Genomic DNA, 115,343 nt, shown 5'->3' on the forward strand with positions numbered 1-115,343 from the left:
CATTTTTATATTCCTTAGAATGTTGGAATGCTCTATAAGCCAAGATAATACCTCCTAAATCAGCAGTAGCTTCTCCTACAACCAATTTCCCTTGTACATGTAAATCATCGACAACATAATTCGAATATTGATTTACAATGCATTGTGTGGCAGCTTGGAACTTCGCCAAATCACTAGGTGTCCACCAATTTTTTAAATTGCCATAACCGTCAAATTGTGCCCCTTGATCATCAAATCCATGAGTCATCTCATGTCCCATGACAAAACCTATCGCGCCATAATTCACTGCTGCTGGAGCATTAGGAGAAAAAAATGGAGATTGCAGAATTCCTGCTGGAATATTCAGATTATTCATGGAGGGATCATAATACGCATTAATCGTTTGTGGCGTCATTGCCCACTCAGTTCTGTCTATAGGCTTTCCTATTTTATTAAGATCACGATTTGTTAAAAACTCATTGGCTCTAATAACATTTAATACATAGGGTCCCCGATTAACCTCCAACTTAGAATAATCCCACCATTTAGAAGGATATCCTACTCGTTCCTCCATTAAATCCAATTTTTTCAAAGCAGCTTTGCGAGTAGCTGGGGTCATCCATGATAAAGTATTAATGTCTTCACGCAAAACTGTACGAATATTCTTAAGGATGTCCAAGGCTTGCTTTTTATCCTCTGGAGAAAAATAGTGATCCACGTACATCTTACCAATAGCAAAACCTAAAGCAGCATTTTCTGTGCCTACAACACGTTTCCATCTCGGTAATATTTTCTCTGCTCCAGTAAGTACTGAAACCATTTTAAAATTTTGATCCACAAAAGGCTTAGATAAATAAGAAGCAAAAGAATCAATCAAATGCCAACGCAAATACGTTTTCCAGTCTTCTAAAGAAATTGTATTTAATTGTTTACTCATATCCTTGAAAAAAACTGGCATTGCCATATTGACACTCTTAAGGTTATCTTGCCCCATAGCTCTAAAATATGCAGGCCAAGAAAAGTTTGGAGTCAATTGTGCTAATTGAGTTAAGTCCATAATATGATAAATTGCATGAGGGTCACGTTGTTCCACTTGAGACATAGAAACTTTAGCCATTTGCGTTTCTAGTTTCATTACCGTATTGGCCTCAATTACTGCTTTATCTGGGGCATCTCCTAATAATTCAAACATCTTAGCAACGTGATTCACATATGCATCACGAATTTGTTTGAATTTAGCATTATCTTTTAAATAATAATCACGATCGGGTAAACTTAAGCCTCCTTGAACTAAGGCCCCTATCATTTCACTACTATTTTTAAAATCTTGCATACTTCCAAAATCAAAAAAGACATCAACACCTATTTGATGTAAATGAGCTATCTCATTTTGTAAATTAGTTAGATTTTTCAAATTATTGATACGATCAAATTCGGGCTGTAAGGGTTTAATACCTAATTGATTGATACTTTCTTCATCCATGCCACTGTAATAAAAATCCCCAACTTTTTGTTCAATGCTACCTGGCTTTGCCTTGGTATCTTTAGCTGCATTAATGAGCATTTGATGAATAATATTCTGGACTTTCTCGCTGATAATATTAAAACTTCCCCAACTTGAATAATCAGGGGGAATAGGATTATTTTTTTGCCAATTACCATTAGCATAAGAATAAAAATCTTGGCTAGGTGAGATATTGGTATTTAACCAATTCATATGAAGTGCTTCTTCAGCGGTGCTTTTCTGAGGTTCAGTACTTGCAGCAAAAATTGATGAACTACATACCAAAGCAAAAATAAGACTGACATTAAGTCTCATGACAGAACTCTCCTTTGTAACGGCCTCCTATTACGCCTCGATAGGATAAAATTCTGCTTGCATTGCAGGAAGATACTCCTCTGTATCAAAATAAGTATATTCCCAAGCATCTTTTCTGACCATTAATTCACGCAATAATCTATTATTCAATTCATGACCTGATTTATAACCTTCGAAAGCACCAATTAGGCTAGAGCCTAACAAATAAAGGTCACCAATTGCATCTAAAACTTTATGAGAAACAAATTCTGATTCAAAACGAAGCCCATCATCATTAAGAACACGATAATCATCAACTACTATGGCATTATCTAAACTACCACCTTTCGCTAAATCGCATTCTCTTAATTTCTCATAATCAGAAAGAAAACCAAAAGTCCGTGCACGACATACTTCTTTCACATACGAAGTTGCAGAGAAATCAAAGCTTACTGTTTGCGGCTTATCATTAAACGCTGGATGATCAAAATCTATAGTAAAAGTAATTTTATATCCATTATAAGGATAGAATTGAACAAACTTTTCATTATCTTCCACACGAATGGGCTTAAGAATACGAATGTATTTTTTAGGCGCATTTTGCTCACGAATACCAGCTGATTGAATCAAAAAAACAAAAGGAGCAGCACTACCATCCATAATAGGTAGCTCAGGACCATTCACATCAATATAAGCATTGTCGATGCCTAAACCTGCTAAGGCAGAAAGCAAATGTTCTACAGTTGCAATCTTAATTGGTCCCTGATGTAAAGTAGTACATAGCATTGTATCACCAACATTTTCATAAGATGCTGGAATTTCAACTACAGGTTCAAGGTCTACTCGTCTAAAAACGATACCTGTATTCACGGGAGCTGGCCTCAAGGTTAAAAGCACTTTTTCGCCAGAATGCAATCCTACCCCTGTCGCTTGGATCACTTTTTTAGGAGTTCTTTGTTTTGTCATTCAGTGCTCACCTTGTTCCTCATGATATCAGTTTTTGTTTTTTACTTTGCGCGCAAAACTTCGCGATCCTATCAATATTTTACTATTTAGTCTAATTATTTTTGTATCAAAGACTTAAATTTCCTTCTCCTATACCACCACCCACTAAGTTTTATACATCGTTGCAAGCTCACTCGGCTTCGGTCATGTACTTATGTACACTCCCTCGCCTTCATTTACTTGCGCCTTGTCTAAAACCTAGTGAGTGGCGCTATATAACAAAAGAAGGAATTAAAATTATACCTCTTCTTGGCGACGCAAAAATGCAGGGATATCTAAATAATCTACATCAGGAACATGATCACTATTTTGTTTTGCAGTGGAAGACACATTTGTCTGAGCTTGTTTACGAACCACAGCAGGTCTATCAAATTGTTGGTAATCTAATGAACCATCGCTTCGTGTGGTTTCAAGTAAACGAGTACGATGGGATTGTTGTGGTTGTAATTGCTGATGACGTTGTCTTGCATCTCCCAAACCTGTCACAATAACAGTGACACGCATTTCATCAGTCATTTCAGGATCAATTACAGTTCCTACTACAACGGTTGCATCATCAGAAATAAACTCCTTAACTACATCGCCTACTTCTTCGAACTCACCAATTGACATGTCAAGTCCTGCGGTGATATTGACAAGGATGCCACGAGCTCCAGAGAAATTCACATCCTCCAGTAGAGGGGAGGCAATAGCAGCTTCAGCAGCTTGGCGTGCTCGTTGTTCACCTACAGCACTACCAGTACCCATCATTGCCATGCCCATTTCCGACATTACAGTACGAACATCTGCGAAGTCCACATTAATTAAACCTGGGCGAGTAATTAAATCAGATATTCCTTTTACTGCACCAAGCAAAACATTATTCGCTGCTTTAAAAGCATTAAGAAGACTAATATTTTTTCCCAGAACGCTAAGTAATTTGTTGTTAGGTATCGTGATCAGCGAATCAACATGTTCTGCCAACCGACGTATTCCTTCTTCAGCAGCCAATGCACGTTGTTTCCCTTCAAAAGAGAAAGGTTTGGTCACTACAGCAACAGTTAATATTCCCAATTCTTTAGCAATTTCCGCAAAAACAGGTGCCGCACCAGTTCCAGTGCCTCCTCCCATTCCTGCAGTGATGAAAACCATATCCGCACCACTTAAAATTTCTCGGATAAGATCTCTATCTTCTTCTGCTGCTTCTCGTCCAATTTGTGGGTTTGCACCAGCACCTAAACCTTTAGTAAGTTCATCCCCAAGTTGAATATGTATTTTTGCATTAGAGCCCTTTAGTGCCTGTGCATCAGTATTAGCACAAATAAACTCAACACCATCAATGTTCTCTGCGACCATATGTTCAACGGCATTACCGCCACCACCACCTACACCAACAACCTTAATTACAGCATTATTGGTATAATGTTGGCTTTCCATTAATTCAAACATAACCCCGCTCCCCCCATATGTTTATTCTTTATCTAATCCAGCAGTAATAACTATAATGAAAATCTGCTGAGTTAATTTAAAAAACTATTTTTAAAAATTACCTTGGAACCATTCTTTCATGCGTGCCCAGAAACTGCGAGTACTATCATTCATTGTGGGTACGCTGTAGTTTGATACGTACTGCTGTTGATAACCATGTAACAGTAATCCTACCCCTGTAGCAAAAGAAGGGTTTTCAGTTGCTTCAGCTAAACCCGATACTGAATGTGCAAAACCTTTTCTTACAGGCATTTCAAAACAGAGTTCTGCAAGCTCAATACCCCCTCGTACATTTGCAGCACCGCCAGTAAGCACAATACCTGCTGCCATTCTATCTTCAAAACCACTGCGACGTAATTCATTGCGAACCAAAGTAAACAACTCTTCATATCGTGCAGCAACCACCTCAGATAGAGCCGTAGCTGAAATTTTTCGCCCAGGCCTATCATTTACACTTGTCACCTCTAACATTTGATTTGCATTAGCTAATTCAGACAGGGCACAAGCATGATTCAGCTTAATGGCCTCAGCTGCTTTAGTGGGCGTACGTAAAGCCATAGCAATGTCATTAGTGACTTGATCTCCTGCAATAGGAATTACTGCAGTATGTTGAATTGCACCTTCAGAAAATATAGCTATATCTGTCGTTCCACCACCAATATCAATGAGACATACACCTAAATCTTTCTCATCTTCAGTAAGAACAGCATGACTTGAAGCCAATTGTTCAAGAATAATATCATTCACATCCAACCCACATCGGCGTACACACTTGACTATATTTTGTGCAGCACTTACTAGACCAGTAACGATATGCACGCGAGATTCAAGCCGTACTCCAGACATTCCTATAGGTTCTCGGATACTATTTTGGTGATCAATAATAAATTCTTGAGGTAAGACATGGAGAATTTTTTGATCTGCAGGAATTGCCACTGCTTTTGCAGCATCAATTACTCGCTCTACATCAGCCTGCGATACTTCCTTATCACGAATAGCCACTATCCCATGTGAATTCAAACTGCGAATGTGACTTCCTGCGATGCCCGCATAAACCGTCCGCACTTCGCATCCAGCCATGAGCTCCGCCTCTTGAACCGCACGTTGTATGGAGTTTACAGTAGCTTCTATATCCACAACAACACCGCGTTTTAAACCACGAGAGGGATGACGACCTATTCCGATAATTTCTATTGCACCATCAGAGGTTACTTCACCAATTAATGCAATCACTTTTGAAGTTCCGATGTCCAATCCAGTGATAATATTTTTTTCTATTTTTTTTGCCATTATCGTTCCGTTTGTTGTTTCCACTGCACCGCCATACCACGTGGATAACGCAGGTCCACGCTTGCCAACTGCTCTATTTTTTCAGCAAATACCGCAGGATATGCTTTACAAAAACGAAGCAATCGCGCTTCAAGTTCTTTCTTTCCTAAATATATCTTGATTCCATTGCCTAAAAGCAATATCCATGATTGGTTTTCTCTTAAATTTAGTCCAGCGGCTTTCACATCATACATTGACAATATCTTACTCAATTTTTTGTAAACTTGTAAGACGTCTACTTGTTGAGATATAGGACCTTTTAGGCGAGGAATATTTAGATCTTCAGGGACAGCGTCTTCATTAAATAATCGGCCATCCTCTGTCATTAAAGCATTATTCCAAATCGCAACTGGTTTTTTTTCAACAAGTTTTATTTTTAAAGTATCAGGCCAAATACGCTCAACACTCGCATTATCCACCCAACCTATCGCATTTAACTCATCTTGTAATTCACTTACTGGAAAAGTAAAAAAACTATTACTCAAATACTTTGATAATATATTTTCCAATTCCTGGTGAGTTACATGTTCATAATTCGCAGAAACTTTAACCGTAGTAATTGGAAAGCGTTCTGCATCCGACATATAATAATAACCTAAACGATAGGTTAAAAATATCGCACTTAAACTTAATACTAATAACCAACAAATATAACGCAAATTCCCGAAAACAACACTCCTATTTTTATCCATGACATTCATAGATAATTGGTTACTAAATGTCGACGACAGTTCTGGTGTACTATCGCAATGCGAATCAGTTCATCAAGCAAATCAGGATACGATAAACCACTTGCCTGCCATAATTTTGGATACATACTAATCGAAGTAAATCCTGGTAATGTGTTTACTTCATTAAAATAAATTGTCTCAGTTTTTTCATTAACAAAAAAATCGATACGTGCCATTCCCTTACATTTTAATCGAAGAAAGATATCTGCTGCTGCTTGCTTTAATTGTTCATACAAAGTTTGACTTAAAAGAGCAGGTATTATTAAATCAGTTTTTCCACTCTCCAAGTATTTTGCTGAATAAGAATAAAAACCATCAGGATGATTCACGCGAATTTCACCCGCAACACTGACTCTTGGCTTTCCTGCTGGAATAGTACTCTCAAGAACGGATAATTCAATCTCTCTCCCAGACACAAATGCTTCGACTAAGATTTCTTCGTCATAACGCAGAGCATCCTCTACAGCATTGATTAACTCAGCCATATTTTTTGCTTTATGTATTCCTACACTCGAGCCCATGGCGCAAGGTTTAACAAATAAAGGCCAACCAAATTCTGTAGCAACTTCTTGACAAAAACGTTGTCTTTCAGATGCAGAGGTATGCCACGACAAAAGCTTATAATTCGCTGATTTTAGGCCATTAATACAAACGATACGCCTTGCCATATCCTTATCCATGCCAATGGCAGAAGAAAGCACGTCACAACCGACGTAGGCAACTCCTGATAACTCAAGCATTCCTTGTAAACAACCATCTTCATATAAAGGCCCATGTACTATAGGAAAAACAATATCTGCATCAACAGATAAACGTCCATCAATAAGTAAGCCTGCTAAAGGTTTTGAGTTTTCAGTGACTACCGGAAGTCTTTCTTTGCTTGCTAATAAATCTTGGTACTGGTGTTGATGAAATAATCCATCTTTATCCATAGCAATAGGAATAATATTGTATTTTTTAGCATCTAAATGCGCTAAAACAGATGCTGCTGAAATCAATGAAATTTCATGCTCTCCAGATTTTCCACCATAAAGCAGAACCAGGTTGATAAGCTTAGACATTAATAATCTCCAATAATATGTACTTCGCGCATCAACTCAATTGTTGTCTGCTCACGAACTTTAGTTTGTACTAAATGAATCAATGCTTCAATATCAGCTGCAATTGCTGATCCTTGATGATTGATAATAAAATTGGCATGCTTTTGAGAAACTACTGCCCCACCTATTGTGAATCCTTTCAACCCACAAGATTCAATCAATCGAGCAGCATAATTGCCAGAAGGATTTCTAAACACTGACCCACAGTTATATTCATTGGTAGGCTGCGTATTTGCCCGATGAGCTAACAAATCCTTTATCATTTGCAAAGAAGTTTCTTTAGTACCGGGATTAAGCTTAAAGGTCGCCGAAACGAACCACTCCTCCGGAGGCGCTAAAACATGGCGATAAGCAACTTCATACTCTTCAGGTTTACGAGTCCTGATTTCACCTCTTCGCGTCATGGTCTGCAATTCTACTACAAATTGCCAAGTTTCACCGCCATGACAACCGGCATTCATCCGTAAAGCCCCTCCCATCGTCCCAGGAATTCCTGCCCAAAACTCACCACCCGACATGTCATTGCGTGCACAGAAACGTGCCATGCTCGCGCAAGATACCCCTGCATCTACTTTAACTGTCTGAGCATCCACAAGTGAAATTTCTTTTAAACATCCTTGAGTAAGAATAACCGTTCCGGAGAAACCACCATCTCGAATTAAAGAATTAGAACCCAGTCCTAACCATAACAAAGGCTCTGTTTCAGGAAGCTGGCAAAGAAATAACGACAAATCAGCAATATTTGCCGGTTTATAAAGCTTGGCGGCAGGTCCCCCAACACGCCAGGTAGTATATTCCGCCAAAGGCTCGTTATAAAGCAATGCACCTTGTAGTTTCTCTGTAAGGTCACAATTATTCTCTATGGTACTCATTTTGTTCTCATAATTCTTGCATCAAGTTCACCGCAATTTGTCCGATACTTCCAGCGCCTTGCATCAGTATTACATCACCCTCTTTAACCGATTGATCTAAACTTCTTTTCAGAGATTGTTCATCCACTAAAGTAACTTTTTTGTCCTTGTTTCTTATTTTTTGTGCCAGAATTTCACTACTTACACCAGGAATTTCAGACTCTCCTGCAGAGTAAATGTCAAACAAAAACAATTCGTCAGCAAGACTTAGTACATCAACAAATTGATCATGTAACGATTGGGTTCGTGTATAACGATGTGGTTGAAATACATGTACTAAACGCTTATTTGGCCATACATGACGAAATGCATCTATGGTTGATAGAATTTCTTGAGGATGATGCCCGTAATCATCAACAACAATAGCAGATCCCTTCTCAAACTTTTTCTCGCCTAACATTTGGAAACGGCGACCCACACCCTGAAATTTTTCCAAAGCTCGAATAATAGAAGTATCGTCAACACCTAGTTGTGTAGCAATTGCAATTGAAGCTAAGGCATTTAATACATTATGACGGCCTGGATACTGAAATTGAATTTTTAATGGAGAATAAGATTTTGGACGAATGGCCGTGAACTCACTAAGAAGTTCGTTTTGCGTCCAATTTACCGCACGATAATGAGCTTCTTCTGCAAATCCATAAGTTAACGTAGGTCTCTCAATAACCGGTAAGATTTTGCGCACTTCAGGATCATCAATACATACCACAGCCAAACCATAGAAAGGTAAATGATGCAAAAACTCAAGAAAGGTAGTTCTTAATTTTTCAAAATTGTTTTCATAAGTTCCCATATGATCTGCGTCAATATTAGTCACTATTGCCATCATAGGTTTTAAGAATAAAAATGATGCATCACTTTCATCTGCTTCAACAACAAAGTAAGGAGACTGGCCAAGTTGAGCATTCACCCCCAAGCTATTCAATTTTCCGCCAATTACAAAGCTTGGATCCAATCCTCCTTCAGCGAGAACACTACTTACCAAGCTTGTAGTTGTTGTTTTACCATGAGTTCCAGCTACAGCGATACCATGTCGAAAACGCATAAGCTCCGCAAGCATTGCCGCTCGTGGAATAACCGGAATCATTTGTTCGCGTGCGGCTACTATTTCAGGATTATCCAACTCCACAGCTGAAGAACGAACTACAACATCAGCTCCTTTTATGTGTTCTGCTTTATGCCCTAAATAAACAGGAACCCCCAAAGATTTTAATCTTTGTACTGTACTCCCTTCACCTAAATCTGAGCCTGTAATGCGATATCCTTGATTGTGTAAAACCTCAGCAATTCCACACATACCAACACCACCAATCCCAACAAAATGTATTTGCTCTACGCAACCCATCCGTGAAGATATAAATTGTCCCGAATTGCTCACAACTCCCCCTTATGTTGACCTAAACTTACCCTCAAATAAGTATTATTTCTGATGGGATATTTAGGTTGATAGCGGCCTCAACCCAAGAGCCTGCCAACGATTCTCATGATCAATGCGCAATAATAACGCAATTACAACACAATTGATAACCATACTAGCACCACCGTAACTCATCAGTGGCAAAGTTAATCCCTTTGTGGGTAACAAACCCGAGTTAACCCCCATATTAATAGCTGCTTGTAAACCCAGCCAAAAGGTTAATCCGTACGCTGTATACGAAGCAAACAATCGCTCCTGTATATAAGCATTGTAGGCAATGGTCAAACCTCTAATTACTAAAATACTGTATAAAGTCATAACCATTAAAATACCTACCAAACCTAATTCTTCTGCCAAAACAGCAAATAAGAAGTCAGTATGTGCTTCAGGCAGATATAATAATTTTTGGATACTTTCCCCTAAACCAGTTCCAAACCAACCACCTCGTCCGAATGCAATTAAAGACTGGGTCAACTGATATCCACTATTATATTGGTCTGCCCAAGGATCTAAAAATGCGGTCAGACGAGCAACTCGATAAGGGGACGAAACTGCCAAAAAGGCTAATGCTCCCATTACGACTAACATCAAACCTATATAATAGCGTAATTTTACCCCTGCTAAAAACAGCATAGCCATCACTGTCCCTGAAATCACAACAGTAGCTCCAAAATCAGGTTCCAGTAGTAACAATAGTGATACCACTCCTAAAATAACCATAGGCTTAATAAAGCCCAAAATGCTACTACTCACCGCTTTTTGCTGACGAACCAAATAGCCCGCCAAATAAAAAATCATAGTGAGCTTAGCTAATTCAGAAACTTGAACGCCTATAGGTCCTAATGCCAACCATCGCCTACTCCCATTGACTGAACGACCAATTCCGGGAACCAATACAATCAGCAACATGAGCAAACATATCATCAGCATTGGCATGCTAATACGCTCCCAAACACTACTATCGGTTCTAACAATCACTAAAGCAACAATTAAACCTGCAGCTAAATAACACACTTGACGAATCAAAAAATGAAACGGTTGATGAAAATATTTGGTAGAAATCATGACTGAACTTGAGGCGACCATCATAAGCCCAATAATCAACAAACCAATAACGACACTAATCAGCCATTTATCATAAAGCGAAATAGGTTTGCTGACAGGTTTACCCCTTTGATTCACATGTCTTGGTCGCATCGACTTATAACCCGTTTACTAAAGAAGCAAAAGCCTCGCCTCGATGATTAAAATCGCGAAACATATCCAAACTAGCGCACGCAGGAGATAATAAAACAACATCACCAGGTTTTGCCTGTAACTTAGCAACTTCGACAGCATTATCTAATGAGGAGGCGCGTGATATTGGAACTACATCCGCCAATGCAGCCTCTATTTTATCTGCATCTTCGCCAATTAAAATAATGGATCTTACAAAATCAGCTATTGGTTGAGCCAGTTCCCTAAAATCGGCTCCTTTTCCTTGCCCACCGGCAATAAGTACAATCTTTCCTTGCATAGAACCTCCTATTCCATTAATTGCAGAGATTGTTGCACCAATATTTGTCCCTTTTGAATCATTTATCCAATCTACGCCATCCAGAATTCGCACCCATTGACAACGATGAGGTAACCCCGAAAATGTAGTTAATACCTCAATAATGTGTTGCTGAGTAATACCTGCTGTATCAGCTAAAGCACAGGCAGCAAGTGCATTAAACCAGTTATGCACTCCCTTGATTAATACAGACTCAACGGGCAAAAAGCAAGTATGGCCCTTTGCCAAGTATATTTTATTCTCTTGCTGAATTAAACCCCAATTGTTTTTTTCAGGAGCATCTTTACCAAAAGAAATTCGATTAACCTCTTCTCTCAAAAAACGTTTTTCATTTTCTCCTTCGTCCCAGAGAGGCCCTTGAGGGGTGGATGAAGGGGTATTAGTGCGGCGGTCTTGGCTGATGTTTGCCTCACCATGACTAGAGACTATAGGAACAGTATGAAGATCATCGCGATTAAATAACGCGACTTGTGCTTTATGGTAAATTCGTTGCTTAGCTTGGATATAGGCCTCCATAGTGTGATGCCTATCCAAATGATCGGGGGTCACGTTTAAAATAGTAGCGGCAATCGGCTCTAATGAATAAGTTAAATCCAATTGAAAGCTTGACAACTCCAAAACCCAAAGATCATATTGATGCTCATCATCAAGCATGTCAAGAACTGGTGTTCCAATATTCCCAGCAACAGCAACTTTATATCCTGCAGCCTTAGCCATTTCTCCCACTAAAGTAGTGACCGTTGATTTTCCATTAGTTCCAGTAATTGCTATGACTGGGGCATGAATCTCACGAGCCAGACATTCTATATCACCATAAATAGCTACGCCTGCCTTCATGGCCTTCTTTAAAAAAGGCGTGTCTAAGGACAAGCCTGGGCTTGCAATAATATCTGAGAGTTGATGGATTATTTCATCGGGAATATCTTGGACATAAAGAGAGACATTTGGAAACTCTCGAGTAAACTCAGCAATACTCGGAGCTTGGGCACGTGTATCAAAAGCAATAAATGGTTTATTATTTCTACGTAAATACCGTGCTACTGATAAACCAGTTTTACCCAAACCTGCAATTAAATACAACGGAGGATTCATGAGTGCACCTTTTTATCGAAGTTTTAAAGTCGCTAATCCGCATAAAACAAACACTACAGTAATAATCCAAAATCTGACAATTATTTTTGGCTCTGACCATCCTTTTAATTCAAAATGGTGATGTAAAGGTGCCATTCGAAATAATCGTTTACCATGAGTGTACTTGAAATATCCTACTTGCAAAATGACAGAGATTGTCTCAATAACAAACAAACCACCCATCATTAATAAAACCAACTCTTCTCGAATCACTACAGCAACAATACCTAGCGCAGCCCCTAAGGCTAAAGAACCTACATCCCCCATAAATACTTGAGCAGGATAACTGTTATACCAAAGAAAACCAAGGCCTGCACCAACAATTGAAGAACAAAAAATGGTTAACTCTCCGGTATTAGGGACATAGGGGATACCCAAATAAGGTGCATAGACTGCATTGCTTGACGCGTACGCAAATATCCCTAAAGCTCCAGCAACCATGACTATGGGCATAATCGCTAATCCATCTAATCCATCAGTCAAATTCACTGCATTAGAACTTCCCACAATAACAAAATAACCTAGAACAGGAAAAAATATACCCAAACCTATAGTCAACGATTTAAAAAAAGGCACCGTTAACTGTGTATGTACAGGTAAAGCTGCATGCATATACAAATAAATTACTGCGATTAGTGCCACTACTGATTGCCAAAAATATTTCCAACGTGCAGGTAAGCCTTTACTGTTTTTTAGTACTAGTTTGCGATAATCATCAACCCAGCCAACAATTCCATTTCCTAAAGTCACTAAAAGAACAAGCCATAAACTGGGCTGTTGCAAATCGCCCCATAACAAGCAACTCACCGTAACTGCTAATAAAATCAACACTCCTCCCATAGTTGGAGTGCCTGCTTTGGATAAATGTGATTGAGGTCCATCATCTCGTACCATCTGACCTATCTGCAAGCCACGTAACCAACGAATCATAATAGGACCACACACTAATCCTACTATAAGAGCAGTTAAAGAAGCTAAAATAGATCTAAAAGTCAGGTATTGAAAAACTCGTAACGCATGATATTGTCCTTGAAATAACTGCGTTAGCCAGTAAAGCATAAATTGTTCCTCTCGTTAGTGCCAATGATGAGTTCTTATTTTAAATAATGCCCAACAGGTTAATGGGCCAAAAAGTGGCCAAGCATACCATAAACATACAATCCATTCAGCATTCTGTAAAAAAATTCTTGAACCCGTAATTCAATACATTCAATAGACCACTCGCATAACAGCATCTTTTGCCTAATTATGGCGTTGTAAGTGTTTCTGCGGTACATATTTACTCTTAAATATAAACCTCAGCAATGCTTACCCCTTTGCACCCAGACAAAATCGACTAGTAGTGCAAGCCGTCTCATGATGAACGGATTCAAACACAATTTAATTTATACAAGCTGATGTACAATTTTTTCCATGGCACTAGAACGAGATCCTTTAACCAAAACCACAGTGTCAGCTGATAATTTTCCAACTAGATTTTGTACAAGCTGTTCTTGGCTAGCAAAATACTCACCACCAACTCCAAATGCCTCAGCAGCTAATCTGCTCTTAGAACCACAACAAAGGAGTTGATCAATGCCCAAACGACGTGCAGCAATCCCAACTTCTTGATGATGTTGAGTCGCCCACTCCCCTAATTCTCCCATGTCACCAAACACAAAAATTTTTTTCCCGGGGCGCTCTGCTAATACTTCTAACGCAACCAAAACTGAGCGTAAATTTGCATTATAAGTATCATCAATTACTGTAGATTGATTTTTTCCAGCAAGAACAGTCAAGCGGCTTTTTACTCCGCCAAAGAGGTTCAACCCTTGTTGAATCTCTTTGGCGGAAATACCGATAGCATGACAACAAGCAGCTGCAGCTAATGCATTACGAACATTATGTAAGCCAGGGACTTTTAAGTGAATATCTGCTCGCCCATTAGGAACTATTAAAGAAAACTGTCCACAACCTTGGGTATCTAACTGGACATCTTGGGCATAAATATCTGCAGGATGTTCTATAGAGAAACGAAGTACTTTTTTATCCAGCAACAATTCATCCCAGAAATGTGCATAAGCGTCATCATCATTGACTACCGCAGTCCCCGCGGAAGATAAACCTTGATGTATTTCTCCTTTAGCGCGGGCCACACCATCTATAGAACCAAAACCTTCCACATGCGCTGGAGCAATGTTATTAATTAAAGTAACATCAGGATGAACAATTGCCACCGTATGCGCAATTTCACCTGGATGATTTGCCCCTAATTCAAAAACGGCATAACGATGTTGACTGTTGAGCTGAAAAACACTTAATGGGGCGCCAATATGATTATTGAGATTTCCTTTGGTAGAATGCGAGGGGAAAGGCAAAATAGCAGCAATCATTTCTTTTGTGGTAGTTTTCCCATTAGAACCAGTAAGCGCAATAACTGGACAATGTATATTTTGTCGGTGCGCAGCTGCTATCTTAGCCAATGCTTGAATTGGATCAGGAACAACAAACTGGGGGATATGTACTCCATCTACTATGTGGCTCACTATGGCAGCTACTGCACCGCGAGCTTCAGCTTCTTTAATAAAATCATGACCATCAAAACGCTCTCCACGAATAGCAATAAATAAATTACCCGATTTGAGTTCGCGACTATCAATACAAATACCAGTAAGTTCAGTATTAATCTGGCATGATTGGGCAAGTAATGCAGCAACTGTATTTAGATTCATAATAATAAGGCATGGCTAAAACTCTAGTGTACTAACACTTGAGCTTAGAGTTCAAGGGGAATAATAGTATAAATTATTGCACAAAAATACCCAGCATTGACATTTAGAGGATTGCTGTAAGTTGGGCTTCGCACAGAAGAGCGTAGCCCAACCTTGTATTTCAAGGTCAAGAGGATAAAGCCACCGATTCAAAAGATGGATTTATTTGTAATGACTGATAATAACGAGAAATTCGCTCTTCTGTTAACGGCTTACGTCGATCGTCCAGCAAATGCGCATCTAACTCTTCACTTAACTGTCGCGCAGTTTCTAACATAACCGCCAATCGTTCTTTATCAATACCTGAATTTTTTGAAGAGTGCATATATAAACATAAACCACGTACACTAAAAGCACCTATATTTTGTAAGTCAAAAACCCCTGTTGCTGTTGCTGCTGCTAAACTAAACAATACCGGCCCCTGACCATTTGAGAACTGATGGCGATGGAATAAATGTCCTTCACCAAAGCGTAAACCAACTGCTAAAACTGTTTGTAACAACTCATACCCAGCAAATTGCCTATTTTCCTTTGCAAGCAGAAATATCATTAAAGTAGAAGAAACATCATCTTTTGATGTCGTTTGTATTTCTGTTTTTGGTTCTGGTTTAGCGTCAATTTTTAATTTGACTTCATTTTCAGCATCTTCTGGCAACAAACGAGGAGATGAAGCCTTTTCAGTAGACTTTTTAATTAATTGCAAATCCTCATTTTTTTCTACTTTATTCTCTAAACCAGAAGTTACATTGACTTTACGTACAGCAATGATGTCATCATTAAAATTCTGCGCACCAGCTGCATTCTTCTCGGATACTCCCAGACTGGGTTGGTAACGTTCTGGACTTAAGCTCTGTTTTCGAGCCTTCATTAAGCGCCAAATTGCTACAATGACACCAATCAACAACAGGACATTAAGAATTAAACTCCAATTTGCCTGCATCATCTACTCCATCGCCAAAGCTTGTGTTACATCAACCGCAACCAAGCGAGATACCCCAGGTTCACGCATAGTTACCCCAATCAAATGATCCGCTAACTCCATCGTAACTTTATTGTGTGTTATAAAGAGAAATTGCACAAATTGTGACATTTCTTTCACCAAAGTGCAAAAACGCCCCACATTTACATCATCTAAAGGTGCATCTACTTCATCCAACATACAAAATGGTGAAGGATTTAACTGAAAAATAGCAAATACCAATGCTACTGCAGTCATTGCCTTCTCCCCTCCAGATAACAAATGAATCGTACTATTGCGTTTTCCTGGAGGTTGTGCCATTACTACAATACCAGCTTCCAACAGATTATCACAAGTTAATTCAAGCTGTGCTCTTCCCCCACCAAACAGCCGTGGGAAAAGTGCTTTAAATGAGGTATTTACTTCCTCAAAAGTATTTTCCAATCGCAATCGGGTTTCTTTGTCCATCTTTTCAATGGCAGATTCCAGAGTTGCCAAAGCTTGGCTTAAATCATTATATTGTTCGTCTAAATATATTTTACGTTGCTGCTCAGTAGCAAACTCCTCAATTGCCGCTAGATTAATTGCCCCTAAACGTTTAATTTTCTCTGCAAGAGCAATTAATTCATCTTCACGTATGCTTTGGGTTATACCCTTTGGTATCTGCTCTAATACGACTTGGGCTCGTAATTCAGACTCCTCTAATGATTCTTGTACTGAGCTTGCTCGCACTGCTAAAGCTTGCTCTTCCATACGAACTTGTGCGATGAGCTCCTGAATGCGTTTGACCTCAAAATCACAGTTTAAAATATTTTTCTCACAATCTTCAAGCTCCATTCTCAACTGTAACAATTGCTCTCTGCTTAACGTTAATTGTGACTCTAACTCGCTATGTTTTTGTAATTGTTGTGCTAGTTGACCTTTAAGTTCTATTCCTGGTTCTTCAGTTTGCAAACAAAGCAACGCTATATGCTCAAGACGTTCTTGCAAAATATCTAAACGTTCTTTTTCTCTCTGAATACGCTCTTCAAGCTGTTGCATTTTGTTTTTTTCTCGATCATATTCCAGCTCTGCATGATGCAGCTGAAATCGAGATTCTTCTACTTGTTTCTTTTTTAATGTTAAGCCATCTAACCATGCTTGTTTTTCGCATAAACATTCTTCTTGTCGCTGCTCATATTCACGACATTGCTCTTCTAAGGAATGCAATTTTTCTTTGATATGACATTGTTCAGCTGCAGTTTCTTCCAGAATAAATTGCAACTCCTCACATTCTGCAGTTAAAGTAATTACTTGTTTTTCTGCATGAAAAATCGCTTGTTCATTACTACTTAGCGCTGAACTATTTGTCCTTAATGCTTCATTACTAGCATTGACATTGAGCTGTTGCAATTCAACATCTTTTAAACCCTTTTGTAATTCTAGATGAGTATGATCACGTTCTGCTCTTAGCACATCTATCCTTTGTTGTAACTCTTGAACGAGCAATGACAAATCTCCGATTTTTTGTTGGCGTACCAAAAAACCTACATCATCTTGTTCTCCAGAATTAACAAATTTTACCCATCCTTGTCCCAACCAAAAACCTTCTGGAGTAATAATCGATTGATATTCCTCTAATTCAGGCAACCAGCTTAATGCTTCGTCAAAATGTTCAGCCGTATAAATATGTTCTAATGGAGATACATTTGCAGGTATTGGTCCATATATTTTATCCATAAGACGTGGACGAGCATTAGACTGAGTGCTTCTATTTCTCAAAGTAACAACGCATTCACCCTGGCGTTCACAATTTGCGCGTTGCGGCCATAGTTCATCAAAAGTTTCTAAAACATAGGCATGCAATGTTTCATTCAATACTCGCTCACACGCAGTTTGCCATTTACTCTCGACCTGTAAAACATCCATTAATCGTGGTTTTTCAAACCACTCTTGAATGCCTTTTTTATTTTTTTTCACACCTTGTCGCGCCGCACGTTGAGCTGCCGTTAATGCAGCATGCTCCGTATTCGCTCGATGAAAATCATCTTGCACGCCATGTAACTGCTGCTCGATTTCTTGTAACTTAGTACGTAATTGCTCTGTATTTTCTTGGCTTTGACTTAATTGGCGTTCATCAAACTCTTGATCGGCAACGAGCTTAATACGTTGGTCTTGTAGTTTTTTTTGTACCTGTTGCAATTCGCTTACAGAGATAGATTCTTGCTCTAATTTAAGTTTTTCTAGTCTTAAAAGCGTTTGTTGATACTTTTCTTCTAAATGCTGTGCTTGCACTTGGGCCACTTGAAATTCTCTTTTTAGATTGTTGGCATGCGTTTGAACTTCTTGCCACTGTAGCTCCCATTGTGTCTGCTGTTTTTGATTTTGTTGGTAATCGACATCTTGCTCCTTAAATTGAACGCCTAATTGTTCAAGCTTCTCTGCTAAGTTTTGAGCATTCTGTTGGCAACAAAGCAAATCTTCTTTATCCTGTTGCCATTGTTCCGCAATAGCCTGCCAATCCGCTTGCATTTGCTGTTGGTCTTGCTCCAAGCGTTTCTTCTCGCGTATTTGTTGCTGGATGGTTTCTTCCAAACGTGCAATTTCAGTACCTAATTGGTAAAAACTGGCTTGAATTTGTTGGGTTTGCTCATCTACATCATAAATTTTTTCATTTAAAATAATACGTTCTTTATTCACTTTGGTGAGTGCACTTTGTTGCTGCTCATAATGCACTGCCAAATCCTGTAGTTGCTGCTGTTTTGCTTCTTGTTGACTGACCAAATCTTGCCATTTAAGTGCCAAAATCTCTGCACGACATAAGTGTTCTTCATCTTTAAGAATGAGATAACGTTCTGCTGCTTTGGCTTGTCGCTCCAAACGTTGTAATTGTTTGTCTAATTCATCGCGAATGTCTGCTACTCGAGTCAAATTTTCACGTGTATGAGCAATACGTTGCAAAGTCTCACGCCGACGTTCTTTATACTTAGAAACTCCAGCAGCCTCCTCAAGAAAAACCCTTAGCTCCTCAGGTTTCGCCTCAATAAGCTGAGAAATAGTACCTTGCCCAATAATTGAATAACCACGAGCCCCAGCTCCAGTACCAAGAAAAATGTCTGTAATATCTTTACGACGACACCGGCTCCCATTTAGGTAGTAAGAAGAATCACCATCACGGGTAACTACGCGCTTGACTGCGATTTCGCCATAACTGGCAAAAGGGCCGGTTAAACGTCCAAGACTGTTATCAAATACTAATTCAACTGAAGCTTGACCTACGGATTTACGATGAGAAGAGCCATTAAAAATGACATCAGTCATTGATTCGCCACGCAAATTTCGTGCAGAGCTTTCCCCCATGACCCAACGCACGGCATCAATGATGTTTGATTTTCCACAACCATTCGGGCCAACAACCGCTACTAATTGACTTGGAAAATGCACTACCGTGGGATCAACAAAAGATTTAAAACCCGCTAATTTCAATTGTTTCAGATGCATAGGAATAGCAATTTAAACAAAATAAGGAATCATTATAACTGAGGATGAGCGACCTATCTATACAAGTATCAAACCTTAAGGTACCACCCTAAGTTTCGAGTCGATTTGCCACTTAATTTGACAAGAATTAAAATCTTTATATAATCACCTCCAATTTGATGCAAATTGGATAGATAATGAAGCATTTAGTTACCCGATCACTTAGCGCAATAACATTAGGTGCAATGATACTATTTTCGGGGCCAACTTTTGCAGAACCTCCTAATTTGGCTTTAGCAAAGAATGAGCTCAAAAATTATTATGACTCAGGAGATTACCAAAAAGAGCTAACGCAAGTTATTCAGAAAGCCCAAGAATATATCAATCAACAAGCCAATCTTAATGAAAAAGAAAAAGCTCCCAATAAACTTGCGATTGTTTTAGACATTGATGAGACCAGCTTATCTAATTACAATTCAATGATTCAACGTGATTTTGGTGGGAATCGAAAGCAATATCATCAAGACATAATGGCTGCAAATGCCCCAGCCATTAAGCCTATGCTTGCTTTATATCAAGATGCCCTTGCTCATAATGTCACAGTATTTTTTGTCACCGGAAGAAATGAATCAGAGCGCAAAGCTACAGAGCAAAATTTAATAAAAGAAGGCTATAGTCAATGGGCTGGTCTCTATTTACGCCCTATGGATTACTCATCCAAATCCATCATTCCATTTAAATCGCATACACGAAAAACAATCACGGAAAAAGGTTATACAATTGTTGCCTCCATAGGTGATCAATACAGCGACCTAAAAGGCGGGTATGCTCAAAAAGTATTTAAATTACCGAACCCCTATTACTATTTACCTTAATCGATTTTCATAGAGCTATCATCAGAGTCAATTTGATAATTATCCTGAGGTACTAACTTGTTCAAAATAAGAGACATCAATAAACGGATTTGTTGCTCATACATAGAACGATCATAGCCTCCTTCTAAGCCCCAATATACTCTCTCAATATGCTCCCTATTTTCTTGAACCATTTGAAAGAGATTCTCATAAAAATAAGTTAAATCCGCTTCATTAAAACGTGTTCTTTTTGCTTCTGCTTTACTCATTAACTTGCCATCAACAAATTTTCCGCAATAAGCTGTTTCAGCTTCATGAGAATCCCAACCCGTTGGTAAAAAAAGTGCTATTTTCTGACCTTTTTCTTTTGCGCTCTCTATTTGAGCTTCGATTTCCTCTAGAGCAAAAACCAAAGCAGGGTGAATGGTTCCAGGTTTACGAGTTGTGACGCTTAAATCTACAGCAAAATACTGTAAATTTCCCTTTGCCCATGAATGAATTTCTTGTCCCTCATCCTTACCCTTTTTCTTGAATAATTTATTGATAAAAGAATTATCCTGTTGAGGATAAACACGTGAATCAAAAATATCGATATGGCATATATCCATATCTGTAGCAGATTTCATTAAAATATTGCATAAACCATCATCGCGATTCACATCTGTTCCTATAATAATGTGTTTCAGTGGTTTCTTGTGTAAGCTTTGCACGTATTTAAGTAATATCGCTGTTTTATTCAAAATACAAAACCCACTACCCTCATTACTATAAGCATGATGCGTTGGTAACCCAAAAGAAAAATGGATTTTTCCTGAATGTTCTAAGGTCATTGCTATATCTTTAATTAAGACTTCTAAAGTTTTAGGCGTAATTACAATATCTGAGCTTAATTGTTTCCATCCTTTATGCTGCGCTTGGATGCAATCAATAATAATTTGCTGTAGATATTCTAGAGTATGAACTTTTAGTATGGCATTAAGTATCGTATCTTCTTCAGGAATTTTAGCAAAACATTTTAATGCGGCTTGCACATCTCCTTTATTCATTGCAGTAAATAATTGACTCCAACAGCGAGGCAACTTAACTTGATCCGTATCCATAACTGATAAATCGGAATCACTAACGCAAATTTCTGAGATTAATTGGCTCATATGCTTTAAGCGATTGAACTGATCTTCTTCAGCACCAGCAGGCATTCCATGCATTTGATCGATATCATTAAATGAGGGAATTTGAATACAGCAGTCTTGAGTTTTTGCTTCATGCACTCCAGAAGAAGTTCGTTGTCTAAAAAAATATTGATGCATCATCTTGATTATCCCAGAAATAAAAAGATATTGGGCTTTTACTAAAGCCCCAAAAATTCTATGCCATACCTTTAATTATAGAGTATGGCAAATGGTTTCATGCAAGAAATGAATTAATGGTAGGTAACAGAATGCTCAACGTCTTCTTTAACATCGATAAGTCCCTGAGATAAACCTTGGCGTTGTCCAGATTTAACTGTATTTGGACCTGTAAAAAAGGTTAATCCAATTCCTGTGGCAGCAGCCACGGTAGACGTAACCCCTAAAACAACTTGGGTTTGCAATAAACTCAACCCCAAAGCCATTCCCACAGCACTTAATGCAGAACTAGAACCAAACGTAGTCACAAGACCTGCAATACTTGCACCAATAAGTAATACGCCTAAAGCAATAAGTATACCACCTAAGACTTGCTTGCCAACTGAAGGGCTCCCAGAAGCATATTCAGCAATATCACCTAAACGTTTTGCGGCCTGCATATCATTAGGATTATTGAGTGCTTCTGTTAAAACACAAACTGCTCTACCATAAAAATGGTAATCTATGAGTTCCTGTTTTTGTTTTTTCATTGCGACTTCAGCCTCAATTAACTCAGCCGCATTCATAATATGTTTTTGCAGATCATTGGTCGAAACATTGTTTCGTTTTAAATGAACCAACCCGTCATTAAAAATTTGTTCTTCTATATTTTCTAATTGTATCGGTTGAATTGCAAAAACGCCTAAGTTTGCGTTTTTAGATGAGTCAAACCATGCATTGGCACTAAACCCCGTTTGCCAAGGCTCAGGCAAATCCCCATCTTGAAGCACATGTGTACTTTTCACAAGCTCCTCTAGCGTTTTTTCAAATGCAGTATCTTGGTTTTCTTGTTTTACTCGAGAATACATATCCCAGATAAAGCCACATAAGCGCAAATAGTTAGTTCGATGTGTGGGCTGAAATTGCAATGCCTCAGGATTATACCCACTTTCATAACGAGTTAACTCACCTAACCCGTAACGTGCGGCAATCAAGCTAATCCGTACTTGCGGAAAAAGACCAGTAAGATGCGTATCTTCATAGTCAGTAAATGCTTTTTGCAACTTATTAGCTAATGTTTGCACTAACTTGAAAGGATTTTCATGCAAAGTCCGTAAAAATAATTCGGCGTCACGTATGTGCTTGTTTAAAAATGATTTCCGAGATTGAAGCTGAGCCAACTCAGTATTTGCTTCATTGATTCCTCGTTCATAAGGTCGCATTTGATTTTGGAGTGAGATACGCTCTGCCTGTAAACGCCCTAATTCAGTTTGTAATTGACTTCGGTTCCATTCTCTTGCGAAATCACCTACATAATGCAGCACCCCATCTCTATGATGATGGTGGTGACGATCATGATGATGATCATGCATATGATGGAGCATATCTTGGGTGGCACTGAAATCTGCATTAGTAAGTTGGCTTTGCGTGATTGAAATAAGGCGGTTTGTGGTATCCAGTTGTCGCTGAAGGGGATTAAGAAACTGCTTTTGTTCTTCAACGAAATGTGATTTTTCCGATATTTGTAACTGTACTTGCAGTAATTCTTGTTGCCAAGAGAAAAGATTAGCTTGATTATAAACTACAGGGCTAACTGCGGGCATAACGATCCTCCAAGGGGTTACATTATAAGCGCTACGCATTATACATACTGCAAATTATTAATTCAATGATGATATTTTATGATCAAATACCATCGCGTAACTGGAAAGTTCCTGCTATGGCGCGATCTATAAGCAAAGAGATACAATAGAAACTTCTGAATCAAAAATAAAAAACACGTTTGAGGATGCTGAGCCAATGACTGTGGCAAAAAAAGTTTCTGAATCTTATCTTTTTTCGCTGATTTTAATTTCAGCAATTCTTCTTGGAGGTCTCACCGGTTGTTTCTTTGGCCAAATAACTCATTATTTAAAACCTTTGGGTGAAATTTTTCTTAATCTCATTTTTACAGCAATTGTTCCATTAATTTTCTTTAGTGTCAGTTCCGCCATTGCACGTATTGGTTCTATGGGGAAATTAAGCAAAATTGCTTTTTATATGACGATTATTTTTTTATTTACGAGTATCATGGCAGCAATTTATGCTCTTTTTGTCGTTAATCTCTTTCCACCTGCTCAAAACGTTGTTTTACCGTTGACTGTGCCCGCAAAAACATCTACGCTGAGTTTTTTAGATCAGATTCCAGAAATTTTTACTGTTTCTGAATTCGGTCATTTACTTTCTCATAAACATATTCTTGCTTTAATCGTCTTTTCCATCTTTGTTGGACTTGCCGCATCCAATCTTCATGAAAAAGAAAAACCATTCATTGATTTTCTACAAGCAGGTGAAGAGATTTTCATGCGTGTTTTTACATTAATCATGTATTATGCTCCGCTTGGTTTTTTTGCTTATTTTGCCGTTTTAGTTCACGATTTAGGCCCGCAATTAATGACGAATTATCTTCGGGTTGGCATTATTTATTACTTTTTTGGACTCCTATATTTTATCCTCATCAATACCTTCTTTGCCTATTTGGCAGGAAAGACTCAAGGAATAAGATTATTTTGGCATAATATCTTTCTGCCCGCAGTTACCTCTATTGCAACATGCAGTAGTGCTGCAAGCATTCCTGCCAATTTAATTAGCGTCAAAAAAATGAAAGTTGCTCCTGAAATTTATGAAACAGTAATTCCTCTAGGCACTATTATCCACAAAGATGGTTCTGTAATCGGTGGCGTTTTCAAAATTGCTTTTTTGTTTGGCATTTTTCATTTAAATTTCTCTGAACCTAGTGTTTTACTCACTGCATTAGGAATTTCTTTATTGGTTGGCACCGTAATGGGGGCAATTCCTAGTGGAGGAATGCTTGGGGAACTCCTCATTTTAAGTGTTTATGGATTTCCTCCCTCAGTGTTAATGATTATTGCTGCAATAAGTATTATTATTGATCCACTTGCTACTATGCTTAATGTAACATGTAACAGTGTAAGCTGCATGATGATTGCCCGTTTTGTGGAGGGTAAAAAATGGTTTACACACTCAACATCAAGGTAAATTATGCGTAATCATTCACCTTATAAAAAATTATGGCGTTCACGTAAAGATCGAAAAATTGCTGGAATATGCGGCGGGTTAGGCATTTATTTTGGTGTAGATCCAGTATGGATGAGAATAATTTTTATTATCTTTTTCTTACTTGGAGGAGCTGCATTCATTGCTTATATTATCTTATGGATAATCATTCCATTAGAACCCGAAGGCTGGCAAGATGCCTAATCAAGAGGAAAAAGTGATTCAAGGATTAATCGTATTTTTTATCAATTTATGTTTCATGATACCCAATGTATTTGCTGCAGAAAAAAACAACGCCATGCCGCTGTTTCAACATATTTTTTCGGTATGGACTGATGCCTTTAATCGTAAAGATTTAGCAGGTTCTTGTGATTTATTTTCTGTTCATGTAGAAGCTAATTACCAAGGAGCCCCTAGAAAAAACTATGAGTCGATCTGCAATGGATTTAAGAAAGTTTTTCAAGAAAACCGTGACTATAAATACCACTTTAAACTGCATCAGGTATATCATTCTAACGACATGGCAAGTGTTCGAGTCACATGGTATTTACAAATTTATAAACATGGAAAAGTTATTTCAAGAACTGTAGATGAGGGGCTGGATGTTTTTCAACGAGATAAACAAGGCCGTTGGAAAATTATTTATTATTTAGCTTATCCGAGCAAAAGCAGTTAACTTTCTGGCTGAAACAATACAAAGCGTCATCAAGACAAAATATCAATATCTTATCCTGATTACGCTTAATACATTATCATTCTTCTAATGCTAAAACAAATGATGAAGCATTTAAAACAGCAGCAATACGCAGTACCGATTGCACAGCAATTTTATCTAGCCCATGCTCTAATAATTGTCTTACATGAGAACTAATGCACATCCCACACCCATTAATCACAGATACTGCCAAAGCGAATAACTCAAAATCAGCTTTGGGCACACCTGGATTTAACATACCATTCATACGTAAATGAGCTGGTAAAGTTGAAAGTTCCTTATTTTCTGCTAAATGAATTGCACGATAATACACATTATTCATAGCCATTAAAGCCGTTGCTGTTTTTATGGCCTGTTCTAATTCAGCTGAAAGAGAGACTGCTCCCTCTGTTTTAATCGCATTTATCATACTTTTATTGTTTAAGGTATAAGCTACAGCTAATGCAACACCATAAAATTGAGTATCAGTTAAACCAGACTGAGCAATATTACCAAATAGAGTACTCAAATTAAGACGAATGTCTTTAGCAAAATCAGGAATCATCTGTTTTAATTGTTCGATAGACATAATCCGCTCCTTTAACATACTCCTGCCTCATTCGCAGGAGTATCTCGTTTTATAATGTTTCACCACCAATAGGACGATTACAAGGACACAACTCATCAGTTTGTAACGCATCTAAAATACGTAACACCTCTTGAGGATTACGACCTACATTGAGTGAGTTCACGCTAACATGCTGAATCACATTGTTTGGATCAATAATAAATGTTGCTCTTAATGCACAACCACTTTCTTCATCACGAACACCTAAACCATCCGTTAATTTTCCCTGAACATCTGCAAAGCTATATTGATTAAGCTGATGTAAATCCTTATGTTCTCTGCGCCAAGCCAATTTCACAAACTCATTATCTGTGCTTCCTCCTAATACCACTGCATCTCTATCATTAAACTCACCATTTAATTTTGCAAACTCAACAATTTCTGTTGGGCATACAAAAGTAAAGTCTTTAGGGTAGAAAAACACTATTTTCCATTTTCCTGGAAAGCTTTTTTCAGTAATAGTTTCAAAAGCACTTGCCCCATTCTCTTCATGATTGTTAAATCCTGGTTTTACGGCAACTAGAGAAAATTCCGGGATTTTTTGACCAATAGTTAACATAAATTTCTCCTCATTTGTTAGTTAATTAAATTATAGATAGGGTGTATAATTATATAAAGTGAATAAAATCGATTTGATTAATCGAAAAAAACGATGAATAAGTTAATTAGTTTAAAACAACTCCATTATTTGATTACCCTATATGATCACCAGCATTTTGGTCGTGCAGCTACCGCATGTTTTATTAGCCAATCCACTTTGAGCGCTGCTATTACAAATCTTGAAGAAACTCTAGACGCTCAACTTTTGGAAAGAGATCATAAAACATTTCTATTTACTTCTTTAGGGGAAGAAATCGTACGTCGGGGTCGACTCATGCTTCAACAAAACAATGAATTAGTCGATTATGCGAAAAATCAGGGAAAAGCAATGCAGGGAAAATTTTATCTTGGTGTTATCCCTACCATTGCTCCATTTATTTTAAACGATCTCCAAGTTTTGTGTCAGCAGCGTTACCCTGATTTATCTCTATTCATCAGAGAAGATACAACAGATAATGTTTTAAACTACTTGGGTGAAGGAAAACTTGATCTTGTTATATTGGCTCTTCCCTATCCAACAGCGAACTTTCAAACAAAAATATTATGTAATGATTATTTTAAACTTGTTTTACCTAAAAGTTGGTTGCATCAAGGATTTGATACGGAAATAACAAAGTTACCAGAAAACAGTATCTTTCTCTTGGAAAAAGAACATTGCCTAACTGAACATACACTACAAGCCTGTCAACTTAAAGAAAGTGAAAAAATCAATTCATTTTTTGCTACCAGTTTGCATACCTTAATCCAAATGGTAAATCACCAGCCAGGCATTACTTTTTTACCTAACTTGGCGATTAACAGTCGTATTCTTGCAAACACCGATTTGGTTGCTGTTCCCTTAAAAAATGATCATCCTTATAGACAAATTGGCGTCGCGTGGCGAGCCACTTCTCACAGAATACAAAGCTATAACTTATTTGCAGAATTAGTAGCACAAATTGTCGCTGAAAAATGTGCTGATGCAGTACAAGGAACTCCATAACGCCCTAATCGACTTTTTTCATTATATTACATTTCTCCAAGTGCCCTTCCTGAGCGAAGTAAAGGAAGAGTTGCTGCTTCTGGAAGTAAATCATAAGGATGATGAGCGTTTTTGATTTGTTGAATCATCTCTTTTGTTTTTATTCCAATTTGACTTATTTCTTCTTTAAATTCTCCAACTAAATTATTAGGATTAATTTGGACTTTATTTTCCATTACAAACTGCTTTGTCTGATGGATCAATTCATCTAGAAAGGCTTTGCAACCCAACGATTTTTCATCTTTTACTAAACGTACCATACGTGCCATTTTGCGTTTATCCGATGCTTCATAAGGAAGTTCATATTCATTGGCAACATGTTGCATCAACTCCATTAGCCTACTTTCAATAGCATCTTTAGTACTATTGGGATTTTTTATCATGTCGATTAAGCCAAATGAAACAGCAAGTTCTTTTAAAGTGGTATTTTTTATCGTTAAATTTAAATTCCACATATCGGAATAAACAACAGTTTGTTGAATTAATGCCAATCCACTAAGAACAAAAGCGAGTTTATGTATAAAAGTATGAGCACTATAAATATTCTCACGTTCGGGTGAAAATAAGCTAGGAAGTGTGGTTGGAATTGCTGATTGTCGCAGTACCGTAAACAGTGGCTTCCATAAACATTGCTCCATTTGTTGTTGATAAAATGGACCGTGAACTTTGGTATGCAGGCGTAGTACTGGCAATATTTCCTTACCTAAGTTATTGAGTTCAGTTTCTAAACCATACCTTCTGACTAAAGAAATGGCGCGTTCTGGAAGATATCCTTTCAATAAATAAAACGACAACTGCTCCCCTAAACGTTTATTAATAATTTGGTTAACTTGATTCGTACCTAAGCAGCATTTTTCTATCAATGCCTTGAGGGTATCTTGGTCAATAAACGTTAACTCCTTTTTGTTTTTTATTAATAGTCGATTTATGATTGCTATAAGATCATCTGCTTTTTCTTGAGGAGTATTAAGTGCTCCTGCCTCTAAGGCGTGAACTAATCTACTTTTTTGTTGCAATAATTCCTCAGAAGAAAGCATCACACCATAGTCGTGACAGAATGCTTCTAAATAACCTAAGGCAGTGGCTGTATAAATTAAATTTTGATATTGGGTATGCCAATTGACTACCTTTAGGCGATCCAGATAGAAAGTCTCTGGAATAGTGTGTAATACCGTGTTTTCAGGTTGCTGCAAAACTGCAACTAATAATGCAGAAGATACATAAAATCCGAGATGTTGCGAACATAAAATGGGTAGATCAAGTCGATAATCTTGTGGTGCACTGACAAATTTATCAATCCATCCCAAAACAAATTGAAGATTAAATTGCTTTCCGGATAATCGTTCCTGAAATTTTCTTTGCTCAAAAGCAACGATATTTCTCGAAATTAATCCACGTGATTGATTAATTTGAAAATTATTGAGCTCTAAATTAATTTGCGACATTTTATAATAAATATAATCTAGAGCTTCTTTTAACAGGCTACTGGTGTCTTCAGCTTCATTCATTCGCTGATTTATATTTTTAAGAAAGAGCTTTGTTTCTTGTAAGTGTACTGGCGACTCTAAAAGCTGAATTTGCTCAAATAGTGCAGTAATAATTACATGTAATCCTTCTTGCAAACCCAATGTTTCAATTTGGGTCTTCATCGCTTCCTGACTAAAAATTTGCTGTAATTTAATAAATTGTTGCCTGTTATTAGGAGTAAACGTAGCTAGTATATTACGTATTTCACTCAATACATCAAGGATCAAACCTGTACTCTCTTGGGCTAAAGCTGTTATTGCTGCATTAATATCTTTTTGTGGACGTATGGTGCAGGCTTCAGAAGAAACGAGTAACTTTGGATTTAATGCGAGTTCATGGATTAATGCATCATTAGGCGAGGTTATCCATTTATTCGCTTCAAGTGAATCTTGAACCTTATTTAATTCTTCTGAAAGCATGCGAATGCCTTCTTCACCAAGCAAAGAGCTAAGCCTTTTTCTTAGTATTTCTTGTTGATTACCATAGCCTTCATAGAGTTCTAGCATCCTTGGATCAAGGCTATGTAGGGCTCTAAACCTTTGTGATTCTATTTCTAAATATTTAGCGATTAAAATTCTTGCAAGCTTATAGAGATTCTTAGACTCCCATTCAGTAAATGTTTCATAATATGCCATTTGCTTGTTATGAAAAGACGCTAAATAATCTCCACCCTCAGTCATAAAAAGAGAATCACTTTTTATTCTTCCACTATTTAAACTCAAAAGTACTTGGTCTGCAAAAGGAGTACTTTCTGCCAGAGGTGATATTGTGGGGAGAGCATCTTCTTTTAAATAAACATTACTCATAAATGCACATAAATCTTCAAAAGACTTGAGCATTTCTTCGGCGCGAGATAGCAAAAGCTCGTCAATATCTGTAGGAGCTTCAAAGAGTAATTTAGAATTACTAACAATCATATATGCTGCTAGAAATTGACGCTCTGTCTGATATACATTTGAGAAGCTCATACGAGAGGGTAAAATTATGTCTTTAGCCTGTTCCAGATGCATTAATAATTGATGGGTTGTTTTTAATGTCTTAGGCGCCAGAATGAATTTTTCTAATTGGGGAAAAGACTGCTCATGAGCTTGTTGAAGTGAAATCATATCGTGAACATAGTGAAATGATTCTAAAGCGGTTTGTTTTAAATGCAGCTTCTTCCACCATCGTTGGATAGTATAAGCAGCTCGGGCTAAATGAAGCTCCTGTTCAGTCTCTATAGTCGCTGTATGAGATTTAGAGGAGCTGAAAAATGAGCTTCTATCAATTTTTAATTTCATTCCATTCTCCTTTTTTTCCTATACTCCAATCTGGCCAAAATTAATTCTCTTTGTCAAGTTAAATGACCCAAAAATGATCTTATTTTTAGTGCAAATAGTTTGTTATTTAACGTGTGCTTGACATAAAAGGTATTTCTATGCCTTTTATATCGCAAAACGAATGTTATTCTGTATGCGTAGCATTTATCGCGATCCAGTTCTAAATAAAATCGGTTCGATATAAAAAATGACGTTTATTTTTACATCGAACTTACATTTATTTAGAGCCTGTTACCAATTGGTTCCCTCTTCACGCAATCAAGCTTTGCCAGAACCCAATGTTGGTTCCAGAGATTCATACCTTTTGGATCCCACATAGAAAAGCAGAGTACAGAAAGGGGCAACATAGGCTAATAGAGACCTTAATGGTCTATTTTAAATCGGAGTAATTTGGGTTTATTTTCAAAAAATAATTGGTTTCGTATTTCAATACGAAACCATGATACAGTCATTTATTAAAAAGTATTGACAATTGACCGCAGGATCTATTTTTTTGCCATATTTTTATTTTGGCCGTGACAATAATGATGACGATGATGAATTGGTAATAAAATACCCATTTTTTGATAGGTTTGTAATTGGGTTTTAGCCAATAACGTGCTTATTTTCAGTTCCACTGCGTTTCTTTTTTCCAGCAAGCTAGATATATCACTCCATTTTGCGTCCGGAGTAGCTATTTTACCTCTTATTTGCAAACTAAGCGCCCGTTTTTCTTTAATTAAGGGGAGCATTTGAGCTCGCAAATTTTTCTTAATTTTAACCAGCTCTACGCGCTGTTGTGGGGTCAATATTTTGTTCATGGAATGATGATATTGCTGCGATTGATTCGTGGAAGTAGCAGCACCACTTGCCGGTGGTTGGGCTGATGCAATTGAAGCCCCCAATAAACTCAAAGCCATACTATTAATTAATAAAAAACGCTTAATATTCATTTTTTTCTCCTGTTTGTTTCAATATTGAGTGTAATGAAACAATGTAATAGGAGTATGACAAATAAACTGTTTATTGTAACAACAATGTTACAATGCTGAATGCTAAGAATTTATTGGTATATAATGAAGATGAAGGAATAATAAATGAAGTTTATGCACCATCTCTTCAAAATTATAAGCACCATCTACGATATATCTATTCTCATCAGGTGATTCATGAGCACAAGAAAAAGTCATATATTAATTATTGATGATGATCAAGAAATTACGCATTTGATTAACGACTACTTAATTAAAAATGGTTTCCGAACCACATGGACATTGAATGGTTTGAATATCAAACAGTTACTAAGAGAAAATAATTTTGATTTGATTATTTTAGATATTATGCTGCCAGGCATCGATGGGTTGCATTTATGCCAGACGATTCGTCAAACACACAGTATGCCTATTATTATGCTCAGTGCAGCCAACAGCATAGCAGATAAGGTGGCTGGATTAGAACTAGGTGCAGATGACTATATATCCAAACCCTTTAGTTCTCGTGAGTTATTAGCCCGAGTCAAAGCTCAATTAAGGCGAACCCAAGGCGAACTTGAGATTGATCGTAAAAAGCTTACGCCATTACAACAAATACATTTTGAGGATTGGATTCTTGATCGCAACACCCATTCATTGATCGATAAGGATTCTGTTGCAATCCCTTTAAGTCATCGTGAGTATGAGCTGTTAATCATTTTTTTAGAGCATCCAGGACGTATTTTAAGCCGTGATCAACTCATGGACTTATTATATGATAAGAACTTTGACTCACAAGATAGAACCATTGATGTCTTAATTGGACGCTTGCGTAAAAAAATAGAAATTGATCCACGCAATCCACGTTTATTATTAACAATACGTGGTGGAGGTTATCAATTCAAAACTAAGGTTGATTGGGCATGAGTCAACTTACTAAAACAGCAAAAAAAACATTCATTGGATTAATCCTAGGTAATCTTTTAATTATTTTTTCTTTTATGCAGTTGGGAAAATATTATTATGAGAATATTCGCTCCCCTCTGCCTCCCAAAGCCGTTCGATCTTTAGTCCACTTAGTGACACTGCTACAAAAAAATCCTCAATCTTTATGGCCTGTAATTTTGCGCAATCAAAGTACTTCCTGGGCCGAAATAACATTATCTCCTAAACCTTTATTTAATAAAAACGCTCTATTAACTTTAAAAACCCCTATACTTTTTAATTTAATCAAACAAACTAATAAATTAGAGTTTTCTGCATTTATAAAAGAAAATACTTGGCTGAACATTCGCGTCATCTCTCCTTTCCCAAGAGAAACAAATTCAATAATTAGCTTGTTTCTTATCTTAATTGGCATCTTATTTTTCATTAACTACTGGGCCGTTAGGACATTGAATCAACCCATACATACTTTAATTCAAAGCCTTCATTATAGTGAGCATCAAGAGAATTGGTTGCCTATTCCCGTCACAGGAAATCAGGATCAAAGAGCTATTTTTAAAAAAATTAATGATCTACAAGAAAAGGTGAATAAGCTTTTGGCAAATCGTACTCGCGTAGTTACTGCAATTTCCCATGATTTACGCACCCCACTTACCCGTTTAAAGTTACGCGCCGAATATCTAGAAAATGATCCTAATTACAGCAAAATAATGGCTGATATTAATGAAATGGAACTTATGATTCGGGAGACACTCGATTATTTTAGAGATATAAATGTTGAAGAAAAGCCTCAGTTATTTGATCTAGTAGCCTTAATTTCATCATTAAAAGAAGATGCTACGGAACTCAATTATGATGTAAGCTTTATGAGTGACAATCCAAAATTAGTGTATTACGGTACTGTTAATTTACTGAAACGGGCTTTTAATAATTTAATTAATAACGCGGTGCATTATGGCTATAAAGCCATGATTCATCTTTCTTGTTTAGAAAATAAAATAGAAATTACAATTACAGATCAAGGACCAGGATTAGCAGAATCTGATCTCGAGCAGGTTTTTTTGCCTTTTTATCGTAGCGAAAGTTCTCGTTCACGTAGCACTGGCGGTACTGGTCTTGGATTAACCATAGCTCGAGAAATTATTCAAATGCATCAAGGCGATATCACCCTCACTAATAACATTCAAGGTGGCTTAAAGGTAATTATTAACTTACCCATAAAGCCCCTTTAAAAAACCTTAACTCACTTTAGCGGGTAAACTTCTAATATCAGGATTTTTTGAATATGCATCAAGAATATCGTTAATTAATTGTTCAATAATACTTTCTTTCAGTTCATCTTCGATTAAACCAATTTTTTCTTTCATCGCATTCAATCGATTTTCCACTTCTCTAGCAACCGAACCATTAGGAAACAATACGGCCAAAAGACGCCTAGCTTCCCCAGGACCAAGGTGACGATATAGATGATTTCGCACAGTAGCATCTTCAGCTGTAGTACTAAAAGCCCATAGCTCTACTGGTCCTAAAGTAAGAGTAAGTAACTGCACATTTACTCCTGTTTTAGTCGCATATTGCGCCAAGAAGGTTGCTCCTCCTTCTCTAGGTCCATGCACTCGTGTACGCAAGGCTGTTTTCGCTGTGTCAGAAAGCCCGAATATTGATGTTGTTTTCTCTATTGCTTGTGATGGACCTGCATCCATAATGTAAATAGAAGTGGCGAAATCTATCATTACTGGATCAAAATCATCTACTGATTGAGACAGTAACGCAATTTGTACTTTCCATTTACGTCCTTCCCGCATATCAATAATTACTTGCTCACGAACCGCGGAAGATTTTGAAGTACGATGGAACTCATCATAAACAATGCGTTTATGATCTTCACGAATTTCCTGAACTCTTTGTTTATGATATTCCTTATATTGTTCTGGTATATTATTCAAACTTTCTTCGGTTAAATAATAATGCCTTGCTAAAACATACCGCGCCAACATATACATAACAGCGGTTTGTCTGTCTGCGGCATCACCACCGCTTTTAGCCACTTCATCCAGGTCTAGTGATACAACTCGCGCATCTCCGATATCAAAACTACTGACGCGTGACAATATAGGATATTCACGAACTGCCGCAGAGATCATTCTCGAAAATGCATTGATTAATGATTCGCCAGTAGGCGCAGTAATTCTTTCATACAAATCTTCAATAGATGGAGTTCTACAAATTGATGCCGCATCCGCCAATAAAGGCATTGCATATCGTTGCGCCAACATCGCTTCATGCGTAAAACCAGCTGAATAAAGTGAATCTGTTACTTCCCACCATGTTGATTTTGAATCACGGACAAAACCAATTTCCTCTAAAATACTGTCAATAAATTCTTCTACCCCAGGAGAGTAGGGTGAAGGATTATATTCATCAGCTAAACTTTTGTATAATTCGTCCACCACCATACCTGCAAGATCAGGCATACCATCGTAAGGTTTTTCAGCACCTAAGGGTGTGGTTAGTAAAGTAATAAAGTTAACTAAAAAGGCGCGTTCTAACGCCGTAGGATACCGACAACCTAACTGCGTATCAAAAGGATTAATCGAATATTCAGGTGTCATTCTTAAACGATGATAAGCAACCAAGTGTCGTTTCGAAGCGGGCAATGCTTCTTTCAATAATGAAATAAGTCCACTACTTGATGGACCAATATCAATAATTGCGATACGCGGCAGACGCAGTAAACCGCCGGATAAGCATAAAGCAAGATTGATCGCATTTGATAATACAGATTTACCAGAACCTGGGCGTGCATAAACCAAGTCAATCCATGTAGTTTGTTCTGTTGATCCCGGCTGGAAAGGCCAAGGTTTTCCATCAGGTGTTCTAAAAAGTAATGCTCCTTTGGTCCAAGGTGAAGCAGGACGTGTTATGGGTAACATAGAAATTACTGAGCTAAGGGGCGCGACTGTTGGAACTGCTGTACTGTTGAGAGTAGCCCCTAACATACTGGAAACAAAGCCTCCAAAAGGGTCTCCACAAATTTCAGAAACATCTGTTGAACCCCATCCTTCAATCGCTTTCACTAATTCTGAACTTCTTTGACGTAATAAAGCCAATCTGTCCTCAGGTGCCCAAGTTGACGCAACAACTCGTAAGCGAACTATCGATTCATCCGTGTTAAGGTGTATGTATTTTAATAAATTTACTGAATCACTAATCAAACGATTCTGTGCTGAACTAAAACTTAAAATTGCGGCTAAGAGCCCTTTTAGTTTGATAGTTGAAAGTCCTTCACTTTCAATTAGAAATGAAATTCTCCAGGGAACATGTGAAGGTAATATACGGGCAAATAAATGAATAAAAGGTCTTATATCCTTAGGAAATAAATCAATAAATGTTGAGGAATAAATCTTATCTCCGACCCTAATTGTGCGCAGATCCAAGACTTCCGCATCCCGAGGAAAAATTTGTTTTGCTAACGAGGGCCATAATAAGTCCGAAGCATCACCTTCAAATTCACTGATTTCTCTAATTGTAATTTTGTCTCCAGGTAAACTGGCGCGCCAATCATCAGCAGTAAAATCTGGATCTGCGGTCATACGAATCGCATGTACCGCATCATGAACTTCCATTAATTTCGCAAAAATATGCAGAGATCCCAGATCATTCATAATGGAGCGAACGTAAGCATCATGAGTATCTCGTAATTCGGGTATCGCTGCATAGATAGTTTGTGTATTCTTGAAAGGAGGGGCCTTCAGATCCTTAATCATTTGCGTTTTAGCTTTATTCGCCGCCTTTAATTGCTCTGATGTTAAATTAAATGGTCGCGTAATGAGCACAAAATAGGTACGCTCTTCCGCACAATACGTCGACATGTAGTTGACTCGCTCTTCAAATAAATCTGTTAAATTCAGTTCGAGTCGTTTAGCTGTTGCAACTGCAGGATCGTAAGTATCATTAATTAGTTTTTTTATATTTTGTTTATCATGACTAAAATAAACTTGCAAAGCGTGTCCCGGGCGCCCCATAGCAGCTTGAAATGCATTAGTTAACCCTGAAATCAAATGTTCAAACTCTACACTTCCTGCAAGTGCCGATATACCTTCAATTTTTAAAACAGACAATAAAGAACCATCATGATTTACTAATACAGTCGGACTATCAGCTGTTTCTAAATCAATATATGATTCTGTTGTTTGCTTAAGCGAAGTACTTAGCCAGGCAAAGAAAGTATCTATTCCCTCGAAAAAAGATTCTGACCAATGCGCCATTGTGTTCCTCACATTTAACTTGAAATTTCTTCTAAAGCACTAGCAGCCCATTTTTCAATTTGTTTGCGAAATTTCGCTCTGGAAGGCAATAGAAGTATATTTTTAAATAACTTAGATCTTCGTTCTTCATCTTGTATACCGGCATCAATTAGAAGTTGGCCGAATATAGCAGGATCACTTGTTCCCTCACCAAATTTTTCTTCAACTATTTGTGATCTAAATTTAAATCCTCGATAAATATTCTGTGCGCTGGATTTATATCCAGTGTCATTGGTAATAGCACAAAACAATACATGACATAAACTGTTTAATTCAGCTTGGCTAAGCTCTGGAAGATAAACTAAAGTTCCTCCACCATAACCACCAACACCTACTGATTCAATAAAAAAGCACTGTGCGCAAAAGCAGCATGCTGTCACTAAATTATCTAATTTATTATTCGTATAATTATTATCAAGATTTACTATTTCTTGAAATAGTCGAGCCTGAAACCCACAAAATTTACAGGTGTATCTATCTCTTTGAAATATTTTTTGCTCAAAAGCTCTAAATCGTTCATCAACCTTTCTGGCTGAATATAAACGCCATGAACCTGGCGTAGCCATTAATTTTAATTTAAATTTTTCTTGATTAACCGCCATATTTTTGGCTCACATGAATGCACTATTTTTACTGGCAATTATTCGCTGTCTATTTATTAAAAATCCTCTCTCGCTTGAGAGAGGATGTTTGAAACTAATCCCATTATGATACAAGCAAGCCATTTCTAGCCACTAGTATAAACGGTACCAGTAGGACCAGAAGTTTTACCACCGCTTGCGCCGAACATGGTTGTTCCAGTAATTCCTAAAATAGAAGGTAGGAATAATAACGCCGCTGCGATAAAAACTAAAGCAATTGGTGTTCCTATTGGAATTTGAGTTGGGTTATCTTTGTGCTGTTTAAATTTCATAATCGCACCAATAGAAAATCCCAGACCCGCTAAATAAGAACCAGCAGTGATTAATTTGGTTAAGTTTGTAAATGATGAGGTAATTTGTGATGCCATGGCACCAACACTCATACCACCTGCAGCTGCATCTTGACTGACTAGAGCCAATATGCCCAAACAAACCATACTGGATAACCAATATTTATAACTTGATTTACTTATGACTTTACTTTTCACCATAGTTCTCCCCAATTTTAAAATTAAACTAAAAAACAATTTGTACAATTAAGACCCATATAAGGTATTATTAATCATTTGAATAGTACCTACTATATTAATTGCTAATATTCCTCCAAAAACATGGACTAAACCCTTTCCAGTCCCTCCTGGTGGTTGTCCCTGTGAAGCAGAACGTGCAATCAACACCCACCCCCTTACAAAGGCAACTAAGCCAATGACTTGAATAAGAATCGTCAGTGATCTTCCAACGGGACTTGAAGTGCCAAAAAACGCATCCAGCGTTGGATTACTACCACCTGTTGGGGCATACTGAAGAACATTTGTATAACCGAACGTCGTTTGCATCATTGTTTCAAATGCGGATGGAAAATAAATAAATAATGCACCAACAAACAAATAAATTACAGGCTCTTTGATACTCGTATTACTCGACATCATTGTTCGGGCTTCACCATATACCTTTAAACTATATATTGCCTTGAATAAAAAAGCACAACCAATTAGATAAGCTCCCCCTGTAATTAAACGCTCTACAGGTATTAAATTATTTGCAACATTCACCAGAACGTTTATTTCACTTGATAACCAACACGCTGCTGTTCCGCCTGTACATGTATCAGCCATACTAAACCTCAACTATCGTCTTGACTAAACCTAATTACTCGACCTGAGCTCGTTAACACGCGACCCTGTAAAGAATCTATTAGTTTAACTACCCCATATCCTTCGATTTTTGATCCTTCTCTTATTGTAAGTGTAGAACCATTTGTGCCAATTAGCCAAGCTCGACCCGGAATTACTGCATTAATATAGTAAATTATTTGAGGTGCTGATGGTTGAACATGAATTACCCTCTTGATTAATTTAGGTTTTGTACGTTCCATCAACACGTTAATTTCTTCAGATTGTTTTGCCACTTGATTGCTTAAATCACTGATCACTTGATTAAGCTTGCTGATTTGAGCGCTTAGAGCATTAACATTATTGTTTACATTGCTCACTTGTTGATTCACTGAACTAACCTCTGATTGAACTGTTTGTTGTGTCGCTTCAATAGAGGCTACTTTTTGTTTAAACTCCTTGCCTATCTCAACAACTGGCTGTTGTTGGACTGGTTGTATTTGAGGCTCTATTGGTTCTTGTGGAATTTCAGTTTGAGGAATCTGCTGAGGCTGAGGAGATGGAGTCACTTCAGCCACAGGAGCAGGATTTATATTTTCATCTGTAGGGACTTTATTCGATTTTCCAAAAAACATCCCACCAATAAATTTATACATTAACATAATAAATACAACAATGCCCACCGCTATTAAGGCATTACGCTTAATGTTTTTTCTTGGCCCTGCTCCGCCTTGTCCCATAGTAGTAGAGCTTTGAGGACTGTATTCAGGATTCTCAATAGACTCATTCTCTAGAGAATCTAATTCAGCGAATTTATATTCATCATTTTGATCATTATCTGCCATTTTTACCCGCCATTAAATAGATTTTACGTCTTGAGTAAATAAAACCCCTACAGGAGTTCCTGAATAAACCTCGACGGTTGGAGGTGTATTAAATAATACCTGGGCTTGTTGTCCCCATGTCTTACCAACTGTTGCCAACCCAATTACTGCATTTTCCAAAGTAGAACGACCAACACCATTCGCAACAGTCACATTATTTCCAGCCCCTGTTCCGCCAATAGTTACTGTTGTATTTGCAGACTGGAAGGCATTTCCAAATCCCTCTAAAAATGAGGAAGCAAATAAAGAACCATAACGTAATAGATAATGATTGTTGGTTTTACTTGAAAGAGCTGTTCTTGCCGTATTGGGATCAATTGCATAGGCAGAAATCGAAATTGTTTTTGGTGCACCCGGAATTGACATTGTATTAAATGTAATGACCATTTTGTTAGCATTTGAAGGTAAATTAAAGCTACCAATTAACTTAGTACCTTTAAGTCTTCCCGCAATAATTGTAGCAAGAATAGGCCCTGGTTCATCACTATTGACTGAGGTATCAATCACGGCAAAAAGTACATCACCAGTCTTAATCATATTTACATCATTATTTGACACTATAGTTGTTGACTGAGTAGTAGTGCCCCCTGGTGCAGCAGAACCTGCTGCTGCAATTGCTACAGCTTTTTCTCCAGTATTTCCTTCACTATAAGCTTGCGTAGCCACACCTTTCCAATCGTTTAACAATGCATTTGCTGCATTTAACATTTCATTACTTTTTTGTGCGATTTTTTGTTGGTATTTTTGCTCCGCAGCCTGCTGATTCTGTTTATTTAGTATTGCTTGTAGCTGCTGATTACTGTTATTGCCACCAGCTGGTGTTGTTGTAGCTGCTGCAGCTCCTTGCCCTACGGTTGGTATACCATTCAGATTAAATGCTCCTTGTTGCATATTTGGATTACCTAAACCAGCCACTTCTGATGACATAGAATTAACCCCAGCGCCTTGTATTTGAGAAGCACTTAATCCCGCATTTTTTAAATCATCAGCACTATATCCAGCATCAACCAAATCTTTAGCTCCAAAACCTGCAGCTCTTAGCTGTGTTGCACTAAATCCTGCATCTTTCAAATCCTTAGCACTAAATCCTGCATCTTTTAATTCAGCAGCACTAAATCCTGCATCCTTTAGTTCTTTAGCGCTATAACCTGCGTCTTTTAGCTCTTTAGCGCTAAAACCCGCAGCTTTTAATTGAGCAGCGCTAAAACCTGCATCTCTCAATTCTTTGGCACTAAAACCGGCATCTTTTAGTTCTTTAGCACTAAATCCTGCATTTTTTAAATCTGCAGCGCTAAATCCCGCGTCCTTTAATTCTTTGGCACTAAAGCCCGCATCTTTTAATTCTTTTGCACTAAAACCGGCATCTTTTAATTCTTTCGCACTAAAACCGGCATCTTTCAAATCCTTGGCACTAAAACCAGCATTCCTTAATTCAGCTGCAGTAAATCCTGCTTCTTTGAGCTCTTTAGCTGTATAGCCAGCATCCTTTAATGCTTTTGCTGAACATCCTAGAGTTTTCTTAATTGCCAAAGCACTAACACCAGACGCTCTTGCTCTTTTCAAAGATTCAACACTGCAATCGGCGACCCGTCCAGCTGCAATTGTATCTGCTGGAGTGAGCCCTGCATTTGCTAAGTCCTTATTAGTATATCCACCTGTAAGTAGTTGCGAAGGTGTAAATCCTGCATCAAGCAAAGATTGAGCACCAAAACCTGCATTTTTTAAATCTGACGCAGTAAACCCAATATCCTTTAAATCTTTAGCAGTAAATCCTGCATTCTTTAAATCAGCGGCACTAAATCCTGCATTCTTTAAATCAGCGGCACTAAATCCTGCATTTTTTAATTCAGCAGGGGTAAATCCCACACTTCTTAGATCTTCAGCACTAAATCCAGCATTTTTTAAATCTGCAGCACTAAATCCAGCTGCTTTTAATTGTTCTGCGCTGCATCCTGCATTTTGTCTAATAAGTGCTGCACTAACTCCCGCTGCTCGTTCTCTTTTTAGTGCAGCGACATCACAGCCAGCATTCTTTATTGCATCGGCATTAAATCCTAACGCCAATGGCCCCTGTGCTGCATTGATATCTGCAGGAGAATAGCCTGCGCCAGCAAGGGCTTGCGGCGTAAAACCAGCATTTAATAAGTCTCGAGCATTATACCCTGCTGCCTTCAGCGCTGCGGGAGTAAAGCCCGCATTTTTCAAATCCTTAACACTAAATCCTGCATTTTTTAAATCTGCAGCGCTAAATCCTGCATTTTTTAAATCTGCAGCACTAAATCCTGCATTTTTTAAATCCGTAGCACTAAATCCTGCATTTTTTAAATCTGCGGCACTAAATCCTGCGGCCTTTAACTGGGCTGCACTACATCCCGCATATCGTGTAATGAGCTCTGCACTAATTCCTGCGGCCTTTTCTCTTCTTAAAGCATCTACATCACACCCCGCTTTCTTTATATCGTCAGGCGTAATTCCTGGTGGTAATTGTCCTTGTGCAGCATTGATATCTGCTGGAGAATAGCCTGCAGTAGTAAGATCTTGCGGTGTAAAACCAGCATTTAATAAATCTCGAGCAGTATACCCTGCTGCCTTTAGTTCCGCAGGAGTAAAGCCCGCGTTTTTCAGATCTCTTGCACTAAATCCTGCATTTTTTAAATCAGAAGCGGTAAAGCCTAAAGCTTTTAGATCGCCAATACTAAATCCTGCATTTTTTAAATCTGCGGCAGTAAAACCTGCATTTTTTAAATCTGTTGGACTAAACCCTGCTGCTTTTAGATCTGCAGCACTAAACCCTGCTGCCTTTAAATCAGCCGCGCTAAATCCTGCTGCCTTTAACTCAGCGGCACTAAATCCTGCATCTTTTAAATCAGCTGCGCTAAACCCTGCTGCTTTTAATTGGGCTGCGCTGCATCCCGCATATTGTCTAATAAGCGCTGCACTAACTCCTGCTGCCCTTTCTTTTTTTAAGGCCTCAACGTCACATCCTGCTTTCTTTATATCATCAGGAGTAATTCCTGGGGGTAACAGCCCCTGCGCTGCATTGATATCCGCAGGAGAAAAACCTGCAGCCTGTAGTGCATCAGAAGAAAAACCTGCATTTTTTAGATCTCTTGCGCTAAATCCGGCTGCTCTTAAGTCTGCTGGATTAAATCCTGCATTTTTTAGATCCTGAGCACTAAATCCTGCCTCTTTTAAGTCTGCGGCGCTAAGTCCCGCTGCTTTCAAGTCTGCTGCACTAAATCCTGCATTTTTTAAATCTTTAGGACTAAAACCAGCATTCTTTAAATCATTGGCAGTAAAGCCTGCTGCCCTTAGAGCTGCCGCACTACATCCCGCATATTGCTTAATAAGTGCAGCACTAACTCCTGCTGCCCTTTCTTTTTTTAATGAATCAACATCACACCCCGCTTTTTTAACATCGTCGGGAGTAATTCCAGGGGGCAACTCTGCTTCTGCTTCTTTAATGTCTGCTGGAGAATAACCTAAACTTGCAAGATCCTCTGGAGTAAATCCTGCATTTAATAAATCCCTAGCAGAGTACCCTGCAGCCTTTAGTTCTGCGGGTGAATAACCTGCTCTTTTTAAATCTGCTGCACTAAATCCTGCATTACGTAATTCTTTAGCAGTAAAACCTGCTGCTTTTAATTGTGCCGCACTACATCCACTAATCCGTCGAATAGCAGAAGCAGTAACACCTGACTTACGCAATTTAGTTAAAGCATCAACGCTACACCCCGCTTTTAAAACATCAGCGGCACTCACTCCGTTAGGTAAACCACTGGCTTTAGCGATTTCCTCTGGAGAATATCCTGCCCCTTTAAGTTCATCATCAGAAAAACCTGCATCCTTAAGCTCTTGGGCTGTAAATCCTGCATTGCGTAATTCGCAAGCATTAAAACCACAATCCTTTAATCGGGCAGCACTATAACCTGCATCTTTAAGTTGCCTTGCATTGTATCCTGCCGCTTTCAGTTCTTTACAGGGACACACTTGACCTAAATCTTTCAAGCCATAACCATTATCTTTTAGCTGTGCGCAACTACATGCCGCTTTTAAATCACTTAATTGAGCTCCTTGACTTACAACCTGAGATACAGTGGCTTTAGAGCATCCTCCATTTTGTAATGCTTGCAACCAAAGACTTTTTTGAGCACCCTCATCATTTTCTCTAGCTAACGTAACAAAACCAACACCAGTTTGTCCGCCTTGTGAACCAATCACTCCAACACCTTGACCCAACGCTTGGGTTCTAATGATTGTTGGAATAGCGCTTCCCCCAGTTTTCTCTGCTTTTTGTGCCTGATTTATATTTTGCTCTTCCTGCAATCGAGCATATTGTGCTGTAGGATTAAGGACACCAGGAATTGACTGAATAGATCCTGGGGTATGACCAAGAGTCGCTGTAGCTGATGGCCCAGAACCAGCTCCTCTTAATTTTATATATCCTATCACTACAGCTAAAATTAATAAGGATAATGTAAAAATAATAATAACCCGAGTCCGCGTATTCGAAAAAAGCGACTTTAAATTTTCTTTTTTTCCAGCCATTTATAACCCTTCTACCTTGAGCTGCATGACCTTCCCATGCCAGGAAACTAATAATACCGGGGATTTTTGCATTTCATATGCGTGCGTCCCATCTGCGCTAGTCATACTTGCTAACCAGCCCGGCGACAATATAGTAAGATTGGTTCTAACATACATTCTGTCATTGGCTAACCAAGCACGTGCATCCCCTCCTGTAATAACCAAACGCTTACTTGCAGGAGGTGGCACACCGTCTAAAACATGAAGAAGTAATTCACTCGCTGAGGGAGGAATTCCCGTCTCTAAAGGCATTACTTTAGCATTGGGCCCATAACCTTGTACACGTAAATCAACTCGATAATCTACGGCTTTTTGTCCTGGTATCAAGGTAAGCATCACTGGGGTATTTAAGCCTCGTAATCGAACCGCTAAATTGCCGTAATTGTATGCTTTCATTGCTTGAATCATGAGCGTATTACTGGTTTTATCCCATACAATATTAAAAGCATTAGGATCGCCTAAATCATATGCTCCAATTGGCCAAGGAGCTCCTGATGAATCAAGAAATACTAACGAAGAAACAAATCCTTGTGCCAAACGAATTACGGGTGGAGTAGAACCTGGAGATAAGTTAACAAATTGAGAAGTTGCTGTAGGTTTTGGCGGTGTTCCTGCCGGTGCAGCCTTAGCATATTCCATAGTATCATTCATTTGCTTTAATTGTACGACTTGTTCCGTGTTTAGTGGATACAAATTTTTTGTCATATCTCTAAAAGCTTTATTATTGATTACCTCTTCATCATTTTGGCTTAATACCTGTTGATTCGCAGCAGGGGAAGGTGGTGGCGATTGAGGCGCCTTACTCGGTTGTGGTTTGGGTGCCTTATAAATATCATTCGCTAATGGGATAGGAATATCATTATTTTGATTTTGAGCAGGCGCAGCATTTGGTGTCTGCCCGGCTTGCGCCGCCTGATTTTGGCCCGCTGGTTGATTTTGTGACAAGCGTTGTTGCAACAAACGTAACTGCTGTAACGCTTGTTGTGCACTATCATCCTGTGCAAAAGATGAACCAATCATGGAGTAAGTTCCGCAGAGAAAACAAAATTTTACAAACCAATTCAACTTGTTCATTAAGATACCCCACCAGCGGCAGGCCCGACTACAAATTGTGATATACCAATTCCTCTAGGCGAATTTAAAGGAGAAACACGTGTAATTAACATAGTAACCACATTATTTTGTTGCGTAAATTCACTAGCACTTTGATAGGTTACTAAGATAGGCATTTGAACACGCCAAGAATAATTTCCATTTAAGACCCCTTTTTGCAAAATAATAGGTGCTCGCGTTGCTACAGCAGACACGATAAGTTTTTTAGCTTTCACTGCATCTAAGTTATTTGATTGTTGCAACGCATTAAGAAATTGATCCCAACCTTCAGGAGTAAAAAAACCGGAAGAAGCTTGCAATTCATCCCTATAATTAACGAAGTTATATGTAAATGCTGCGATTGCAGCCTGATTCGCCCATTGCAAAACCGCAGAGTCCGATTGATTCGGTTCATTTAAAGGAAAAAGTGGGGTAATTCGACCATTAATGCTTGTAGCAAAATATTTGGGGGCTGGTGGATGAGTAATAATATACACCAACATAAAGGCCAGTATTACATTCACTAGAAGAGCAATTAACAACGCAAGGACTACTTTACGTTGACTATCCTTATAAAAAGTGTTTCTTAATGCAACAGTTGTCAAGGCATCTTGGGCCATAATATCCTCGTGTATAGCTTATTCTGGTATCAATTTATCCTCACCATCCGATACTGGATCGGGAGGAAGTAATGCTTGTGCGGAATAATTAGGAGACAGCATTGGACTTAATTTAATAGGTGGTGCCACTCCACTCGTTGCATAAAAATCCCGTTCGGGCTCTGTTAAGTACAGATAAAACAGCGATAAACAAAAAATGCAACTCACTATTAAAGAAAAAATCAATGCAACTAAACCCCGCCTATATACATTAACATCAAACCTTTTACTTTTCTTTATCAAACTCCAGGTTTCACGACTCATCGCATCCCCTATGCTACAGCACGTCTAAAGGTAATTTCTACTCGAGCATTTACTGAGCTATCACCACCTTGAGTATACGCAATTATAGGTTTATCACTCCCTAATCCCTGTGTAAATATAAAACGACTATCTACGCCTTGTGACCAAAGATATTCGCTAACTACTCGTGAACGAGCTAAGGTCAATGCATGCTCTCTTTGTGGGGATATATATTTACTGCTATAACTCGCTATATTAATTGCTATTTTGCGAAATTGCTTCAGGAATACGGCTATTTCATTTAATAAAGCATATGACTTCCATTTTAAGTGTGGGGTTTCTGGTTCAAATAAATAACTTGCGGGAATACTAATCATATAATCTTGGCCTATGGTGATTACTTTTACCCCTTTTCTATTTAAGTCTTTTGCGAGCTTCATAATGGTAGCATCACAAGCTCCTAAAACTTTACAAGGGTACTTAGGCTCCTCTTTATCAAGAGCCCAATAATCACGACTACAGGAAGTTACCATTAATAAGGCAGCCAATCCAACAGCTCGAATTAGATTAATACGCACCACTCTCACTCGTTATCCTCATATTTCAAAATAATAACCATAGATTCTGACTGTAGTTCTATTGCATTTTATATCTTTTGGAAAAGTCTATAAATCATTACGTTACAATGAATTCAAGAAAATATCTATTTTTTTAAAAATTTATTTATTGCGATACCTTTTTTTGAAAAAAAACAAAGCACTTGGGTTTGTTTTTTTTCAAAAAAACAATTACCGCTTCTATTTTAAAACGGTTTCACTCTTATTCAGAAGATAAAAGACATACCAACAAAATAGAAATTTTCGAAATGTAAGGTAGAAAAGAATGTTGTATACCAAACTCGAGGTATGCGTGTGTTTAGAACACTGCAAAGAATTATCTTTTGCAGTAAGGTTTAGAAAAAATAAGTTTAGCCATGGAACACATGGCTAATAAAATAAAGTTCACAACAAAAGATAGAGCATTAAGTCGATTCTTCAGCATTTTGATTTGCCTTTTGACGTTCGCTCATAATTTTTTCAGCTAATGCTTTAACTATATCAGTTAATTCATCTGGTGCAATAAAGTCTCTTTCTTCAGGTGGATAACTGGTTGCTAATTGAAAATCCTTAATCAGTTCATTAGAAACTGTACCAGCATATTTATCTTTTGCTCCAGCTAAACGCTCAATATTCATCATCTGATTACGTGTTTCATTAATAGGTAGTAAGGATTCAGAAAATGCAGTCTTATCACTTACCAAAATTGGTGGATCGTTTGGATTTACTCGCAAGGGACTAAAGATAGTTAATATTCCCTCAATTTCTTCTTCAACCAAGTCTTCAACAGGCTCCGGCTCGTTATAGCTATGGAATGCAATTAAAGCAGCTACACCACGCTCTATTGGCTCTTCTACAACGGACTCTCGTAATAACTTACTAATAAGTGTTATTTCCTCATTTTCCACAGACTTATCGATCGACAAATCACCACTATCCAAAATTTCTTGGAAAGAGGTCAATTGTTTTTGTAATTTCATTAAGTAGTCATCTGGTGGAGCCTCTACTTTTAAAAATTGATTAATTTTTAATTGCTTCACTGGTTTGGGGTTCGCATAAAACATTCGCGCCCGCACAATTTTTGACTTGAAGAATATATGTGACTCACCTTCTGTTTGTTCTTTAAGATCCAACAAGTCAACACGAGCTCTCTTTTCAAATGAAGAACTTTTGCTATCCATATAGGTATTCGCCATACTCGTATCTTTCGCTTGGAATGAATCTACTTTAGTTACATATGCCTCACCAGCTGTCTTTGTAAAGAAATCCCATGTTTCTGTAGGATCTTCCAATTTCATACATATTTTAATGTTTGTGTTTGCACCAATGGATGCAGCTTCTTCTTTAGATGCCTTTTGAAAGGCGGGCAAATCTTGTCCTGCGAAAATTGCCGAAAATCCAAGTGAACGCGCTTGTGCAGGCACAACCGCAAAACCTTGAACCGCATAATACCCATACTCATCTAGAATACACATATAAGGAGTTGGTGCATTTGTTGGTTTTCTTAAAATTACATCGCGATAATCGCCCTCAACATCCTCTCCCAAACCCGCTGCCATCATTGCCTTTAATGAGGAAACAATAATTTTACCTAAGTTGGATAATTCATCAGGAGATTTTTCTAATGCAGGCAATAGTACTACTAAAATTCTTCGATTCAATACTACATCTTTAAAATCCACTTCGGCTAGGTTAGTACGGACAATGTGACCATAGGTATCTGCCAAGGATGAAAACGCCCTTACCAGCTGCATCGTGATAAAACCATGTTGTTCCAAAACTTGCGACACTTGCTTTCCTTTTTTCTCCTTATTATAGCCTGGCAAGGTACCTAAATAGTTACGTAAAGGGTCTGTAACCAATTTTGGGATTGACTCAATATTCACACTTTCCTGATTATCGCGTGGGAAAATTTTATCAACGACTATGGTTTCTAATCGAACTAAATCAAAATAGTTACGAATAGTATCCGCATCAAGAAGTATTGCTCCCTCATCACGCATATAAACCAGAAGACGCATCAAAGCTTCGACGAAGGCAATCGCACGACCTTTCCACATATCTCCGTCTCCACCTCCTTTGGAATCCCCCATCAAACTTACTACAAGTTGGGTCAACATACTGGAAGAGCCTTGAGAAAAAGGATTAAAAGTATTAGAAAGTCTTTTTTCTTGTGGACCGATAATATCTCGCGCACCAGTCATGAAATTAATCAAAAGTAAATCATCTTCACGACCCATGCTTCTGACCATAGAAAAAACTTTGGCATACAGGGAGTTATCGCCTTTACCATCTACATAAATAAAACCACTGGCTTGGACCAAAGCATTAAAAGCAATAGAAACCAAACATTCTGTTTTACCACTACCCGTAGAGCCAAAAATTAATGCATGTGTACGCATATCATCATTAGCAAACCACAATTCGTGGCCTGTTTTACGGTCATTACCAAAAAAAGTTATCCCGCGTGCTATATTGGGTTGGTTAATACCAGGCTTCATGTCATTGTAATCTTTTACGCGAGAAACCTGAGGAAGACGAAATGGTAATCCTTGTTTACGCGTATAACTAAAAAGAAAACAAGCACCTCCGACAAGCATCAAAAAGGTTGCTGCCTCCGAAAAGTAATAAGACATCGCCGATAAAGTAAAAAGTACAATCGAAATATTTGTAGGATCACCAAAAAAATCTGCCAACCGTTGTGTCAGAGTACGTGTGTCCCTGAGTAACTGGGTAGGGTCTAATTCATGACGTGATTCAATACCGCGCATCATGGCTCTAATTCCTCCATTTGACGAGGTGTTAACTTAACTTCTTTTATGGCAACTTCCAATGCTTTTATTGCTTCATCTATCATTGGCACCAAAGAACGTCGCCCCATTTCTTTCTCAGCTTTCCAATGAGCGAAAGGCCCCGCAACTTCTGCGTAAGGAGTTTGTCTGCCGACACAATTAAGCATATACCATAAACGTCTATCTATAGGTTTTAACCACAAAAACTCTGAAGCCGGCACTACTCCATCCAGCCGCGCTTTCTCAAGTAATGAAGCTATTACACTTAAAGTATAGGCATGTTTTGCAGTAACTTCCTGCACTAATTCTGTATTTTTATATTTTTCGATTACTGGTCTTGCAACAAAAAAATCAGGCTTACCAGTAACATAAGTTCTATCTATAGTTGCTAAAATATTATTAGCAGCGTCTCTATCTCGATTTATTCTGGCAATAAAAACAGCCGCTAATGCATACGCCTGGGGCGAACAATGCTCAAAACCATCCCAATACGGACCCAACTGCAGCGTAAAGACACGTTTTGCATCCCCTCTACGAACACCTGCAGTCATTTCTTGTCCAGGCACTGGACTATCTAATAAGGCATCTTCTTTTTTTAATAAATTGTATTTACGAGCAAACTCCATTGGAGTCATAGCCATAGCCCAAGGACCTTTATTCACATCTTGGCTTACTAAATCCTCTTTAACAATAGGCATAATCGCGGGCCAATTAAACTGTTCTTGCTCACATAGTTTTTTCATATTATAAACTTTTCGAAACTTTAAAGTAATATTAGAACGGTAAAGAACAACAGCCAAAGTAAGAAGGACAACAACCACCGGATAACGCATAAAATCGCCAACTTCCTGGGTCGTGGCCATTAACTGCCCCCAATCCACAGCATTAGGGTCTACTGTTTGCATCAGATAAATTAGATTAGATAACTGCTCATTATGAACAAACAGATTAACCAATTTTGCTTGCCAAATATTCACTTGGAAAACAAAAATTACGATATATTTATGCCCTGCTTTCCAAATTATATACCCAGTTATAAACAAGAGCACCATGATCCAAATTGGAGCCATGGAATTATCAGAACCTTGTTGTTGACCACCTTGTTGTGCCATTAATAGTTACTTTAAAAAGTTCACTTATTTTAAGTATATACTGCTCTAGGCTAATTTTGCGAGAGATTGACAAAGGATTATCTGCTTATTGAACTAAAAAATGAAACATTAAAGCACTATTAATGTTCTTTAATCAAACGACCACGCGTAAATTGGTAAACACCACTTATATGAACAAAGCGACTAATATTTTCCAGATGCAACGTTTTGTCTTTGAGGGTTAATAGGGTATTACCTAGTTTATCAATAATTGCTTTATCGGGATGAAGGGGGATAATATCCGTGGAATTAATATAGATGGCTACATAAGCTTCATTTTGCTTATTTTCTTTAGTTTTTAACAATGCTTTCACTTGCTCTTCTTCTGCATATATTGGCCTGGAAATCATTTGCCGCGGTAAATTAACGATAATCCTTTCCCATGATTGAAGATTGGAACCATCCGCAGAATATAAAGAAATAAAAATCTCTTGCTGATTACTTCTTAAAGCAAGCCGACTTGCTAAATAAATATCCGTTTTAACTTGTTCTCTACTACGCGCATTAGCTTTCTTTGCAAAATCATCCCGAATTTCATTTAAATTCTTACCAATGGCCCGTAGAAAATTAGATTTATCCCAAGGTCCATTTTTAATTGCCTCATCCAATGCGTCAAGAATAGCTTTATTTTGCTCATCATTGAGTATATCTTTCATACATCAAACATAACCTCTAACTTATCAACCATTGTAAAATTATAACAGCAAATTATTATTTATTGTTTTAAAAAGAGAAAATCGTAAGAAATTAATTTTTGCTACGAAAAATGAAATGGAATGGTGAAAGCCGTTCTAGCCTACCATGGGCGCGGCGAATGACTTATTTGAGCATTAGATACTACTTCTTGGCAACACTTTTCTAATTGTTGAATAGCACTCTCACAATCAGCTGCTTCTGCCGTATTTTGAGTTTGCATCTTCACTCTCATTATTTGCTTGACTCTTTTTCCTAACTCTTCAATAGCACTAGCCAAAAATGCAGCATCTTCGGTAGTAGCCTTCTCATTACTAGCTGCATTTGCTGAACTTGGAGACGAGCTAAAAAAACCTTTCGCATATGCCATCCTACTACCCCCTCAACACATAAATCTTATTTGACACAAGAGTAACAAAATAAATTACAAATAAACTTAAAACTACAATTTCTTTCGATTTCTTTACAATAAACTTTAAAAATATACGTATTAAAAAACACTTAATCGTACATTAACTCATCTAACGGAGTATAATCACGGCTTGGCCCACCTTGAATTAACTCATTCAATACATCCGTCATACACAACAAACGTAAAACATTGGGTGTCACTTCGTCAAAAACAACCCTTAAACCCAGTAAGGCTCCTTCTGCTTCATCAAATGTAGCTCCTAATCCATAACCTAGGCATAAAGAACATAGTTGATCGGCTCTCTTCGCGATTGCTGGCAATAATCCTGTATCTGCAAAAACTTCTTCATAACTTACAAATCGATCATTAAGATAAAATTTGGCATTTAAACTTGTGGCAATTACTGCCATACATTTACTAATATCCCTTTCCATACCTAACTATCGCCACCAAGGTTGTGAAGATTTGAGAGAACCTGCTAAGAAGCTTCTTATCCATCGTAAAAAAACGGGCACAGTGAAGCCATAATGTTCAATAATACCAAACAATACCGCAGAAACCAAAACAAATATACCCGTCCATACTCTGATATGCATTAGAAATAAAAACAGAGGAAACGCCGCACGCGCATCAACTATAAAAAAACGAGCACTCCGTGCAGAATCTCTCCAATGTGCTGTTTCAGCAAAGCCCCCTGCCATACTTAATGCCTCAAAAAATTATGATCCTTTTAAAAAAGTATATACCTAAAAAAAGGGATTCGCACCTCTATTTGACTAATATATTAGATCTACTGGGGTAGATGCAATCTGTAAAAAAGGGTAATTTTGCAATAGCTTGTACTATTGGGGGCTATCTTGATATTAAGATTATTGCCCTTTCCAGTATTTTAGAAAGGGCTTTGTAATTTTATACGGATGACTGCGTAATAAAATTAAGAATTAGTTTTTATCCATCGGAGAATAGCCTTTAGAAAAAGCGGCTCCTAGAATATTAGTAAGAACCTCTTCCATTTTAGGTTTCTTAGATGGCTTTAATTGAGGTACAGCAAAAGCCTCTCCTACTTCTTCTGACTTTTGTTCCAAAACCGCATCGGAATGAGGTTCGTTTTGTCCAACAGCTAGTTTCCCTAACATTGTAGAAGTGCTGTTTTTACTCATCTGAACTCCCCTTATCACATCTATAACTATAACTTAACATAAACAACTTAAGGAATTATTAAGATAATTAAATATTTTTATAAAAAATACTATTGAGTAGTCAGTTTATTTTCGTTATGTTAAAACAACCTATAAAAAAAATAGGTTCAATTGTCATTTATGGACGAATGCAATTGCTCAGCTAATAATAGGGCTCTTGCCTAACCTGTAGATATTGCTTTAGAACAAGACATTACTGTTGTTAAGGATAATGAGAATTTATACCAAGTAAATGCCACGCATAAATAGCGATTAGGCCGTAGTCGAGTAAATGATACAGTTTTATGCAAGAGCTCTAATAAAGACCAGGGCAATTGAGAAACTATAGAGTCTCTATGTAATAGAGCTTTAGTTAAGGAGGAAATATGGCTAGAGGTGAGGTGAAGTGGTTTAATAATGCCAAGGGTTGGGGCTTTATTATCCCAGAAAATGGGGGTGATGATATTTTTGTTCATTTTTCCTCAATTCATGGGACAGGCTATAAAACATTAGCTCCGGGGCAAGTAGTCAACTATGATGTGGAACAAGGTGATAAAGGTCTGCATGCGGCTAATGTTACTGTACTTAATGAAAACGCTGAAGTTGAAATGGCTTAATTAAGTTAACGCAGTATCCTATGGTGCTGCGTCCATTAGTTACCATTTATTTAAAGCTTGTACATTAATGCATTAAAAATCGTCTTCATGTATGATCGCTTTAATTCATTTAAAAGCCAGATAAATTGTGAAGCGTGGTTTATTACTTATCAACCTTGGGACTCCTAAAAGTACAGATATATCCTCTGTCAGGAATTATTTATGTGAGTTCCTCACTGATAAACGTGTTATCGATATACCTGCTTTGCTTCGGTATGTGTTAGTTTACGGTTTTATCTTACCGTTTCGCTCAAAACGCTCTGCCCTTGCTTATCAATCGATTTGGACCGAACAAGGTTCGCCCTTATTATTTCATAGCCAAAATTTAAGGTTACAAGTACAAAATTCTGTTGGATCAGACAGTAAAATTGCCCTAGGAATGCGCTACGGAGAGCCCTCTCTTATGGACGCATTAAATCAATTAAAAGACTGTGAATCCATTACAATTTTGCCTTTGTACCCACAATACTCCTCAGCAGCTAGTGGTTCAGCAATTACAGAAGTCTTTCGGATTATCAGCTCTTGGGATCTAATTCCCTCAATTACAATTATTCGCGATTTTTTCCAACATCCAGCATATCTCAAAGCCCAAGCACAAATTATTAAAGCGCATTTTGATGAGCAAACCCATATTCTCTTTAGCTACCATGGAATTCCTGAACGACAAATCACTAAAAACAGTTGTAAATCGATTTGTATCAAGCCCTGCTCTACTTCTAAGAAACAAATTAAAGAATGTTATAGAGCACATTGTTATCATAGTAGTCAATTATTGGCAAATGAACTAGCATTATCTACTAAGAATTACAGCACAGCATTTCAATCAAGGCTAGGAAAAACCCCTTGGATAAAACCTTATACTGATGAAACTCTCGCCAAACTAAGTACTCAAGGTATTAAAAAACTCATTGTCGTTTGTCCATCTTTTGTGGCCGATTGCTTGGAAACTTTAGAAGAAATAGGAATCAGAGCGAAACAACAATGGCTGGCATTGGGTGGTGAAGAACTCATCATCGTTCCGTCCCTGAATACAGATCCACTGTGGGTAAAAGCTATTGTTGAAATAACGCACATGCAACCTAATTCCAGCATAGGAGCATCTTGTGAATCCACGATTAATTCTTGACACTATATCTTCAAAATTTAAAATTATTGGGTTATTAAGTACAGTACTTATTCTCTTAGGGGTTTACTTTTTATGCTGCTATCCTAAACCCAAACCTCATACTCCTTCTCTTAAAATAGTTGAGATCACCACTGTGTCTCCAGCTACTATTGAAAAAACAATAAAACTTATAGGAACTATTCGTCCCAAACACGCAACTATTCTGATTGCCAAAGGTTCTGGAATGCTTGATACACTCATGACCTCAGGTCAAACTGTTCAAAAAGGTGACTTAATTGCAAAAATTACTAACCCAGATATTGAAAAAAGTTATCAGCTTTCCAAAGAAACAGAACAATTAGAAAACATTCAATATCAACGTCTCAAAAGCTTACAGAAAACGGGGTTTGTTAGTGCCCGAGAAGTAGAGGAGAAAAAGAGAGTTTGGATTGATTCACAAAGGGAAAAAGCTAAAACTAAAATTGAGCTAAAAAACATGCGCTTTTATGCTCCATTTAACGGTGTAATTGGTGCATTTAAAATCAAAGAAGGGGCTCAAGTAACTGAAGGTGCTCCCGTAGTAACTATTTACGATCCAAATTCTTTAATCGTTGAAATAGATATCCCGTGTACTCATAATAATTCAATTGAAGAAAATCAACCCATTTACATATTGAATCAACTTTATCATTTAAATCATGTACAGAAAATGATAGATGATGAAACTCACATGTGCCCTGCAGATGCAGAAATACAATGCTCTCATTGTTTAGTAGGGACCAATGTGACGGCACAGCTCGTAGTGAGTAAAAAAATAGATGTATTGGTTATTCCTACACAAGCTTTATTTTTAAAGAAAGGTAAAACACACGTTTATAAAGTAATTAATAATAAAATAGAGCTTGTTGCAGTCAAAACAGGCTTACAAGAAAAAGAAAAAGTAGAAATTATTTCAGGTTTAAAATCTGGTGACCAAATAGTAAGTAAAAGTCCAGAACGATTGTATCCAGGAATGGACGTCTCAATTTACAAAGGCTAAACACCCTATTATGAAATTTACAAGTTATTTCCTAAAGCATCCCGTTATTGCAATCATTCTTAATTGTATGATTCTCCTTCTAGGAATACTTTGCTTTCATTCTTTACCCCTTAGAGAATATCCTAATATTAGTTTTCCAATAATTACCATCAGTACTCACTATCCTAATGCCAGCCCTGAATTAGTTGAATCTGTAGTAACCAATCCATTAGAGGAGCAACTTGCCGGTGTTGAAGGGTTAGAATCAATAACCTCTCGTTCTAACGCAGGAAATTCTTACATTACGCTGCGATTTCGTCCAGGAATGCCTATGGAAAAAGCACTTAACGCCACTCAAGAGGCAGCACGACTAGCCCAGGCTCAACTTCCTGCGGCTGTAAAAGCACCTGTAATTGAACGCCAAAAGCAATCAGATGGCCTACCGTTTATAGGAATAGCCTTAGAATCCTCTTCTTTAAATTTTGGCGAACTGACTCATTATGCCAACCTGAATTTAAAAAATGTTTTTCGCAGCCTTAAAGGCGTCTCATCGGTGGAAGTATGGGGACAACCTTTTACTTATACAATTAAGTTTGATCAAAGAAAATTGCATGCATTTGGCATTAATGTTGATGAAGTTGCTCATGCAATTGCCAATAATCGCTTGTCTTTACCCGCGGGAAATTATCAAAATAAAATTCCTACCACGCTCGACTTTGAATTGAAAACTCCAGAAGATTATGAAAATTTAGTGATTAAGACACAAAACCATCACCCTATTTTTCTTAAATCACTCGCTCAAGTTCAATTAACAACAGATAATAATCAATTTCGCGTTAAGGTTAATGGTCATTCTGGCTTAGTGCTTGCCATTAATCGCTCTAATGATGCCAATCCTATTGATGTGTCGCGAAGTGTACGTAAAGAATTGAGGGCTTTGGAAAAAAGCTTACCTGAAGACCTAAAGGTCAATATTATTATTGATCAATCCGAATTCATCCAGGCTTCTCTTAAAAACATTCAATCCACCATTCTGGAATCTGTTTTTTTAGTTTTAGCAATCATTTTCATTTTTTTAAGAAATGTACGTGCTACCTTCATTCCGTTGATTGCTATCCCAATTTCACTATGCGGTTCTTTATTATTTCTGAAAATTGCGGGTTTTAGTATTAATCAAATGACCCTCCTTGCCATGGTATTAGCCGTAGGATTGGTTGTTGATGATGCAATTATTGTTCTTGAAAATATTTGGCGCCATATTGAAGAGGGTTTCTCACCAATGAATGCTGCATCGAAAGGAGCAAAGCAAATAGGTTTTGCCATTATTGCAATGACACTCACATTAACTAGTGTTTACGCACCTATAGGCTTTATTGAGGGCATGCTTGGTCAATTGTTTATTGAATTTGCAGTTGCCTTAGCAGGAAGTGTTTTTATCTCAGGCATAGTCGCACTGACGCTATCCCCCTTAATGTGTGCAACATTCCTTCATAAAAATACGAAACAGTTATGGCCACTAATCGATAGTGCTCTTAGCCATTTATCTCAGCATTATTATAAAGTACTTAACATCATCATTTATCGAAAAAAAACTATTCTTTTTATACTGGTGCTTTCACTTAGCTCAAGTTTATTATTTTATAAAATAATGCCTGGTGAAACAGCCCCAAAAGAAGATCGAGGGTTAATAGGCGTCTACACCCCTCCTATATCTGGAGATAACTTAGATGCTATGGAGCGAAATACCAAACGGGTGCAGCAAGCCATAGGTAAAATACCCGAAGCTCAAAATACATTAACTTTTTTAGGTGATTGGGGCAGTAGTATTGTAATACCTTTAAAATCCCATCAACAAAGAGACCGCTCTGCAGAACAAATTATTCATGCTTTAAAACCTAAGGTAGAACAATTACCCTCCATAGATGCCACAGTCTGGAGTTGGGATTCGGGCTTACCTGGAGTCGATGATTCCCGCAATAATTCTGAACTCGAGTTGGTCATCTCTACTACTGAAAATTTTCGGAAATTATTTGAAGCCACAGAGCATTTCAAAAAAGTTCTGGACCAAAATAAAAAGTTTACCAACACTCGTTATGATTTACGGCTAGACTCTATGGGGTATTCTATAAATATAGATAAAAATGTCTTGGCTCAATTAGACTTAACCCCTGCCCAGATTGCTAAAACCATAGAAGTATTTTTCAGTGGTGATAAATCCTTATCATTTCAAAAAGATGGCATCTCTTATAATCTCTCATTACAAGGTTCGTCTAAGCCTTGGACTTTAGATGAGTTATATCTGACTACTCCTTCAGGAAAGCGTATTTCATTAGGTTCCGTAGCCCAAATGAAAAGACGTGCTCAACCCACTGCCTTAGAGCATGTGAATCAAATGCGCTCTACAACTTTATATGCCCAATTACCTGAAAAACAGTCCTTTAAAAAAGGAATGGATAATCTTTTAAAATCAGCAAAAGAGAATCTTCCCAGCCAATATAAACTGAGTTGGTCAGGTGCTGCTAAAGCCTACAATGAATCATCACAGACTATGCTCTTATTATTCGCTTTATCATTCCTCTTTATTTATGCCATTCTAGCGGCTCAATTTGAAAATTTTATTTATCCATTCATCATTCTGTTCACAGTACCTCTAGCTTGTTTTGGCGCTTTACTATTTGCATACCTTTTAGGTCAATCGCTAAATATTTACACCCAGGTTGGCTTAGTGACTTTGGTCGGTTTAATCAGTAAACATGGTATTTTGATTGTAGAATTTGCCAATCAATTACAAAATGAAGGTTTCGCCTTAGCAGATGCAATTAAAAAATCGTGTGCGTTAAGGTTGCGTCCTATTCTTATGACCACTGGTGCCATGGTATTTGGCGCCATTCCCTTAGTACTTTCACATGACGCGGGCTCAGAAGCAAGACATGCCATAGGAATTGTGCTCATAGGGGGTTTATGCATTGGCACATTGTTTACTCTATTTGTGCTTCCTACGGTTTATTTTATGATTACGCAAAGCATTGCCAAGCTAGCTTCGAGAAATGAGGAAATTACTCGGTAACGTCGCTAATCGGATAAAGAAAGCCTATTTTTGTGCTATTAAAGCGCACATAAGTCTCTTTTAAAAAGAGCCTACTCTCCTTTATAAATTTAATGTACTATGAAAAAGTTTGTCTTTTATATAGGAGATTATGTTGAAAAGGATCTGTTTTTTAATGTTATTTTTTTTTGTTTCTCAAGCAATGAGTGCTGTATTTACCCCAGAAGAAGTACAAAAGTTAAAGCAACACTTTTTCTCTAACATTCAGTCTAACGGTGCAATAGTAGCTTCACCCTCAAAACAAAATCCTAATTATTATTATGATTGGATAAGAGATTCTGCAATTGCCATGAATTTAATTGAAACATGGTACGAGTCAACTCATGCATATGGGTATAAAGAGCGTTTATTTCATTATGTAGATTGGACGCAAATACTTCAACATCAAAATAATCCAAATCTTGGATACGATATATTAGGAGAGCCCAAATTTTATATTAATGGTTACCCTTTTAATGAACAATGGGGAAGACCTCAAAATGATGGCCCCGCTTTAAGAGCCTCAGTATTAATTCATTTTGCGCAACAGTTACTAGACAATCATGAAGCAGAATATGTTAAAACTCGTTTATATAATAACACTATGGATCCTCATGCCATGGGTGCGATTAAAATGGATTTAGAATACATAGCACATCATTGGTCAGATCCCAATTATGATCTTTGGGAAGAAGTCTATGGAGATCATTTTTTTACTGCGATGGTACAACAGAAAGCACTTCTTGAAGGAGCAACTCTTGCTCGAGACCTCAATGATAATGGTGCTGCAGCTTATTATGAATACCAAGCACAACAAATAAATTCTCGTCTTAGTCAACACTTAGATAAGAATCATCAAATCATTCAAGCAACACTTTTACCTCATCCAGGCCCTCAAAAAACATTAGAACTTGATTCTGCAGTAATTCTTGGTATTTTATTTAATCCACAAAAAAATGGGGTCTTCTCGCCTAGCAGTCTCTATGTTCAAAATACGGTTCAAGCCTTACATGAACAATTCAATTTAATGTTTCCTATTAACAATAATCATCCCAGCGCTATTTTATTTGGCCGTTATCCAGGAGATACTTATGACGGATATCAAACAAACAGTGTAGGTAATCCCTGGTTTATTTTAACGGCAACAATGGCTGAATATTATTATACCCTCGCCAATAACTTAGCGATGATAGAAGAAAATCAATCTCAAATAGTAGAATACATTCAAGTGGGTGATAATTACTTAAAACTCATAAAAAAATACGCACCAGATATAGAATTAAGTGAACAAATTAACTTAAATACTGGAGCTCAACAAGGAGCATCATCACTTACCTGGAGTTATGTAGCTGTTTTACACGCTCTCGATTATAGAGATAAATTAATCAATAAGCTTAGAGTTTAATTCAACAAACTTCTCAACCTATTTCTCCACCGCGTATAGCAAGGTGGAGATTTAAGTTAACATCAGTTATGGATAAAGAATCTATTTAGATCCAGGCTCCATTTCGGCCCGTTTGGGCTGAGGAGGCATGTATGCGGTCTCGAAGCCTGAACACAGATCTTGAAAATTCGTGCTAAGGCTTCGAGACAGTGCTACACGCTTCCTCAGCCCGAACGGATCGTGATAGAGAATCGTTATAATTATATCCTTATCCATAACTCACGTTAAGTTAAAGCACCTGTTGATACGCTCTCTATGTCTATATATGGATCAAATTCATCGTCTCTCGTAAGGATTGCTGTTGTTGTATGGATAAACTTATAGCTTGCATTTTAGCTACATCCCCGGACTACAGCTTTGCCTAATCCAGGCTAATAGCAAGCGTAAGCTGGGCTGTTAAGCCCAGCATATCTTATCTACTTACCAAACCTGGATTTCTTACAAGAATCACCATAAGCCCACTGAGCGCTCAAGATTCCCTCACGAATAAAGTGATGAATACTTGAGTAAGGCCAATCTGAAGGATTTTTGACATAGCCATGTTTCACTGGATTAAAATGAATACAATTGATGTGATACTCATAGTCGGATGCATGGCGTATCATGGCTCCCAAAATCTGCGTTGCAAGATACCTCGTTCACGTTTTAAGCTTAACCGTTTTGAATAATCACTATCATTGGGCATTAAGGTCATTATCATATGTGCATGGTCAAGCAAGATGACGATAGCGTCTAGATAGAAAGAATGTCGTGTTGGACTTTTCTGAAAACGAATCTTAAATCATCAATACAATGAATGAGTAAATTGCTTTGTCTATTTTGCAAATTTAATGTGAAAAAATAGGTCGCGCCTGACATCAATGCTCTTCGGTATCGCATAGAGTTGGATTTTCCTAATATTCCGTTTCGGTATTTATAACCAAATTTTTGATGATATTCAATGAGGATTTCTGGGCTTATCAGCCCAGCCTACACTGATTTGATTTTTTAGCGAGCCCGGATTAGACGCAGTCGTGATCCGGGAATTTTGGCTACACCCCCAATCCAAGCCGGGCTAGAATTAGCTTTTCTTCGTCTAGGTCGAAGGAATATAAGTCGATCTTGTTTTGCCAATTTCCTCAACAGTTACTTCTCGTCCCAATAGACGTAATGGTTTACCGGATACTATATAATTTTCAATCTGCTCCAAACTGATATTTTTTGTCTCTGGCATGTAAAAATAAGAATAGATTAATCCCAAAAGACAAACCACCGCATATAAAGCAAAAGTATACTCAATGCCCATCATCTTTTCTAAAAGGGGAAAACTAAAAATAACCACTGTGTTAAAAGTCCAGTTACTCATAGCAGACAAGCCCATTCCTGCACCACGCACATGCAAAGGAAAAATTTCTGCCATAGCAATATGAGGTATTGGTCCTACACTTACTGCAAAAGAAAAAATATAAAGAATTAAACAAGCAACCGATAAATAGGGAAGCCATACCACTTGATTTAATGAGAACACACACAAAGCCAACAGACTAATAAACATTCCGGAAAAACCAAATAACAACAGCTTGCGCCGACCTATTTTATCCACACTAAGTATCGCAATAATCGTCACCAACAAGTTGACCATGCCAATCCCGATAGTCGCTAGTATTTGACCTGTAGTACTATTTAAACCTAAGTTTTTAAAAATTTCGGGAGCAAAATAAATAATTACATTAATCCCACTTAACTGTTGTAAACAAAACAAGATCGTTCCCAACAACAATACAGGCAACAAAGGATTTCTAAATAATAACAGCCAACTCCCCTTTTTGGGCTCATTCGCTAAAGTCGCTTCAATATCAATTAACTCATGTTCAATAGAGTGGTTTTTGCGTAACTTTCTTAAAGCTTTGGAAGCAGCATCGCGACGGCCTACACTGCACAACCATCTAGGTGATTCTGGCATCAGTAAAATACCTAGACTCAAAACCAAAGCTGGAAAAGCGCTTGAAGCAAACATAGCGCGCCAATCATGGTTTTCAAGAAACAAATAATTAACTGAGTACGAACATACAATACCGACAGTCATCGCTAATTGATAAATAGCAACGACAGCTCCTCTTGTTTCGTAAGTCGCTGTTTCTGCGAGATACAACGGAGCCATTACTGATGCGACCCCAATTGCCAAACCCAGAATTAAACGAGAAACAATAAGTACCGTAATAGAATCCGCAAAACCCGCTCCTAATGCCCCCAAAAAAAATAAAATTCCCGAAAAAGACAATAAGGTTCGGCGACCAAAACGTTTGGCTCCTTGTGATGCCGTAATTGCACCAATCAACATAGAACCTAATAAAGCGCCAAAAGGCAATGCTGAAGCCATCACACCAATATGTGCCGCAGACAGGTCAAAATAATTTTTAACTAACTCTAAAGAGCCAGCAATAATTCCTTCATCATATCCAAATAAAAAACCAGCAACTGAACCAATAATTGCAACAACCCATGTCATATTTAACTCCTTTAACTCTAGGTAATCCTTAATCCCATCCTCTTATACTCTGACGTACAGAAAAACATAAATCAGTAATAAGTGACCAATTTTCTTTTTTAATTGCTTCCTCTGGAACAATCCAAGAGCCTCCGACACAAGAAACATTGGGAAGCATCAAATAATCAGCAAAATTTGTTTCGTTAATACCTCCTGTTGGACAAAACTTTGCTTGAGGAAAAGGTCCATGAATTGCTCGTAACATATTGATTCCTCCAGCGGGAACTGCTGGAAAAAACTTAAAATGTGTATATCCTAAAATTAATCCTTCCATTAACTCTGAAACACTAGATACGCCTGGAATTAAAGGAATATGAGAATAACAGCCGGCTTCTAATAAGGCTTGAGTTTTTCCCGGGCTTAATGCAAATTTTGCACCTATATTTGCCGCCTGATTTAATTGTTCTGGTGTAATTATGGTACCTACACCAATTAAAGCCTCTGGAAAGGTTTTTGTAAGTAACTGCACAGCATCTAAAGCTACTGATGTTCTTAACGCTACTTCAAGTATATGAATACCCCCTGCAAATAATGCAGTAGCCAAAGGTACCGCATGCTCCAGTTCTTTAATAACAAGAACTGGAATTACAGGTGAGGTACAAAATACGGCATCCGGTTGCACCATCCAATTAGGAAATGTCATGAACTTCTCCTTGTAGCTCACTGTAGTCAAGATGAAGCAAGACCGAGATTTATATCATTCCGTATTCTGCTTCTCTACGTATAGCCAACGATTGTTTTAAATAAACCGCAGCTCCCAATATTCCTGGCTGTTCGGCAGTAATAATAAAGGTCGGAATTTGTGTATTAAATTCGCTAAAGCGACCCTTTTCTTCAAAACGAACTCTAAAGTCACTATGATGAAGCAATGAAATAAAACGGGGAACGATACCGCCCGCTATATAAATGCCGCCAAAAGCTGCAAATATTAACGCTAAATCGCCCGCATAAGAACCCAAAATCGCCAAAAATTGTGCTACTGCAGCCTTTGCAATAGCACATTGATTTGCTAGAGCCAAAGCAATGATTTGCGCTGCCGGGAGAGGAGCATCCTCTTTTTGATTTAAAGTAGCTAGTGCTTGATATAAATTTTCCAAGCCATGGCCAGATAATAAACGTTCATAAGATATATGAGCGTATCGTTTTTTTAAATAACGATAGATAAACCATTCTTGATCCGTTTTTGCACCCCAACTGACATGACCTCCTTCACCAGCATGAGCAGAGTAACCCTGTTGGTTAGAGATTAAATAAGCCACTCCTAATCCTGTCCCTGCCCCCACCACTACTTTTACACCGTCTTTGTCCGTGCTTCCTCTGCCTATTTGAAAAACTTGCTGCTCAGATAAAACAGGTAAACTCATTGCTATAGCATTAAAATCATTTAAAACTCTAAGCTCAGTTAAGTTCAGCTTTTGTTTTAATGCGTTAATAGAAAATCGCCAAGGAGTATTAGTCATACAGATCATATCGTCAAATACTGGACAAGCAATAGCAATAACTACCTGCTTTATCTCTTGCAACTGATGTTGCTCTTGATACGTTAATAATACGGACTCTAGGCTGTTAAACGCGGCACAAGCATAAATTTCAACGTTTTCTATGCTTAGTTTTTCTAAATGGACACAAGCAAAACGTGCAAAAGTGCCCCCTATATCTGCAACAATAGCATATGACTGTAAAGGCTCAAAACTCATAACAAGACTCTTTTCCTTGAAACAAACTACAAGCTCCCTGCTCAGCTCCTGAAAATTGTAATCTTAAACTAGCAAATAGTTCACGACCACTGCCTTGATAAAGCCCAACAGCATTGTGTAGCGCTTTATTTCTTCGCATCAGCTCATCTTCAGTGATCAATAATTGCAATATCCCTTCTTCTGCATCAATCAAAATGATATCTCCAGTTTCAATCCGGGAAAGAACTTCATTGTCTATAGCCTCAGGAGTAACATGAATTGCTGCAGGGACTTTACCAGATGCGCCTGACATACGTCCATCGGTCACTAAGGCAACGTGATATCCTTTATCCATAAGTACCCCAAGTTTGGGAGTTAACTGATGTAACTCAGGCATACCACATGCTTTCGGCCCTTGGTAACGTACCACAACAATACAATCTTGTTCTAATGCTCCTTTTTCGAAAAGCTGATTAAACTCTTCTTGGCTCGCACAAACTACTGCTGGAGCTTTAATTTTCGTTTTCTCAACAGCAAGACCTGACGTTTTAATAATTGCCCGTCCTATATTTCCACTTAATACTTGTAAACCACCTTGGGTCTTAAAGGGAGTTTTTGCAGAAGTGATTATTTGTTCATCCATTGAAGTTGAAGGGCCTGCTACCCATACTAATTGCTCATTATCCAATAAAGGCTGTTGGGTATATCGGTGCAGACCGTAACCCATAACCGTATGGACATCTTCATGCAATAACTGGGCCTCTAAAAGAGTATGAATAAAATACGCCATACCACCAGCTTGCTGAAAATGATTGATGTCGGCATAACCATTGGGATAAATTTTGGCAATCAAAGGCGTCACAGCAGATAGCTCAGCAAAATCATCCCAATTTACTAAATAGCCTGCCATTGAGGCAATAGCGATAAGATGCATGGTGTGATTTGTAGAACCGCCAGAAGCCAACAAAGCGACAATGCCATTAACAATATTTTTTGCATCCATCATCTGACCTATAGGCATATAATGTTGGCCTAAATCAGTTAAAGACAAAATCTGTTGTGCAGCCAATTTAGTTAATGCATCACGTAATAAGGTGCCGGGATGAATAAATGATGAGCCCGGAAGTTGCAGTCCCATAACCTCTATAATTAATTGGTTAGAATTGGCTGTGCCATAAAAAGTACAAGTGCCTGGAGAATGATACGAAGCAGTTTCAACTTCAAGTAAAGCACTTTTATCAACTTTTCCTTCAGCATATAACTGCCGAATACGTGCTTTTTTCTGATTTGCTATTCCTGAAGGCATAGGACCAGCTGGAACAAAAATAAAAGGCAAATGTCCAAAACTTAAAGCAGCCATCAATAAACCGGGAACAATTTTATCGCAGATCCCTAACATTAAGCCGCCATCAAACATATTATGAGATAAACCAATTGATGCAGACATAGCAATAACATCACGACTTAATAAACTCAACTCCATTCCTGGCTGTCCTTGAGTAATTCCATCGCACATTGCTGGTACACCCGCTGCAAATTGGGCTACCCCCCCCGCAGCAGAAACAGCCTCTTTAATTAAAGCGGGATAAGTAAAATAAGGCTGATGCGCAGAAAGCATATCGTTATATGCAGAAACAATAGCGATATTTGCTTTAGTCATACCACTTAGGTTTGTCTTATCCTGTTTCGGACAAGCCGCAAAACCATGTGCTAAATTTCCACAATGAAGCGAACCACGTTGAGGACCTTTGCTTCGTGCTTGCTCCATATTATTTAAATAGGAAGCTCTACTGCGCAAACTTCGTTTGCGAATACGCTCTGTAACTTCAGCTACAACAGGATGCATTCTCTTTTCCTTAAGGTGCATACATCACCTGAACATTTGCATCAAGATTATTTAAAAAAGCACTAACCGGCATAACCGTAGGATCATGCTGCGTCATTGCTTGATGCAATACTGCCAGTTTTTTTTGGCCAACTAAATGAAAAAAAATCACGCGACTATCTAATAATCTTCGTTTCGATAAACTCACTCGTTGATGTGATGCATTTTTAGGATTAATTTGCAATACTGCAGCAGCATTATCATCTAATCCTAAAGCAAGCTCGTGAGCACAAGGAAACAAGGACGCTGTATGTCCATCTTCACCCATACCTAAAACTACTGCATCAAAAGTAGGTAAAGATGCAATCATATTTGCTGTTTCTTCTACAGAGTGTCCTTCAGGATACAAGCTTAAAAAATGAGCTGTCGCTGCTTCATGTTGCAACAAATAGTGTCGAACCAAGCGTTCATTTCGATCCGTGTTATCTGGTGGAACACAACGCTCATCAGCTAAAGTTAGAGTCACTTTATTCCAAGGAAGATCAGTCTTTGCCAGAGCTTTGAATAAATCAATAGGTGTTTTTCCACCCGAAACCACCATATAGGCATGGCCTCGTTTGGCAATCGCATTACAAAGAATATGCTTTAATTGTTCAGCCAAATCCTCAGTTAATAAATGTGCCTCACTAAAACTATGTAACTGCATTTTGTTCACCCCACACATGTGCTTTGCCATTGTATAAACGAATTAATTCCAAGGGGCCCCACGTTCCTGATGGATAAGTATGAAGTGGTGTATCTTGTTTTTCCCAAGCCAGTTTAATATTGTCAATCCATTTCCAAGCTTGCTCTACTTCTTCGCGACTAACAAATAAGTATTGATTACCCAACATAACCTCGAGTAATAATCGCTCGTAAGCATCTGCAATTCTTTGAGAATTAGACAAATGGTTAAAATTTAAATTCAACTTACTGTCGCGCAATTGCATACACTCACTCAAACCTGGAATTTTATTCATCATGCGCAACTCTACACCCTCATCGGGTTGCAACCGTATAATAAGCTGATTAGGGGATAAATTTTGTTTTAGTTGTTTAAAAATATTATAAGGTTGCGGCTTAAAATAAATCACTACCTCACTTTGTTTTTTGGATAATCTTTTACCTGTCAATAAATAAAAAGGAACACCAGACCAGCGCCAATTATCAATATAGGCTTTAATTGCAACAAACGTTTCTGTAGTGGAACCTCGATGTGCCCCTTCTTCATCCAAATAACCTAATATGTTCTGGCCATTAATGACATTTGCCACATATTGGGCACGGATCGTATGTTCATGTACTTGCAGATCACTGATAGGGCGCAATGATTTTAATACTTTAAGTTTTTCACTACGAATACATTCTGCTGATAAGCTCATTGGAGGTTCCATTGCTAAAAGAGAAAGGATTTGTAATAAATGATTTTGCAGCATATCTCTTACTTGGCCTGATTTATCATAGTATCCCCAACGTCCTTCAACGCCGACCTCTTCGGCAACAGTAATTTCTACTTTATCAATAGACTGATTATCCCAATTTGAAGAAAAAATAGCATTAGCAAAGCGAAGTACCAACAGATTTAATACCGTTTCTTTACCCAAATAATGATCAATTCGATAAATTTGGTTTTCAGCAAAAAAGTGAGCAACCTCATTATTAATTGCAATGGATGAAGATAAATCATGACCAATTGGTTTTTCCAAGACAATTCGGGAAGGTTGTTTTGTTAGGCCAATATTTGAAAGCCCTTGGCATACTTGGGCATACAAAGAAGGGGGAATTGCCAAATAGGAAATGGTTGTTCGCTCTTCAGGAAGAACATAAGCAACTAATCTTGCATAATCGTCAAGCTGTGTTAAATCAAGTTGGCAATAAACCATTTTTTCAACAAAACGCGACCAAACCTTTTCATCTAGATTTTTACCCATAAAAGCTTGGGTCTTTGTTTTTGCAAACTTAAGATATTCTATAAGTGTTAGTGCTTCACGGGCACAACTAATGATGCGGGTATTGGTATGAAGTAAATTTGCACATTCAAGCTGATATAATGCGGGAATTAATTTTCGGCAAGACAAGTCTCCTAAGGCACCAAACAGAATTAAATCACAAGGATACTTCACAGCAACTTCTTCGATCATGTTTTATCCTACCCTCGATCATATTTTGAGGGTTAAATACTAAATTGAAAGATAGTACAGATCAACTTAAATCCTGCTTATCGCTAAAAAAGCCTATGGTTGTATTGTAAATTTTTAAAAAACTGAATATTCAAAGTATTAGGGTTTGTTGACCCCTACATTGTGCCTCCTCCATCTTGCGCTTTATGGATGAAATTTCACATGGAGTGAATCTAATGGTACTAGGGCTGTTGACATTTTGTCCGACTACCTAAGTGAAAACCAATTGTCAACCCACTCTATTGCAAAAATTGATTTTTATGCTATATGAAATATTAAGGTAATTACTACTTCCGCTTGCTATCTCATGGTTAGGCGTAAATGATGCAGAGATGTAAAAATCTAATTTACCTAAACCCTAAATTATTATTAGGAGAATCTGATGCTTAATAAGAGATTTTCAGAAAGACTGAATAGAGAGTTAGATAATATTGGTGTACCAGAATCAAGTACAGAGCGAATTGAAGTATTGTCAAAATTAGTGAAAATTCCTAAATTTAAAGCAGAAGCATTACTTAATGGAGCAACAAATCCTGATGAAGACTTACTTAATGCCCTAGCCCAAGAATTTGAGGTAAGTGCTGATTGGTTAGTCGGCAAAAGCGATGAGTCCTCTCATTAACATAACGAAAATGAGGAAGAAAGCTCTGTGTTTCAGAGCACTAACTCATCTTCGTAGATGACTTAAATTCGCATAAGTATTATGTAGCAGGCTCTCGAAGCGCTCCTCGTAAAATGCGTAGCACTGTATACAGGGATCTAGGTCAAAAAACTCAGTGATGCTTAAAAGCCGATTCTTTGAGATTGACTCGATAGCTGATTTTCAGCATCTTCTTTAATATTTAAAAGCTCATACGTTTCATGTAATTTACGAGCAATTTCTTTCTCTTGGTTTGAAGCAAAAAACTGCGGTCTATAAAGAGGTTTTTCTTGCCGTGTAATGGAGTAGCCTATCGCAACGATGAATTCTGCTAGCGCGCGAAAAAAATTTCCGAAGCGGGTTGCATTCTCATGGTTGTTAGTCAACTGTCTTATTTCTTTTTCAGTAACATTGGTCACTATTGCTTTCGCAGAATCAATTTTGAACTGTTCTCCATTCATTTTAGATGCCAAAAACTTAGCTCTAATTTCCTCTAACTCAGATTTTAAATTTTTTACCCAATCAGGCGTTTTAAGGGCGTCAATTGCAATAAGCAAATTGTTAAGTTGCATAACTTCGTCTGAGTTGCTCCTTACGGTATACTCTTTCTTTAGATGATTATAATGATTTTTAATAGCTACAATGTCTTCAGAAATGTTCTTTGGTATTCCTGAATAAATATCTTTTTTCTCTCGTAAGTCTTTCCTAATCTGATTAAGATCGTCAAAATTATTCCTATATATTTCGGCCAGAGGAAATTCTTTCCGTTCATTTTCTAATTCATTCAATTCAATTTCTAATTTATTTTTATTATTCAAAAAACTATTAATTCGCTTTATTTGGAAATCTAATGACTGTGTAAGTTTGGTAAGGTTGTTTACAGCCTCGTATGATTTTATTTCTATCTGTTCCTTGGTTAATTTTTTTGTTGATAATTCGACTATTATAGAATGAGAGTTCGTCAACGCTGTTGTTATGTCATTTTCATAATTTCTTAAATAATCCTTCAGTCTTGGATCCTCATCACATTTTTGAAGTAGATTCTTAAGCTTATTAAGTTGCATGTTTATAGAACTCACAGAGCACGATGCGTAATCAACTCTATTTTTTTCTGCTAGTGTGATAGCAGGATTAAGTGTACCTACTAAAAATTCAATTAATTTTTCATTTATTTGATTCAAGGCCACTTGTGCATTTTTTGTAATTGTAATTTGCTTAAGGATTTGCTCACGAGAATGAGCCTCTTGAGCAATAAATTCATACTCTCTTTCACGAATAACCTCATCTACTTGTTGGAATAGAGAATTATACGAATTCAATAATGCTTTTATGTCGAGCTCATCCTTTACTAAGGTGATTTTTTCATCGAACTCCTGACGAAGCGCCATAATTGCACTTACTTGTAAACCATATTGTTCTGATAACTGAGCTAATTCAGAGGTAAGTTCAGTCGGTGTTTTGATGCGCTCTGTGGAAGGATTTATATTATTGTCTCTAGAGGAGTCTATTACTTTTACGTCTGAAAAATTTCCGGTTTTCTTTTCCAGTATTATTGCATAAGTATTAATAAGATCATTAAAATCAGCTAATTCAATTTCTTGGTTAGGCTCGCTTTTTTCCAACCAATTTTTTGCTTCTGCAAGGCGTTTAACAAATAGAGCATCTTCACTAAGTTGCTTAGAAAAATAATCCATAGTTTTGGAAAAAGCATTTATTGAATCTTCGACATTACCAAAAAATTTACTCAACAGCGGATTTTCATCGAGTTTCTTATCCTTTATCCCTCCTGCCTCACTTTTTGGTCGCTCGCTAAAATTTTTAATCATCAAATCGATTAGATCTAATTGAAAATTTTTAGCCAGAATATGAGCTGTGGTAATTAGCTGTTTTTGTATTGCAGTATCTTGTATTTGTTCAACATCCCTAATCATGGCAATAACTGACTCTAACTGCTGCTCATTTCTTTCCAATTTTATTTTTTCTTGGGAGTTATGGATTGTTTCACGTAGTTTTACTAAATAATGCTCTGTTCTATCGTTTATTTCTGTCTTGTCTTTCATATTAATTGCCCCTAAGAGAAGATCTGCAAACACGTGAAATGCTTAAATTAACGTCAGCTCGATTATGAGCATCCCACTTGAAATAAGATTTACTGGCAATGTCCGTTTACCTCCATAAATGGCATTGCTATGCCATTTATAGCGAAATACGTTAAATTAACGTGAGTTTCGGATAAAGGCTCTATTGAGATCCAGCCTCCATCTCGAATCGTTCGGGCTGAGGAGGCATTCATGCCGTCTCGAAGCTTAGTCCAGAACTTGAAAATTTGTCCTAAGGCTTCGAGACAGCGCTATGCGCTTCCTCAGCCCGAACGGATCAAAGTAAAACCACGCTCTCTTATCCGAAACTCACGTTAAATTAAGTTTCCTAGAGTTACCTTCGAGCTCTAGAGCGTAAGACACCCTAGAGTCAATGTTTAAAATTTAAACAAAAAGACATTATAAATCAAATTTATTATATTAATATGAGATAACAAATAATTTGATATTTTCATGGAGTCTAGAAATTAGTGGCTTTATGGGCTTTTAATTATTCAATTTATCTTGTTGAATAACAAAAAATTATAATAGAAGTATTATGAGAATTATGTAAAAAAAGTGGTATATACAGTTGTTGAGCATATTAATCAACATTACTGGATCCAACGGACAAACTGCGGAACGTCGAGTCTTGGAAGACAAATTGTCAACAAGCTCTAATTTGTGGAAAAAATTTCCACATCATTCTTTTCTAAATTCTGATTAGAAAATAAAAACTAACTCAACTTAAAATATAAGAAATTACACTTATTTAAGTAGATTTAATCAAATTATATACATGTGATTTATTATTATAGAGATAATGGGTTTACTTAACCATGAAATCGATCGTTTGCACTGATTGGTTTTGCATGCTTTTTGATATACTCAATAATTTTTCCAGCAATATTAATTCCCGTAGCTTTTTCTACACCCTCAAGACCTGGTGATGAATTAATTTCTAAAACTAAAGGGCCATGATTAGAGCGAATTAAATCAACACCTGCCACTTTTAATCCCATAGTTTTTGCAGCTCTAATAGCAATAGTTCTTTCTTGTGGGGATAATTTCACTTTAACAGCAGTACCTCCCTGATGCACATTTGCTCGAAACTCACCCTCTTTTGCTTGTCGCTTTACAGCAGCAACAATCTTCTCGCCAACAACAAAACAACGAATATCAACTCCACGCGATTCTTCAATAAACTCTTGTACTAAAATATTGGCACGCATTTCTTTAAAAGCATTAATAATGCTCACCGCGGATTGATGACTGTCCGCTAAAATCACTCCTTTCCCTTGAGTTCCCTCTAACAATTTGATCACTAAGGGTGCACCACCAACCATCCGAACCAAATCTTCAGTATCATCAGGAGACTGCGCGAAACTAGTCAATGGCATAGGAATTCCTTTACGAGCCAATAACTGGAGTGAACGAAGTTTATCTCGGGAGCGTGAAATGGCAATCGACTCATTTAAAGTATACATACCCATAGTTTCCATATGGCGCAATACTGCCGTACCATAATATGTATTTGATGTACCAATTCGTGGAATTACAGCATCAAAATGAGGTAAAGGAGCTCCTCCTCTGTAATGAACTTTTGGACAGGAAGCGGCAACATTCATATAACAATATAATGGATTTATAAAACTTATCTCATGGCCAGCAGCTTCACCCTCAGCTTTCAGACGCTTGTGAGAATACAAATGTGGGTTCGTAGCCAATATCGCAATTTTCATGAAACACGCATTCCTTAACTATTTCTTATTTTTGTTATTTTAAAAGTTCTTAATGAGTCAAAAAAACTTGTTTATAAATGATTCATATAAATAAAGCCTAGCCTAAAAAAACTAAAATCACATCGGGATTTAATAAAAAATTTGCATTAAAAAATTCTTAATTAAGATACCAATAATAGATAATCTCTTGCTAAAAGATCGGCATGATGTGGTGTAGTAAAAAATGCATTGAGTTCTCCTTGAGGATTAAATAACATCAATGCTCCACTATGCTGCATATCATAATTTTTAGAATCATTGTTCGCTTCAATTACTTTTGTATAAGCAATACCCATTTCTCGAGTCATCGATTTAATCGATTCGTCATCTCCACGTGCACCATAAAAATCAGGATGAAAAGAGGTTACGTAATTGCCCAGTTTTTGTTGACTATCACGTTCTGGATCAATGGATATCATAACTATCCGTGGTAAAGTCTTAACCCCTTTTTCCTCAAGGATACGATACATCTTAGCTAACTCAGCCATAGTTGTTGGGCAAACATAGCCGCAATTAGTGAAACCAAAAAATATTAAAGTCCATTTACCCTGTAAGCTATTATTATCAAAAGTATTGTTATCAATTCCTGTCAGATTAAATTTATTGACTTGTCTTGGGTGTTCAAGATAAGTACCATTGAATTTGCTAACATCAATTTTCTTTTTAAAATGAATATGTTGTCCTACAAATATTCCCGAAAATAACCCTGCAAGAGCCAGCAAAATAACTACAGTAAAAGTAACACCCTTAATTTTTAAACTCATTTTTCCCCCTTTAAAGGAACATACATGAAATAAGTCGCCTAAAAACTCAACATCCTATAATGGAACTATTTCATACATATTTCTTATAAGTAATGATCAATCAATAAAAAGACAAACAGCAGCATCAAATAAACTATTGAAAATCTAAATGTTTGCATCGCAATAACGGGCTTATCCGTATGATATAATTGATACGCCCAGAATAAGAAACGCGCACCCAAGACTAAAGCACCTATCAGATAAAATAAGCCACTCATCCCTATAACAAAAGGTAATACGCTTACTACCACTAATAAAATGGTATATAAATAAATATTCAATTTAGTAAATTGGATACCATGGGTTACGGGTAGCATAGGAATTTGCGCATGTTGATATTCTTCATAGCGATAAATCGCTAAAGCCCAGAAATGAGGCGGTGTCCAAATAAAGATAATTAATACCAACAACAACGCTTGTGGATCCAATTGATTGGTCACGGAAGTCCAACCTAATAATGGTGGGGCAGCACCAGCTAATCCCCCTATCACTATGTTTTGTGGGGTTGCTCGCTTTAAATAACCTGTATAAATACCAGCATATCCAATCAAAGTGATAAAAGTGAGTAATGCAGTTAAGCCATTTACAAAAACTACTAAAACAGTTAGCCCAATTGTACCCATGATTAAAGCAAACCATAAAGCCTGATGCACTGAAACTTGGCCGCTCGCTACAGGCCTTTTTTTCGTTCGGGCCATAATGGCATCGATTCGCTTATCAACAAGATGATTAATTGCCGCAGCACTACTCGCACATAACCCAATGCCTAGCAAAGAAGCACTCAACAGAAAAAGATTCACCCATCCTGGTGTGGCAAGATACATACCAACGACTACAGTCAAGAGCATCAGTAACACAACACGGGGCTTACATAACTCAATATAATTACGCCAAACGGATGATGTAGATTGCACTATAGGATTAACATGCATCGTTCTGCCCCTTACGCGTAAAGTGCAATGTGCTAAATAGCGCAGCTAACAATAAAGCCGCAACCCCATTATGAGCTACAGCTACCGTAATTGGAAGTAAATAAATCACATTAAGAATCCCTAAAGTAAACTGGATTAATACCAATAAAAACACCACTACAGCTGCTGTTTTAAGATAATTAAAACGGCTTTTCAATAGAATAAAAAAGGAAAGTATCATCACATAAACAGCGGTTATCATTGCACCTAATCGGTGAATAAATTGGATGGTCGCTCGTACATCATGTTCAAGTAACCCACCTTGATAATTCGCTCCTACTGGAGAAAATAAATTAAAACCCTGGGCAAAATGCAAATCAGGCCACCAAGCTCCATTACATGTTGGAAAACCTATACATGAAATTCCTGCATAATTAGCACTAACCCAACCACCTAAGGCAATTTGTATCAAAACAATGAGGACTCCTAAACGTATCCAAGGACGCCATTGCGGTAAATCTTGACCACTTAATGAGCTGATTTGAAGGCGAAATCGACTTAAACAAGCAACAATTAACATCCCTCCGAGAAGATGTCCCATGACTACCACAGGCAAGAGTTTTAAAGTTACAGTCCACATACCTAAAACTGCTTGAAAAATAACTAAAATTAATAAAGCAACAGGTAAATGCCAAGGTAAATGACCGCCGTGGGAACGTTTACGTAAAACATAAAAACCGATAAAAAAAATCAATAACGCTAATGTACCCGCAACATAACGATGAGCCATCTCAGTCCAAGCTTTTCGAGTCTCAATAGGAATTTGTGGATATTGAGTTTGTGCAGCCTGCAATTTTTCCTTAGCACTGGGAAGAACCATCTGTCCGTAGCAACCTGGCCAATCTGGGCAACCTAAACCTGCATCCGTGAGTCGAGTATAAGCACCTAACATGACTACACATAAAGATAAAAGTACGGCGCAGGTTACTACGTAGCGTAATAGTTTATTTTGCATTAGATTTATCGCCCTTGTTTTCTGTTGTATTGAGCAACAACTTTAAATCCTTATATACATCATCAGGATTAACCTGTGGTGAATAACTGAGAATCAAATAATTATTGGGATCCGCTAAAAAAATTTTTGCCTTGGAAAACAATGCTCCTTTGGCATGAATTTCGGCTGCAGATAATTTCGTCATCTGAAAATCTATTTCTCTTAACAAAGATTGTTGTTCTTGAGACAATGCGGGTGACTTATTACTAAGAATCAACCATTGATCAACCTGATATAATTTACGTCCCAAAGCCAAACGTATCTTAGCTAAAACCTCTAGTTGTTGCATGCATGCTTTATCACAAACACTTGGGTTCCAAAAAATGATACGCCACTTTGCTGCCTCTTTGAAAGAATTCAATGCTACGGGTGGACTCAATAAAGTTCCTTTATTAATTGTTGCAGTACCTAACCAGGAAGGATGTTTATAAAACATCAAAGCTGCTATTCCGGGAGTTGCAAATATTAGAACAAGCAATAATAAAATATAATACTTAGAAATTTGTTTTTTCATTTTTTTTCTTCAGATTTAATGCTACAAATATAATCAGGACAACCAATGCCATAACAAACCACTGCAAAGCATAGGCTAAATGCCTCTGTGGAGGCATAGATACAGTCGCCCATTCACGCACAAATCCATTTGCATCTTGTTTGTCGAGGCGAATAATAAACGGAGAGACCGTTTTTTGCAAAACTTGGCTCATCAATTGTGTATCCAAGCGTTCAAGGATAACTACTTTATTTCCCTTCTTTTCTAAAGAAGGTCCTAAAACCCATTGATTTTTACTTGGAAAATATACAGAACCCTGTAATGTCAAAAAACCATGTGGAGTTATAATATTAGGAAAAATTCGGCGACTTAATTCCCCCGCAACCCAGCCTCTATCAACCATGATGATTGAACCATCGAGAAGCTCCAAAGGCGACAATACATTATAACCAAATTGATGTTGATGATGTTGGTTATCTAATAAAAATATCTGCGGCAAATAATTCCCTTTCAGTATAATACGCTCGTATTGTAAGGGTTGTTTTTGACTTTTAGTCCAAAAAAGAGGCTTTTGCAGTTCTTGTGTTTTTTGTGCCACAATCATCTTCCTTTTTTCATCTGCACGTTGAATTTGCCAAAAACCAAGGCGAACAAATAATGAAAAAAACAAAAGGGTGAGAATTAGCATCAACCAAGTTGGGGTGAAACGAAATTTAAAACAGGTTAAACTAGGCATGGTTCATCAATTGTTTAAATGTTGGCCATAATCTGACGGCAATTTTCAGGAGTATAACAAATGATCACTAAAATTATCATCATCTTGGCCATGATTATTATCGCTGGTTCATTAGCAAGTGGACTTATTTTCCTCATTCGTGACTCCGGAAACTCCAAACGCACAGTCAGAGCACTGACCATTAGAATAAGTATTTCTATTAGTTTATTTATATTTTTATTAATTGCTTTTAAACTGGGATTAATTAAACCCCATGGCATTTAAATTTAAGGATTTATTATGCGTATATTATTCATCAGTTTTATATTTCTTTGTCACGGCCTCCATGCAGATACTATAAAAAATTACATGAATATTGCCGATAATATTCCCCAGATGGAAATTAAAGCAGATCCACAAGCCCAAGCTTGGGCTCGCTCAGCGCGACATGTTCTAACCATAACCTGTGAAAGTATTGCAGAAACAATGCTTCAAGCAAATGAAATTGCTAAAAATCAGGGTAATCCTATTTTTTGTCTCCCTAAAAGCGTGGAGCTTAATGCAACCACTCTATGTCAACTGCTGCAGAAAACTTATAAAGACATGTCAAGTCAACAAAGTGATAAAGATTCGATGACCGTATCACAAGTAGCTTGGCTAGGCGCAAGTAAAAGCTATCCTTGTCAACCAAACACTGCAGCTAAAAATGAAATGACCCATGTCTCTACAGCATTGGGACAATCTTAGCAGCTATAAGGCTACTCCATTATTGTGAAAATTTATGTGTTTACAATTCACCTGCAGGCGCTGTACAACCAAATTGTAAACACACCCTATTTAAAGTGAACGTTGTAACTCTGGATAACAAAAATCTGGGAATTTCATGGAAAATCCTTTCCTGAGTATCGTTACAGTGTTGCCCAAATAACGTCATCAGCTAAAAATATAGTGCTTTTTCCTGTTTATTTTGTTATTATAATGTTCAAATTTTATATCACCTTGCCTTTTTAGGCTACGTTTTACTCAATCAGGATTTTTATGTCTCAAGAAATCACCAGCTTTGCTGCCTTTAATTTTTCTGATGCCTTAAATAGAGCATTAGAGGATATGAAGTTTACTACTCCTTCGCCGATCCAAGCACAAACCATTCCTTTACTGTTAGAAGGGCGAGATGCGATTGCTCTTGCACAAACAGGAACCGGTAAAACTGCTGCATTTGCATTACCAATTTTGCAAAATTTATCTCCATCTGTGCATGGAACTCAAGCTTTAATTTTAGCACCTACACGCGAATTAGCGATTCAAGTTGCAGAGCAATTTGAATTATTAAGTGCTAATCAGCGCAGTATCACCGTTGCAGTTTTATGTGGTGGTCAAGAATATGGCCGTCAATTGAAGCAATTACGAGCCGGGGCTCAGATAGTAGTTGGGACTCCAGGACGTATTTTAGATCATCTCGATAAGGGAACTTTGCATTTAGATAATTTATGTACTTTTATTCTTGATGAAGCAGATGAAATGTTGCGTATGGGGTTTATTGAAGATATTGAAACCATCATGTCTAAATTACCCGAAAAAAAACAAATAGGTTTATTTTCTGCAACCATGCCCTATCGTATACGGCAAATTGCTAACACTTATTTGCATAATCCAGTATCGATTGAAATACGAGCAGAAACTGCCACTGTCAAAAGTATTGAACAACGCTTCTTATTTGCATCAGGACATCAAAAATCTGAGGCATTATTACGAGTATTAGCAGTAGAAGAATATCAGGGCGTTATTGTATTTGTACGAACTAAAAGCAGTACTGAAGAAGTAGCAGAGGTATTACAGCAACAAGGACTGCGCGCTATGGCCATACATGGTGACATTACCCAAGCGCTACGTGAACGAATTATTGCCCAATTTAGACAAGGAGCAATTGATATCTTAGTTGCTACAGATGTTGCTGCACGTGGTTTAGATGTGGAGCGAGTCACTCATGTGATTAATTATGACTTACCCCATGATAATGAAACTTATGTTCATCGCATTGGAAGAACAGGAAGAGCTGGACGTTCAGGAGTCGCGGTACTCTTTGTAACACCTAAAGAAGGTCGACTTATCACAAGTATCGAGCGGCATACTCGTCAGCGTATTACTAAAGTAGCTGTGCCCACAGACCATATGATCCATGTGACACGTCAACAACGTTTCATGGCGAATATTACTGCACGTTTAGAACATGAACACTTAATTTCATATAAACGGATTATTGAAGAATACATCAAAGAGAATAATGCTTCCGCAGTCGATGTTGCTGCTGCGATTGCCTTATTACTACATAAAGATATGCCATGGCAAAAAGAGCAGACCCTACCTAAAGAATCACGTCCAATAAAAGAAGGCCGTGCCGAACGCAATGGTAAATTCGAACGTTCATTTTCGCGTTTCGACGAACGAAAAAGTTTTGCTTCGGATAAGAAAAGTTCCAAAGAAAACCGTAAAAAATCGGGTGACATAGAACAAGATTTGTTCCGTCTTGATGTGGGTAAAGTTCACGGCGTAAAACCAGGAAATATTGTTGGCGCTATTGCTAATGAAGCAGGCCTACAAAGTAAGCATATTACCGGTCTTAAAATTCTTGATGATCATTCTATTGTACGCCTTCCAAAAGGTATGCCTAAAGAAATCATGAGTGGTTTAACCAAAGCCTGGGTTTGCGGACGTCAATTAAAATTAACTTTAATTAATAATGCTTGATTTAGTAGTCCAGACTCACGCCACCCTCTTCAAAAGAGAGTATCTATTGAAGGCGGGTTGTAAGATGAAATTTCTAGCAAGATTTGTTGCTTTTTAGACCTTCCTCTGTTGCGGAAGGTGGCGTTTGGGAAAGCGCCTCCCTCTGCAACAGCAGAGAGTGATGTTTGCTAATTGCCTCTCTCTATACATCGTCTATATTAAAATAACTTCGTTTTTTATATCCAACTATTTTATTGAGTTTGTCCATCAAATAAGCATAATTTTATCTTCTTTAGTGATCCAGATAATAAGCAATTTCATGTAACATTATGATAAATAATTAAAAATTTTATATTCCATGTTGAAGTAAAAAAATTGCTTATCAATGATTTTTCATAATATAATGCCGGTGTTTTTGTTTTTAAAACAATCAAATAAACTCTTCAAAATCAGTGCAGGAGTCAGTCATAGTTATTAAAGGCTACTGCTTTTTTAGGATTAAGATTAAGGGTATTCATGAGACTGTTAGCAACTATAAGTGCTTTTTTATTTTCTGGGATTATTTCGGCAACACCTCTTCATAATATCGTTATATTTGGAGATAGCTTATCTGATAATGGCAATTTGTATGAGTTTATGAAAAAACAAATCCCACAATCCCCTCCCTATTATGAGGGTCGTTTTTCTAATGGGCCGGTCTGGATTGAACATGTGATTGCCTCTTATTTTCCTGAAAATCCTAGCGCTCATTTATTTGATTATGCGTTCGGAGGTGCTGGTGTTTCTGAAGAGGAAGGAGCCGATGATGTATTATTTACTTTAAGAAGAGAGGTTAATAATTATTTATTGGCGCATAATGATAAAGCCAGTGAAGACAGCCTTTTTGTAGTATGGATAGGTGCTAATAATTATCTTGGATTGCCTTCTGAAGTTGAAAAAACACTACATGATGTTAATCTCGGAATTACACGTAGTTTACAACGCTTAGTAGAAAAAGGTGCGAAGCATATCCTGGTAGTAAATTTGCCCGATTTGGGTCGCACTCCTGCTGCGATTGAATTTGACACTATAGATGAGATGACCTACTTTGCAAAACAACACAATCATATCTTAAGTCAATCAATTGATAGTTTTAAAGAGGCATATCCCGATGTAGAATGGCTCTATTATGATCTGCATCAAGCTTTTGAAGACGTCATAGACCGTCCACAAGACTATGGCTTTACTAATATCACCAACACTTGTGTTCAATTTGATGAAAATATCACTAAAACGTCAGTCTTAAAAATGACCGCCGCAGCTAAACCTCAAATGAAAGAAGATACTTGTACCGGTTATTTATTTTTTGATTTGGTACATCCCACTGGATTAGCACATAAAATTCTAGCGGAAAAGGCAAGATTGATGTTGGATCAACAGGGTGTCGTGTTTTCAGATTAAATTTAAACCACCACTTAGTAGCCCGCCATTAGGCAAAGCCGTAATTAGGGGATGTGGCATAAAATTCCCCGATTACAACTGCGTCTAATCCGGGCGTACTTAAGTTGACGATTTTTATAAATTTATTCCAGTAGCAATCTGTTAGGATGATATGAATTACATAATAAGGATAATGTTGCTATGGTGTTGTATGGTCTCGGCTGCTTTTACAAATATGCTTGAGATTAATATTAATGGTAAGCATTTTCATGTGCCTTGTTGGCTTTCTCAAAAACAACAACTTGGTGCCGTACTTCTTGTTAATGGCGGAAGCCATTCTCAATCCTCCACTTTATTGGATTATTTAGCGCACCGATTAGCAGAAAATGGATGGATGGTAACTTTACTTCAGGATGATAAAAGCAATTTCATACCTTGGATGAAACAACTCCCTGAGGTCATTATGACGTTAAGGCAGCAAAAGTTCATGAAAATCGTAGTGTTGCATTACGGAGAACAATTACAGCAAACTTTAGATTATTTCGACAAACCGCAAGCTCCAAAAATCGAAGGATTAATTCTGCTTTCGGCCTATCATATACAGCAGCCTTTAAATAAAAAGCCTGAAATAAATATACCCATTTTTGATATTATAGGGCAATTTGATCTCGGCTTCGTGAAACAAGAACTGGCAATCCGGCAAAAAATGTTCGAAAATAATAAGAAGAAGTATTTGGCAATAGAAATACCCGGGGCAGAACAAGATTACAAATACAGTCGACAGCTTCTTTTTACCTTTATTCATGGATGGATGATGAAACTTCCAGAATTTCAACCATCACCAACATTTATGTATACCTATCAATATCCTTTATTAGATTTCCAACTTAAGTATGAGGATTTGTTCCTATCATAGGAAAATGAGATTATTCGCGTAATCCTATTCCTTTTTTCAACAAAATCATATTGAGAATTGTGAGTGAAACTAACATAAGAAAAATAATACCTATAGCCAAAGAAATGCTTACTTCACTTTGGCCTATCATTGCATTTCTCAGTGCATTAACCATGTATAAAATAGGATTAAACCAGGATATTTTCTGCCAAGGTTCTGGCAACATGGTGATACTGTAAAATACCCCCCCCAAATAAGTGAGTGGTGTCAACACAAACGTGGGAATAAGCATAATGTCATCAAAATTACGGGCAACCATGGCATTAGTGAAACCTGCCAGTGAAAATATTGCAGACACCAATAAAACCACTAACAGAGTCATAGGCAAGTGGCTTAATTCAATGGTTAAGAAAAAACTGGCGACAAGAAAAACTAAAAAAGCGACAATTAATCCTCTAAATACTCCCCCTAAAACGTAGCCTAGAAGTAAAAGGCCATGATGCATAGGACTGACAAGCATCTCATCGATACTTTTTTGAAAGCGAACACTATACAATGAAGAGGATACATTACCATAGGAATTAACAATTACTGACATCATAATTAGTCCTGGAGCAATGAACATTGGATAACTCACTCCATCAATATTACCAATGCGAGGCCCTATTAAGCTGCCAAAAATAAGAAAATAAAGTGTGGTTGTAATTACCGGAGGTAAAAAAACTTGTGACGCAATACGAAACATCCGAACAAGTTCGCGCCTAACCAAAGTATAAAGTGCAATAAGTTGTTTTTTAATGGCCATTTTTTATGAGATCCAAAAAAAGCTCTTCCAAGCGATTAGTTTTATTGCGCATACTATGAATCCGTATTCCTTGCTTGGTGAAGAGCGCGAATGCGTCATTTAAATTTAAGTGATTATCAACCCTTAATTCTATAGTAGTACTATCAATGAGTGATGGTTTGAAAGGATGTAAATCAGGTAAAGTATCAATGCGATCTTCGGTATTAAAAATAAAAGTTTGATGCCGCAATGTTTGTAATAAAGCCTTCATTGAAGTATTTTTTATGATTTCTCCTTTATCAATGATGGCAATGTTCTTACACAATTGCTCTGCCTCTTCAAGGTAATGAGTCGTAAGAATAATTGTTGTTCCTTCCTCATTCGTACGCCTTAAAAACTCCCACATACTGTGTCTGATTTCTATGTCCACACCCGCTGTAGGTTCATCAAGAATCAATACCTTGGGCTTATGTACTAAAGCCCTGGCAATCATAAGTCGACGTTTCATACCCCCAGACAAATGGCGTGCTATAGAATACCGTTTCTCCCAAAGCCCTAATTGTTGTAATAATGATTCAACGTGAGGGCGTGCATTTTTTCGGGAAATTCCATAATAACCTGCTTGATTTAATAAAGTTTGTTCACAGGTTTCAAAAATATTAAGATTGATTTCCTGGGGCACAAGTCCTAAACAGGATTTGGCTTTTTCAGGTTCTTTTTCTAAATCATAACCATAAATACAGAGGTTACCGGATGTTTTTTTGAGTAAGGTAGTTATTAAACCTATGGTAGTTGACTTTCCCGCACCATTGGCGCCCAGCAAAGCAAAAAAGTCACCGGTGTTAATGGTTAAATCAATACCTTTCAACGCTTGAACACCATTAGCATAAGTTTTGGACAGCTGTTTAATTTCTAAAGCGTGCATAAGGGTAAGTGAAAATAAAAATATCATTATACACAATAATCGTATTTATTCGAAAGCAGGGTGTCACCAATCCGGATCTAGTGTCGCGCTCTCTGATGATGAATCATCATCATATTCTACAACAGTTCTAATTTCCCGTAATTTTTTAAAAAGGGCCACTAACTCAGGGGGCCCGCTATCACTGGAAGGATAATTTTTTTTTTTCCTCTTCATCGAGTTGTGGCGCCAGCGCTTGTTTCCTCTTTTTCATTTTTTCTAGGGCTCCATTTATTCCATCAAGCAGTTGATCATTACTTAGTGGCGTAAAAAATGCTTGATTGGCCAAAATTGGCTTTGTCTCTATTTTGGCTTCTTTTGTAGGTGTTGATGTTTTTTCTAAAATAAAAGGAGTTTTTGGGGTTGGGGGAATTTTGGGTTGGTGTTGATCTTTTGGAGCAGGCGTTTCTATTTTATCGGATATGACACTTATTTCATTGTGTATGACTGTGTCTTTTTCAATAGTTTTAGGTGATACTACTCGAGATAATTGTACGGTTTCTTCAGTTTGGACAGTCAGCGTAATCGGAGTGGTTGTTAAAGGAGGAAGGATTTCAATAACTGGTTTTTGTTTTGTGGTCTCATAAAGTGTACCAAGTAATTGAGAGACAGATAATAATTGCTTTTGGGCGGTTATTATTTGTTCATGCATTTCTTCTACAGTCTTTCGATCGCCAACTAGAGTCTTTAATTGATCATTTTGTAACACTAATTGATTATTTGCTTGCTGTAGATCAGAGATTTGTTTTTTTAGTTGTTCTATTTCACTTTGATGTATTTTTTGAGTTGAAGCAAAAGCTGTTTGCTGAGCAATTAAAGCGTCTTTAAGATTGCGAATCAAGTTTTCAGAAGAAATTCCAGAAGGACCAATATTCATTTCTATAGTGCCTATAGGAGCATATTGTTTTGCAGCAGTATTATATTCCTCAAGAAAGCCTATCCAACAATTCATTAAATAAGGATTGCTTTTAGCAGACAAAAGGATAGTGATGCTCAAGTTTTCAATAATACTTGCATCATGAAGCGTATCTTGATTTAAAGTTACAATAGAAAGAATTTCCTCCAAGAAATGGCTAATGATGCTGTGATTATGTTCTTTAGCCCAATTGTAAAATGCGGGTGTGCCATTTTGTTTGTAATTCATAACAAAATGACCAAATATTCTAAAAAATTCTTTACTAATTGCCATTCTAATTCTCCCTCTCCTTGGAGGCATACAAGTCCATTTAATATCGATTGCGATTAAAATTCAATAAATTTGTATCAAATTTCTCTGCAAATTACAAAAAATATATTATGTAAGCGATCTAATTTTTAAAAATTATTCATAATTTCAATCTAATAAAGAGTAATACTCTCATTGCAACTCTAAACTCATAAGGATTTAATTCGTGCTCTTAAAGTGGAAAAAATAATAAGAAACGCTATTCTTTGGATAAAGAGGTAAACCGTGCTAAGTTTCCAATTAGAACTATTTTCCATTAAAGAGAAACAATTTGGATAACAACGAAATGCCCCTATTAGAGTCAGCTCAACAAAAAACGAGTGTAGTAATGAATCCTGTAAAATTATCTGATTACAGATTGTTAGCAAAACAAAAACTTCCCAAAAAAATTTTTGATTTTATTGATGCAGGTGCTTGTGATGAAATAACAAAGCGAAACAATCGCAAGGCTTTTGATAATATTAGTTTAAGACCATTGTGTTTACGGGATGTTTCAACAGTCGATTTATCGACTAAAATTTTAAATGTTGAATTAAGCTATCCATTGCTCATTGCTCCAACAGCATTCCATCAATTAGTAGATCAACAAGGTGAAGTGAGTACAGCCAAGGCTGCTAAATCCTGTGGTATTCCCATGATTGTCAGTTCAATGTCAAATGTCGCGCTTGAAGACATCGCAACGGATTCAAAGAATGAGCGTCTTTGGTTACAAATTTATATTTTTAAAAATAGAGCATTAACACGAGAGTTAATTCAACGTGCTGAAAAAGCAAATTATAAAGCCATACTTATTACTGTAGGTGCTCCAATTACAGGAAAAAGAGACAGAGATGTTCGTAACCAATTCGTACTTCCTAATCATCTGACTACTGGTAATTTTAAAAGCACAGTGAGTCATCAAGTTCTTTATGATTTTACTGCTCATGAGCTTGATCCTTCTGTAACTTGGAACGATATCGAGTGGGTACAATCCCTGACCAAACTACCTATTATTCTAAAGGGAATTCTTAATCCTTTGGATGCAGATAGAGCTTGTCAGTTAAAAGTTTCAGGACTCGTTGTATCCAATCATGGAGGCCGTCAACTGGATACAACTCAGGCTACAATTACTGTATTACCAGAAATTGTTAACGTGGTTGCAGGACGTACACTCGTATTGATGGATGGTGGTATTCAACGAGGAACTGATATTTTTAAAGCACTTGCTTTAGGTGCAGATGCTTTATTAATCGGTAGAGCCGTTCTCTGGGCATTAGCTGTTGATGGAGCAAAAGGTGTTCAGTCTATGTTGACTTTATTGCGTGAAGAGTTTGAGGCCGTAATGAAATTAACAGGTTGTCGTACTCTTCAAGAAATAAGGGATTTAAATCAATATATCTGTATGTACTGAAGTAAATTTATGAAAGACGAAACTCTAGACAACACTGAATCAACCTATCAGATTGGTTTAAATAAAAAACGGGAGGCTGTTATCAGTGCACATTTTATGCACGAAATAAATCATAAGTCCCATTTTCAGCTTTACAGCAGCCAAGAATTTACCAAGAATGCTGTTTCCATAAGCGAAAATCTATTTTTTGAACATCTACTCCCTGCACTATTACAGGCATCAGAGAAATTTATTTTAGAGCGAGTTTCTGCTGCCTCAATAAGAGCTAAAAAGAACTATAAAAACTATGGCTTACAGTCGCCAGACAATATAGGCATTAGCGAAGAAATAACTGAAGTGATGTTTGATCGTCAATTTTTAAAAGGTTCAAAAGCAAATTCTTCACGCATCATTTTATCTGAAAAAATAAGAACATTGGTGAAGGAGAAAAAACCCATAAAAATGGTTATTCCTGCCTTGCCTTATAAGTCTTCTTCTCCACTTAAATCTAGGGGGCCTTTACCTGATTTATCGGAAATCAATTTTTTACTTGGTTTATATGAAATTGCCAAAACCATTGATTCTATTTATCGTAAAAAAGCCGTTGATGCAAATAGATCACTATCTTCATTTACAATCATTTGTGATGGCAGACGCTTTAATCAGTTTTTAAATGAATCTGAAGAGATAATTGATCTTTATCAAACTCATCTATGTTGGTGGATAAAAAAATTAAATATCGCAAATTATATAGAAATTATCGATTATCAAGAGGTTATTTTGGATTTTCTTCCCTCTAAAATGCAATTAGAAAAAGCAACCATTAGAGCACAGGTACACGATTTTTATTTAAATTTAATGCAACCATTATTGGATCCCTATGACATGCCCCACGCACTTTATAAAGCGATTGAAGCGGATCCTGACCCTGAATTATGCAATCCTGAAGGACGGTATATCCCTTTATTTAAGTCATTAATCTATACAATTAATTATACAACTCTTTTAAATTATGCTCGTATTCATAAGAAAAATTATGAGGAGCTTTATGTTGAGCTGACCAAGCATTTATTTGAACCTTATACTCGATTAACCGCAACAGATTTTAAGCAAGTTGAAACATTTATTACAAATACCCAAGCATTTGAAATATCCCAAGCCAAGCTTTTTGAATATTTACGACAATCCATGATTCAGGAAGCATGGAACGCTACTATATGTTATTTAGCAGAAGTTCGCAGTGACAGAGATTTACCTCAAGAACCCATTAGTACCTGTTTTCCTGATCATATTAGGTGGACCATTCATGCAAAACCCGGACAATTGGCAGTATTAATAACTACAGCATTTGGTGACCCCGTTCAACCATGGCATGGTATAGGGGTGTTTATGCGAACTAAAAATAATAAAATTAAATTATATACACTACCAGTCTTAGCATTGGAAGGAAGTAAGGCTATCCCTGTTCTCATGGAAAATAGAGGCATAGAGCAACCCCTATTTTATGTATATCCTGATATAAAATTTAAAAGCATGGATGATCTTTTGGAAAAAATTAAGCAAGGATTGACACGTAAGAGAAAACATTGACCAAGGAGCTGACTGTGTCTTTATTTGATTTCATACGTCGCTTAAATCGAGCCCTTATCCTATCTCCGAGTTCATATAAACTCCAAAATACGGAGCAAATGACCATTCAGCAAACAAGCGATATGCTCACAAAATATCAAGAGTATCAGGATGCACTTTTTTGTTCCGCCCAAACACTACAACAAATACGAGATGAACAACTTAGGAAATTACTCATCCATGCCAAGTTAAATTCCCCATGGTATCAAAAAGCATTGGCTCATATTGATGTTGAGAATTTCACGGAAGAACGATTAAATGAGATTCCCATTATGGATAAAATTACTTTCATGAAAAATTGGGATGCAATTGTTACTGATCGGAAACTTTCATTAGCGCTGGTTGAAAAACATATTGCAAAAATGAGACGTCACAATAATCTCTTATATCTTCATGATCGCTATCATGTATTGGCTAGTGGTGGTTCTAGTGGGACAAGAGGTGTTTTTATTTATGATTGGGAAGAATGGAATAAATATTACCTATATATTATACGTCATCCCCTTTATAATCATGATCGCACTCAAATTTTAATTGATCCCACACAAAAAACTACAATTGCTCAGGTTATTGTTACTAACACTGTTTATGCTATCTATTCACTTTCGTTAACCTACAAATTTGATAATATAAAAACTCATTATTTTCCAATTACATTGCCACTTAATCAAATTATTGCTCATCTTAATACGACCCAAGCGGATATTTTACAAGGTACGCCAAGCACTATCCATAAATTATGTCTCGAAGCGCTTAAAGAGCATCTCCTCATTCAACCCAAGGTTATTTGTGTTGGAGGAGAACCTTTATATAAGCCGATCCGCGAATTAATAAAAAAAGTCTGGCCAAATGTCTTTGTTTTTAATACCTATGGAACATCTGAAGGTTTATTTGGAATGAACTGCTGTGCAGATAGTGAAGTAATGCATTTAAACGACGATGCGTGCATTGTTGAGCCTGTTGATGAATTGAATAGGCCCGTGCACAAAGAGGTTGTCCCTTATAGACTTTATTTTACTAATTTATATAACTATACATTACCAATTATTCGTTATGAGGTATCTGACCAATTATTATTTCTAGATAAAAAATGCACTTGCGGGATCCAGCATCAACTTATTGCCGAACCTCAAGGGCGTCCTGAGTTTGATTTCATTTATCCTGGAAATATTTTTGTACATCACTTAATTTTTGTAACCCCACTTTTACATGAAAAAAATATTCGTGAATATCAAGTAATTCAAACAAAAAATGGAGTAGATATTAAAATCTTAACTACTGGTTATGTGAATAAGATCCAATTACAAAATCATATTTGTGCTCAATTAAGTAACCTAGGTATTGTAAAACCTCAAGTTAAATTGATTGAAGTATCCGAGTTTGAATACCTTCCTTCCGGTAAATTACGCCGATTTTTAAAACTTAATCCATCATGAAGATAATGAGCCTATACGTTCAGACTTATTTTATCTTGAAAAAATTTTCCAATTGCTTCTTAGAAGGGTTGAATGCTCACAGAGGATTGCAACACTTCTTTTAATTGTTGATTTAATTTTTCTAATAACTCTTTTGATCCATTAAGTTGTTTGTCAAGCTTCGTTAATTTCTCCTCAAGAATTTTATATTCTTTCTTATGTATATTAAGTAATTCTTGTGCTAATGCTTGCAACCCCTCTTTCTTTTCTTCTATTACTGATTTTAAAGTTCGTTCATCAACTTGTATTTGCTCAAACAACTGTAACAATTTTATTCCAATTTCTGATTTATCTATATTCTCTTGGATTGTGTTAATTTCATGCTGAGTTTTATTTATAGCGTCATTTATGAACTGAACTTTTTTCTCAATTTTGGAGTCTGATGGACTTTTAATGGCAGTGCTAAAAAAATCATGTACATTTTTGCGAGATTTCACAAATGCTCTCCAATACAGCAAGTATTTAAATTTTAAAAATAGAATTATTTTAGCACAATATTAATAATAAATAGCTATTTATTTAAAAATAGCGGCACTACGTATTTGATAACAACAGCGATCAATTCAAAATTGTCTATTTTTTATCTTAAAAAGATAAGTAGAATTCTTAACACATAAGATCGGATCGAGTCTTCAACCATCCAGCAATACTGTATCGAGGTTGATGAGTAAGGCATACTTCATGGGGCAACTCGCTATTAAAGCATATGAAACGGTTTTCTTGAGGTAAAATAACTTGAATTAATTGTTCTTCTTGATTGTAAAGCTTTAATTCACCACCTAATTCAGCGCACCAGTCTTTATTTAAATAATATACACAGGAAATTTTTCGATTTTTTTTCGTAGCAAACTGGTCGACATGTTTTTTATAATAAGACCCAGGTTGATATGCAGCAAGATGAGTTTCAAACTCGTGTAAACCTAAAAAAAGTTCTTGATTCAAGAGCTGAGCTAATTGCTGAATTCGTTTTAAATAATTTTGTATTGCTGAATTTTCTTCATGTTCATCCAGCCAAAAAATTTCATCAGCGCGAATAGTCCTATTTTTATGAGATTCTAAATTGAGACCAATTTTTGCCCCGCGAAATAATCCTTGTGCATACATTTCTTGAGCTGTTACTTGAATTAATTGGCATTGATGAAGCTCAAGAAAATCTTCAATAATATGGAATCCTTTGGTACAAAGATTATGGATAAGTAATTCAGAATCGATCAAAGTGCACGTCCTTCAAGTAGAAATTCATATTGGCGCCATTCTGGCATAAATTTGCTCATTAATTGATAAAAACGTTTATTATGACTGGGCTCAAGCAAATGTACTAATTCATGTACAAGTACATACTCCAGGCAGATTTGAGGTTTTTTTATAAGATTAAGATTTAACCATATGCGCGCGGCTTTAGTATTGCATGAGCCCCAGCGTGTTTTCATTTTTTTTATTCCCCACTGAGACACTTTTACACCAACGATATACTCCCATTGCCGAATTAAATCAGGCACTAAGAGTTGCATTTGATATCGATACCAATTATCAAGAAGCTTTTGTTTTTGTTCATGAGAACTATTTGGTTGGATATAGTAATACATCAGTTCATCATTTATTTTAATTTGTACCGGGCCGTGGTGCTCCTGGATAATGAGTAGATATTGCTTTCCCTTAAAAGGTACAGTAGTCCCTGTTTCTAACTCATCACTTTCAATAATTGAGCGGCTACGAATGCGTTCACGTTGTTTATGAATCCATGTTCCCTTGGCTTGTAGGGTCTGTCGAATTAATTGCTCACTAAACTTTAAGGGCACACTTACTTTAACCAAACCATCGGGGGGATAAATACGCAGGTGCATGTTTTTAATTTTTTTTCGTGTTACTTCAATGGAGATACCATCCAATTCAATGATCATATATTCGTCGTATTTTAAGTTGATGCATTGCAATAAAACAAGGGAGCGTGATAATGAGACCTAGATCTCAAACTCAAAGTATTTCTTAAATTAACGCGAGCATTGAATAAAGAATCTATTTAGATCCAGCCTTCATCGCGAACCGTTCAGGCTGAGGAGGCATTCATGCCGTCTCGAAGCCTTAGTCCAGAACTTGAAAATTCGTACTAAGGCTTCGAGACAGCGCTATGCGCTTCCTCAGCCCGAACGACTCAAAGTAATACCACGTTCTCTTATCCGAAACTCACGTTCGGTTAAGGGCTGTGCCTACTTCCCGTGGCTTGTCCACGGGAGCCAAAGATCTAATAAAGAATCTATTTAGATCCAGCCTTCATTGCGAACCGTTCAGGCTGAGGAGGCATTCATGCCATCTCGAAGCCTTAGCCCAGAACTTGAAAATTCGTACTAAGGCTTCGAGACAGCGCTATGCGCTTCCTCAGCCTGAACGGCTCAAAATAAAACCACGTTCTCTTATCCGAAACTCACGTTCGGTTAGGTCGTGCCTACTTCCGTGGCTTGTCCGCGGGAGCCAAAGAGCTAATAAAGAATCTATTTAGATCCAGCCTTCATTGCGAACCGTTCAGGCTGAGGAGGCATTCATGCCGTCTCGAAGCCTTAGCCCAGAACTTGAAAATTCGTACTAAGGCTTCGAGACAGCGCTATGCGCTTCCTCAGCCTGAACGGCTCAAAATAAAACCACGTTCTCTTATCCGAAACTCACGTTCGGTTAAGGGCTGTGCCTACTTCCCGTGGCTTGTCCACGGGAGCCAAAGATCTAATAAAGAATCTATTTAGATCCAGCCTTCATTGCGAACCGTTCAGGCTGAGGAGGCATTCATGCCATCTCGAAGCCTTAGCCCAGAACTTGAAAATTCGTACTAAGGCTTCGAGACAGCGCTATGCGCTTCCTCAGCCCGAACGGATCGAAGTAAATCCAGGTTCGCATAGACGAAACTCACGTTAAATTCTTGTTCTATTTTACTACCTTTGTGCCCCGATACAAGGGCTGTCTATATATTCACCATTAATATCTAGAACCATATTGACATTAGCACGTTGATAACGTGCGAGTATGTCATATTCTTGTTTCGTTATATATCCGTAAGAGTTGCCACAATATACAAGTGATGAAGCTGCTGGTTTAGGTTTAACATGAATAGGCAAATCACATTCCCAACGAAAATGGGTTAAATCACAATTTGCTGCTAAGGATAAATGAAGGGGCAAAAGAGATAAAACAACAGTCACATACCATTTCCTTTTCATAGTGTGCACCATTTCCATGTTTATGTTTTTTAATTATAGGATATGATTGAAAAAAAGTAGTCAAGGACACCCATGCTTTCATCCAGTTCCGAATATCTTAAAGCGCTTCGTGAAGGGAATTATCTTCTTTTTTTAGAATGGGTTGATTTTATTACAAAAAAGTACACTCAGAATGATCATATTTTAGACGCAGACGATACAACAAACTCTTTGATTTTTGAATGGTTAACTAATGGTTATTCAGAAGAAGATGCCAAAAAATTAGCGCTCTTACACGCAGTATATGATTTAGAATCAAAACCGTTACAAGGAAAATTAGATTATGCATTCAAAACTATTATAGTCGCTTTATTCTTATGTATAGTTTTTCATAAACATAATTTGTGTGTGCAATCAGATTCTCCCAAAGTAACTCGAAGAAAAATCAATCGGCTAATAGAACAATGCAGTAAACAATTATCTCCATCGCTTTACAGAAGCAGTTTAGTTGGAGTACAGATCGAGTTTTTTCAGTGGGTAGATAATAGCAATAAACATGAAGTAAATGTTATTTTTCATAAAATCCATGCAATTACCCGACTTAGATATCTTCTTGAAGATTATATTTTACACTTAGAGCGGTCCAAAAAAGAACAGGATGAGCTTCATACTGCCCGATTAAGCTTGGCAAAACGTTTTCTTACCTACATCTACGAACAACTTGAGTTTACGCCCAAAGTAGCCGATGAAATTACTAAATATGTGAATGCACTGCGTGAACTTCACCCTGACAAATGGGAAGAAGAGCATTTAGATGCTCTTTCCCCACCATCAGCATTGGACAATACTTGGCGTTGGGTGACGGGAATAGGAATCGGTTTTTTTAATTTGGTTTTGCATAAGAAATCCATTGGGGAGTTGATTTCGGGACAATCAGAGACCCCTCAAGTTTAATTTCTCCTGTTTTATCTTAGGTATTATTTATTGTGATTAAGTTCACATTTTTAGTAAGATAAAGCCATTTTGTTTAGCGTCTGTTGACCATTAGATTCCACTGCTTATAGGGTCGCTGTTGATCCATAACATTCAGCCCTGCAAGATGCAAAGCCGTTTGTCAACATACCCTAATCTAAGCTCGACATATTATTTATCTGAAGGTAACTAGTCTTATGAAACAATACTTATGGACATTGGATGGTGGTAGATTGTCTTATCAAAGCGGAGAAAATACTCTAAATTGGTTATTTCTTCCTGGGGGGCCAGGCCTTGGCTCAGAGGCAATCGCAGATTTAACCCAATTACTGAAAGACAAAATCCCTGGTACTATTTGGCATTTAGATTTGCCTAATGACGGTTCAAATATTTTAAAAGATAAATCTCTCGCAAAATTACACCATGCAATTATCCAAGCCACTACAGCATTTAAAAAAGTAATACTAGTAGCACATTCTACTCCTGGGATGTATGTTCAAACTATGCCCGAACTTGAACATATTTTAGAGGGTCTTGTATTGATAGGTTCTGCGCCAGACTCATCATGGCAAGAGACATTTGTGGAATACTGTAAAAATCATACAGACGAAGCCATTCTTAAAGCTGAAGAAAAGTATGTCGCAAATCCAGATGATGAAAATTTAAGGCAACTCTTAGTAGCTTGTGCTAAGTACTGCTTTATCAATGAAAAATCATTATGTGAAGGAAAAGCTTTGTTCGAAAAATTACCTATTAATAATACAGCTCACGTTCAATCCTCCGAACTTTTTGATTCTAAAAAGTATAAAGCCACCTGGATACCTCAGAAAATTCCAACCCTAATTATCACAGGATCTCATGATCATATTACACCTATATCACTCTTTAAAAATAATAATCTCTACCAAAGAAATAATATATTCCTGAAAGAAATTTCTAACGCAGGACACTATCCGTGGTTTGAAAATCCTAAAGAAATAATAAATTCATTTGAAAACTTTTGCCTTAAATTTTCAACATAAATATTAAATTAAATACATACTGTACTTTGTTTGATCATTATGATATTATAATGCCTCATTTTATGATAAATAATGATGATATCTTCTCTGAGTAAGTCAGAGAACTGACATCACTTTGCGTGATGTTTAGTTTAATCGCTTTCATTAAACGGGTATGTCGTGATTTTCTGGTTTTATAAACCAAGGAAATAGACAATCCCGTGCTTTTCCTTAGTTTTAAAAACCTTTTTTAGTAAGACAACAGGAGATTAGCATGAGAGCTAAAGATGATATTTTTGCGAGAAACAATGCAACCTTAACTACATTAATGTCTATTAATAGAGTTATTAGCAAGGACGCTCGGCCCCCTAAATTTATTAAAAAAATGATTTTAGAGGAAGCCGGATTAGTTAAAAGTCCAGTTTACGTTGTGAGTAACAGGATAGTAGAAATGCAAAATATCAAAGGAGGCATCATACGTAGCGTTGAATATCTTTATAACGAGGATCCAACGAAAGATATAATCAATGCGCTGCCTAAAGGAAGCGAAAAGGTTAAGGTATTTGGCTCTGCAGAAGAAGCTCAAAAATATGCCCTAACAATTTCCAAACGACATTCAGAGTTAAGTTTTACCTATATGTCTTCTATGGATGGCATTGAAGGTATAGATCCCGTTTGGCATACTCCTTTAATTATTAAGGCTGAAATTCCATTAAACTTAAAAAGTAATGTTATCGATAATAATGGTAAAATTTCTGCTACGCATTTAAAGCTCGTTTCTTTAATACAGCCTAATAAACTAGAAAAAAAATTACCAACAATTGATTTACAAGAAATCCAAAATCAAAATAGCATGAACTGTACTATTTTCTAAGGTGTCAAATAACATGCATGGGAACGTTAGCATATTCTCATGCATATTTTTTTTCGACTACTGTATCATTGAGCATCTATGAAGAGATCTAACACAAAATCATTAAAGGGTAATTTTAGTGCTAATGGAAATAAATTTGACTTATTATTGTACAGTTCTGTATAATAAGTGTTGTCTGTTTAAGTATTAATTAAGTGCAACATTATTTGTTGTTCACTCACCTTAATATGGAGTTTTACATGCTAGAAAAATTATTTAAAAGACTGCAAGGCATCAAGCCATTTACGAATCAATTTGATATGTTAATGGAAAGTGGGCAAGCCATTAACGATGATGGTGAAGCTGTTGGGATGTGTCAACCAATGTCAAATCACTATTTAGATTTATTACTAAATAAACAAGATCCAACCCAAGAATTACAAGATGGTAAGCAATTTTTAAAGAAATCCATAATTGAAGAAAATCAAGAAATTGATTTTAGAGCCCAAAATCCAGGTGAAGATGAGCATCATGCTTTTCATAAAAATAAGGTAGAGCATCGAGACGAACACCATTCTCTTAAAAGTTTAACCCCAGAAAAAGTCAGTAAAACTTTAGAAGATAAAGACCATATGTTAATGACATTTGAATTAAATCAAAAAGATAAATATCATCAAGTATATCTTGGAAAGCAAAGTGCATCAAAATGTCGCTTCTTTGATGCAAACCTTAATGGTGGGGAACGAGTAAAACCATGTGAGGAACTTATTCCAGAAGCGATGGAATATCTCAGAAAACACTACTCTCTTGATGAAGACACATCATTTAAACTTGGAATAGGTTGAGTTTGAGGTTATAAATGTTATAGGGATTTTCTTAATATAATCCCTATCAACATTTATAACACTTTTATCGAAAAAGTCCGCATCATATCGGAATAACGTTCCACTCCATCCTATAAACACTGTAACTTTAAGCATATTTTTTTGCGATTGCTGGTTCAGGAAACATATACATTCCCTGATAGGTTTTTGTATCAAACCAAACATGCAAAAATTCATCACTACTGTTTGGAGGATATTCATCTTTGCTCTTAAAATAAAAATTAAAAAGAGTTTCTACTTTCTTATCTTTAAGAGCAGCTAGATAGTTTTTTGAATCATTTATTGCCAAAAGATAGTCCTCAGTACTCTGATTTGCTGATTTTTCTAATGTATTTGTGACAATAGCGATTCCAGTTGCTAGAGTAAACTGCAAAGTTCTTAATTCCTCTTCACTTCGAGTCATTTTTTTTGAGGCCAAGCTCTCTATGATATAATCAACCAAAGCCTTGGTCGGACCAACGAACGTTACTGATAAATCCAACGTATTTTTAACCCGTTTCGTAATCGCTTTATACACTATTGGGAAATATTTAATATCAACAAGATTTTCAATTAATGCACTATTTTTATTAGTAAAACCCCATTGCGCGTTTTTAAATGGCCAAGCAGTTAACATTAAATCAAATAATATCTTGCTATTATTTTTAATAAACAAAAGTAAATCATCAGGATTAGTAAGCAGGGGAATACAAACGGGAACTGTATGGCTTTCAAGAAGAGAAGGATCAAGTAATCTTTTCGTTTCCTCCTCCGGTAAATCAAGCATATCTTCAGCAATGTCGACTAAGTACGGAAAAAATTGTTCTTTAGGAGTTAAAGAAAGAAGTGCACAATCCTTTGTATGCACTCCTGAACTCAGACCTTGACGGCCCATTATTGTATCCTTAGGTATCATAAATTCCCCCTATTTCTATAATTACCAATTTTGAGTTATTATCGGTGGTGTTTTCCCTGACAGTTCCTGATCCATTTGATTACCCAGTCGGATCCCAAAATCAACTGTCTTTGCTTTACATGAAAAGAAATCGGACAATCTAGCATGCATGAACGCTCCTTCATGTTCACCGGCCTCAAAAAAGCTTTTACTAATTTTGGTCTGATGTTCCGATTGTTCCCTATAAAATTGAACGCGTTCTTTATCTGAAAATGTTGGTTTCCACGATGCTGTATGATCCATATCATCTTTTAAAGCCTGAAATGACTCTTTAGTCAAAGGTGTTTTTTCATGATGCAACTCAATATTTACTGGTGGAACCGTATAACTATCAAAGCCCTGCACCTTGGAACAATGCTCATGTAATGCTTTCCTCTGTGGACAATGAAATTCCTCCGGCGGTTTCGAACCCGTAAACGCTGACGTAATAATTGAGAATGGAAGAGTAAAAAATAATTTAGGATTCTCAAATTTATACCCTTGTTGCTTATCTTGCTTATCTTGCATATTACACCTCATTTAAAATACAAATTAACAATTAAAAACACACCCTTATTAAAGATATAGCATAAGGAGTATAATTTATCCAATTTGGTAACCTAATGTGGTGTTATAGAATTAAGCACTATCCGCTAATTGAAATTATTTTTTATTATTAGTGCTCCAATTTATGGAGGTGAAGGCTGGAACAATCAGAGATTTCGGTTTACTTAAGCTCGAGTGGTTAAGGCAGTTTCTGACTTATGAGAATGGCATTCCTGTTGATGATACGATAGCTCGTGATGAGAAAGCTAAGTACTAAACAGTTTACTAATTGCTTTACACTCTGGTATCCAAGCGGTAAAAAAGCAGCAGATGGTGATATTGTTGTGATTGATGAAAGAGCTTAGAAAATCATGAATTTTTTTATCTATAACATAAATGATAATCCCCACATTGTGGGGATTACGAATAATTTTTAACAAAATTTTGAGTTAAGGAATAAAGTCCCTAGCCTTCTTTTTTGCCAGTTAATTTTTCTTTAATGCGTGCAGCACGTCCAGCCAAGTTACGTAGGTAATAAAGCTTAGCACGACGTACATCACCGCGTCTTTTTACAGTAATGCTATCAACAATTGGGCTATAGGTTTGAAACACACGCTCAACACCAACACCATGAGAAATTTTACGAACAGTAAAAGCAGAATTCAAACCACGATTACGCTTAGCAATGACAACACCTTCAAAAGCCTGTAAGCGTTCACGGTTACCTTCAATTACTTTCACTTGAACCAGAACAGTATCGCCTGGATTAAAATTAGGGATTTCTTTACCTTGCATTTGCTCAGCATTCAGCTGATCAATAATATTAGTCATGGACTGCTCCTCAAATTGGTTCATCTTCTAGGACTCACCGTGCTCAAACTTAAACTCAACAAGCAATTGCTTGTCTGCGTCATTTAACTGTATTTTTTCAAGTAAATCCGGCCGCTTAAGCCAAGTTTTACCTAGAGACTGTTTTCTTCGCCACAGTTCAATATCTCTGTGATTACCACCTAACAACACAGGTGGAACGCCTAATCCATCAACCTTTGCCGGTCGAGTGTAGTGAGGACAATCCAGCAAACCATTCATAAATGAATCTTGTTCTGCTGAACCAAGATGCCCAAGGCTGCCTGGTATTAAGCGAATAATTGCATCGATAAATACCGTAGCTGCTAACTCACCACCACTTAAAACAAAATCTCCTAAAGACCATTCTTCATCTACATACTGTTGAAGAATGCGCTCATCAATTCCTTCATACCGTCCTGCAATAAATAGCAGGGGTTGCTTCTCATTTGCCACCTGATTTAAGTCATTTTGGCGAATTACCTTGCCTTGAGGGCTTAGATAAATCGTCTTACAATGACCTGGCATTTGACTTTGTGCCTGCAAAATAGCTCCCTGCAAAGGTTCATACATCATAACCATCCCAGGGCCACCACCATAAGGCTTATCATCTACTTGTCTATAAGGTCTAGAGGACCAATCTCTTGGATTCCAGAAATCAATTTTTACTAACCCTTGCTCTATGGCTCTACCCGATATGCCATAATTCAACGCACTAAGGATCTCGGGTATTAGGCTAATGACTCCAAGATGAAGCACCACTTAAAAATCCACATCCCAATTAACAGTAATTAATTTCTGGTTGGGATCAATATCTAATATAAATTGGCCAGGTAAGTAAGGGATTAAATGTCTTTTATTACCTTCTACAACCAGCACATCATTAGCACCTGTAGGAATTATTTCAGTGACTGTTCCAAAAGACTCACCTTGTTGGTTAATCACACTCATCCCTATAAGTTGATGCCAGTAATACTCACCAGGCTTCAATTGTTCCAACTGATCTTGGTGTACTGCAATTTCTATATTAGTAAGATGAGCTACTAACTCACGCTCATGATAACCTTCTATCTGGGCAATAATAGATTTGTTTTGTACTTCAGCACGTATTAATTTAATAAGCTGCCATTTATTATCAATAAAGGCATGCCAATTCGTATACTTCAGAACATTATCACGGGGTTCCGTAAAAGAGTGCACCGTAACCAAACCTTTAACACCATGAGGTCGCCCAAATCGAGCAATTATTATCCAGTTATTCTGATTATCCACGTTAATTAAGCAGCTTCGCCTTTTTTATTAAATTCTTTGACCAATGCACTAACGCGGTCAGATAATTTTGCGCCTACTTTTTGCCAGTGGCTTAATTTTTCTGCATCAATATGCAGGCGAATCTCTTGCCCACGCGCTATAGGGTTAAAATAACCAATACGCTCAATATAACTGCCATCGCGACGTTTGCGACTGTCAGTAACGACCATGTGATAAAAAGGACGCTTTTTAGCGCCGCCTCTAGATAAACGTATAACGACCATTGTTTTCCTCTATTTGAGAGTGGTTACACATACTTAGTAATCGCACTAAGCATAAAAATGCCGTGTATTGTACGAAAATTAATTCGCCCTGTGAAGTAATTCTTGCGAATTATTTAAAATCGTCTGGTAATATTCCTTTTAATCCAGGGATACCACCAATTCCACGCATCATTTTTTGCATTCCACCAGGTTTAGTAAATTTTTTCATCATTTTTTGCATTTGCTCAAATTGCTTTAATAACTTATTAACATCCTGTATTTGTGTTCCTGATCCCTGCGCAATTCTCTTTTTACGAGAACCAACAATAATTTTAGGAATACGCCGCTCTTTTGGAGTCATCGAATTAATAATAGCAATAGTTTGAGCCATAGCTTTTTCACTGACTTGCTTCATTGCTTGCTGAGGCATCATTTGGCTCACACCAGGTAACTTACTCATCATTCCAGCAATACCACCCATATTATTCATTTGCAGTAGTTGTTGCTTAAAATCTTCCAAATCAAAGCTCTTCCCCTTTTTTAATTTTTTAGCTAGTTTTTCACTCGCTTGCTTGTCTGCTTTGCGCTCAACCTCTTCAATTAAGGTAAGAATATCACCCATACCAAGAATTCTTGAAGCAACGCGCTCAGGATGAAATGGCTCTAGTGCATCTACTTTTTCACCACTACCAATAAATTTAATAGGTTGTCCGGTAATTTGTTTCACAGAAAGAGCAGCACCGCCTCGAGCATCCCCATCTGTTTTGGTTAAAATAACCCCTGTTAATGGAAGTGCCTCATGAAATGCTTTTGCAGTATTGGCAGCATCTTGTCCGGTCATGCTGTCTACAACAAATAGAGTTTCAATTGGGTTTACTGCTTGATGTAATTCTTTAATTTCGGCCATCATGTCAGCATCGATATGCAAACGACCTGCAGTATCAATGAGTAATACATCCATATATTGTTTTTTTGCAGCTTCCAAAGCTTTTCGAGCAATCATTAAGGGCTGTTCATTGACTTCTGCTGGGAAAAAGGCAACGCCTATTTGTTCTGCCAATACTTTAAGCTGCTGAATTGCGGCAGGTCGATAAACGTCAACACTCACGACCATTACCTTTTTATTTTCAGATTCTTTTAAATAGCGCGCAAGTTTTGCAGTGCTTGTAGTTTTACCTGAGCCTTGTAGCCCTGCCATTAAAAATATAGCTGGAGGTTGAGTCTTGAAGTTGAGCTCGGCACGCTCATCGCCCATAACATGAACTAATTCGTCATGCACAATTTTAACAAAAGCTTGATCAGGATTTAAATGAGTTAAAACTTCTTGTCCTAAAGCATTTTGTTTTACTTGCTCTATAAATTCTTTAATAACGGGTAAGGCAACATCTGCTTCAAGCAGCGAAAGTCTGACTTCACGCAAAACGTGTTGTACATTCTCTTCAGTTAATCGACCTAATCCGCGTAAATTTTTAAAGGTACGAGTTAAACGTTCAGTTAAAGTTTCAAACATAATGTACGCCCAAAAAAGTATTCACTATAGCATAGAGAGGCGATGGTATGATACTAGCAAATACTGTTTTTATTCAGCCCTATTGATTGGCATAGCGTTAAGAAAAAATGCAGAGATTTTCTGGTTAAATCATGCTATTTTACAAGACAACCGATATTTAGGTTTCATAATAAATAAAATTTAGGAACATTTTGTTTATTTATTATCCTATTATTAAGGGTTCCTTAAGCTTATTTTTTATATAATAAAGCTTCTGCAAGCCCCAAAAAACTGCACTGAAGGACTGCGATGATTGAGAAAAAACATTCACTAACAATTTTCAGTTTAACTATGATCACAGTTGGATCTGTAGATAGTATACGTAATTTGCCGGCAACAGCCTTATTTGGTAGTCAATTAATCTTTTATTTCTTTCTAGGCGCGTTATTTTTTCTAATTCCTACTGCCTTGGTTTCAGCTGAATTAGCCTCAGGATGGGCAAAACAAGGAGGAATTTATATTTGGGTCAAACAAGCATTTGGAAAAAAAATGGGCTTTTTAGCCATTTGGTTGCAATGGATAGAAAATGTCATCTGGTATCCAACAATTTTATCTTTTGTTGGAGGAACAATTGGCTATTTAATTAATCCAGCATTAACAAGTAATCCTTATTTTCTATGGGCTATCATTGTTAGTTCATTTTGGGGTACTACTGTATTAAACCTACGAGGAATGAAATCCTCAGCTATATTTAGTAACTTATGTTCTCTTGCTGGTTTGTTATTGCCAATGTCGTTAATTATTGGCCTAGGCTTAGTTTGGATGACTCAAGGCAATCCGTTACAGATTCAATTTGATATTCCAAGTATTGTGCCACACTTAGAAGATAGATCCATGTGGGTATCTCTTACCGCAATTATTATGTCCTTCTGTGGTATAGAAATCGCTACTGTTCATGCGAATGATGTAAAGAATCCACAACATGCTTTTCCTAAAGTTTTAATTTATTCAGTAGGTATTATTTTAAGTACTTTAATTCTTGGTTCTTTAGCGATTGCAATTGTGTTACCCGGAAAAGACATTAACTTAGTAGCAGGAATTATGCAGGCGTTTGAAGCATTTTTTTCAAGTTACCATATGTCCTGGATGATGCCTGTAGTGGCAGTCATGTTAGTTTTAGGGGGACTTGGAGGGGTAAGCAACTGGATTATTGCTCCTACGAAAGGATTATTGGTTGCTGCCGAGGATGGAAATTTACCGGATTATTTCCAGCGTACCAATGCAAAGGGAGCGCCCGCGGTTATGCTATATACTCAAGCCACCATTGTCACAGTGCTCTCAGGATTATTTTTATTTATGCCTAGTGTGAATGGATCTTATTGGCTATTAACTGCATTGGCTGCTCAGTTGTATATGCTAATGTATTTTATGATGTTTATTGCCGCAATTAAATTACGTCTGTCAGAACCTGAACATCATCGCCCCTTTAAAATTCCTGGTGGATTAGCCGGAATGTTATTTGTTGCAGGCATAGGTATTATTGGTGTATGCACTACTTTAGGGGTAAGTTTTATTCCGCCAGACGGTATTAATGTAGGTAGTTTAGTACGTTATGAATTGACTCTAATTGGGGGTTTAATTTTAATGTGTTCGCCACCGTTTATAAGTTCATGGATACAAGGGAAAACAACAGCAATGGAGCCCATTTTGGATTAATTAGGGTATTACTTATGCTCCTTGAACCCGATGAGTTGCTTAATAAATTAATTGCTCGATTACCTGAATTAGAATGGAAGATAAATGGCTTAGACATGTCTTTTTTAAGCCATAGCGTACCTAGAGGATTATTTCGTACTAATTCAGAGTCAACTGCTGCAATGTTTATTGCTGAAATTAAGGCAGACATACATGCATTATCCAAACAAACTAACAAACGTAGTGCTTTTTACTTAGCGGAATGCATCCGGCAAAAGATCAATGTGTTAGTGGTCTTATGCCAAATACATCATCGGAAAAATAAACCAGAAGGGAAAAATTATTTTGGCATCAAAATGTTAAGTACCCGACAACAATGGATAAGCGATCTTGAAATAGAGATTGAAGCTTTATCAACTCAACAGCAAGCAATGATCAAAAGTTTAGCGCAATTACAGCATCAACAAGACTCTAACTCACTTTTGAATTTAAAAGCCGAATTAGGAGAAGTCGAGCGGCGTTTAACTTTAGCAAAAGAAACATTAAATCGAGCTGTCTCATCCTAGAAAAAACCGGCTGCTTTTATAGAACAATCATTAAGATCTTTTTCTAAATCACATAATGAGTTAAATTAGAAACGCCTATTTGGCGTTACATTAAAATAATTACTCGAATTTACTAGGTTGTTTATGAACAATCCATAAAAATGAGTGATTAAAAAAAGGAGCTCGTTCAAATGTCAGATAAATTTACTCATATTACTAAAGATATCAGCACGCAATTAGCTAAAATGCGCAAAGAAATGCCAGAAGTGATGTCTGGATTTTCAGCTCTAGCTCAAGCCGCAACTAAAGATGGTGCTTTAGATAAAAAAACTAAAGAATTAATTGCTATGGCTTTAGCCGTTGCAAAACAATGCCCAGGATGCATTGGATTCCACTCTCAAACGTTAATCAAACTACAAACTACTCGTGAAGAACTTTTAGACACTTTAGGGATGGCTGTTTACATGGGAGGTGGGCCTTCTTTAATGTATGCAGCAGAAGCTTTAGAAGCATTTGATGAGTTTAGCAAATAAAATAGAATTTTTATAAAGCAGAAAGATGATGTAAGCGTTCACCCCTCATGCACCGAAAGGCTGAATTTGTCACATTTTACGCAAAAATACAGCCTTTCACCAGAGACAAGCATACTCCCTGAACAGATACAAGATGATTCTCTCAGTACAGGATTGTGAGTTAACTTCACCCTCTGCGACAGTAGAGGGTCTCTTAAGGCATATTGCAAGAATCCATCCAAGCCTCTGTTCTTTAATAAGTATTAACCAATTACCTCAAATCAGAGCAGCTAAACGACAGGCTTGATCAATAGCATGACGTGCATCCAACTCTAATGCTTTATATGCTCCACCAACCAAATGGACATTCTTTTGGGCCTCTTTTAAAGGGGTGAATAGTTCAGTTAATTCGACTTGTCCAGCACAGATCACCACGGTATCAACGGCTATAACCTGGGGAGTTTCATCAATGCGTATGTGTAACCCTTGATCATCAATAGCATCATAACTCACCCCAGAAATCATTTTAACATGCTTATGTTTTAGACTTGCGCGATGAATCCAACCCGTAGTTTTTCCCAAACGTTTACCCATTTTTTCATTTTTGCGCTGTAATAAATAAACTTCACGTGGGCTAGGCGTACTTTCAGGAGGCTTAATCCCACCTCGATATTTCCCATATACATCAATACCCCATTCATTATAAAACTGTTCTTTAGAAGCCTGATGTTCATGAGTTAAAAATTCAGCTACATCAAAACCAATTCCACCTGCACCAACAATTGCAACCCGTTTACCTGCTTCCTTTTTTCCAGTAATTACATCAATGTAACTGGCTACTTTGGGATGATCGATGCCTGGAATTTCTGGGACTCGCGGCTTAATGCCACTCGCCAAAACTACTTCATCAAAATCCAGCAAATGCTCCACTGTTGCTTCTGTATTTAAGTGAATTGTTACCTTAAATTTCTGTAATTGATAAGTAAAATAATCCAGCGTGTGTTGAAAAATTTCCTTGCCTGGGATTTTTTTTGCTAAATTAAATTGTCCACCGAGTTGTGCATTTTTTTCAAATAAAGTTACCTTATGCCCACGTTCAGCAGCAACCGCGGCAAAAGCCAACCCAGCAGGGCCAGAACCTACTACGGCAATTGATTTGGGTTCTGCAGTAACCTCATAAATCAACTCAGTTTCATTACATGCCCGAGGGTTCACCAAGCAAGAGGCAGTTTTGTTCACGAAAACGCGATCAAGACAAGCCTGATTACATGCAATACACACATTGATTGCTTCACTTTCACCTTTTTTGGCTTTTTCGGCAAATAGAGGATCGGCTAACAAAGGTCTGGCCATAGAGATCATATCAGCAACACCTGACTCAATTAATTGATTGGCTAATTCAGGGGTATTAATACGATTGGAAGTAATCACCGGTATTTTCACTTCTGGTTTTAAATGCTGGGTTAAATGAGTAAATGCAGCTTCAGGAACCATAGTTGCAATAGTTGGAATCCGTGCCTCATGCCAGCCAATACCCGTATTAATTAAAGTTGCACCAGCCTCTTCTATGGCTTTAGCAAGAATCACAATTTCTTCCCAATTACTACCGTCAGCAATTAAATCAAGCATGGACAAACGAAAAACTATAATAAATTTCTCACCCACTGCTTCACGTACACTCCTCACTATCTCAATAGGAAAACGAATACGATTACTATAACTCCCCCCCCATTCATCTCGGCGTTGGTTGGTATGAGTAACAATGAACTGATTGATTAAATAGCCTTCACTGCCCATAATTTCAATCCCATCATAACCAGCCAATTGAGCAAGTCGAGCACAACGAGCAAAATGCTTGATGGTTTTTTTAATTCGATATTGACTCATCACCCAGGGTTTAAATGGGCTGATCGGTGATTTGATTCCGCTGGGAGCGACAACAAAAGGATGAAAACCATAACGTCCAGCATGTAAAGCCTGCAGAATAATTTTACCCCCTGCCTCGTGCACTGTATGGGTGATTAATTCATGTCGTTGCTGTTCTTTGCTGTTCGTCAATTTAGCAGAAAAAGGAGCCAAACGTCCTACTCGATCCGGTGCAAAACCCCCAGTAGTTATTAATCCTACACCTCCAAGGGCTCTTTCTCTGTAAAATTGAGCCAAACGATTCAAACTGTCCTTATCTTCTTCAAGACCAGTATGCATCGATCCCATTAATAAACGATTTTTTAATTGAGTAAAACCTAAATCCAAAGACTGGAATAGGGCTTTAAACGGAGTGTTATCAATTCTCAATTCCATGAGTATTTCGCCAAAAACTTCAAAATAAAAAGTATAAACTCAGTTTGAAGCTTTTTACAGAGATTAATTAACAACTTTAAAGTTATAAAGAAAACTATTCTATTTTGAGAGGTTCCTTATAAGCTAAAGAAGCTCCTAGTTGAGAACGACTGGCAATAAAAGCACCAAACAAAGTAATACTGCATCCAATCAAAGAAAGAAGTGAAGGTTGTTCATGTAATAATAAAAATCCCATTAAAGTAGATACAATAGGAAGTGCGTATAAAGTAATTGCCGCTTTGGAAGCAGATAAATATTTCAATGCATATCCCCAGGCTAGATAAGCAAGGGCTGCGGGGAAAATCCCCATGTAAACAACTGCCATGGTAGTCTGAATATTGGCAATCTTAATTTGCCTCAGTAAATCAGGTAGAAAAATAACCAACAATAAAGTCCCACCCCACATTACCCAAGCAATAATCGCAACTGGATGATAAACACGTACAAATTGCTTTTGCACAATTGTTAAAATAGCTCCCATTAAAGCAGAAATTAAAATCGCTAAAACTCCTTGTTTCATTCCTGGAACTGATTGTTCACCAACCATCAACAGCACCAGACCTAATATGCTAATTAAGATGCCATACCAAACACTACGCTTTAGTTTTTCTTGCAAAAAGATAAGCGATAAAACTACGGTCATCACAGGCATAAAACCAATCACAAAGCTGGCTATCCCTGCAGAAACACTAAGCTCACCATAATTTAAACAAATATTATAAATACCTATTCCAGCCATTCCAGCAATAAGCAACTGGATACGATCTTTCCATGCAACTCGTTTTTTTATCCCTAAACCGTAGTAAATAATTAAAAGACAAAGTGATGCAATCATAAATCGCAATAGTGCAAGGGCACCTGGCGAATAATCTGTTAATCCTATTCGTATCCCAATAAATGCCGAAGCCCACAACACAATTGCAATAATAACAACAAAAACCACTTTGAAAGACTGCATTGTTTACATCCGTACAAAATAAATGTACCTATTTTAGCAGAACTTTAGAATAAACGTTGTTACTCTCCTTCTAAAATAACGTTAGTTATGGATAAAGATATAGTTATAACGAGTCTCTATCACGCTCCGTTCGAGCTGAGGAGGCGCACCAGCGCCGTCTCGAAGCCTTGGCATCGGGTTCGAAAGTACCTGCCAAGGCTTCGAGACGGCGCTGGTGCGCCTCCTCAGCCCGAACGGAGCGAAGTAATAACTCGATTTCTTATCCATAATTGACGTTAAAATAACCTACTCAACATCACATTATTTTCAAAATATAATTATTTATTAATCACAATTACATTCTATTAAAGGTATTATTTTTATCTTATTGAGCTACTTATGAACAACCTAGATAATGATAAATAGAGTAATTTCAATTAAGAGATAATTAAATTATGACAGAAAAATTCTCAGAGTGTTTATTCATAACACATTAACAACCCAAAAAGGCATTCCTCTCGCGAGTTAAGGTATTTTTTTGAATCATGGAGACTCATCGTAGTCAATTTGCAAAAAATCTTGGCATTTGCGTTTTTATAAACTACTTTTAAATAAGGGCCTACAGAGGATAATTTGATGGATGACCCTTTTTATTCGCTAAAAACAGCATTAGAATCCGCATTTCATTCCGTGCCAATGAGAAACGGTAAATTTACTTATCCTGAAATCCAGCATTTAAAAGAGGCCTGTACCAATTACAATGTAGAACAAAAAGTAACGTTTATTCATTTGGTAAAAGCAATAGGCGCGGCATTACCTCACTTTGAGAAATTAAGAGTTAATTTCGAAGCTGTAAAAATCTCGATTGATTTAATGGCGGCAACACACCAATTGCCTCGAGTTAATTGGGATAAATTTCTACCTCATTCTAAGGCTTCAGCAAGGTTTCCCTTTAATGTCCTATCTGTTAAGCAGCAAGATGTTGAACTTATTCCCTGGCTAAATACCCAGTCAGGAAAAGTGTTCACTCAATTTGCATCAAGTGAACAAACTCTTGTCTTAATTGCACATAGAGAACATCTTGGCTTTAGTCAAAAATTAAGAGCGCATTTAGAAAAAGATCCAGAGTTTTTATTCCGGCTGATTATGAAATCAGAAAGTGATTTCATTAAAATTGCAAATACACGTCTCATTCTTTACTTAACTGATGAACAGATAGCTAGCGCAATAATTAAGTACTTACCTAATTTGCTACAGGAACATCCAAACACCTTTACGCAAGTAGAACAACTAGTGGATAAAGTCAATGAAATATTATCTAACGGACGCTCTATTTCTACCCTTTTGCGTAATACGGAAGCCAAATCAATTTTGGAGCGTTCTGAATTTTTTCGCATCTATCAAACAGATGAATACAAAAATCGCCAGCAACCACCCCTATCCGCGGCTGAAGAAAATCATTTAAAGCATAAATTATAAGCCCCGCACAGAATCTGGTGTTCTTAATAAAAAGCCTATATCCCGCAAGCAAGCTACAGGATATAGAAAATAAGAGCCAGATGACCTCATTTAATTCAAGCTTGGCTTTCTGCAATACTCGAATTAAAAATAGTGTCTAATCTAATAAACCTAAAGATTTAACGGTATCACGTTCTTGTCTTAACTCATCTAGGGTTTTGTTAAACATGTCACGACCATAATCATTAAAGCTTAAGCCTTCAACAACTTTTAATTGATTTTGCTCACGACGGCAAGGGAATGAAAAAATCAATCCTTCATCAACACCATACTCGCCACGCGAACTACGACACATAGAGAATGACTCCCCTGTTGGAGTATCATTAACTAAATGATTTACACCAGTAATAATAGCATTTGCCGCAGAAGCAGCAGAAGAAGAACCGCGTGCTTTAATTACCGCAGCACCACGCTGTTGTACTGTAGAAACAAAAGTATCCTTCAACCAAGAGTCATCAATGACGTGTGCCGCAGAAACGCCATTGATTTTTGCATTATAAAAATCAGGGTATTGGGTAGAAGAATGGTTACCCCAAATGGTCATTTGAGTCACAGCAGTAATATCTACACCTGCTTTTTTAGCTAATTGAGTACGTGATCTTAATTCATCCAAAGTAGTCATCGCATAAAAACGATCATTGGGTACATCTTTAGCATGATGCATGGCAATCAAGCAGTTTGTATTGCAAGGATTACCTACTACAAACACGCGTACATCATCACTTGCATGATCATTAATTGCCAGGCCTTGTTTGGTAAATATTCCACCATTAATTTGCAATAAATCAGAACGCTCCATTCCTTGTTTACGGGGAACAGAACCCACTAATAAAGCCCAATTTACCCCATCCATCGCTTGATTCATATCCGCAGTACAAACCACTCGCTTTAATAAGGGGAAAGCACAATCATCAAGTTCCATAGCAACCCCTTCCAAAGCAGGAAGAGCAGCTTCAAGTTCAAGTAAATTCAATTCGACTTCTGTATTTGCACCAAACATTTGCCCAGAAGCAATTCGAAACAATAAAGCATAACCAATTTGTCCTGCTGCTCCAGTAACAGCAACTCTTACTCGTTTATTCGCCATGTGATTTCCTTTTTTATTAGGTATAACATCTCAAATTCTTATTCTATTTATAAGAAAAGTAAAATGAATAATTATAATTTTTGTGATAAAGCACGCGATATGATATACTTCGCTCAGTTACAATTTGAAGTTTTTATCTCATCACTAGTGCGAAAAACTTCAAATTGTAACTGAGCGAAGTATACTATTGCATGTTCAAACAAGCCAGCTCAAAAGAATAATGATCCCTTTATCGTTGTACATTCATGTTCCATGGTGCATTCGTAAATGCCCTTACTGTGATTTTAATTCACATAAAAGCCCCGATATCTTGCCGGAACAAAGTTATATTCAAGCACTTATTGCAGACTTAAAAGCTGATTTACAGCATTTTGAAATCCGGGAAATTTGCTCTATTTTTATTGGTGGCGGCACCCCGAGCTTACTTTCTGCGCACGCCTATGAAACTTTATTCACTGAACTCAAATGCCTTTTGCCCTTTGCCCCAGACATAGAGATCACTATGGAAGCTAATCCTGGCACTGTGGAACAACAGCGTTTTATGGACTACCGACAAATAGGCATTAATCGTCTTTCCTTAGGCATTCAAAGCTTTAATCACGAACATTTGCGTGCATTGGGCCGCATTCATGATGGTCAGCAAGCACACCGAGCCATTGAATCAGCACGAAATGCAGGGTTTACCAACCTTAATTTAGACATTATGTACGGCTTACCGCAACAAAGCATGCTCCAAGGTATAGAGGATTTACGTTCTGCGTTAGCCCACCAACCAGAGCATTTATCTTGGTATCAATTAACCTTAGAACCAAACACCCTATTTTATAAAAGAAAACCTACCTTACCCTCAGAAGATGAAACTTATCTCCTGGAAGAAGAAGGATTAGCATTACTCAAAACAGCGGGTTTTGAACGTTATGAAATTTCTGCTTTTGCTCAAACAAATCATCGGTCTCGGCATAATTTAAATTACTGGTTATTTGGTGATTACTTAGGCATAGGTGCAGGAGCTCATGGAAAAATCACCACTAAAAATGGAGTCTTAAGAACACGAAAACACCGTCAACCAAAAGAATATTTAGACCCTCAAAAACCTTTTTTAGCCCACATAGAACCCGTAAATAAAAAGGATCTTCTTTTTGAATTTATGCTCAATACAACACGTCTTGAACAAACCATTCCCTTAGAACTATTTGCGCAAACCACAGGACTAGCACTCACCGATCTACTCCCCCAACTTAAAATAGCTGAGAAGAAAAAATTAATTACTTTGACAGAAACACATTGGCAAATCACTCCTTTAGGACGACGTTATACAAATGATCTGCAAGCATTATACTTGTAGCCTGATAAATAATGGACCTATTTTTAAGGTATAAAGTGAAGCTACTTGCTTGTAAATAAAGATTAATTAATAATTAAAATACTTTCCGAAAAAAGGAGCAAGCAGTGATATTATCAATATTCTTAGTAGTTCTCGGCTATTTAATGGGATCTATTTGCTCTGCAGTTATTATCTGCAAAGCGTGTTCGCTTCCTGATCCACGCACGGAAGGCTCAAAAAATCCTGGCGCGACTAATGTTTTACGACTGGCAGGCAAGCAATATGCCGCATTAGTTATGGCAGCCGATCTTCTTAAAGGTACTATTCCAGTAGTCATCGCTAAAATGTTAAACGCAGATCCAGTAACAGTTAGTTTTACTGCTTTAGCAGCAGTGGTTGGCCATATGTATCCTGTTTTTTTTGAATTTAAAGGTGGAAAAGGAGTTGCAACTGCAATAGGTGCGTTATTAGGTCTGCATTTTCTTGTCGGCATTATGGTTGCTGCAACTTGGCTATTAGTAGCTAAATTCTCTCGTTACTCTTCATTAGCCTCGATAACATCTATTGGGTTATCCCCTTTCTATTCACTCTTACTCATTCAACAATTGGATATTTTCCTACCCATTTTCGCTATAGCTTTACTCATCCTTTATAAGCACAAAGATAACATTACTCGTTTAATGGATGGAACAGAATCTAAAATCAAGCTAAGGCAAAATGTTATTGAAGAAATCATGGAAGAAGAACATAAACCGGTACATCACCATAGAAAACAACAAACAATCTCTCCCCAAGAAACAGAAATTGAAATAGAAACTGTGACAATCACAGAAACCATAATCGAAAAACCTACAGCAACTAAAATAGAAAAAACGACCACAACAACTAAAGCAAAGAATAAGCCGGCAGACACCTCCGAAAAGAAAACAAGAGCACCAAAAAAATCTGCTCCATCAAAACCTAAAATAAATGATCAAAAAGAAGAATAATTATAAGCAAAGGGTAAGAAATTTTGACATCATGCCAATGGCCATCTTGCCCTAACTTCTATTCCAGAATTCGAGTCCCTTTCTCCTCTTAACATCCGTAAGCATCCTGCATAAGCAATCATTGCTCCATTATCGGTACAGTATTCCAAAGCAGGAAAATAAATTGTTCCACCAATACTTTCAATCCATTCCTGTAAGCCTGTGCGTAATGACTTATTCGCTCCGACACCACCTGCAACCACTAATTGTCTGTACGAAGACTGTTGAAGTGCTCTTTTACATTTAATCATTAACGTATCGACAACAGCTTGTTGAAATGCTTTAGCAATCTCCAAGCGTGCGCGCTCATCTTTTGTACTTTGATTCCACGTATTTAATGCATATGTTTTTAAGCCACTGAAACTAAAATCAAGTCCAGGTCTGTCTGTCATAGGCCGTGGAAAACGATAAGGAGTTGATTCACACTGATCTGCAAGTGCTGCCAATACTGGCCCCCCTGGATAAGGAATTCCCATAAGTTTGGCAGTTTTGTCAAAAGCCTCACCTACAGCATCGTCCATAGTATCCCCAAGTAACCGATATGCCCCTAAATCTTTGACTTCAATTAATTGACAATGGCCGCCTGATACTAAAAGAGCAATAAAAGGAAATTCAAGAGAGGGCGTTTCCATTTTTGCAGCCAATACGTGCGCTTCCAAATGATGAATACCTAATGCGGGAATCTGTAAAGCATAGGCTAAACTTTTTGCAAAACAAGAGCCCACCAGTAATGCACCAATTAAACCTGGGCCTGCTGTATAAGCAATCCCATCTAAAGAGTTTTTATCAAGTCCAGCCTGTTGAAGAACTTCATCAATCAAGGGAATCAAGTAATTGATATGATCACGTGAAGCAAGTTCAGGTACCACTCCTCCATACACTCGATGAGTTTCAATTTGTGAATGCAGCGCATGTGCTAACAAACCGGTATTTGAATCATATATAGCTACACCAGTTTCATCACAAGAAGACTCAATGCCTAAAACGAACATAAAAAAACCTAATCCAAAGATGAAGATTCAATCAAACTTATCATTGTAACACATTAATTCGGTAAGAAGGTTTCTATCTCTTATTGAAGATTAAAAAATGATCTTTGTGATAATATAGATACCTTAGATAGATTAAGCGTTAATAAATTTATCGATTTAAAACTTGACGAGTGCCTCAACTAGCACTAGAATTGCCCACCTAATAAGTCAAATAACCAGAGGACCAGTTTAATGCCTACCGTTCGCGTCAAAGAAGGCGAAAACCCAGAATACGCATTGCGCCGATTTAAGCGCTCTTGTGAAAAGGCCGGTATTTTAACCGAATTACGCCGTCGTGAATTTTATGAAAAACCAACTGCTGAGCGCAAACGCAAACAAGCAGCTGCAGTAAAACGTCATTTAAAGAAAATTTCTCGTGACGCATCTGCGAGACAACAAGGTTCAAAACGCCGACGTAAATAGGATTTTTCTCTGTCCTGTATTTTTACTAGGGTCACATATACTGCGCATGGTCACAAATAAATTGACTAAGGTGTTGTATCGGATGTGGCCTTTTTCTTTTTTAAGGAATTAAAAATGACTATTAAAGAACGCCTCAATAATGACATTAAAGATGCTATGCGTGCCAAAGAGAAAGAATTACTCACTACATTACGTTTAATTACTGCTGCGGTGAAACAAGTTGAAGTTGATGAGCGCATTGAAGTGGACGACGAACGCATGTTGGTGATTTTGGATAAAATGAGTAAACAACGTAAAGAATCCATAGCGCAATATGAAAAAGCAAATCGCAATGATTTAGTAGCACAAGAACAATTTGAACTGAATATCTTAAAGAACTATTTGCCTGAACCATTATCTGCTGCAAAAATCGAAAAGATGATTGATGATGCCGTTGCAGAAACAGGTGCCACAAAAATGGCAGACATGGGTAAAGTCATGGCTTTGTTAAAACCAAATTTACAAGGACGTGCTGATATGGCACAAGTTAGCATATTAATTAAGGCTAAATTAAGTTAAGGAGCACCATGTCTGGCTTAATCCCTCAGCCATTCATTGATGATCTCCTACAACGCACGGATTTGGTTGAACTTATTGACAGTTATGTTCCCTTAAAAAAAAGAGGGAACAGTCATGTTGCTTGTTGTCCTTTTCATAATGAAAAATCCCCCTCTTTTAATGTCGTTGCCAAAAAGCAGTTTTATCATTGTTTCGGTTGTGGCGCGTCAGGAAATGCCATTAGTTTTGTAATGAATTACTTCAATCAGGGATTTGTTGATGCCATTGAAACTCTTGCTACACGTATTGGCTTAACTATCCCTCGAGAAAAACAAACTGAAAAAGAGAATACATCTCGTGATCTTTATAAACTTTTAGCAGCAGTAAGTCTTTATTATCGAAAAAAATTAAAGCATGAAGGACAATCTGCCATTAATTATTTACGCGATCGGGGATTAAGTGGAGAAATAGCTAAACTTTATCAATTGGGTTTTGCACCCGAAGGATGGCATCACTTGGAAAAAGCATTTCCTCGCAATCAACGTGAACTGATTGCAACAGGCATGCTCATTAAAAATGAAGATGGAAAAATTTATGATCGCTATCGTAATCGAATTATGTTCCCTATTCATGATCGGCATGGACGTATTATTGGTTTTGGCGGACGCGTCTTAGACTCAGAACAAAAACCCAAATATCTGAACTCCCCAGAAACTGTAATTTTTCAAAAAAGTAGAGAGTTATATGGATTGCATCAAGTTTTAAGCCAACAAAAATCCATAGATTATATCATTA

Annotated in this window: 102 protein-coding genes (2 of these 102 running past the window's edge); 34 read left to right on the forward strand and 68 right to left on the reverse strand. The window is 37.2% G+C overall.

Annotation, left to right across the window (positions count from 1 at the left end):
• The 14 genes from DYH34_RS14145 to smc all read right to left on the reverse strand — a co-directional run.
• On the reverse strand, window positions 1–1,798 hold the 5' portion of the coding sequence (locus tag DYH34_RS14145; protein ID WP_058465136.1) for a M13 family metallopeptidase. 233 nt of this gene lie to the left of the window's left edge; the window shows 1,798 of its 2,031 coding nt (coding positions 1–1,798); it begins with the start codon at window positions 1,796–1,798; its stop codon lies off the left edge, out of view.
• A 30-nt stretch (window positions 1,799–1,828) separates the two neighbouring features.
• The gene (lpxC, locus tag DYH34_RS14150; protein WP_058465137.1) at window positions 1,829–2,743 is read right to left on the reverse strand and encodes a UDP-3-O-acyl-N-acetylglucosamine deacetylase; all 915 of its coding nucleotides are present in this window, start codon (window positions 2,741–2,743) and stop codon (window positions 1,829–1,831) included.
• A gap of 276 nt (window positions 2,744–3,019) precedes the next feature.
• Entirely contained in the window at window positions 3,020–4,210 is a 1,191-nt protein-coding gene (gene ftsZ, locus DYH34_RS14155; RefSeq protein ID WP_058465138.1) for a cell division protein FtsZ, read from the reverse strand.
• Window positions 4,211–4,300: 90 nt separating this feature from the next.
• Window positions 4,301–5,539, reverse strand: a complete 1,239-nt coding sequence (ftsA, locus tag DYH34_RS14160; protein WP_058465139.1) for a cell division protein FtsA — start codon at window positions 5,537–5,539, stop codon at window positions 4,301–4,303.
• Window positions 5,539–6,270, reverse strand: coding sequence for a cell division protein FtsQ/DivIB (locus tag DYH34_RS14165; protein ID WP_058465140.1), 732 nt, complete (start codon window positions 6,268–6,270; stop codon window positions 5,539–5,541). The genes ftsA and DYH34_RS14165 overlap by 1 nt, the downstream gene beginning before the upstream one ends.
• A gap of 5 nt (window positions 6,271–6,275) precedes the next feature.
• Entirely contained in the window at window positions 6,276–7,370 is a 1,095-nt protein-coding gene (locus DYH34_RS14170) for a D-alanine--D-alanine ligase family protein (RefSeq protein WP_058465141.1), read from the reverse strand.
• Window positions 7,370–8,281, reverse strand: a complete 912-nt coding sequence (murB, locus tag DYH34_RS14175; protein WP_058465142.1) for a UDP-N-acetylmuramate dehydrogenase — start codon at window positions 8,279–8,281, stop codon at window positions 7,370–7,372. The genes DYH34_RS14170 and murB overlap by 1 nt, the downstream gene beginning before the upstream one ends.
• 7 nt (window positions 8,282–8,288) lie before the next feature.
• The gene (gene murC / locus DYH34_RS14180; protein WP_058465143.1) at window positions 8,289–9,698 is read right to left on the reverse strand and encodes a UDP-N-acetylmuramate--L-alanine ligase; all 1,410 of its coding nucleotides are present in this window, start codon (window positions 9,696–9,698) and stop codon (window positions 8,289–8,291) included.
• 60 nt (window positions 9,699–9,758) lie between these two features.
• Window positions 9,759–10,934, reverse strand: coding sequence for a putative lipid II flippase FtsW (ftsW, locus tag DYH34_RS14185; protein WP_058465144.1), 1,176 nt, complete (start codon window positions 10,932–10,934; stop codon window positions 9,759–9,761).
• A gap of 4 nt (window positions 10,935–10,938) precedes the next feature.
• On the reverse strand, window positions 10,939–12,384 hold the full coding sequence (gene murD, locus DYH34_RS14190; protein WP_058465145.1) for a UDP-N-acetylmuramoyl-L-alanine--D-glutamate ligase: 1,446 nt from the start codon (window positions 12,382–12,384) through the stop codon (window positions 10,939–10,941).
• 12 nt (window positions 12,385–12,396) lie between these two features.
• Window positions 12,397–13,482 (reverse strand): phospho-N-acetylmuramoyl-pentapeptide-transferase, encoded by a 1,086-nt coding sequence (gene mraY / locus DYH34_RS14195; protein WP_058465146.1) that lies wholly within the window; start codon window positions 13,480–13,482, stop codon window positions 12,397–12,399.
• A 326-nt stretch (window positions 13,483–13,808) separates the two neighbouring features.
• Window positions 13,809–15,134: a UDP-N-acetylmuramoyl-tripeptide--D-alanyl-D-alanine ligase gene (locus DYH34_RS14200; RefSeq protein ID WP_058465147.1), complete on the reverse strand. Its 1,326-nt coding sequence runs from the start codon at window positions 15,132–15,134 to the stop codon at window positions 13,809–13,811.
• Between the two features lie 166 nt (window positions 15,135–15,300).
• Window positions 15,301–16,113, reverse strand: a complete 813-nt coding sequence (locus DYH34_RS14205; protein WP_058465148.1) for a cell division protein ZipA C-terminal FtsZ-binding domain-containing protein — start codon at window positions 16,111–16,113, stop codon at window positions 15,301–15,303.
• 3 nt (window positions 16,114–16,116) lie between these two features.
• A complete protein-coding gene (gene smc / locus DYH34_RS14210; RefSeq protein ID WP_058465149.1) occupies window positions 16,117–19,611 on the reverse strand; it encodes a chromosome segregation protein SMC in 3,495 nt (1,164 codons plus the stop codon).
• A gap of 176 nt (window positions 19,612–19,787) precedes the next feature.
• Here smc and DYH34_RS14215 point away from each other — a divergent pair, with 176 nt between their 5' ends.
• Window positions 19,788–20,465 (forward strand): HAD family acid phosphatase, encoded by a 678-nt coding sequence (locus DYH34_RS14215; RefSeq protein ID WP_058465150.1) that lies wholly within the window; start codon window positions 19,788–19,790, stop codon window positions 20,463–20,465.
• Here DYH34_RS14215 and DYH34_RS14220 read toward each other — a convergent pair.
• Together DYH34_RS14220 and DYH34_RS14225 are read right to left on the reverse strand one after the other, a co-directional pair.
• On the reverse strand, window positions 20,462–21,754 hold the full coding sequence (locus tag DYH34_RS14220) for an arginase family protein (protein ID WP_058465151.1): 1,293 nt from the start codon (window positions 21,752–21,754) through the stop codon (window positions 20,462–20,464). The two genes, DYH34_RS14215 and DYH34_RS14220, sit on opposite strands and share 4 nt — an antisense overlap.
• Window positions 21,755–21,864: 110 nt before the next feature.
• Entirely contained in the window at window positions 21,865–23,373 is a 1,509-nt protein-coding gene (locus tag DYH34_RS14225) for a CvpA family protein (protein WP_058465152.1), read from the reverse strand.
• Window positions 23,374–23,569: 196 nt separating this feature from the next.
• Between DYH34_RS14225 and DYH34_RS14230 the strand changes: the two genes are divergently transcribed.
• From DYH34_RS14230 to DYH34_RS14240, 3 genes are read left to right on the forward strand one after another with little or no spacing between them, the layout of a single operon-like run.
• Window positions 23,570–24,808 (forward strand): dicarboxylate/amino acid:cation symporter, encoded by a 1,239-nt coding sequence (locus DYH34_RS14230; protein WP_058465153.1) that lies wholly within the window; start codon window positions 23,570–23,572, stop codon window positions 24,806–24,808.
• A 3-nt stretch (window positions 24,809–24,811) separates the two neighbouring features.
• A complete protein-coding gene (locus DYH34_RS14235; RefSeq protein WP_058465154.1) occupies window positions 24,812–25,030 on the forward strand; it encodes a PspC domain-containing protein in 219 nt (72 codons plus the stop codon).
• Window positions 25,023–25,502 (forward strand): YybH family protein, encoded by a 480-nt coding sequence (locus DYH34_RS14240; protein ID WP_058465155.1) that lies wholly within the window; start codon window positions 25,023–25,025, stop codon window positions 25,500–25,502. Before DYH34_RS14235 ends, DYH34_RS14240 begins: the two co-directional genes overlap by 8 nt.
• 76 nt (window positions 25,503–25,578) lie before the next feature.
• Here DYH34_RS14240 and DYH34_RS14245 read toward each other — a convergent pair whose 3' ends face one another.
• Both DYH34_RS14245 and DYH34_RS14250 read right to left on the reverse strand, forming a co-directional pair.
• Window positions 25,579–26,109 (reverse strand): carboxymuconolactone decarboxylase family protein, encoded by a 531-nt coding sequence (locus tag DYH34_RS14245; protein ID WP_058465156.1) that lies wholly within the window; start codon window positions 26,107–26,109, stop codon window positions 25,579–25,581.
• A 49-nt stretch (window positions 26,110–26,158) separates the two neighbouring features.
• Window positions 26,159–26,707, reverse strand: a complete 549-nt coding sequence (locus DYH34_RS14250; RefSeq protein ID WP_058465157.1) for a peroxiredoxin — start codon at window positions 26,705–26,707, stop codon at window positions 26,159–26,161.
• Window positions 26,708–26,800: 93 nt separating this feature from the next.
• Here DYH34_RS14250 and DYH34_RS14255 point away from each other — a divergent pair, with 93 nt between their 5' ends.
• A complete protein-coding gene (locus tag DYH34_RS14255) occupies window positions 26,801–27,730 on the forward strand; it encodes a hydrogen peroxide-inducible genes activator (RefSeq protein ID WP_058465158.1) in 930 nt (309 codons plus the stop codon).
• Between the two features lie 26 nt (window positions 27,731–27,756).
• Here the strand turns inward: DYH34_RS14255 and DYH34_RS14260 are convergent, their stop codons facing one another.
• Complete coding sequence (locus tag DYH34_RS14260; protein WP_162263065.1) at window positions 27,757–30,576, reverse strand: TCP11-related protein; 2,820 nt, start codon at window positions 30,574–30,576, stop codon at window positions 27,757–27,759.
• A 524-nt stretch (window positions 30,577–31,100) separates the two neighbouring features.
• A complete protein-coding gene (locus DYH34_RS14265; protein WP_058465159.1) occupies window positions 31,101–31,547 on the reverse strand; it encodes a hypothetical protein in 447 nt (148 codons plus the stop codon).
• Between the two features lie 216 nt (window positions 31,548–31,763).
• Here DYH34_RS14265 and DYH34_RS14270 point away from each other — a divergent pair, with 216 nt between their 5' ends.
• A complete protein-coding gene (locus DYH34_RS14270) occupies window positions 31,764–32,492 on the forward strand; it encodes a response regulator transcription factor (protein WP_058465160.1) in 729 nt (242 codons plus the stop codon).
• Complete coding sequence (locus DYH34_RS14275) at window positions 32,489–33,742, forward strand: sensor histidine kinase (RefSeq protein ID WP_058465161.1); 1,254 nt, start codon at window positions 32,489–32,491, stop codon at window positions 33,740–33,742. Before DYH34_RS14270 ends, DYH34_RS14275 begins: the two co-directional genes overlap by 4 nt.
• 6 nt (window positions 33,743–33,748) lie before the next feature.
• Here the strand turns inward: DYH34_RS14275 and DYH34_RS14280 are convergent, their stop codons facing one another.
• The 17 genes from DYH34_RS14280 to DYH34_RS14360 all read right to left on the reverse strand — a co-directional run bounded on the left by DYH34_RS14280 (window position 33,749) and on the right by DYH34_RS14360 (window position 52,839).
• Window positions 33,749–36,778 carry a type IV secretion protein IcmB gene (locus DYH34_RS14280; RefSeq protein ID WP_058465162.1) on the reverse strand — a complete coding sequence of 1,010 codons (3,030 nt, stop codon included), beginning with the start codon at window positions 36,776–36,778 and terminating at the stop codon, window positions 33,749–33,751.
• 14 nt (window positions 36,779–36,792) lie between these two features.
• Complete coding sequence (gene icmJ / locus DYH34_RS14285; RefSeq protein WP_058465163.1) at window positions 36,793–37,419, reverse strand: type IVB secretion system protein IcmJDotN; 627 nt, start codon at window positions 37,417–37,419, stop codon at window positions 36,793–36,795.
• Window positions 37,420–37,544: 125 nt separating this feature from the next.
• On the reverse strand, window positions 37,545–37,946 hold the full coding sequence (locus DYH34_RS14290) for a type IV secretion protein IcmD (protein WP_115342670.1): 402 nt from the start codon (window positions 37,944–37,946) through the stop codon (window positions 37,545–37,547).
• Between the two features lie 48 nt (window positions 37,947–37,994).
• Complete coding sequence (locus tag DYH34_RS14295; protein ID WP_058465165.1) at window positions 37,995–38,573, reverse strand: hypothetical protein; 579 nt, start codon at window positions 38,571–38,573, stop codon at window positions 37,995–37,997.
• 8 nt (window positions 38,574–38,581) lie between these two features.
• Window positions 38,582–39,415, reverse strand: a complete 834-nt coding sequence (gene icmG, locus DYH34_RS14300; RefSeq protein WP_058465166.1) for a type IVB secretion system protein IcmG/DotF — start codon at window positions 39,413–39,415, stop codon at window positions 38,582–38,584.
• A gap of 12 nt (window positions 39,416–39,427) precedes the next feature.
• Window positions 39,428–44,002 (reverse strand): type IVB secretion system protein DotG/IcmE, encoded by a 4,575-nt coding sequence (gene dotG / locus DYH34_RS14305; RefSeq protein ID WP_058465167.1) that lies wholly within the window; start codon window positions 44,000–44,002, stop codon window positions 39,428–39,430.
• Window positions 44,003–45,115, reverse strand: coding sequence for a DotH/IcmK family type IV secretion protein (locus DYH34_RS14310; protein ID WP_058465168.1), 1,113 nt, complete (start codon window positions 45,113–45,115; stop codon window positions 44,003–44,005). It abuts the gene before it with no gap.
• On the reverse strand, window positions 45,115–45,753 hold the full coding sequence (locus DYH34_RS14315; RefSeq protein ID WP_058465169.1) for a type IVB secretion system apparatus protein IcmL/DotI: 639 nt from the start codon (window positions 45,751–45,753) through the stop codon (window positions 45,115–45,117). The genes DYH34_RS14310 and DYH34_RS14315 overlap by 1 nt, the downstream gene beginning before the upstream one ends.
• An 18-nt stretch (window positions 45,754–45,771) precedes the next feature.
• Window positions 45,772–46,056 carry a type IVB secretion system protein IcmM/DotJ gene (gene icmM, locus DYH34_RS14320; protein WP_058465170.1) on the reverse strand — a complete coding sequence of 95 codons (285 nt, stop codon included), beginning with the start codon at window positions 46,054–46,056 and terminating at the stop codon, window positions 45,772–45,774.
• 8 nt (window positions 46,057–46,064) lie between these two features.
• A complete protein-coding gene (gene icmN, locus DYH34_RS14325) occupies window positions 46,065–46,622 on the reverse strand; it encodes a type IVB secretion system protein IcmN/DotK (protein ID WP_058465171.1) in 558 nt (185 codons plus the stop codon).
• A 434-nt stretch (window positions 46,623–47,056) separates the two neighbouring features.
• On the reverse strand, window positions 47,057–49,405 hold the full coding sequence (locus DYH34_RS14330) for a TraM recognition domain-containing protein (RefSeq protein WP_058465172.1): 2,349 nt from the start codon (window positions 49,403–49,405) through the stop codon (window positions 47,057–47,059).
• Window positions 49,402–50,535 carry a type IVB secretion system coupling complex protein DotM/IcmP gene (icmP, locus tag DYH34_RS14335; RefSeq protein WP_058465173.1) on the reverse strand — a complete coding sequence of 378 codons (1,134 nt, stop codon included), beginning with the start codon at window positions 50,533–50,535 and terminating at the stop codon, window positions 49,402–49,404. Before icmP ends, DYH34_RS14330 begins: the two co-directional genes overlap by 4 nt.
• Before the next feature lie 119 nt (window positions 50,536–50,654).
• On the reverse strand, window positions 50,655–51,230 hold the full coding sequence (icmQ, locus tag DYH34_RS14340; RefSeq protein ID WP_058465174.1) for a Dot/Icm secretion system protein IcmQ: 576 nt from the start codon (window positions 51,228–51,230) through the stop codon (window positions 50,655–50,657).
• Window positions 51,231–51,370: 140 nt separating this feature from the next.
• On the reverse strand, window positions 51,371–51,637 hold the full coding sequence (locus tag DYH34_RS14345) for a hypothetical protein (RefSeq protein ID WP_058465175.1): 267 nt from the start codon (window positions 51,635–51,637) through the stop codon (window positions 51,371–51,373).
• 131 nt (window positions 51,638–51,768) lie between these two features.
• Window positions 51,769–52,113: a type IV secretion IcmS family protein gene (locus DYH34_RS14350; RefSeq protein WP_058465176.1), complete on the reverse strand. Its 345-nt coding sequence runs from the start codon at window positions 52,111–52,113 to the stop codon at window positions 51,769–51,771.
• A gap of 6 nt (window positions 52,114–52,119) precedes the next feature.
• Window positions 52,120–52,380, reverse strand: a complete 261-nt coding sequence (gene icmT, locus DYH34_RS14355) for an IcmT/TraK family protein (protein ID WP_058465177.1) — start codon at window positions 52,378–52,380, stop codon at window positions 52,120–52,122.
• 240 nt (window positions 52,381–52,620) lie between these two features.
• Window positions 52,621–52,839 carry a hypothetical protein gene (locus DYH34_RS14360; protein ID WP_058465178.1) on the reverse strand — a complete coding sequence of 73 codons (219 nt, stop codon included), beginning with the start codon at window positions 52,837–52,839 and terminating at the stop codon, window positions 52,621–52,623.
• Between the two features lie 404 nt (window positions 52,840–53,243).
• Between DYH34_RS14360 and DYH34_RS14365 the strand changes: the two genes are divergently transcribed.
• The 5 genes from DYH34_RS14365 (at window position 53,244) to DYH34_RS14385 (ending at window position 60,126) form a co-directional block, all read left to right on the forward strand.
• Window positions 53,244–53,474 carry a cold-shock protein gene (locus DYH34_RS14365; RefSeq protein WP_058465179.1) on the forward strand — a complete coding sequence of 77 codons (231 nt, stop codon included), beginning with the start codon at window positions 53,244–53,246 and terminating at the stop codon, window positions 53,472–53,474.
• Between the two features lie 127 nt (window positions 53,475–53,601).
• Complete coding sequence (hemH, locus tag DYH34_RS14370) at window positions 53,602–54,639, forward strand: ferrochelatase (RefSeq protein WP_058465180.1); 1,038 nt, start codon at window positions 53,602–53,604, stop codon at window positions 54,637–54,639.
• On the forward strand, window positions 54,617–55,657 hold the full coding sequence (locus DYH34_RS14375) for an efflux RND transporter periplasmic adaptor subunit (RefSeq protein WP_058465181.1): 1,041 nt from the start codon (window positions 54,617–54,619) through the stop codon (window positions 55,655–55,657). Before hemH ends, DYH34_RS14375 begins: the two co-directional genes overlap by 23 nt.
• A 10-nt stretch (window positions 55,658–55,667) precedes the next feature.
• Entirely contained in the window at window positions 55,668–58,703 is a 3,036-nt protein-coding gene (locus DYH34_RS14380; RefSeq protein WP_058465182.1) for an efflux RND transporter permease subunit, read from the forward strand.
• A gap of 130 nt (window positions 58,704–58,833) precedes the next feature.
• Window positions 58,834–60,126, forward strand: coding sequence for a glycoside hydrolase family 15 protein (locus tag DYH34_RS14385; protein ID WP_058465183.1), 1,293 nt, complete (start codon window positions 58,834–58,836; stop codon window positions 60,124–60,126).
• 1,114 nt (window positions 60,127–61,240) lie between these two features.
• Here the strand turns inward: DYH34_RS14385 and DYH34_RS14395 are convergent.
• Genes DYH34_RS14395 through zwf form a run of 6 tightly spaced genes read right to left on the reverse strand, consistent with a single transcriptional unit; the run spans window position 61,241 to window position 68,373 of the window.
• Entirely contained in the window at window positions 61,241–62,653 is a 1,413-nt protein-coding gene (locus DYH34_RS14395; protein ID WP_058465184.1) for a sugar porter family MFS transporter, read from the reverse strand.
• 28 nt (window positions 62,654–62,681) lie between these two features.
• Window positions 62,682–63,335, reverse strand: coding sequence for a bifunctional 4-hydroxy-2-oxoglutarate aldolase/2-dehydro-3-deoxy-phosphogluconate aldolase (locus DYH34_RS14400; protein ID WP_058465185.1), 654 nt, complete (start codon window positions 63,333–63,335; stop codon window positions 62,682–62,684).
• A gap of 49 nt (window positions 63,336–63,384) precedes the next feature.
• Window positions 63,385–64,389 (reverse strand): glucokinase, encoded by a 1,005-nt coding sequence (gene glk, locus DYH34_RS14405; RefSeq protein WP_058465186.1) that lies wholly within the window; start codon window positions 64,387–64,389, stop codon window positions 63,385–63,387.
• Window positions 64,379–66,214, reverse strand: a complete 1,836-nt coding sequence (edd, locus tag DYH34_RS14410) for a phosphogluconate dehydratase (protein ID WP_058465187.1) — start codon at window positions 66,212–66,214, stop codon at window positions 64,379–64,381. Before edd ends, glk begins: the two co-directional genes overlap by 11 nt.
• 10 nt (window positions 66,215–66,224) lie before the next feature.
• The gene (pgl, locus tag DYH34_RS14415; RefSeq protein ID WP_058465188.1) at window positions 66,225–66,899 is read right to left on the reverse strand and encodes a 6-phosphogluconolactonase; all 675 of its coding nucleotides are present in this window, start codon (window positions 66,897–66,899) and stop codon (window positions 66,225–66,227) included.
• Complete coding sequence (zwf, locus tag DYH34_RS14420) at window positions 66,886–68,373, reverse strand: glucose-6-phosphate dehydrogenase (RefSeq protein WP_058465189.1); 1,488 nt, start codon at window positions 68,371–68,373, stop codon at window positions 66,886–66,888. The genes pgl and zwf overlap by 14 nt, the downstream gene beginning before the upstream one ends.
• A gap of 421 nt (window positions 68,374–68,794) precedes the next feature.
• Between zwf and DYH34_RS14425 the strand changes: the two genes are divergently transcribed.
• Window positions 68,795–69,034, forward strand: coding sequence for a hypothetical protein (locus DYH34_RS14425; RefSeq protein ID WP_058465190.1), 240 nt, complete (start codon window positions 68,795–68,797; stop codon window positions 69,032–69,034).
• Between the two features lie 161 nt (window positions 69,035–69,195).
• Here the strand turns inward: DYH34_RS14425 and DYH34_RS14430 are convergent, their stop codons facing one another.
• The 7 genes from DYH34_RS14430 to DYH34_RS14460 form a co-directional block, all read right to left on the reverse strand.
• Window positions 69,196–71,112: a hypothetical protein gene (locus tag DYH34_RS14430; RefSeq protein ID WP_058465191.1), complete on the reverse strand. Its 1,917-nt coding sequence runs from the start codon at window positions 71,110–71,112 to the stop codon at window positions 69,196–69,198.
• Between the two features lie 851 nt (window positions 71,113–71,963).
• A complete protein-coding gene (gene rimK, locus DYH34_RS14435) occupies window positions 71,964–72,872 on the reverse strand; it encodes a 30S ribosomal protein S6--L-glutamate ligase (protein WP_058465192.1) in 909 nt (302 codons plus the stop codon).
• Window positions 72,873–73,033: 161 nt separating this feature from the next.
• Complete coding sequence (locus DYH34_RS14440) at window positions 73,034–73,675, reverse strand: SCO family protein (protein WP_058465193.1); 642 nt, start codon at window positions 73,673–73,675, stop codon at window positions 73,034–73,036.
• A gap of 83 nt (window positions 73,676–73,758) precedes the next feature.
• Window positions 73,759–74,646 carry a heme o synthase gene (gene cyoE, locus DYH34_RS14445; protein WP_058465194.1) on the reverse strand — a complete coding sequence of 296 codons (888 nt, stop codon included), beginning with the start codon at window positions 74,644–74,646 and terminating at the stop codon, window positions 73,759–73,761.
• A complete protein-coding gene (locus DYH34_RS14450; RefSeq protein WP_172465420.1) occupies window positions 74,636–75,640 on the reverse strand; it encodes a COX15/CtaA family protein in 1,005 nt (334 codons plus the stop codon). The genes cyoE and DYH34_RS14450 overlap by 11 nt, the downstream gene beginning before the upstream one ends.
• Window positions 75,630–76,193 carry a hypothetical protein gene (locus DYH34_RS14455; RefSeq protein WP_058465196.1) on the reverse strand — a complete coding sequence of 188 codons (564 nt, stop codon included), beginning with the start codon at window positions 76,191–76,193 and terminating at the stop codon, window positions 75,630–75,632. The genes DYH34_RS14450 and DYH34_RS14455 overlap by 11 nt, the downstream gene beginning before the upstream one ends.
• On the reverse strand, window positions 76,174–76,908 hold the full coding sequence (locus tag DYH34_RS14460) for an SURF1 family protein (RefSeq protein ID WP_058465197.1): 735 nt from the start codon (window positions 76,906–76,908) through the stop codon (window positions 76,174–76,176). The genes DYH34_RS14455 and DYH34_RS14460 overlap by 20 nt, the downstream gene beginning before the upstream one ends.
• Window positions 76,909–76,968: 60 nt before the next feature.
• On the opposite strand from DYH34_RS14460, the gene DYH34_RS14465 reads away from it, so the two are divergent.
• From DYH34_RS14465 to DYH34_RS14485, 5 genes are all read left to right on the forward strand, one after another.
• Window positions 76,969–77,172, forward strand: coding sequence for a twin transmembrane helix small protein (locus DYH34_RS14465; RefSeq protein WP_058465198.1), 204 nt, complete (start codon window positions 76,969–76,971; stop codon window positions 77,170–77,172).
• 15 nt (window positions 77,173–77,187) lie between these two features.
• On the forward strand, window positions 77,188–77,634 hold the full coding sequence (locus DYH34_RS14470; RefSeq protein WP_058465199.1) for a hypothetical protein: 447 nt from the start codon (window positions 77,188–77,190) through the stop codon (window positions 77,632–77,634).
• Window positions 77,635–77,925: 291 nt separating this feature from the next.
• Entirely contained in the window at window positions 77,926–79,632 is a 1,707-nt protein-coding gene (locus DYH34_RS14475; RefSeq protein WP_058465200.1) for a DEAD/DEAH box helicase, read from the forward strand.
• A 495-nt stretch (window positions 79,633–80,127) separates the two neighbouring features.
• The gene (gene plaA, locus DYH34_RS14480; RefSeq protein WP_058465201.1) at window positions 80,128–81,051 is read left to right on the forward strand and encodes a GDSL family lysophospholipase PlaA; all 924 of its coding nucleotides are present in this window, start codon (window positions 80,128–80,130) and stop codon (window positions 81,049–81,051) included.
• Window positions 81,052–81,202: 151 nt separating this feature from the next.
• A complete protein-coding gene (locus DYH34_RS14485) occupies window positions 81,203–81,946 on the forward strand; it encodes an alpha/beta fold hydrolase (protein ID WP_083502762.1) in 744 nt (247 codons plus the stop codon).
• A gap of 10 nt (window positions 81,947–81,956) precedes the next feature.
• On the opposite strand, the gene DYH34_RS14490 is transcribed toward DYH34_RS14485, so the two are convergent.
• The 3 genes from DYH34_RS14490 to DYH34_RS18450 form a co-directional block, all read right to left on the reverse strand.
• Window positions 81,957–82,730: an ABC transporter permease gene (locus DYH34_RS14490; protein ID WP_058465202.1), complete on the reverse strand. Its 774-nt coding sequence runs from the start codon at window positions 82,728–82,730 to the stop codon at window positions 81,957–81,959.
• Window positions 82,720–83,634, reverse strand: coding sequence for an ABC transporter ATP-binding protein (locus DYH34_RS14495; RefSeq protein ID WP_058465211.1), 915 nt, complete (start codon window positions 83,632–83,634; stop codon window positions 82,720–82,722). Before DYH34_RS14495 ends, DYH34_RS14490 begins: the two co-directional genes overlap by 11 nt.
• Window positions 83,635–83,812: 178 nt before the next feature.
• Window positions 83,813–84,859 (reverse strand): hypothetical protein, encoded by a 1,047-nt coding sequence (locus tag DYH34_RS18450; RefSeq protein WP_238589501.1) that lies wholly within the window; start codon window positions 84,857–84,859, stop codon window positions 83,813–83,815.
• A gap of 307 nt (window positions 84,860–85,166) precedes the next feature.
• On the opposite strand from DYH34_RS18450, the gene DYH34_RS14510 reads away from it, so the two are divergent.
• From DYH34_RS14510 to DYH34_RS14520, 3 genes are read left to right on the forward strand one after another with little or no spacing between them, the layout of a single operon-like run.
• Window positions 85,167–86,285 (forward strand): alpha-hydroxy acid oxidase, encoded by a 1,119-nt coding sequence (locus DYH34_RS14510; protein WP_238589502.1) that lies wholly within the window; start codon window positions 85,167–85,169, stop codon window positions 86,283–86,285.
• Between the two features lie 9 nt (window positions 86,286–86,294).
• A complete protein-coding gene (locus tag DYH34_RS14515) occupies window positions 86,295–87,854 on the forward strand; it encodes an L-tyrosine/L-tryptophan isonitrile synthase family protein (protein WP_058465203.1) in 1,560 nt (519 codons plus the stop codon).
• A 14-nt stretch (window positions 87,855–87,868) separates the two neighbouring features.
• Complete coding sequence (locus DYH34_RS14520) at window positions 87,869–89,329, forward strand: phenylacetate--CoA ligase family protein (RefSeq protein WP_058465204.1); 1,461 nt, start codon at window positions 87,869–87,871, stop codon at window positions 89,327–89,329.
• A gap of 59 nt (window positions 89,330–89,388) precedes the next feature.
• Here the strand turns inward: DYH34_RS14520 and DYH34_RS18455 are convergent, their stop codons facing one another.
• The 4 genes from DYH34_RS18455 to DYH34_RS14540 form a co-directional block, all read right to left on the reverse strand.
• Window positions 89,389–89,805, reverse strand: coding sequence for a hypothetical protein (locus DYH34_RS18455; protein ID WP_238589503.1), 417 nt, complete (start codon window positions 89,803–89,805; stop codon window positions 89,389–89,391).
• Window positions 89,806–89,974: 169 nt separating this feature from the next.
• On the reverse strand, window positions 89,975–90,583 hold the full coding sequence (locus DYH34_RS14530) for a 2OG-Fe(II) oxygenase (protein WP_058465205.1): 609 nt from the start codon (window positions 90,581–90,583) through the stop codon (window positions 89,975–89,977).
• Complete coding sequence (locus DYH34_RS14535) at window positions 90,580–91,269, reverse strand: M48 family metallopeptidase (protein ID WP_058465206.1); 690 nt, start codon at window positions 91,267–91,269, stop codon at window positions 90,580–90,582. The genes DYH34_RS14530 and DYH34_RS14535 overlap by 4 nt, the downstream gene beginning before the upstream one ends.
• Before the next feature lie 1,020 nt (window positions 91,270–92,289).
• The gene (locus tag DYH34_RS14540; RefSeq protein ID WP_058464785.1) at window positions 92,290–92,574 is read right to left on the reverse strand and encodes a hypothetical protein; all 285 of its coding nucleotides are present in this window, start codon (window positions 92,572–92,574) and stop codon (window positions 92,290–92,292) included.
• A 72-nt stretch (window positions 92,575–92,646) separates the two neighbouring features.
• Between DYH34_RS14540 and DYH34_RS14545 the strand changes: the two genes are divergently transcribed.
• The 4 genes from DYH34_RS14545 (at window position 92,647) to DYH34_RS14560 (ending at window position 96,224) form a co-directional block, all read left to right on the forward strand.
• On the forward strand, window positions 92,647–93,507 hold the full coding sequence (locus tag DYH34_RS14545) for a helical bundle domain-containing protein (protein WP_058464786.1): 861 nt from the start codon (window positions 92,647–92,649) through the stop codon (window positions 93,505–93,507).
• A gap of 215 nt (window positions 93,508–93,722) precedes the next feature.
• Window positions 93,723–94,547, forward strand: coding sequence for an alpha/beta fold hydrolase (locus DYH34_RS14550; RefSeq protein WP_058464787.1), 825 nt, complete (start codon window positions 93,723–93,725; stop codon window positions 94,545–94,547).
• Window positions 94,548–94,800: 253 nt separating this feature from the next.
• Window positions 94,801–95,400, forward strand: coding sequence for a hypothetical protein (locus DYH34_RS14555; RefSeq protein ID WP_058464788.1), 600 nt, complete (start codon window positions 94,801–94,803; stop codon window positions 95,398–95,400).
• 239 nt (window positions 95,401–95,639) lie between these two features.
• Complete coding sequence (locus DYH34_RS14560) at window positions 95,640–96,224, forward strand: hypothetical protein (RefSeq protein WP_058464789.1); 585 nt, start codon at window positions 95,640–95,642, stop codon at window positions 96,222–96,224.
• Between the two features lie 127 nt (window positions 96,225–96,351).
• Here DYH34_RS14560 and DYH34_RS14565 read toward each other — a convergent pair whose 3' ends face one another.
• The 7 genes from DYH34_RS14565 to ffh form a co-directional block, all read right to left on the reverse strand.
• Window positions 96,352–97,137, reverse strand: a complete 786-nt coding sequence (locus DYH34_RS14565) for a hypothetical protein (protein ID WP_238589485.1) — start codon at window positions 97,135–97,137, stop codon at window positions 96,352–96,354.
• 42 nt (window positions 97,138–97,179) lie between these two features.
• Window positions 97,180–97,704 (reverse strand): hypothetical protein, encoded by a 525-nt coding sequence (locus DYH34_RS14570; protein ID WP_058464791.1) that lies wholly within the window; start codon window positions 97,702–97,704, stop codon window positions 97,180–97,182.
• A gap of 483 nt (window positions 97,705–98,187) precedes the next feature.
• Complete coding sequence (rplS, locus tag DYH34_RS14580) at window positions 98,188–98,553, reverse strand: 50S ribosomal protein L19 (RefSeq protein WP_058464792.1); 366 nt, start codon at window positions 98,551–98,553, stop codon at window positions 98,188–98,190.
• A 27-nt stretch (window positions 98,554–98,580) separates the two neighbouring features.
• Window positions 98,581–99,330, reverse strand: a complete 750-nt coding sequence (gene trmD / locus DYH34_RS14585) for a tRNA (guanosine(37)-N1)-methyltransferase TrmD (protein WP_058464793.1) — start codon at window positions 99,328–99,330, stop codon at window positions 98,581–98,583.
• Entirely contained in the window at window positions 99,331–99,840 is a 510-nt protein-coding gene (gene rimM, locus DYH34_RS14590; protein WP_058464794.1) for a ribosome maturation factor RimM, read from the reverse strand.
• 5 nt (window positions 99,841–99,845) lie between these two features.
• The gene (gene rpsP, locus DYH34_RS14595; RefSeq protein WP_058464795.1) at window positions 99,846–100,103 is read right to left on the reverse strand and encodes a 30S ribosomal protein S16; all 258 of its coding nucleotides are present in this window, start codon (window positions 100,101–100,103) and stop codon (window positions 99,846–99,848) included.
• A 109-nt stretch (window positions 100,104–100,212) separates the two neighbouring features.
• On the reverse strand, window positions 100,213–101,592 hold the full coding sequence (ffh, locus tag DYH34_RS14600; protein ID WP_058464796.1) for a signal recognition particle protein: 1,380 nt from the start codon (window positions 101,590–101,592) through the stop codon (window positions 100,213–100,215).
• A 288-nt stretch (window positions 101,593–101,880) separates the two neighbouring features.
• Between ffh and DYH34_RS14605 the strand changes: the two genes are divergently transcribed.
• The 3 genes from DYH34_RS14605 to DYH34_RS14615 all read left to right on the forward strand — a co-directional run bounded on the left by DYH34_RS14605 (window position 101,881) and on the right by DYH34_RS14615 (window position 104,344).
• Window positions 101,881–103,287: an APC family permease gene (locus tag DYH34_RS14605; RefSeq protein WP_058464797.1), complete on the forward strand. Its 1,407-nt coding sequence runs from the start codon at window positions 101,881–101,883 to the stop codon at window positions 103,285–103,287.
• Window positions 103,288–103,301: 14 nt separating this feature from the next.
• Window positions 103,302–103,832 (forward strand): hypothetical protein, encoded by a 531-nt coding sequence (locus DYH34_RS14610; protein WP_058464798.1) that lies wholly within the window; start codon window positions 103,302–103,304, stop codon window positions 103,830–103,832.
• 170 nt (window positions 103,833–104,002) lie between these two features.
• Window positions 104,003–104,344, forward strand: coding sequence for a carboxymuconolactone decarboxylase family protein (locus DYH34_RS14615; RefSeq protein WP_058464799.1), 342 nt, complete (start codon window positions 104,003–104,005; stop codon window positions 104,342–104,344).
• Between the two features lie 255 nt (window positions 104,345–104,599).
• Here the strand turns inward: DYH34_RS14615 and DYH34_RS14620 are convergent, their stop codons facing one another.
• A complete protein-coding gene (locus DYH34_RS14620) occupies window positions 104,600–106,624 on the reverse strand; it encodes an NADPH-dependent 2,4-dienoyl-CoA reductase (protein ID WP_058464800.1) in 2,025 nt (674 codons plus the stop codon).
• Between the two features lie 94 nt (window positions 106,625–106,718).
• A complete protein-coding gene (locus DYH34_RS14625) occupies window positions 106,719–107,621 on the reverse strand; it encodes a DMT family transporter (RefSeq protein WP_058464801.1) in 903 nt (300 codons plus the stop codon).
• A gap of 615 nt (window positions 107,622–108,236) precedes the next feature.
• Here DYH34_RS14625 and DYH34_RS14630 point away from each other — a divergent pair.
• Complete coding sequence (locus DYH34_RS14630) at window positions 108,237–109,079, forward strand: hypothetical protein (RefSeq protein ID WP_058464422.1); 843 nt, start codon at window positions 108,237–108,239, stop codon at window positions 109,077–109,079.
• A gap of 136 nt (window positions 109,080–109,215) precedes the next feature.
• Here DYH34_RS14630 and DYH34_RS14635 read toward each other — a convergent pair whose 3' ends face one another.
• The gene (locus DYH34_RS14635) at window positions 109,216–110,205 is read right to left on the reverse strand and encodes a malate dehydrogenase (protein ID WP_058464421.1); all 990 of its coding nucleotides are present in this window, start codon (window positions 110,203–110,205) and stop codon (window positions 109,216–109,218) included.
• Between the two features lie 220 nt (window positions 110,206–110,425).
• Between DYH34_RS14635 and hemW the strand changes: the two genes are divergently transcribed.
• Both hemW and plsY read left to right on the forward strand, forming a co-directional pair.
• Window positions 110,426–111,550: a radical SAM family heme chaperone HemW gene (gene hemW / locus DYH34_RS14640; RefSeq protein WP_058464420.1), complete on the forward strand. Its 1,125-nt coding sequence runs from the start codon at window positions 110,426–110,428 to the stop codon at window positions 111,548–111,550.
• A gap of 104 nt (window positions 111,551–111,654) precedes the next feature.
• Window positions 111,655–112,518: a glycerol-3-phosphate 1-O-acyltransferase PlsY gene (plsY, locus tag DYH34_RS14645; protein WP_058464419.1), complete on the forward strand. Its 864-nt coding sequence runs from the start codon at window positions 111,655–111,657 to the stop codon at window positions 112,516–112,518.
• Between the two features lie 29 nt (window positions 112,519–112,547).
• Here the strand turns inward: plsY and tsaD are convergent, their stop codons facing one another.
• Window positions 112,548–113,549 carry a tRNA (adenosine(37)-N6)-threonylcarbamoyltransferase complex transferase subunit TsaD gene (gene tsaD, locus DYH34_RS14650; protein ID WP_058464418.1) on the reverse strand — a complete coding sequence of 334 codons (1,002 nt, stop codon included), beginning with the start codon at window positions 113,547–113,549 and terminating at the stop codon, window positions 112,548–112,550.
• A 231-nt stretch (window positions 113,550–113,780) separates the two neighbouring features.
• Between tsaD and rpsU the strand changes: the two genes are divergently transcribed.
• The 3 genes from rpsU to dnaG form a co-directional block, all read left to right on the forward strand.
• On the forward strand, window positions 113,781–114,011 hold the full coding sequence (gene rpsU, locus DYH34_RS14655; RefSeq protein WP_003634990.1) for a 30S ribosomal protein S21: 231 nt from the start codon (window positions 113,781–113,783) through the stop codon (window positions 114,009–114,011).
• A 114-nt stretch (window positions 114,012–114,125) separates the two neighbouring features.
• Window positions 114,126–114,569 (forward strand): GatB/YqeY domain-containing protein, encoded by a 444-nt coding sequence (locus DYH34_RS14660; protein ID WP_058464417.1) that lies wholly within the window; start codon window positions 114,126–114,128, stop codon window positions 114,567–114,569.
• Window positions 114,570–114,577: 8 nt separating this feature from the next.
• Window positions 114,578–115,343: the 5' end (the start) of a DNA primase gene (gene dnaG / locus DYH34_RS14665; protein ID WP_058464416.1), read on the forward strand. The gene runs 953 nt beyond the window's last position; 766 of the gene's 1,719 nt are visible here — the first part of the coding sequence; its start codon is at window positions 114,578–114,580; the stop codon falls past the right edge of the window.

Origin of the sequence: Legionella cincinnatiensis (assembly GCF_900452415.1) — a bacterium.
Taxonomy (GTDB): domain Bacteria; phylum Pseudomonadota; class Gammaproteobacteria; order Legionellales; family Legionellaceae; genus Legionella; species Legionella cincinnatiensis.

Excerpts from the sequence above, each read along its gene's own strand:
- lpxC (WP_058465137.1), bottom strand. The coding sequence starts at position 2,743 with ATGACAAAACAAAGAACTCCTAAAAAAGTGATCCAAGCGACAGGGGTA.
- ftsZ (WP_058465138.1), bottom strand. The coding sequence starts at position 4,210 with ATGTTTGAATTAATGGAAAGCCAACATTATACCAATAATGCTGTAATT.
- ftsA (WP_058465139.1), bottom strand. The coding sequence starts at position 5,539 with ATGGCAAAAAAAATAGAAAAAAATATTATCACTGGATTGGACATCGGA.
- DYH34_RS14165 (WP_058465140.1), bottom strand. The coding sequence starts at position 6,270 with ATGGATAAAAATAGGAGTGTTGTTTTCGGGAATTTGCGTTATATTTGT.
- DYH34_RS14170 (WP_058465141.1), bottom strand. The coding sequence starts at position 7,370 with ATGTCTAAGCTTATCAACCTGGTTCTGCTTTATGGTGGAAAATCTGGA.
- murB (WP_058465142.1), bottom strand. The coding sequence starts at position 8,281 with ATGAGTACCATAGAGAATAATTGTGACCTTACAGAGAAACTACAAGGT.
- ftsW (WP_058465144.1), bottom strand. The coding sequence starts at position 10,934 with ATGCGACCAAGACATGTGAATCAAAGGGGTAAACCTGTCAGCAAACCT.
- murD (WP_058465145.1), bottom strand. The coding sequence starts at position 12,384 with ATGAATCCTCCGTTGTATTTAATTGCAGGTTTGGGTAAAACTGGTTTA.
- mraY (WP_058465146.1), bottom strand. The coding sequence starts at position 13,482 with ATGCTTTACTGGCTAACGCAGTTATTTCAAGGACAATATCATGCGTTA.
- DYH34_RS14200 (WP_058465147.1), bottom strand. The coding sequence starts at position 15,134 with ATGAATCTAAATACAGTTGCTGCATTACTTGCCCAATCATGCCAGATT.
- DYH34_RS14205 (WP_058465148.1), bottom strand. The coding sequence starts at position 16,113 with ATGCAGGCAAATTGGAGTTTAATTCTTAATGTCCTGTTGTTGATTGGT.
- smc (WP_058465149.1), bottom strand. The coding sequence starts at position 19,611 with ATGCATCTGAAACAATTGAAATTAGCGGGTTTTAAATCTTTTGTTGAT.
- DYH34_RS14215 (WP_058465150.1), top strand. The coding sequence starts at position 19,788 with ATGAAGCATTTAGTTACCCGATCACTTAGCGCAATAACATTAGGTGCA.
- DYH34_RS14220 (WP_058465151.1), bottom strand. The coding sequence starts at position 21,754 with ATGATGCATCAATATTTTTTTAGACAACGAACTTCTTCTGGAGTGCAT.
- DYH34_RS14225 (WP_058465152.1), bottom strand. The coding sequence starts at position 23,373 with ATGCCCGCAGTTAGCCCTGTAGTTTATAATCAAGCTAATCTTTTCTCT.
- DYH34_RS14230 (WP_058465153.1), top strand. The coding sequence starts at position 23,570 with ATGACTGTGGCAAAAAAAGTTTCTGAATCTTATCTTTTTTCGCTGATT.
- DYH34_RS14235 (WP_058465154.1), top strand. The coding sequence starts at position 24,812 with ATGCGTAATCATTCACCTTATAAAAAATTATGGCGTTCACGTAAAGAT.
- DYH34_RS14240 (WP_058465155.1), top strand. The coding sequence starts at position 25,023 with ATGCCTAATCAAGAGGAAAAAGTGATTCAAGGATTAATCGTATTTTTT.
- DYH34_RS14245 (WP_058465156.1), bottom strand. The coding sequence starts at position 26,109 with ATGTCTATCGAACAATTAAAACAGATGATTCCTGATTTTGCTAAAGAC.
- DYH34_RS14250 (WP_058465157.1), bottom strand. The coding sequence starts at position 26,707 with ATGTTAACTATTGGTCAAAAAATCCCGGAATTTTCTCTAGTTGCCGTA.
- DYH34_RS14255 (WP_058465158.1), top strand. The coding sequence starts at position 26,801 with ATGAATAAGTTAATTAGTTTAAAACAACTCCATTATTTGATTACCCTA.
- DYH34_RS14260 (WP_162263065.1), bottom strand. The coding sequence starts at position 30,576 with ATGAAATTAAAAATTGATAGAAGCTCATTTTTCAGCTCCTCTAAATCT.
- DYH34_RS14265 (WP_058465159.1), bottom strand. The coding sequence starts at position 31,547 with ATGAATATTAAGCGTTTTTTATTAATTAATAGTATGGCTTTGAGTTTA.
- DYH34_RS14270 (WP_058465160.1), top strand. The coding sequence starts at position 31,764 with ATGAGCACAAGAAAAAGTCATATATTAATTATTGATGATGATCAAGAA.
- DYH34_RS14275 (WP_058465161.1), top strand. The coding sequence starts at position 32,489 with ATGAGTCAACTTACTAAAACAGCAAAAAAAACATTCATTGGATTAATC.
- DYH34_RS14280 (WP_058465162.1), bottom strand. The coding sequence starts at position 36,778 with ATGGCGCATTGGTCAGAATCTTTTTTCGAGGGAATAGATACTTTCTTT.
- icmJ (WP_058465163.1), bottom strand. The coding sequence starts at position 37,419 with ATGGCGGTTAATCAAGAAAAATTTAAATTAAAATTAATGGCTACGCCA.
- DYH34_RS14295 (WP_058465165.1), bottom strand. The coding sequence starts at position 38,573 with ATGGCTGATACATGTACAGGCGGAACAGCAGCGTGTTGGTTATCAAGT.
- icmG (WP_058465166.1), bottom strand. The coding sequence starts at position 39,415 with ATGGCAGATAATGATCAAAATGATGAATATAAATTCGCTGAATTAGAT.
- dotG (WP_058465167.1), bottom strand. The coding sequence starts at position 44,002 with ATGGCTGGAAAAAAAGAAAATTTAAAGTCGCTTTTTTCGAATACGCGG.
- DYH34_RS14310 (WP_058465168.1), bottom strand. The coding sequence starts at position 45,115 with ATGAACAAGTTGAATTGGTTTGTAAAATTTTGTTTTCTCTGCGGAACT.
- DYH34_RS14315 (WP_058465169.1), bottom strand. The coding sequence starts at position 45,753 with ATGGCCCAAGATGCCTTGACAACTGTTGCATTAAGAAACACTTTTTAT.
- icmM (WP_058465170.1), bottom strand. The coding sequence starts at position 46,056 with ATGAGTCGTGAAACCTGGAGTTTGATAAAGAAAAGTAAAAGGTTTGAT.
- DYH34_RS14330 (WP_058465172.1), bottom strand. The coding sequence starts at position 49,405 with ATGATGCGCGGTATTGAATCACGTCATGAATTAGACCCTACCCAGTTA.
- icmP (WP_058465173.1), bottom strand. The coding sequence starts at position 50,535 with ATGGCACAACAAGGTGGTCAACAACAAGGTTCTGATAATTCCATGGCT.
- icmQ (WP_058465174.1), bottom strand. The coding sequence starts at position 51,230 with ATGAAAGATATACTCAATGATGAGCAAAATAAAGCTATTCTTGACGCA.
- DYH34_RS14345 (WP_058465175.1), bottom strand. The coding sequence starts at position 51,637 with ATGGCATATGCGAAAGGTTTTTTTAGCTCGTCTCCAAGTTCAGCAAAT.
- DYH34_RS14350 (WP_058465176.1), bottom strand. The coding sequence starts at position 52,113 with ATGGAAAGGGATATTAGTAAATGTATGGCAGTAATTGCCACAAGTTTA.
- icmT (WP_058465177.1), bottom strand. The coding sequence starts at position 52,380 with ATGGCAGGGGGCTTTGCTGAAACAGCACATTGGAGAGATTCTGCACGG.
- DYH34_RS14360 (WP_058465178.1), bottom strand. The coding sequence starts at position 52,839 with ATGAGTAAAAACAGCACTTCTACAATGTTAGGGAAACTAGCTGTTGGA.
- DYH34_RS14365 (WP_058465179.1), top strand. The coding sequence starts at position 53,244 with ATGGCTAGAGGTGAGGTGAAGTGGTTTAATAATGCCAAGGGTTGGGGC.
- DYH34_RS14380 (WP_058465182.1), top strand. The coding sequence starts at position 55,668 with ATGAAATTTACAAGTTATTTCCTAAAGCATCCCGTTATTGCAATCATT.
- DYH34_RS14385 (WP_058465183.1), top strand. The coding sequence starts at position 58,834 with ATGTTGAAAAGGATCTGTTTTTTAATGTTATTTTTTTTTGTTTCTCAA.
- DYH34_RS14395 (WP_058465184.1), bottom strand. The coding sequence starts at position 62,653 with ATGACATGGGTTGTTGCAATTATTGGTTCAGTTGCTGGTTTTTTATTT.
- DYH34_RS14400 (WP_058465185.1), bottom strand. The coding sequence starts at position 63,335 with ATGACATTTCCTAATTGGATGGTGCAACCGGATGCCGTATTTTGTACC.
- glk (WP_058465186.1), bottom strand. The coding sequence starts at position 64,389 with ATGAGTTTTGAGCCTTTACAGTCATATGCTATTGTTGCAGATATAGGG.
- edd (WP_058465187.1), bottom strand. The coding sequence starts at position 66,214 with ATGCATCCTGTTGTAGCTGAAGTTACAGAGCGTATTCGCAAACGAAGT.
- pgl (WP_058465188.1), bottom strand. The coding sequence starts at position 66,899 with ATGCAGTTACATAGTTTTAGTGAGGCACATTTATTAACTGAGGATTTG.
- zwf (WP_058465189.1), bottom strand. The coding sequence starts at position 68,373 with ATGATCGAAGAAGTTGCTGTGAAGTATCCTTGTGATTTAATTCTGTTT.
- DYH34_RS14425 (WP_058465190.1), top strand. The coding sequence starts at position 68,795 with ATGCTTAATAAGAGATTTTCAGAAAGACTGAATAGAGAGTTAGATAAT.
- DYH34_RS14430 (WP_058465191.1), bottom strand. The coding sequence starts at position 71,112 with ATGAAAGACAAGACAGAAATAAACGATAGAACAGAGCATTATTTAGTA.
- rimK (WP_058465192.1), bottom strand. The coding sequence starts at position 72,872 with ATGAAAATTGCGATATTGGCTACGAACCCACATTTGTATTCTCACAAG.
- DYH34_RS14440 (WP_058465193.1), bottom strand. The coding sequence starts at position 73,675 with ATGAGTTTAAAAATTAAGGGTGTTACTTTTACTGTAGTTATTTTGCTG.
- cyoE (WP_058465194.1), bottom strand. The coding sequence starts at position 74,646 with ATGCATGTTAATCCTATAGTGCAATCTACATCATCCGTTTGGCGTAAT.
- DYH34_RS14450 (WP_172465420.1), bottom strand. The coding sequence starts at position 75,640 with ATGCAAAATAAACTATTACGCTACGTAGTAACCTGCGCCGTACTTTTA.
- DYH34_RS14455 (WP_058465196.1), bottom strand. The coding sequence starts at position 76,193 with ATGAAAAAACAAATTTCTAAGTATTATATTTTATTATTGCTTGTTCTA.
- DYH34_RS14460 (WP_058465197.1), bottom strand. The coding sequence starts at position 76,908 with ATGCCTAGTTTAACCTGTTTTAAATTTCGTTTCACCCCAACTTGGTTG.
- DYH34_RS14465 (WP_058465198.1), top strand. The coding sequence starts at position 76,969 with ATGATCACTAAAATTATCATCATCTTGGCCATGATTATTATCGCTGGT.
- DYH34_RS14470 (WP_058465199.1), top strand. The coding sequence starts at position 77,188 with ATGCGTATATTATTCATCAGTTTTATATTTCTTTGTCACGGCCTCCAT.
- DYH34_RS14475 (WP_058465200.1), top strand. The coding sequence starts at position 77,926 with ATGTCTCAAGAAATCACCAGCTTTGCTGCCTTTAATTTTTCTGATGCC.
- plaA (WP_058465201.1), top strand. The coding sequence starts at position 80,128 with ATGAGACTGTTAGCAACTATAAGTGCTTTTTTATTTTCTGGGATTATT.
- DYH34_RS14485 (WP_083502762.1), top strand. The coding sequence starts at position 81,203 with ATGAATTACATAATAAGGATAATGTTGCTATGGTGTTGTATGGTCTCG.
- DYH34_RS14490 (WP_058465202.1), bottom strand. The coding sequence starts at position 82,730 with ATGGCCATTAAAAAACAACTTATTGCACTTTATACTTTGGTTAGGCGC.
- DYH34_RS14495 (WP_058465211.1), bottom strand. The coding sequence starts at position 83,634 with ATGCACGCTTTAGAAATTAAACAGCTGTCCAAAACTTATGCTAATGGT.
- DYH34_RS18450 (WP_238589501.1), bottom strand. The coding sequence starts at position 84,859 with ATGGCAATTAGTAAAGAATTTTTTAGAATATTTGGTCATTTTGTTATG.
- DYH34_RS14515 (WP_058465203.1), top strand. The coding sequence starts at position 86,295 with ATGAAAGACGAAACTCTAGACAACACTGAATCAACCTATCAGATTGGT.
- DYH34_RS14535 (WP_058465206.1), bottom strand. The coding sequence starts at position 91,269 with ATGATCATTGAATTGGATGGTATCTCCATTGAAGTAACACGAAAAAAA.
- DYH34_RS14540 (WP_058464785.1), bottom strand. The coding sequence starts at position 92,574 with ATGAAAAGGAAATGGTATGTGACTGTTGTTTTATCTCTTTTGCCCCTT.
- DYH34_RS14545 (WP_058464786.1), top strand. The coding sequence starts at position 92,647 with ATGCTTTCATCCAGTTCCGAATATCTTAAAGCGCTTCGTGAAGGGAAT.
- DYH34_RS14550 (WP_058464787.1), top strand. The coding sequence starts at position 93,723 with ATGAAACAATACTTATGGACATTGGATGGTGGTAGATTGTCTTATCAA.
- DYH34_RS14555 (WP_058464788.1), top strand. The coding sequence starts at position 94,801 with ATGAGAGCTAAAGATGATATTTTTGCGAGAAACAATGCAACCTTAACT.
- DYH34_RS14560 (WP_058464789.1), top strand. The coding sequence starts at position 95,640 with ATGCTAGAAAAATTATTTAAAAGACTGCAAGGCATCAAGCCATTTACG.
- DYH34_RS14565 (WP_238589485.1), bottom strand. The coding sequence starts at position 97,137 with ATGGGCCGTCAAGGTCTGAGTTCAGGAGTGCATACAAAGGATTGTGCA.
- DYH34_RS14570 (WP_058464791.1), bottom strand. The coding sequence starts at position 97,704 with ATGCAAGATAAGCAAGATAAGCAACAAGGGTATAAATTTGAGAATCCT.
- rplS (WP_058464792.1), bottom strand. The coding sequence starts at position 98,553 with ATGACTAATATTATTGATCAGCTGAATGCTGAGCAAATGCAAGGTAAA.
- rpsP (WP_058464795.1), bottom strand. The coding sequence starts at position 100,103 with ATGGTCGTTATACGTTTATCTAGAGGCGGCGCTAAAAAGCGTCCTTTT.
- ffh (WP_058464796.1), bottom strand. The coding sequence starts at position 101,592 with ATGTTTGAAACTTTAACTGAACGTTTAACTCGTACCTTTAAAAATTTA.
- DYH34_RS14605 (WP_058464797.1), top strand. The coding sequence starts at position 101,881 with ATGATTGAGAAAAAACATTCACTAACAATTTTCAGTTTAACTATGATC.
- DYH34_RS14610 (WP_058464798.1), top strand. The coding sequence starts at position 103,302 with ATGCTCCTTGAACCCGATGAGTTGCTTAATAAATTAATTGCTCGATTA.
- DYH34_RS14615 (WP_058464799.1), top strand. The coding sequence starts at position 104,003 with ATGTCAGATAAATTTACTCATATTACTAAAGATATCAGCACGCAATTA.
- DYH34_RS14620 (WP_058464800.1), bottom strand. The coding sequence starts at position 106,624 with ATGGAATTGAGAATTGATAACACTCCGTTTAAAGCCCTATTCCAGTCT.
- DYH34_RS14625 (WP_058464801.1), bottom strand. The coding sequence starts at position 107,621 with ATGCAGTCTTTCAAAGTGGTTTTTGTTGTTATTATTGCAATTGTGTTG.
- DYH34_RS14630 (WP_058464422.1), top strand. The coding sequence starts at position 108,237 with ATGGATGACCCTTTTTATTCGCTAAAAACAGCATTAGAATCCGCATTT.
- DYH34_RS14635 (WP_058464421.1), bottom strand. The coding sequence starts at position 110,205 with ATGGCGAATAAACGAGTAAGAGTTGCTGTTACTGGAGCAGCAGGACAA.
- hemW (WP_058464420.1), top strand. The coding sequence starts at position 110,426 with ATGATCCCTTTATCGTTGTACATTCATGTTCCATGGTGCATTCGTAAA.
- tsaD (WP_058464418.1), bottom strand. The coding sequence starts at position 113,549 with ATGTTCGTTTTAGGCATTGAGTCTTCTTGTGATGAAACTGGTGTAGCT.
- rpsU (WP_003634990.1), top strand. The coding sequence starts at position 113,781 with ATGCCTACCGTTCGCGTCAAAGAAGGCGAAAACCCAGAATACGCATTG.
- DYH34_RS14660 (WP_058464417.1), top strand. The coding sequence starts at position 114,126 with ATGACTATTAAAGAACGCCTCAATAATGACATTAAAGATGCTATGCGT.